General features: G+C 68.0%; 104 protein-coding genes, 5 tRNA genes and 2 pseudogenes (2 of these 111 only partly in view). 67 read left to right on the forward strand and 44 right to left on the reverse strand.

The features are described from left to right. Window positions 1-697, forward strand: partial view of a sodium-translocating pyrophosphatase gene (locus ASD47_RS19270; protein WP_056759997.1) — the 3' portion only. It extends 1,442 nt beyond the left edge of the window; the window shows 697 of its 2,139 coding nt (coding positions 1,443-2,139); its start codon lies off the left edge, out of view; it ends in the stop codon at window positions 695-697. A 192-nt stretch (window positions 698-889) separates the two neighbouring features. On the opposite strand, the gene ASD47_RS19275 is transcribed toward ASD47_RS19270, so the two are convergent. Next, window positions 890-1,231, reverse strand: a complete 342-nt coding sequence (locus ASD47_RS19275) for a hypothetical protein (RefSeq protein ID WP_056759999.1) — start codon at window positions 1,229-1,231, stop codon at window positions 890-892. Between the two features lie 190 nt (window positions 1,232-1,421). Between ASD47_RS19275 and ASD47_RS19280 the strand changes: the two genes are divergently transcribed. Continuing rightward, window positions 1,422-3,206: an SLC13 family permease gene (locus ASD47_RS19280; protein WP_056760001.1), complete on the forward strand. Its 1,785-nt coding sequence runs from the start codon at window positions 1,422-1,424 to the stop codon at window positions 3,204-3,206. A 12-nt stretch (window positions 3,207-3,218) separates the two neighbouring features. On the opposite strand, the gene ASD47_RS19285 is transcribed toward ASD47_RS19280, so the two are convergent. Both ASD47_RS19285 and ASD47_RS19290 read right to left on the reverse strand, forming a co-directional pair. Then, window positions 3,219-3,791: a response regulator gene (locus ASD47_RS19285; RefSeq protein WP_230983789.1), complete on the reverse strand. Its 573-nt coding sequence runs from the start codon at window positions 3,789-3,791 to the stop codon at window positions 3,219-3,221. Between the two features lie 162 nt (window positions 3,792-3,953). After that, a complete protein-coding gene (locus tag ASD47_RS19290) occupies window positions 3,954-4,442 on the reverse strand; it encodes an outer membrane protein assembly factor BamE (protein WP_056760003.1) in 489 nt (162 codons plus the stop codon). A 121-nt stretch (window positions 4,443-4,563) separates the two neighbouring features. Here ASD47_RS19290 and ASD47_RS19295 point away from each other — a divergent pair, with 121 nt between their 5' ends. From ASD47_RS19295 to ASD47_RS19325, 7 genes are all read left to right on the forward strand, one after another. Continuing rightward, window positions 4,564-5,094, forward strand: coding sequence for a ubiquinol-cytochrome C chaperone family protein (locus ASD47_RS19295; protein WP_056760006.1), 531 nt, complete (start codon window positions 4,564-4,566; stop codon window positions 5,092-5,094). Next, on the forward strand, window positions 5,079-5,636 hold the full coding sequence (locus ASD47_RS19300; RefSeq protein WP_056760007.1) for a DUF177 domain-containing protein: 558 nt from the start codon (window positions 5,079-5,081) through the stop codon (window positions 5,634-5,636). Before ASD47_RS19295 ends, ASD47_RS19300 begins: the two co-directional genes overlap by 16 nt. Window positions 5,637-5,746: 110 nt before the next feature. After that, the gene (plsX, locus tag ASD47_RS19305) at window positions 5,747-6,838 is read left to right on the forward strand and encodes a phosphate acyltransferase PlsX (RefSeq protein ID WP_235525956.1); all 1,092 of its coding nucleotides are present in this window, start codon (window positions 5,747-5,749) and stop codon (window positions 6,836-6,838) included. Beyond that, window positions 6,835-7,812 (forward strand): beta-ketoacyl-ACP synthase III, encoded by a 978-nt coding sequence (locus ASD47_RS19310; RefSeq protein ID WP_056760013.1) that lies wholly within the window; start codon window positions 6,835-6,837, stop codon window positions 7,810-7,812. The genes plsX and ASD47_RS19310 overlap by 4 nt, the downstream gene beginning before the upstream one ends. Before the next feature lie 190 nt (window positions 7,813-8,002). Next, complete coding sequence (locus ASD47_RS19315) at window positions 8,003-8,305, forward strand: integration host factor subunit alpha (protein ID WP_012287059.1); 303 nt, start codon at window positions 8,003-8,005, stop codon at window positions 8,303-8,305. A 15-nt stretch (window positions 8,306-8,320) separates the two neighbouring features. Continuing rightward, window positions 8,321-8,749, forward strand: a complete 429-nt coding sequence (locus ASD47_RS19320; RefSeq protein WP_056760015.1) for a MerR family transcriptional regulator — start codon at window positions 8,321-8,323, stop codon at window positions 8,747-8,749. A gap of 85 nt (window positions 8,750-8,834) precedes the next feature. Continuing rightward, a tRNA-Pro gene (locus tag ASD47_RS19325) sits at window positions 8,835-8,911 on the forward strand. Between the two features lie 99 nt (window positions 8,912-9,010). Here ASD47_RS19325 and ASD47_RS28310 read toward each other — a convergent pair. From ASD47_RS28310 to ASD47_RS19335, 3 genes and pseudogenes are all read right to left on the reverse strand, one after another. Continuing rightward, window positions 9,011-9,072 (reverse strand): annotated as a pseudogene (locus ASD47_RS28310) (hypothetical protein); the annotation flags it as partial. 24 nt (window positions 9,073-9,096) lie between these two features. After that, window positions 9,097-9,324 carry a DUF2842 domain-containing protein gene (locus ASD47_RS19330; protein WP_056760017.1) on the reverse strand — a complete coding sequence of 76 codons (228 nt, stop codon included), beginning with the start codon at window positions 9,322-9,324 and terminating at the stop codon, window positions 9,097-9,099. Next, complete coding sequence (locus tag ASD47_RS19335; protein WP_056760019.1) at window positions 9,321-9,584, reverse strand: GlsB/YeaQ/YmgE family stress response membrane protein; 264 nt, start codon at window positions 9,582-9,584, stop codon at window positions 9,321-9,323. The genes ASD47_RS19330 and ASD47_RS19335 overlap by 4 nt, the downstream gene beginning before the upstream one ends. A gap of 137 nt (window positions 9,585-9,721) precedes the next feature. Here ASD47_RS19335 and ASD47_RS19340 point away from each other — a divergent pair, with 137 nt between their 5' ends. From ASD47_RS19340 to argC, 6 genes are all read left to right on the forward strand, one after another. Then, window positions 9,722-10,753 (forward strand): COX15/CtaA family protein, encoded by a 1,032-nt coding sequence (locus ASD47_RS19340; RefSeq protein ID WP_056760021.1) that lies wholly within the window; start codon window positions 9,722-9,724, stop codon window positions 10,751-10,753. A 190-nt stretch (window positions 10,754-10,943) separates the two neighbouring features. Further along, a complete protein-coding gene (locus ASD47_RS19345; RefSeq protein WP_056760022.1) occupies window positions 10,944-12,449 on the forward strand; it encodes an alkaline phosphatase in 1,506 nt (501 codons plus the stop codon). A gap of 183 nt (window positions 12,450-12,632) precedes the next feature. Then, the gene (gene rplM / locus ASD47_RS19350; RefSeq protein ID WP_028040416.1) at window positions 12,633-13,106 is read left to right on the forward strand and encodes a 50S ribosomal protein L13; all 474 of its coding nucleotides are present in this window, start codon (window positions 12,633-12,635) and stop codon (window positions 13,104-13,106) included. 3 nt (window positions 13,107-13,109) lie between these two features. After that, the gene (gene rpsI, locus ASD47_RS19355) at window positions 13,110-13,583 is read left to right on the forward strand and encodes a 30S ribosomal protein S9 (protein ID WP_028040415.1); all 474 of its coding nucleotides are present in this window, start codon (window positions 13,110-13,112) and stop codon (window positions 13,581-13,583) included. A gap of 70 nt (window positions 13,584-13,653) precedes the next feature. Next, on the forward strand, window positions 13,654-13,950 hold the full coding sequence (locus ASD47_RS19360; RefSeq protein WP_056760023.1) for a hypothetical protein: 297 nt from the start codon (window positions 13,654-13,656) through the stop codon (window positions 13,948-13,950). A gap of 6 nt (window positions 13,951-13,956) precedes the next feature. Beyond that, window positions 13,957-14,910, forward strand: a complete 954-nt coding sequence (argC, locus tag ASD47_RS19365) for an N-acetyl-gamma-glutamyl-phosphate reductase (protein WP_056760025.1) — start codon at window positions 13,957-13,959, stop codon at window positions 14,908-14,910. 9 nt (window positions 14,911-14,919) lie between these two features. On the opposite strand, the gene ASD47_RS19370 is transcribed toward argC, so the two are convergent. From ASD47_RS19370 to soxR, 4 genes are read right to left on the reverse strand one after another with little or no spacing between them, the layout of a single operon-like run. After that, a complete protein-coding gene (locus tag ASD47_RS19370; protein WP_056760028.1) occupies window positions 14,920-15,306 on the reverse strand; it encodes a type II toxin-antitoxin system VapC family toxin in 387 nt (128 codons plus the stop codon). After that, a complete protein-coding gene (locus ASD47_RS19375) occupies window positions 15,303-15,557 on the reverse strand; it encodes an AbrB/MazE/SpoVT family DNA-binding domain-containing protein (RefSeq protein ID WP_056760031.1) in 255 nt (84 codons plus the stop codon). Before ASD47_RS19375 ends, ASD47_RS19370 begins: the two co-directional genes overlap by 4 nt. 60 nt (window positions 15,558-15,617) lie before the next feature. Then, window positions 15,618-16,247, reverse strand: a complete 630-nt coding sequence (locus ASD47_RS19380) for a DUF1287 domain-containing protein (RefSeq protein WP_056760032.1) — start codon at window positions 16,245-16,247, stop codon at window positions 15,618-15,620. Between the two features lie 53 nt (window positions 16,248-16,300). Further along, window positions 16,301-16,771, reverse strand: a complete 471-nt coding sequence (gene soxR / locus ASD47_RS19385; RefSeq protein ID WP_056760034.1) for a redox-sensitive transcriptional activator SoxR — start codon at window positions 16,769-16,771, stop codon at window positions 16,301-16,303. A 77-nt stretch (window positions 16,772-16,848) separates the two neighbouring features. Here soxR and ASD47_RS19390 point away from each other — a divergent pair, with 77 nt between their 5' ends. Continuing rightward, window positions 16,849-17,205: an antibiotic biosynthesis monooxygenase gene (locus ASD47_RS19390; protein WP_056760036.1), complete on the forward strand. Its 357-nt coding sequence runs from the start codon at window positions 16,849-16,851 to the stop codon at window positions 17,203-17,205. 102 nt (window positions 17,206-17,307) lie between these two features. Here the strand turns inward: ASD47_RS19390 and ASD47_RS19395 are convergent, their stop codons facing one another. After that, the gene (locus ASD47_RS19395; protein WP_162251682.1) at window positions 17,308-19,320 is read right to left on the reverse strand and encodes a class I poly(R)-hydroxyalkanoic acid synthase; all 2,013 of its coding nucleotides are present in this window, start codon (window positions 19,318-19,320) and stop codon (window positions 17,308-17,310) included. Between the two features lie 95 nt (window positions 19,321-19,415). Here ASD47_RS19395 and ASD47_RS19400 point away from each other — a divergent pair, with 95 nt between their 5' ends. The 13 genes from ASD47_RS19400 to ASD47_RS19460 all read left to right on the forward strand — a co-directional run bounded on the left by ASD47_RS19400 (window position 19,416) and on the right by ASD47_RS19460 (window position 29,015). Continuing rightward, window positions 19,416-19,901: a hypothetical protein gene (locus tag ASD47_RS19400; RefSeq protein ID WP_056760038.1), complete on the forward strand. Its 486-nt coding sequence runs from the start codon at window positions 19,416-19,418 to the stop codon at window positions 19,899-19,901. 109 nt (window positions 19,902-20,010) lie between these two features. Continuing rightward, window positions 20,011-21,231 (forward strand): LL-diaminopimelate aminotransferase, encoded by a 1,221-nt coding sequence (locus ASD47_RS19405; protein ID WP_056760040.1) that lies wholly within the window; start codon window positions 20,011-20,013, stop codon window positions 21,229-21,231. Window positions 21,232-21,274: 43 nt separating this feature from the next. Next, window positions 21,275-22,564 carry a homoserine dehydrogenase gene (locus ASD47_RS19410; RefSeq protein WP_056760042.1) on the forward strand — a complete coding sequence of 430 codons (1,290 nt, stop codon included), beginning with the start codon at window positions 21,275-21,277 and terminating at the stop codon, window positions 22,562-22,564. 52 nt (window positions 22,565-22,616) lie between these two features. Beyond that, the gene (glpX, locus tag ASD47_RS19415; RefSeq protein WP_056760044.1) at window positions 22,617-23,570 is read left to right on the forward strand and encodes a class II fructose-bisphosphatase; all 954 of its coding nucleotides are present in this window, start codon (window positions 22,617-22,619) and stop codon (window positions 23,568-23,570) included. Window positions 23,571-23,716: 146 nt separating this feature from the next. Next, entirely contained in the window at window positions 23,717-24,691 is a 975-nt protein-coding gene (locus ASD47_RS19420; RefSeq protein ID WP_056760046.1) for a class 1 fructose-bisphosphatase, read from the forward strand. A gap of 239 nt (window positions 24,692-24,930) precedes the next feature. Then, the gene (recJ, locus tag ASD47_RS19425; protein WP_056760048.1) at window positions 24,931-26,745 is read left to right on the forward strand and encodes a single-stranded-DNA-specific exonuclease RecJ; all 1,815 of its coding nucleotides are present in this window, start codon (window positions 24,931-24,933) and stop codon (window positions 26,743-26,745) included. 69 nt (window positions 26,746-26,814) lie between these two features. Next, a tRNA-Glu gene (locus ASD47_RS19430) sits at window positions 26,815-26,889 on the forward strand. Between the two features lie 54 nt (window positions 26,890-26,943). Then, a tRNA-Glu gene (locus tag ASD47_RS19435) sits at window positions 26,944-27,018 on the forward strand. A gap of 173 nt (window positions 27,019-27,191) precedes the next feature. Next, window positions 27,192-27,794 carry a stationary phase survival cold shock domain protein CspD gene (gene cspD / locus ASD47_RS19440; protein WP_056760050.1) on the forward strand — a complete coding sequence of 201 codons (603 nt, stop codon included), beginning with the start codon at window positions 27,192-27,194 and terminating at the stop codon, window positions 27,792-27,794. A gap of 93 nt (window positions 27,795-27,887) precedes the next feature. Next, window positions 27,888-28,400, forward strand: a complete 513-nt coding sequence (locus ASD47_RS19445; protein ID WP_056760480.1) for a DUF192 domain-containing protein — start codon at window positions 27,888-27,890, stop codon at window positions 28,398-28,400. Between the two features lie 75 nt (window positions 28,401-28,475). After that, window positions 28,476-28,552 (forward strand) — tRNA-Pro (locus ASD47_RS19450). Between the two features lie 47 nt (window positions 28,553-28,599). After that, window positions 28,600-28,905 carry an ETC complex I subunit gene (locus ASD47_RS19455; protein ID WP_056760052.1) on the forward strand — a complete coding sequence of 102 codons (306 nt, stop codon included), beginning with the start codon at window positions 28,600-28,602 and terminating at the stop codon, window positions 28,903-28,905. 33 nt (window positions 28,906-28,938) lie between these two features. Further along, window positions 28,939-29,015, forward strand: a tRNA-Arg gene (locus ASD47_RS19460). 86 nt (window positions 29,016-29,101) lie between these two features. Here the strand turns inward: ASD47_RS19460 and ASD47_RS19465 are convergent. Continuing rightward, window positions 29,102-29,641, reverse strand: a complete 540-nt coding sequence (locus ASD47_RS19465) for a DUF4142 domain-containing protein (RefSeq protein ID WP_056760054.1) — start codon at window positions 29,639-29,641, stop codon at window positions 29,102-29,104. Window positions 29,642-29,791: 150 nt separating this feature from the next. Further along, entirely contained in the window at window positions 29,792-30,469 is a 678-nt protein-coding gene (locus ASD47_RS19470) for a hemerythrin domain-containing protein (protein ID WP_056760056.1), read from the reverse strand. Between the two features lie 485 nt (window positions 30,470-30,954). On the opposite strand from ASD47_RS19470, the gene ASD47_RS26740 reads away from it, so the two are divergent. From ASD47_RS26740 to ASD47_RS19525, 10 genes are all read left to right on the forward strand, one after another. After that, window positions 30,955-31,449, forward strand: coding sequence for a hypothetical protein (locus tag ASD47_RS26740; protein ID WP_156402325.1), 495 nt, complete (start codon window positions 30,955-30,957; stop codon window positions 31,447-31,449). Window positions 31,450-31,646: 197 nt separating this feature from the next. Next, window positions 31,647-32,924 (forward strand): cellulase family glycosylhydrolase, encoded by a 1,278-nt coding sequence (locus tag ASD47_RS19485; protein WP_156402326.1) that lies wholly within the window; start codon window positions 31,647-31,649, stop codon window positions 32,922-32,924. Window positions 32,925-33,187: 263 nt separating this feature from the next. After that, on the forward strand, window positions 33,188-33,751 hold the full coding sequence (locus tag ASD47_RS19490) for a cytochrome c (protein ID WP_056760064.1): 564 nt from the start codon (window positions 33,188-33,190) through the stop codon (window positions 33,749-33,751). Beyond that, window positions 33,748-34,773: a cytochrome c oxidase subunit II gene (gene coxB / locus ASD47_RS19495; RefSeq protein ID WP_056760066.1), complete on the forward strand. Its 1,026-nt coding sequence runs from the start codon at window positions 33,748-33,750 to the stop codon at window positions 34,771-34,773. Before ASD47_RS19490 ends, coxB begins: the two co-directional genes overlap by 4 nt. Continuing rightward, window positions 34,770-36,695, forward strand: a complete 1,926-nt coding sequence (gene ctaD / locus ASD47_RS19500) for a cytochrome c oxidase subunit I (RefSeq protein WP_056760068.1) — start codon at window positions 34,770-34,772, stop codon at window positions 36,693-36,695. Before coxB ends, ctaD begins: the two co-directional genes overlap by 4 nt. Next, window positions 36,692-37,297 (forward strand): cytochrome c oxidase subunit 3, encoded by a 606-nt coding sequence (locus tag ASD47_RS19505; protein ID WP_056760069.1) that lies wholly within the window; start codon window positions 36,692-36,694, stop codon window positions 37,295-37,297. Before ctaD ends, ASD47_RS19505 begins: the two co-directional genes overlap by 4 nt. Beyond that, a complete protein-coding gene (locus ASD47_RS19510; protein WP_056760072.1) occupies window positions 37,294-37,668 on the forward strand; it encodes a hypothetical protein in 375 nt (124 codons plus the stop codon). The genes ASD47_RS19505 and ASD47_RS19510 overlap by 4 nt, the downstream gene beginning before the upstream one ends. Window positions 37,669-37,679: 11 nt before the next feature. Then, window positions 37,680-38,567 carry a cytochrome c oxidase assembly protein gene (locus ASD47_RS19515; RefSeq protein WP_235525957.1) on the forward strand — a complete coding sequence of 296 codons (888 nt, stop codon included), beginning with the start codon at window positions 37,680-37,682 and terminating at the stop codon, window positions 38,565-38,567. Further along, complete coding sequence (locus ASD47_RS19520; RefSeq protein WP_056760077.1) at window positions 38,554-38,961, forward strand: cytochrome c family protein; 408 nt, start codon at window positions 38,554-38,556, stop codon at window positions 38,959-38,961. The genes ASD47_RS19515 and ASD47_RS19520 overlap by 14 nt, the downstream gene beginning before the upstream one ends. A 4-nt stretch (window positions 38,962-38,965) precedes the next feature. Continuing rightward, window positions 38,966-40,819: a PQQ-dependent dehydrogenase, methanol/ethanol family gene (locus tag ASD47_RS19525; RefSeq protein ID WP_082564699.1), complete on the forward strand. Its 1,854-nt coding sequence runs from the start codon at window positions 38,966-38,968 to the stop codon at window positions 40,817-40,819. Between the two features lie 92 nt (window positions 40,820-40,911). Here ASD47_RS19525 and ASD47_RS19530 read toward each other — a convergent pair whose 3' ends face one another. From ASD47_RS19530 to ASD47_RS28315, 4 genes and pseudogenes are all read right to left on the reverse strand, one after another. Continuing rightward, a complete protein-coding gene (locus ASD47_RS19530) occupies window positions 40,912-41,124 on the reverse strand; it encodes a hypothetical protein (protein WP_056760079.1) in 213 nt (70 codons plus the stop codon). A 36-nt stretch (window positions 41,125-41,160) separates the two neighbouring features. Further along, window positions 41,161-41,583 carry a four-helix bundle copper-binding protein gene (locus tag ASD47_RS19535; RefSeq protein ID WP_056760081.1) on the reverse strand — a complete coding sequence of 141 codons (423 nt, stop codon included), beginning with the start codon at window positions 41,581-41,583 and terminating at the stop codon, window positions 41,161-41,163. A 14-nt stretch (window positions 41,584-41,597) separates the two neighbouring features. Continuing rightward, window positions 41,598-41,906, reverse strand: a complete 309-nt coding sequence (locus ASD47_RS19540; protein ID WP_056760083.1) for a hypothetical protein — start codon at window positions 41,904-41,906, stop codon at window positions 41,598-41,600. Window positions 41,907-42,223: 317 nt separating this feature from the next. Next, a pseudogene (locus tag ASD47_RS28315) lies at window positions 42,224-43,470 on the reverse strand (cation:proton antiporter). Between the two features lie 325 nt (window positions 43,471-43,795). Between ASD47_RS28315 and ASD47_RS19550 the strand changes: the two are divergent. The 6 genes from ASD47_RS19550 to ASD47_RS19575 all read left to right on the forward strand — a co-directional run bounded on the left by ASD47_RS19550 (window position 43,796) and on the right by ASD47_RS19575 (window position 55,836). Further along, window positions 43,796-46,195, forward strand: a complete 2,400-nt coding sequence (locus tag ASD47_RS19550; protein ID WP_082564722.1) for a membrane-bound PQQ-dependent dehydrogenase, glucose/quinate/shikimate family — start codon at window positions 43,796-43,798, stop codon at window positions 46,193-46,195. Window positions 46,196-46,572: 377 nt separating this feature from the next. Beyond that, a complete protein-coding gene (locus ASD47_RS19555; RefSeq protein ID WP_162251683.1) occupies window positions 46,573-49,395 on the forward strand; it encodes a TonB-dependent receptor in 2,823 nt (940 codons plus the stop codon). A 72-nt stretch (window positions 49,396-49,467) separates the two neighbouring features. Beyond that, the gene (locus ASD47_RS19560; protein ID WP_056760087.1) at window positions 49,468-50,829 is read left to right on the forward strand and encodes a BNR repeat-containing protein; all 1,362 of its coding nucleotides are present in this window, start codon (window positions 49,468-49,470) and stop codon (window positions 50,827-50,829) included. Between the two features lie 194 nt (window positions 50,830-51,023). Further along, window positions 51,024-51,614 (forward strand): RNA polymerase sigma factor, encoded by a 591-nt coding sequence (locus tag ASD47_RS19565; RefSeq protein ID WP_056760089.1) that lies wholly within the window; start codon window positions 51,024-51,026, stop codon window positions 51,612-51,614. Continuing rightward, window positions 51,614-52,597 carry a FecR domain-containing protein gene (locus ASD47_RS19570; RefSeq protein ID WP_056760492.1) on the forward strand — a complete coding sequence of 328 codons (984 nt, stop codon included), beginning with the start codon at window positions 51,614-51,616 and terminating at the stop codon, window positions 52,595-52,597. Before ASD47_RS19565 ends, ASD47_RS19570 begins: the two co-directional genes overlap by 1 nt. Window positions 52,598-52,707: 110 nt before the next feature. Next, window positions 52,708-55,836: a TonB-dependent receptor gene (locus tag ASD47_RS19575; RefSeq protein ID WP_056760092.1), complete on the forward strand. Its 3,129-nt coding sequence runs from the start codon at window positions 52,708-52,710 to the stop codon at window positions 55,834-55,836. 107 nt (window positions 55,837-55,943) lie between these two features. On the opposite strand, the gene ASD47_RS19580 is transcribed toward ASD47_RS19575, so the two are convergent. From ASD47_RS19580 to ASD47_RS19590, 3 genes are read right to left on the reverse strand one after another with little or no spacing between them, the layout of a single operon-like run. Further along, on the reverse strand, window positions 55,944-57,401 hold the full coding sequence (locus ASD47_RS19580; RefSeq protein WP_235525958.1) for an amidohydrolase family protein: 1,458 nt from the start codon (window positions 57,399-57,401) through the stop codon (window positions 55,944-55,946). 11 nt (window positions 57,402-57,412) lie between these two features. Beyond that, window positions 57,413-58,702: a hypothetical protein gene (locus ASD47_RS19585; RefSeq protein WP_056760094.1), complete on the reverse strand. Its 1,290-nt coding sequence runs from the start codon at window positions 58,700-58,702 to the stop codon at window positions 57,413-57,415. 2 nt (window positions 58,703-58,704) lie between these two features. Beyond that, window positions 58,705-59,094: a RidA family protein gene (locus ASD47_RS19590; RefSeq protein WP_056760096.1), complete on the reverse strand. Its 390-nt coding sequence runs from the start codon at window positions 59,092-59,094 to the stop codon at window positions 58,705-58,707. A 155-nt stretch (window positions 59,095-59,249) separates the two neighbouring features. On the opposite strand from ASD47_RS19590, the gene ASD47_RS19595 reads away from it, so the two are divergent. From ASD47_RS19595 to ASD47_RS19610, 4 genes are all read left to right on the forward strand, one after another. Beyond that, window positions 59,250-60,212, forward strand: coding sequence for a MurR/RpiR family transcriptional regulator (locus ASD47_RS19595; RefSeq protein ID WP_056760098.1), 963 nt, complete (start codon window positions 59,250-59,252; stop codon window positions 60,210-60,212). A 650-nt stretch (window positions 60,213-60,862) separates the two neighbouring features. Next, window positions 60,863-63,670, forward strand: a complete 2,808-nt coding sequence (locus ASD47_RS19600) for a TonB-dependent receptor domain-containing protein (protein WP_235525959.1) — start codon at window positions 60,863-60,865, stop codon at window positions 63,668-63,670. A 209-nt stretch (window positions 63,671-63,879) separates the two neighbouring features. After that, window positions 63,880-65,208, forward strand: coding sequence for a gluconate:H+ symporter (locus tag ASD47_RS19605; RefSeq protein ID WP_082564723.1), 1,329 nt, complete (start codon window positions 63,880-63,882; stop codon window positions 65,206-65,208). Window positions 65,209-65,274: 66 nt separating this feature from the next. Beyond that, window positions 65,275-67,566, forward strand: a complete 2,292-nt coding sequence (locus ASD47_RS19610) for a family 20 glycosylhydrolase (RefSeq protein ID WP_082564704.1) — start codon at window positions 65,275-65,277, stop codon at window positions 67,564-67,566. Window positions 67,567-67,680: 114 nt separating this feature from the next. Here ASD47_RS19610 and mmsB read toward each other — a convergent pair whose 3' ends face one another. Together mmsB and ASD47_RS19620 are read right to left on the reverse strand one after the other, a co-directional pair. Next, entirely contained in the window at window positions 67,681-68,577 is an 897-nt protein-coding gene (gene mmsB / locus ASD47_RS19615; RefSeq protein ID WP_056760104.1) for a 3-hydroxyisobutyrate dehydrogenase, read from the reverse strand. A 57-nt stretch (window positions 68,578-68,634) separates the two neighbouring features. Next, window positions 68,635-70,131, reverse strand: coding sequence for a CoA-acylating methylmalonate-semialdehyde dehydrogenase (locus ASD47_RS19620; RefSeq protein WP_056760105.1), 1,497 nt, complete (start codon window positions 70,129-70,131; stop codon window positions 68,635-68,637). 91 nt (window positions 70,132-70,222) lie between these two features. On the opposite strand from ASD47_RS19620, the gene ASD47_RS19625 reads away from it, so the two are divergent. Continuing rightward, the gene (locus ASD47_RS19625; RefSeq protein WP_056760107.1) at window positions 70,223-71,098 is read left to right on the forward strand and encodes a LysR family transcriptional regulator; all 876 of its coding nucleotides are present in this window, start codon (window positions 70,223-70,225) and stop codon (window positions 71,096-71,098) included. A 10-nt stretch (window positions 71,099-71,108) separates the two neighbouring features. On the opposite strand, the gene ASD47_RS19630 is transcribed toward ASD47_RS19625, so the two are convergent. Continuing rightward, the gene (locus tag ASD47_RS19630) at window positions 71,109-72,533 is read right to left on the reverse strand and encodes an amidase (RefSeq protein ID WP_056760109.1); all 1,425 of its coding nucleotides are present in this window, start codon (window positions 72,531-72,533) and stop codon (window positions 71,109-71,111) included. A 442-nt stretch (window positions 72,534-72,975) separates the two neighbouring features. Here ASD47_RS19630 and ASD47_RS19635 point away from each other — a divergent pair, with 442 nt between their 5' ends. The 5 genes from ASD47_RS19635 to ASD47_RS19655 all read left to right on the forward strand — a co-directional run bounded on the left by ASD47_RS19635 (window position 72,976) and on the right by ASD47_RS19655 (window position 78,357). Next, the gene (locus ASD47_RS19635; RefSeq protein WP_056760110.1) at window positions 72,976-74,514 is read left to right on the forward strand and encodes an FAD-dependent monooxygenase; all 1,539 of its coding nucleotides are present in this window, start codon (window positions 72,976-72,978) and stop codon (window positions 74,512-74,514) included. A 528-nt stretch (window positions 74,515-75,042) separates the two neighbouring features. Beyond that, complete coding sequence (locus ASD47_RS19640; protein WP_056760113.1) at window positions 75,043-75,618, forward strand: YbhB/YbcL family Raf kinase inhibitor-like protein; 576 nt, start codon at window positions 75,043-75,045, stop codon at window positions 75,616-75,618. Between the two features lie 104 nt (window positions 75,619-75,722). After that, window positions 75,723-76,301: a hypothetical protein gene (locus tag ASD47_RS19645; protein ID WP_156402327.1), complete on the forward strand. Its 579-nt coding sequence runs from the start codon at window positions 75,723-75,725 to the stop codon at window positions 76,299-76,301. Then, the gene (locus tag ASD47_RS19650; RefSeq protein ID WP_056760118.1) at window positions 76,298-77,473 is read left to right on the forward strand and encodes a zinc-dependent alcohol dehydrogenase; all 1,176 of its coding nucleotides are present in this window, start codon (window positions 76,298-76,300) and stop codon (window positions 77,471-77,473) included. Before ASD47_RS19645 ends, ASD47_RS19650 begins: the two co-directional genes overlap by 4 nt. Window positions 77,474-77,541: 68 nt before the next feature. After that, the gene (locus ASD47_RS19655) at window positions 77,542-78,357 is read left to right on the forward strand and encodes a cyanophycinase (protein ID WP_056760120.1); all 816 of its coding nucleotides are present in this window, start codon (window positions 77,542-77,544) and stop codon (window positions 78,355-78,357) included. Window positions 78,358-78,434: 77 nt separating this feature from the next. On the opposite strand, the gene ASD47_RS19660 is transcribed toward ASD47_RS19655, so the two are convergent. The 4 genes from ASD47_RS19660 to ASD47_RS19675 all read right to left on the reverse strand — a co-directional run bounded on the left by ASD47_RS19660 (window position 78,435) and on the right by ASD47_RS19675 (window position 83,416). Beyond that, the gene (locus ASD47_RS19660; protein ID WP_162251685.1) at window positions 78,435-79,370 is read right to left on the reverse strand and encodes a methyltransferase; all 936 of its coding nucleotides are present in this window, start codon (window positions 79,368-79,370) and stop codon (window positions 78,435-78,437) included. Between the two features lie 150 nt (window positions 79,371-79,520). Then, window positions 79,521-79,736, reverse strand: coding sequence for a hypothetical protein (locus ASD47_RS19665; protein WP_056760125.1), 216 nt, complete (start codon window positions 79,734-79,736; stop codon window positions 79,521-79,523). A 266-nt stretch (window positions 79,737-80,002) separates the two neighbouring features. Next, a complete protein-coding gene (locus ASD47_RS19670) occupies window positions 80,003-80,902 on the reverse strand; it encodes an SDR family oxidoreductase (protein WP_056760128.1) in 900 nt (299 codons plus the stop codon). Between the two features lie 213 nt (window positions 80,903-81,115). Further along, window positions 81,116-83,416 carry a TonB-dependent receptor gene (locus tag ASD47_RS19675; RefSeq protein WP_056760130.1) on the reverse strand — a complete coding sequence of 767 codons (2,301 nt, stop codon included), beginning with the start codon at window positions 83,414-83,416 and terminating at the stop codon, window positions 81,116-81,118. 222 nt (window positions 83,417-83,638) lie between these two features. On the opposite strand from ASD47_RS19675, the gene ASD47_RS19680 reads away from it, so the two are divergent. Next, window positions 83,639-84,118, forward strand: a complete 480-nt coding sequence (locus tag ASD47_RS19680) for a MarR family winged helix-turn-helix transcriptional regulator (RefSeq protein ID WP_235525960.1) — start codon at window positions 83,639-83,641, stop codon at window positions 84,116-84,118. A 33-nt stretch (window positions 84,119-84,151) separates the two neighbouring features. Here the strand turns inward: ASD47_RS19680 and mhpT are convergent, their stop codons facing one another. From mhpT to pobA, 9 genes are all read right to left on the reverse strand, one after another. Next, window positions 84,152-85,369: a 3-(3-hydroxy-phenyl)propionate transporter MhpT gene (gene mhpT / locus ASD47_RS19685; protein ID WP_056760135.1), complete on the reverse strand. Its 1,218-nt coding sequence runs from the start codon at window positions 85,367-85,369 to the stop codon at window positions 84,152-84,154. 64 nt (window positions 85,370-85,433) lie between these two features. Continuing rightward, complete coding sequence (gene pcaD, locus ASD47_RS19690) at window positions 85,434-86,615, reverse strand: 3-oxoadipate enol-lactonase (protein ID WP_056760137.1); 1,182 nt, start codon at window positions 86,613-86,615, stop codon at window positions 85,434-85,436. Then, window positions 86,615-87,763, reverse strand: coding sequence for a 3-carboxy-cis,cis-muconate cycloisomerase (gene pcaB / locus ASD47_RS19695; RefSeq protein ID WP_056760140.1), 1,149 nt, complete (start codon window positions 87,761-87,763; stop codon window positions 86,615-86,617). Before pcaB ends, pcaD begins: the two co-directional genes overlap by 1 nt. A 21-nt stretch (window positions 87,764-87,784) precedes the next feature. Then, window positions 87,785-88,435, reverse strand: coding sequence for a protocatechuate 3,4-dioxygenase subunit alpha (gene pcaG / locus ASD47_RS19700; protein WP_056760142.1), 651 nt, complete (start codon window positions 88,433-88,435; stop codon window positions 87,785-87,787). Then, on the reverse strand, window positions 88,428-89,135 hold the full coding sequence (gene pcaH, locus ASD47_RS19705) for a protocatechuate 3,4-dioxygenase subunit beta (RefSeq protein WP_056760144.1): 708 nt from the start codon (window positions 89,133-89,135) through the stop codon (window positions 88,428-88,430). The genes pcaG and pcaH overlap by 8 nt, the downstream gene beginning before the upstream one ends. Before the next feature lie 9 nt (window positions 89,136-89,144). After that, a complete protein-coding gene (gene pcaF, locus ASD47_RS19710) occupies window positions 89,145-90,344 on the reverse strand; it encodes a 3-oxoadipyl-CoA thiolase (protein ID WP_056760145.1) in 1,200 nt (399 codons plus the stop codon). After that, a complete protein-coding gene (locus ASD47_RS19715) occupies window positions 90,341-91,000 on the reverse strand; it encodes a CoA transferase subunit B (protein ID WP_056760147.1) in 660 nt (219 codons plus the stop codon). Before ASD47_RS19715 ends, pcaF begins: the two co-directional genes overlap by 4 nt. Beyond that, window positions 91,000-91,728 (reverse strand): CoA transferase subunit A, encoded by a 729-nt coding sequence (locus ASD47_RS19720; protein ID WP_162251691.1) that lies wholly within the window; start codon window positions 91,726-91,728, stop codon window positions 91,000-91,002. Before ASD47_RS19720 ends, ASD47_RS19715 begins: the two co-directional genes overlap by 1 nt. A gap of 6 nt (window positions 91,729-91,734) precedes the next feature. Beyond that, window positions 91,735-92,910: a 4-hydroxybenzoate 3-monooxygenase gene (pobA, locus tag ASD47_RS19725; protein ID WP_056760151.1), complete on the reverse strand. Its 1,176-nt coding sequence runs from the start codon at window positions 92,908-92,910 to the stop codon at window positions 91,735-91,737. Between the two features lie 149 nt (window positions 92,911-93,059). Between pobA and ASD47_RS19730 the strand changes: the two genes are divergently transcribed. The 8 genes from ASD47_RS19730 (at window position 93,060) to ASD47_RS19765 (ending at window position 104,291) form a co-directional block, all read left to right on the forward strand. Beyond that, the gene (locus ASD47_RS19730; RefSeq protein WP_056760153.1) at window positions 93,060-93,950 is read left to right on the forward strand and encodes a helix-turn-helix domain-containing protein; all 891 of its coding nucleotides are present in this window, start codon (window positions 93,060-93,062) and stop codon (window positions 93,948-93,950) included. Between the two features lie 115 nt (window positions 93,951-94,065). Further along, window positions 94,066-95,478, forward strand: coding sequence for an aldehyde dehydrogenase (locus tag ASD47_RS19735; protein ID WP_056760155.1), 1,413 nt, complete (start codon window positions 94,066-94,068; stop codon window positions 95,476-95,478). 51 nt (window positions 95,479-95,529) lie between these two features. Beyond that, window positions 95,530-96,357 carry a p-hydroxycinnamoyl CoA hydratase/lyase gene (locus ASD47_RS19740; protein WP_056760157.1) on the forward strand — a complete coding sequence of 276 codons (828 nt, stop codon included), beginning with the start codon at window positions 95,530-95,532 and terminating at the stop codon, window positions 96,355-96,357. A 42-nt stretch (window positions 96,358-96,399) separates the two neighbouring features. Next, the gene (locus tag ASD47_RS19745) at window positions 96,400-97,890 is read left to right on the forward strand and encodes an AMP-binding protein (protein WP_056760159.1); all 1,491 of its coding nucleotides are present in this window, start codon (window positions 96,400-96,402) and stop codon (window positions 97,888-97,890) included. A gap of 50 nt (window positions 97,891-97,940) precedes the next feature. Then, window positions 97,941-98,882, forward strand: a complete 942-nt coding sequence (locus tag ASD47_RS19750) for a helix-turn-helix domain-containing protein (RefSeq protein ID WP_056760161.1) — start codon at window positions 97,941-97,943, stop codon at window positions 98,880-98,882. 135 nt (window positions 98,883-99,017) lie between these two features. Continuing rightward, entirely contained in the window at window positions 99,018-101,594 is a 2,577-nt protein-coding gene (locus tag ASD47_RS19755; RefSeq protein ID WP_056760162.1) for a TonB-dependent receptor, read from the forward strand. 105 nt (window positions 101,595-101,699) lie between these two features. Then, window positions 101,700-103,163 (forward strand): benzaldehyde dehydrogenase, encoded by a 1,464-nt coding sequence (locus tag ASD47_RS19760; RefSeq protein ID WP_056760499.1) that lies wholly within the window; start codon window positions 101,700-101,702, stop codon window positions 103,161-103,163. A 27-nt stretch (window positions 103,164-103,190) separates the two neighbouring features. Then, window positions 103,191-104,291, forward strand: coding sequence for an NAD(P)-dependent alcohol dehydrogenase (locus ASD47_RS19765; protein ID WP_056760164.1), 1,101 nt, complete (start codon window positions 103,191-103,193; stop codon window positions 104,289-104,291). 65 nt (window positions 104,292-104,356) lie between these two features. Here ASD47_RS19765 and ASD47_RS19770 read toward each other — a convergent pair whose 3' ends face one another. Both ASD47_RS19770 and ASD47_RS19775 read right to left on the reverse strand, forming a co-directional pair. Beyond that, window positions 104,357-105,307, reverse strand: coding sequence for a PDR/VanB family oxidoreductase (locus ASD47_RS19770; protein WP_056760166.1), 951 nt, complete (start codon window positions 105,305-105,307; stop codon window positions 104,357-104,359). Beyond that, window positions 105,304-106,383 carry an aromatic ring-hydroxylating dioxygenase subunit alpha gene (locus ASD47_RS19775; RefSeq protein ID WP_156402330.1) on the reverse strand — a complete coding sequence of 360 codons (1,080 nt, stop codon included), beginning with the start codon at window positions 106,381-106,383 and terminating at the stop codon, window positions 105,304-105,306. The genes ASD47_RS19770 and ASD47_RS19775 overlap by 4 nt, the downstream gene beginning before the upstream one ends. A 127-nt stretch (window positions 106,384-106,510) precedes the next feature. Between ASD47_RS19775 and ASD47_RS19780 the strand changes: the two genes are divergently transcribed. The 3 genes from ASD47_RS19780 to ASD47_RS19790 all read left to right on the forward strand — a co-directional run bounded on the left by ASD47_RS19780 (window position 106,511) and on the right by ASD47_RS19790 (window position 108,836). Further along, a complete protein-coding gene (locus tag ASD47_RS19780; protein ID WP_056760168.1) occupies window positions 106,511-107,245 on the forward strand; it encodes a GntR family transcriptional regulator in 735 nt (244 codons plus the stop codon). Window positions 107,246-107,346: 101 nt separating this feature from the next. After that, the gene (locus ASD47_RS19785) at window positions 107,347-107,817 is read left to right on the forward strand and encodes a MarR family winged helix-turn-helix transcriptional regulator (protein WP_056760170.1); all 471 of its coding nucleotides are present in this window, start codon (window positions 107,347-107,349) and stop codon (window positions 107,815-107,817) included. Between the two features lie 179 nt (window positions 107,818-107,996). Next, window positions 107,997-108,836, forward strand: a complete 840-nt coding sequence (locus tag ASD47_RS19790; RefSeq protein ID WP_056760172.1) for an alpha/beta fold hydrolase — start codon at window positions 107,997-107,999, stop codon at window positions 108,834-108,836. On the opposite strand, the gene ASD47_RS19795 is transcribed toward ASD47_RS19790, so the two are convergent. The 6 genes from ASD47_RS19795 to ASD47_RS19820 form a co-directional block, all read right to left on the reverse strand. After that, complete coding sequence (locus tag ASD47_RS19795; RefSeq protein ID WP_235525961.1) at window positions 108,790-109,368, reverse strand: flavin reductase family protein; 579 nt, start codon at window positions 109,366-109,368, stop codon at window positions 108,790-108,792. The genes ASD47_RS19790 and ASD47_RS19795 overlap by 47 nt on opposite strands. A 3-nt stretch (window positions 109,369-109,371) precedes the next feature. Then, window positions 109,372-110,466 (reverse strand): LLM class flavin-dependent oxidoreductase, encoded by a 1,095-nt coding sequence (locus ASD47_RS19800; RefSeq protein WP_056760174.1) that lies wholly within the window; start codon window positions 110,464-110,466, stop codon window positions 109,372-109,374. Window positions 110,467-110,554: 88 nt separating this feature from the next. Further along, on the reverse strand, window positions 110,555-111,193 hold the full coding sequence (locus tag ASD47_RS19805) for a glutathione S-transferase family protein (protein ID WP_056760175.1): 639 nt from the start codon (window positions 111,191-111,193) through the stop codon (window positions 110,555-110,557). A 3-nt stretch (window positions 111,194-111,196) separates the two neighbouring features. After that, window positions 111,197-112,774, reverse strand: coding sequence for a rhodanese-like domain-containing protein (locus tag ASD47_RS19810; protein ID WP_056760177.1), 1,578 nt, complete (start codon window positions 112,772-112,774; stop codon window positions 111,197-111,199). Continuing rightward, a complete protein-coding gene (locus tag ASD47_RS19815; RefSeq protein WP_056760180.1) occupies window positions 112,771-113,373 on the reverse strand; it encodes a cysteine dioxygenase in 603 nt (200 codons plus the stop codon). The genes ASD47_RS19810 and ASD47_RS19815 overlap by 4 nt, the downstream gene beginning before the upstream one ends. A gap of 4 nt (window positions 113,374-113,377) precedes the next feature. Continuing rightward, window positions 113,378-113,487: the 3' portion of a TonB-dependent receptor gene (locus ASD47_RS19820; RefSeq protein ID WP_056760181.1), read on the reverse strand. Its footprint extends 2,065 nt past the window's final position; only the last 110 of its 2,175 coding nucleotides appear in the window; its start codon lies beyond the right edge, outside the window; it ends in the stop codon at window positions 113,378-113,380.

Consider the following 113,487-nt stretch of genomic DNA (forward strand, 5'->3'; position numbering starts at 1 on the left):
CCTGGTGCTGTTCGCCGCCTATACCGAGGACCTGAAGTTCTTTTCGGACAACGCCGTGCCGGGCAGCTTCTTCGACGGCATGGGCGCGGTGACCTTCGACCTCTCCAACCCCTATGTGGTGGTCGGCCTGCTGTTCGGGGGGCTGCTGCCCTTCCTGTTCGGCGGCATGTCGATGACCGCCGTGGGCCGGGCGGCCGAGTCGGTGGTGGCCGAGGTGCGCCGCCAGTTCCGCGAGAACCCGGGCATCATGACCTACGAGGTCAAGCCCGAGTACGGCAAGGCGGTCGATATCCTGACCAAGGCGGCGATCCGCGAGATGATCGTGCCCTCGCTGCTGCCGGTGGTTTCGCCGGTGGTGCTGTTCTTCGTGATCCAGGCCATCGCCGGCAAGGTCGACGCGTTCGCCGCGCTCGGCGCCATGCTGATGGGCGTGATCGTCACCGGCCTGTTCGTCGCCATTTCGATGACCAGCGGGGGCGGGGCCTGGGACAACGCCAAGAAGGTGATCGAGGAAGGTTTCACCGACAAGGACGGCGTGCTGCACCAGAAGGGCGGCGACACCCATAAGGCGGCGGTCACCGGCGACACCGTCGGCGACCCCTACAAGGACACCTCGGGTCCCGCCGTGAACCCGATGATCAAGATCACCAACATCGTGGCCCTGCTGCTTCTCGCGGTCCTGGCCCACGGCGTCTGATGAAAGCCGTGCGTCCTTCGAGGCTTTGCTTCGCTACGCACCTCAGGATGAGGAAGTCAGCAAGATGTTCCTCATCCTGAGGCGACCGCGAACGCGGGCCTCGAAGGACGCAATGCGCTAGACGACTCTGACATGACGACGCCCCGGAGGTTTCCCTCCGGGGCGTTTTCCGTTGTGGGCGCGGCGCCAGGCTTAGCTGCGGCGACGGTCGTGGCGGTAGTCCTGGCGGTCGTGGCGCTCGATCCGAACCTGGCGGCTCAGGCGATCGAAGCGGGCGTCCAGGTCGGCGCGCTCGCGCATCGACAGGCCGTTGGACCGGCGATAGCTGGCCTCCAGACGGCTGAGCGAGCGGAACTCGCCACGCAGGCGCAGGGCTTCCGAACGGGTCAGCGAGCCGTTGCGGACGCCCTGGTCGATCCGGTGCTCCAGATTGGCCTGGCGCTGGTTGATGGTCTGCCACGGCGCGGCCTGGGCGGCCAGCGGGGCGGCGGCGACGGCGGCCAGGGCGGCCAGGGCGAGAAGAGTGCGCTTCATGATCTTGTCTCCGACGATGTCCTGTCGGGCGCTTGGCGCGTCCGATCGAGGCCATAAGACCCGGTCCCGGCTGAACGTTCCCGGAGCGCGTCGTTATCTGGCGTTCATGCGGCGGCGGTGAACGGAACGCGGCCATGGCCGTTGTCTGGGCAGGCCGAGCTGACGGTCAGGGTGGGGGAGACGACGACGCGTGACGTTGCAGCAGGGACTGTCCTTCGGCCTGATCGGCGCGACGGTGTTGTGCTTCATCTGGGGGCGCTGGCGTTACGACCTGATCGCGCTGGGCGCCCTGGCCCTAGGCGTGGTGTGCGGGCTGATCCCGATCAAGTCGGCGTTCAGCGGCTTTTCCAACGACATCGTGGTGATCATCGCCAGCGCCCTGGTGCTCAGCGCCGCCATCTCGCGCTCGGGTCTGGTCGACAGCCTGATGGCTCCGTTGTTGCCCCACCTGAAGGACGAGCGCACCCAGGTTCCGGTGCTGTCGACCGCCACGACGGTGCTGTCGATGGTCACCAAGAATGTCGGGGCCCTGGCGCTGATGATGCCGTCGGCCCTCCGCATCGCCCGCAACACCGGGGTGTCGCCGGGGCGGCTGCTGATGCCGATGTCGTTCGGTTCGCTGGTCGGCGGCTTGGCCGTGCTGGTCGGCACCTCGCCCAACATCATCGTCTCGGAGGTGCGGCGCGAGGCGCTGGGCAAGCCCTTCGCCATGTTCGACTTCATGCCGGTGGGCGGAACCTTGTCGGTGCTGGCGATCGCCTACCTGGCCTTCGCCTATCGCCTGCTGCCCAGGAGCCGGGCGGCGGCCATCGACATCGATGCGGCCCTGGCGGCCAACGCCTATGTCACCGAGGTGGAGGTCCCGGAGGGCTGGACGTTCGGACGCTGCCGGATCGCCGACCTGCAGAAGGCGGCGGGGGAGGCGGTGGTCGTCGTGGCCCTGCTGCGCGGTCGTCGGCGCATCGCCTCGCCGCATCCCAACCGCAAGCTCCTGCCCGGCGACGTCCTGCTGCTGGAAGGCCAGCAGCAGGAGCTGAACGAACTGATCGTCAAGGCCAGGCTGAAGCTCAGCGACGCCGACCGGCCGGTGGTCATGGAGGCGCCGACCGACGAGGTGCGGGTGGTCGAGGCGGTGATCGGCGCGGAGTCCGACCTGATCGGCCAGACCGCCAAGGGCCTGAGCCTGAACGACACCTACGGCGTCAACCTGCTGGGCGTCAGTCGGGCGGGCTACCGCATGGCCGGCCGCCTGGCGACCGTGCGGATGAAGGCCGGCGACATCCTGGTGCTGCAGGGCGCCGAACAGCTGCTGCCGGCGGCGCTGCAGGCCCTGGGCTGTCTGCCGCTGGCCGAGCGCGAGGTGCGGCTGGGGGGCTTTCGCCACGCCCTGCTGCCGACCGCCATCCTGGCCGCGGCCATGCTGCTGGTGGCGTTCGGCGTCCTGCCGGTGGCCGGCGGCTTCTTCGCGGCGGCCGTCGTGGTGGTGGCCACGGGCGCTCTGCGGATGCGCGAGGCCTATGCGGCCCTGGACGCCCCGGTGCTGGTGCTGGTGGCGGCCCTGATCCCGGTCAGCGACACGGTCCAGGCCAGCGGCGGCACCGACCTGATCGCCGGCTGGCTGTCGGGCGCGTTCCACGGCCTGCCCCCATTGCTGACCCTGACGGCGATGATGGCGGTGGCGATGGCGGCGACGCCGTTCCTGAACAACGCCGCCACGGTGCTGATCGTCGCCCCGATCGGGCTGGGTCTGGCCAAGCACCTGGGCCTGAGCCCCGACCCGTTTCTGATGGCCGTGGCGGTGGGGGCGGGCTGCGACTTCCTCACCCCGGTCGGCCACCAGTGCAACACCCTGGTGCTGGGGCCGGGCGGCTACCGGTTCGGCGACTACGCCCGGCTGGGCGCGCCGCTCACCGTATTGATCCTGGTCGTGGCCCCCAGCCTGATCGCCCTGGTCTGGCCGTTCGCCGGCCGCTGAGCGGGGCGATGGTCAGTACACGTCTTCCGGATCGAGAACCGGCTCGGGATCGGTCCGGCCATAGGCGTCGGCGAAGGCCGGAAAGTCGGCTGTCGGGGCCACGCCGCGCCGTTCCTGGCCGACATAGTCGTGGTCGATCCTGCGCCGACGGCAGGGACCGAAATAGGCGCCGGCCCGGACGAAGTCGCGCGGGTTGTTGATCACCTCGTTGACCCGGTGCAGCACGCCCCGCGCGGTCAGCGGCTTGGCCAGGAACTCGGTGACCCCGGCCATGCGCGCCTCGTCCAGGCTGGCGCGGGTGGCGTGACCGGTGACCATGATGATCGGCGTGTACGGATTGGCGCTGGCGGGCGAGGTGCGCACCCAGCGGATGAAGGCCAGGCCGTCGACCGGCTGCATCATCAGGTCGGTGAAGATGATGTCGACTTCGCGCTCGGTGACGGCCTTCAGGGCCTCGACGCCGTCGCAGGCCTCCAGGATCTTGCGCACGCCCAGCGACTTGAGGACCGTGGCGATGATCTCGCGCATCGGCGCGTTGTCGTCGATGATGAGCACCGTCAACGGGCGCAGGTCAGGCGCGCTCAAGATCTTCCCCCGGGGCGAGGGTCGCGGCGCGGCGACAGCCGTGGCGACCCTGCGCCCGGAGGATGGGGCGAGCGTCGTTGAGAAAACGTTGATACCGCGAAAAAATGTCGCAGAAAATCAGGTGGTTGTTCTTAACGGATTGCAGCGCGAGGACCGTCGGTCCTAGCGGCGGTCCTGCGGGCGGTTGCCTGGAACGTCCTGGTCGTCCTGGGGTAGCATGCCGCCGCGGCCGACGTTGCCCAGCAGCTGTTCGAGGATGGTCATCTCGCGGCCGCGGGTCGGGGTCTCATGGCCGTTATAGGCGATGACCTTGCCATCCTTCAGGGTGTAGGTGTCGACCGAGGCGACCTTTTCGTCGGCCGGGTTGAACTTGATCGCCACCACGTCGCGCTTGATCACCCGCGGCTTGTAGAAGGCCACGCGGTCGGTGGTCTGCGAAATGTAGTACCAGGCGTTCTGGTCGAAGGTCGAGGTGGCCGAGGGCGAGCCCAGCTTTTCGGTCACGGTCGACTTGCTGTCCTCGCCGATCTTCATGTCGGCGGGCTTGGCTTCGATGGCCTGGAAGCCCGAATAGCTCGTCAGCGGCGTACAGCCTCCGGCGACGGCGGCGAGGCCGATGACGGCGGCGGCGAAAACGGCGGGACGAGACATTGAGGCTCCGGAACCTTGAGCAGGCTGACTTTGACCTATCGCCCGCGCGGGCTTAGTTCAATGGTCCGCGTGGATCGAACGGCTAACTACTTCCGCGTCGCGGCGAAATCGAGGCCAAGTGATGTTTCTGGACCGGCTGCTCAAACCCAGGCCCGCCAAGGCGGCGGGGGGTAAACTCTATGCCTCGGCGGTGGCCCAGGCCCGTTCGCCGGCGTTCTACGCCCGGATGGGAGTGAACGACTCGATGGAAGGGCGGTTCGAGCTGTTCACCCTGCATGTGGCCCTGCTGCTGGAACGACTGAAGGGGCAGGGCGAGTCGGCGGCCGAGGTTTCGCAGGAGACTTTCAACGCCTATACTCGCGGCCTGGACGACGCCTTCCGCGAGATCGGCGTCTCCGACACCGCCGTCGGCAAGAAGATGAAGAAGCTGGTCGGCGCCGCCTATGGCCGCCTCAAGGCGTTCGACGAGGCCGCCAAGGCCTTGCCCGACAGCTCGGTGCTGAGCGCCGCCCTGGCCCGTACGGCCTTCGAGGAGCGCGGCGAGGGCGACCTGACGGGCCTGACCGACTATGTGGTCGCCGCGCGCGACCAACTGGCGGCCCAGCCGCTGGAGACCCTGCTGCAAGGAGAGGCCCAATGGCCGAAGGCGTGATCGATCCCTGGCCCAGCGTGGTCGCCCTGGGGCGGGTCAGCCGCGGCGGCGTCGACCTGCGCTTCGAGCCGGACGAGGGCGCGCGCCGCGAGATCGCCAGGACCCTGGGCCTGGTGGCGCTGGAGTCGCTGACGGCCGAGATCTTCCTGCGGCCGTGGATGGACGGCGCCGAGGTTTCCGGCCTGATCCGCGCCCGGGTGACCCAGGTGTGCGGCGTCTCGGCCGACGAGTTCGAGGAGCCCATCGAATCGCGGTTCAGCGTCCACGTCCTGCCGGCCGACAGCGAATACGCGCCCCAGGACGAGGAAAGCGGCGGCGAACTGGGCATCGATCCGGACGGCGACGATCCGCCCGACGTGCTGGAGGGCGAGACCATCGACGTCTCCGGCTACGTCATCGAGCACCTGGCCCTGGAGCTGGATCCGTTCCCGCGCAAGCCGGGGGCGGTCTTTCAGCCGCCGGCCGAGCCCGTGGACCTTTCGCCGTTCGCCGCGTTGAAAAAGCTGAAGAGCGACCCCAACGCCGGGGGAGAAGGAGCCTGAAATGGCCGAGTCCTTCTGCTTGCGTGATATTTTCGCGGCTGTATCGTCCCGCCGCCTTGCCATCACCCTTGAAAGGGGCGGTGCGCCGCTACAGGAGCCGATAGCGCCTCGTGCCTAACCCCGTAGTCATTTCGATCGACGCCATGGGCGGGGATCACGGTCCTTCCGTGATCGTGCCCGCCGTGGCGCTGGCCGCCAAGAGCCTGCCCGACGTCCGCTTCCTGCTGCACGGCGACGAAGCCCAGCTGAACGCCCAGCTGGCCAAGTGCCCGGACGCCCGGACCGTCAGCGAGGTGCGCCACACCGACAAGGCCATCTCGATGGAGGAGAAGCCCGCCCAGGCCATGCGCCGGGGCAAGGGCACCAGCCTGTGGAACGCGGTCGAAGCGATCCGCGCGGGAGAGGCCGCCGCCTGCGTCTCGGCCGGCAACACCGGCGCCCTGATGGCGATCTCCAAGCTGATCCTGCGCATGGGCGCCAATCTGGAGCGCCCGGCGATCGTGGCCAGCTGGCCGACGATGCAGGGCGTCTCGGCGGTGCTGGACGTCGGCGCCAATGTCGAGAGCGACGCCAAGCAGTTGATCGAGTTCGCGATCATGGGCGCGGCCTTCCACCACGCGGTGCACGGGTCCGAGCGCCCGACCGTGGGCCTGCTCAATGTCGGCTCCGAGGACCAGAAGGGCCATGAGGAGGTGCGCGAGGCGCACGCCATCCTCAAGGAAACCAGGCTGGACTTCGACTATCGCGGCTTCGTCGAAGGCACCGACATCGCCAAGGGCACGGTCGACGTGGTCGTCACGGACGGCTTCACCGGCAATGTCGCCCTGAAGACCGCCGAGGGCCTGGCCCGGTTCTTCGGGGCCGAGATCAAGGCCACCCTGACGTCCGGCCCGCTGGCCATGCTGGGGGCGCTCATCGCCTCGGGCGCGCTGAAGAAGATGCGCCGGCGCCTGGATCCGGGCCGCGTCAACGGCGGCCCGCTGCTGGGCCTGAACGGCATCGTGGTCAAGAGCCATGGCGGCGCCGACGCCCTGGGCTACGCCTCGGCCATCCGCGTGGCGGTCGACCTGGCGCGCAGCGACTTCTCGGCCGAGATCGAACGCAATCTGAAACGTCTGACCGAAACCAGCCTCAAAGGCGGTGCAGAAGAGGAAAAGGCTGGAGGCGTGTCGGGCGCCGAAGGCCAGGGAGCTTCCGAGTGAGCGTAATTCGTAGCGCCGTCACCGGCGTCGGGGCCTATCTGCCGGACAACATCGTCACCAACGACCAGTTGGCCGAAACGGTCGACACCAGCGACGCCTGGATCGTCGAACGCACCGGCATTCGCCAGCGCCACAAGGTGGCCGACGACCAGCCGGTCTCGGACCTGGCCTTCCGCGCCGCCCAGCAGGCGCTGGAGCGGGCCGGCAAGACCGCCGCCGACGTCGACCTGATCATCGTGGCCACCACCACGCCGGACATGACGTTCCCGGCCACGGCCACCATCGTCCAGCGCAAGCTGGGCGCGCCGGTCGGCATCGCCTTCGACGTCCAGGCCGTCTGCTCGGGCTTCGTCTACGCCCTCAGCGTCGCCGACGGCTTCGTGGCCCGGGGGCATTCGAAGTGCGCCCTGGTGATCGGGGCCGAGGCCATGACCCGGCTGATGGACTGGACCGACCGCGGCACCTGCGTGCTGTTCGGCGACGGGGCTGGGGCGGTGGTGCTGGAGCCGCGCGAAGGGCAGGGGACCACGGCCGATCAGGGCGTGCTCGGCTTCGCCCTGCGGGCCGACGGCACAAAGCAGGAGCTGCTCTATGTCGACGGCGGCCCGTCGACCACGGGCACGGTCGGCAAGCTGCGCATGCTGGGCAACCAGGTGTTCAAGCACGCGGTGATCAACATCTCCGAGGCGATCCACGCCGCCGCCAAGGCGGCCGACGTGACGATCCCCGAGGTCGACTGGTTCATCCCCCACCAGGCCAACCAGCGCATCCTGGCCGGGGTCGCCCATCGGGTCGGCATCGACGAGGACAAGGTGATCTCGACGGTCGCCCTGCACGCCAACACCTCGGCCGCCTCAATCCCCCTGGCCTTCGCCCAGGGAATCGCCGACGGTCGGATCAAGCCGGGCCAGCTGCTGCTGCTCGAGGCGATGGGCGGCGGGTTGACCTGGGGCGCCTGCGTTCTGCGACTTTGAAGCCAAGCTTCGCCGTTTTAAGTCGCCAGCTTGCGTGATCGTCTCAAGTCCTGGCGCTCAGCCTTTGACTCCATGCGATAATCACGGCATGCAGGCTGGAGTTGATGAGAGCGCGTTGCAGAAACACGGGGCTCCACCCCGTCCGAGGCGCGCGCTCTGGGGTTTGTCAATCCAGCGTAAAGGGGGCGTCATGAAAGGCGCGACATTGACCCGGGCCGATCTCTGCGAGGCGGTCCATGAGGAAGTCGGTCTGACCCGCCAGGACTGTGCGGGCCTGGTCGAACGCACCCTGGATCTGGTCGCCGAGGCGCTGGAGAAGGGTGAGACGGTCAAGCTTTCCGGCTTCGGCGTCTTCCAGGTGCGCGACAAGCGGGCCCGCATGGGCCGTAACCCCAAGACCGGCGAGCCCGCCGAGATCGAGCCCCGCCGGGTGATCGGTTTCCGGGCTTCGCAGGTCATGAAGGCGCGAATCGACCGCGCCCTCGGCGGCTAAGAAGGAATTGATGCGGTGGCGAAGGGGCCCAACGCCTTCCGCACGATTTCCGAAGCCGCCGACGAGCTGGGCGTGCCGCAGCACGTCCTGCGCTTCTGGGAAACCAAGTTCTCGTTCATTCGCCCGATGAAGCGGGCCGGCGGGCGGCGGTTCTACCGCCCGCAGGACATCGCCGTGCTGAGCGGCGTGCGCGCCCTGCTGCACGCCGAGGGCTACACTATCAAGGGCGTGCAGAAGCTGCACCGCGAGCAGGGCCTGACCCACGTGATCGCCGCGGGCCTGGGCGACAACGGCTCGGCCTCGCTGGACGCCCTGGCCGTCGCGAGCCTCGATTCGCTTCCGCGCGGCGACCTGGCCGACGAGGCGCGCGACCGGCTGGTCCTGGCGCTGGACGACCTGCAGGCCGTCAAAGCCCGGCTGGACGGGCTTTTGCGAGGCGCCTGAGGGGCGCTTCAAATCCCTGGGAATTGCCCGAGAAATCCCATTGCCCCCGGCAAGGCTCGCACCTATAAGGGCGCTCCTTCCGGATCGGAGCGTGGCGCAGCCTGGTAGCGCACTTGACTGGGGGTCAAGGGGTCGCAGGTTCGAATCCTGTCGCTCCGACCATTTCCTCCTCGTGAGGATTTGAGACCGGAAGAATGGAAAGGCCGCCCTCCGGGGCGGCCTTTTTCGTTTCGATGCTGTGCGTCCTTCGAAGCCGCTTCGCGGCGCCTCAGGATGAGGAACTCTGTTGCTCTGAATTCCTCATCCTGAGGTGCGAGGCGCAGCCGAGCCTCGAAGGACGCACGATGTCAGCGCCCGACGGGCTTGTCCGCCTTGCCCATCCACGACATCAGCGGCATCAGCGGCAAACCCCAGCCCAGGCCGGCGACCACGAAATAGATCAGTTGGACGGCGCGATTGTCCGGCAGGAAATCGTAGAGGCTGGTGAAGGCCCAGATCCAGGCGCCCAGGAACACCAGTATGCCGATCCCGCCGATCAGTTTGCGCAGGCGGGCGGGAATGAGGGGAGCGCTCAAGCGGGTCTCCGGAAGATGCTCGAAAAGATGCCGAGAACGGCCAGGAAGAAGATCGCGCCCACGCTGGAGACCAGCAGGCTGCCGAGGAAGCCGTCGAACCTCAGGTCCAGCCGCTGGGCGATGAACGTCCCGATGAACGAACCGACGACGCCGATCAAGAGCTTGGTGAACAGCCCGTGGTGGCGGGCCAGCACCAGGTCGGCCACCCAGCCGGCCAGGATGCCGATCACCGCGGCCACAAAAACGCCAACCCCGCTCATCCCGGTCTCCGATCCAGCACAGGGCATCATCGCATGTGAGGCCCTACGCGTCATGAGGCATGGACGGCCGCGCATGTCGGGCGTACGGCAAGGCTTCGCCGTATTTCGGCCCCTAACAGGCGTTCTTTCCGGCTGTCATGACGTCCTTCCTGCGTTCCGATCGTTCAAGGCCCGTGGCCGTGTGGCTGTTCGTCGTGGCCGTCCTGGTGTTTGGCATGGTGGTGGTCGGGGGCGCGACGCGCCTGACCGACTCCGGCCTGTCGATCACCCAGTGGAAGCCGATCATGGGCGCCCTGCCGCCGATGTCGGACGAGGCCTGGCGGGCCAATTTCGAGCTCTACAAGAAGATCCCGCAGTACAGGCTGGTCAATGCCGGCATGACGCTGGAGGCCTACAAGGGCATCTTCTGGTGGGAGTGGGCGCACCGGCTGCTGGGGCGGCTGGTTGGGGTGGTGTTCGCCATTCCGTTCGTGTTCTTCCTGGTTCGGCGGATGATCCCCCGGCGGCTGATCTGGCGCTGCGCGGTGCTGCTGGGCCTGGGCGGGCTGCAGGGGCTGGTCGGCTGGTGGATGGTGTCCAGCGGCCTGTCCGAGCGGGTCTCGGTGGCCCCCGAGCGGCTGATGATCCACCTGGGCCTCGCCCTGGCGCTGTTCGTCTTTCTGATCTGGACCGCCCTGGACGCCTGGTCCGGCTCGCCGCGCATCGAGGAGCGCACCGACTGGCGCGGCTGGGCCCTGGGTTTCCTGGGCGCGGTGTTCTTCCAGAGCCTGCTGGGCGCCCTGGTGGCCGGCAATGACGCGGGCCTGGTCTATAACGACTGGCCGCTGATGAACGGCGCGCTGATCCCGGCCGAATACGCCGGCCACGGCTTCTGGGGCACCATCGCCCACAGCCAGGGGGCGGTGCAGTTGCACCACCGGCTGATGGCCTACGCCCTGTTCGTCGCCGCCATCGTCCTGGGCGTCGCCGCGACCCGCTCGCGACGACTGCCCGAGGAGGCCAAGCTGACCGCCTTCGTCCTGGTCGGCGTCGTCTGCCTGCAGGCCGGTCTGGGGATCTGGACCCTGATGTCCGCCGTGCCCCTGGCGCTGGGCGTGTTGCACCAGGCCGGGGCGGCGATCCTGCTGGCGACCGCCACGACTTTCGCCTGGCGGGTGAGGCGGCCTTAGGCTTTGCGTCCTTCGAGGCTCGCCTTTGGCTCGCACCTCAGGATGAGAAGCGTGGGTCGTCTCTGATTTCCTCATCCTGAGGCGCTCGCGCAGCGGGCCTCGAAGGACGCACGGCTTTCGAAGCGACCGCTCAAAGAACTGTCACGAAACGCCAGCACAGGACGTCCGACGTCCTTGCTGGAGCTTTTCCGTGACCCGCGCCTCCCTGTTCCTCGCCGCCGCCCTCGTCGCCGTTTCGGCCGCTCCGGCCCTGGCCGCGCCCAAGCCGGCCGCCAAGCCGGCCGCGCCGGTGACCAACGCCGCGCCCGGCGACGCCTACTACCAGGCCGGCCAGGTCGCCTTGGCCAAGGCCCTGACGATCAATCCCCGCACCGGCAAGGCCAAGAACGTCATCCTGTTCCTGGGCGACGGCATGGGCGTCTCGACCGTGGTGGCGAGCCGCATCTACGAAGGCCAGCAGCGCGGCGTCGACGGCGAGAGCAACGCGCTGTCGTTCGAGAAGCTGCCATGGACGGCGTTGTCCAAGACCTACAGCCACGACACCCAGGTGACCGACAGCGCCGCCGGCATCACCGCCATCACCACCGGCGTGAAGACTCGCAACAAGGTCATCGGCCTGAGCGGGGCGGCCAAGCCCGAGAGCTGCGCCAGCGAGGCGGGGACCCGCGTCGAGACCATCGCCGAACTGGCCAAGGCCCACGGTCTGTCGGCCGGGGCGGTGACCACCACCCGCATCACCCACGCCACTCCAGCGGGGGTTTACGCCCACACCGCCTATCGCGACTGGGAAGGCGACGGCGACATGCCGACCGACGCGGTGGCCGCCGGCTGCAAGGACATCGCCCGCCAGCTGGTCGAGGCCCCGGCCAGCCTGCGCCTGGACGTGGCCCTGGGGGGAGGGCGCTCGCGCTTCCTGCCCGACGCCAAGGACGGCAAGCGCGCCGACGGCCGCGACCTGACCGCCGAATGGCTGAAGGCCCCGAACGCCGCCTATGTGACCACCGACGCCGAACTGGCGGCGCTGGACCCGGCCAAGACCGGGCCGGTGCTGGGCCTGTTCGCCAGCGAACACCTGCCCTACGAGGTCGAGCGCCCGGTGTTGGGCCAGGGCGTGCCCACCCTGGCGGCCATGGCGACTAAGGCCGTCGACTTGCTGTCGAAGAACCCCAAGGGCTACTTCCTGCTGGTCGAGGGCGGCAAGATCGACATGGGCAGCCACCTGAACAACGCCAAGCGGACCCTGACCGAGACGGTCGAGTTCTCCAAGGCGGTCCAGGCGGTGCTGGACAAGGTGAACCTGGACGACACCCTGGTGATTGTCACCGCCGACCACAGCCACGGCCTGGTGATCTCGGGCTATGCCGTCCGCAACGCCCCGATCCTGGGCCTGGCCGGCAACGAGGGCGAGCCGGTCGTGGCCGGCGACGGCAAGCCCTACACGGTGCTCAGCTTCGCCACCGGCCCCGGCGGCCCCGAGGGCGGCGGCTCGCGCGCCGATCCCTCCAAGGAGGACACCGACGACATCGACTACCACCAGAACGCCGTCGCCAACCTGCCCAGCAGCGCCCACTCGGGCGAGGACGTGGGCGTGTTCGCCGACGGGCCGGGGTCGTACCTGGTCCATGGCGTGGTGGAGGAGAGCTATCTCTACCAGATCATGCGCCATGCCTACGGGTTCGACGGCGACGCCAAGTAGGAAGCCAACCCGCGGTGAGGTATTATGATACCCCACCGCGAAATCCCTTGTTCTGTAAGGGTTTGCGGAGTTTCTTGCGCGCGCATTGTTGACAGGCCGCGAACCGTCCTGTACCTGCCGCCCCTCACGCAGACGGAGCCGCTTTCCTTGGCCCCCGACGCACAAGGAATACGGATCAATCCCATGCAAAAGACCACGGCTTCCCTGAAGCCCGCCGAGGTCGAGAAGAAGTGGATCGTGGTCGACGCCCAGGACGCCGTTGTCGGTCGTCTGGCGACGTTCATCGCCATGCGTCTTCGCGGCAAGCACCGGCCCGACTACACCCCGCACGTCGACTGCGGCGACTTTGTCGTCGTGATCAACGCCGACAAGGTCAAGTTCACCGGCAAGAAGCTGGACGACAAGGTCTATTATCGCCACACCGGTCACCCGGGCGGCGTCAAGTCGACCACCCCGCGCAAGCTGCTGGAAGGCCGCTTCCCGGAACGCGTCCTGGAAAAGGCCGTCGAACGCATGCTGCCCAAGGAAAGCCCCCTGGCGCGCAAGCAACTGACCCACCTGCTCATCTACAACAACGGTGAGCACCCGCACCAAGCGCAGAGCCCCGAAGTGATCGATTTCGCTTCGCGCAACGCCAAGAACACCCGGAGCGCCTAAGTCATGTCCGAAGCTCAAGGCTTTGACGCGCTGGCCAGCCTGTCCAGCAACCCCGAAGCGGCCGCTCCGGCCGTCCAGAAGCTCGACGCCCAAGGCCGCGCCTACGCGACCGGCAAGCGCAAGAACGCGATCGCCCGCGTCTGGATCAAGCCCGGCAAGGGCACGATCACGATCAATGGTCGCGACCAGGAAGTCTACTTCGCTCGCCCCGTGCTGCGCATGATGATCGCCCAGCCCTTCCAGGTCACCGACCGTGAAGGCCAGTTCGACGTCGTCGTCACCGTGGAAGGCTCGGGCCTGTCGGGCCAGGCCGGCGCCGTGCGTCACGGCCTGTCCAAGGCCCTGACCTACTACGAGCCCGGCCTGCGCACCCTGCTGAAGCCGCACGGCTTCCTGACCCGCGACAGCCGCGTCGTCGAGCGTAAGAAGTACGGCAAGGCCAAGGCCCGCCGCAGCTTCCAGTTCTCGAAGCGCTAGCGCGTCTTCTACGCGTTTGGAAAGGGGCGCTTCGGTTTCGGCCGGAGCGCCCTTTTTCTTGGAGCACGTCATGCGCTTGCAGCCGGATTCGGGATGGCCGTCACAATGGCGCGATATCGCGGACACGGACGAAGCGGTTTTTCTGACCGACGAGCTCTATCGCGAAATGCTGTTCGGCCATTCCCTGCATCACTTGGCGCCCGTCGCCCTGGCGCGGCGGAATGACAATGACGACGTAATTTTCCTGGCTTCCGATGGCCGGATCGCCCAGGTGCACCTGACATGGGCCGAACGTGAACCCGGTTGGCCCATCGTGGTGTTCCACTCGACCTTAGACGACTGGGCGGTCGCCCAGATCGAGGAGTGATTTGGTATGGCGACCTTGCCGAAAGTCTTCATCGACGGCGAAGCCGGCACCACGGGCCTGCAGATCCGCGAGCGCCTGGTCGGCCGCAAGGACCTGCAACTGGTCTCGATCGACCCGGACAAGCGCAAGGACCCCCAGGCCCGCAAGGCGATGCTGAACGGCGCCGACGCGGTGATCCTGTGCCTGCCCGACGACGCGGCCAAGGAGGCCGTGGCGCTGGTCGAGGACCCGAAGGTCAAGGTGATCGACGCCTCGACCGCCCACCGCACCGCGGCCGGCTGGACCTACGGCTTTCCGGAACTCGATGAAGAGCAGCGCGGCAAGGTCGCCTGGTCGACGCGGGTGTCCAATCCAGGCTGCTATGCGACGGGCGCCATCGCCCTGGTCCGGCCGCTGGTCACCAACGACATCATCGCCGCCGACCTGCCGCTCTCGTTCAACGCCGTGTCGGGCTACACCGGCGGCGGCAAGGCGATGATCGCCGAGTTCGAGGACGAGACCTCGTCGAACTACACCAGGGTTCCCTACCGCATCTACGCCACGGGCCTGAACCACAAGCATCTGCCCGAAATCCAGGCCCACGGCGGCCTGCTGACCCGCCCGATCTTCACCCCGGCCGTCGGCCGCTACGCCCAGGGCATGCTGGTCGAACTGCCGCTGCACCTGAGCATGCTGAACGGCAGTGTCTCCATGACCCAGATCCACGCCGCCCTGGCCGACCACTACGCGCGCGAAGCCTTTGTCGAGGTGGCGTCGCTGAATGAGTCCAAGGGCCTGACCACGCTGGACCCGGAAGGCTTGAACAACACCAACCGCCTGAAGCTGTTCGTGTTCGGATCGGAGACCAGCGGCCAGGTGCGCCTGGTGGCCCTGCTCGACAACCTGGGCAAGGGCGCGTCCGGCGCGGCGGTCCAGAACCTGAACCTGATGCTGGGCCTGAAGGAAGGCGCGGGGCTTTAGGACCGGCCTCTAAGGCGGCGACGCGAAGCCGTCACTGAGCGCGGCGAAAGTCCTGTCGAAAGTCGCCAGACGATCGCACTTCGCGCGCTTGGCCTCGAACAGCACGCAGCCGTCGGCGAAGTCTCCGCCCCTCGCGAGCATTTCAAGCCCGGCTTCGAAAGCCGGGCGATCGATCGCAACGGATTGGATCCCCGCGATACTTCGCAAGGCGGTCACGATGCTCGCTGTCGGCATCCTGTAGGACCGGCGCAGCGCCCAAACGACTTCGCACAGCGTGATGATCGGAATGAAGACTTCCTCGGCTCGGTCGAGAAGGCGCTCGACTTGATCGACCTGGGCGGCATCGTCGTCGACGACCAGCCGCACAAGCAGATTGGTGTCGAGCGCGACCCTCATTCGCCGTTGGCGCCAGCTTCGATCGCGTCCTGCATTTCCTCCAGGCTGACGACCCGTTGGCCAGGGCGTTTCAAGATGCCACGCAGGCTGGAGAGCTTCGGCGCGCGATCGTGAGCCGCGATGATTTCGACCCGTCCGTTCGGCAGAAGGTTTACGCCAACCTTCTGGCCTGGGCGCACGCCCAGGTGGTCGAGCACCGAACGCTTCAGCGTGATCTGGCCCTTGGCGGTGACGGACAGTTCGACGGCCATTGGAAAGCTCCCTTGGGGCGGCCGATTGTAAGGCGCCGAGTGCCTTACTTCAAGTTCACCTCACGCCCGCCAGCGATAGTGCCCGATCGCTGTGTGGAGCTTGAACATCCACAGCGGCTCCTCGCGCGCGCCGCCGCCGATGTTGTGGACCACCCGCACCCGCTCGGGGCCTTCGCTGACCACCCCAATGTGCGGCCGGCCACCCCAGACGCGCCAGGTCAGGATGTCGCCGGGGAGCGGATCGTCAAAGCGGTCGCCGGCGGCCCTGTCCGGCGCGAGGGCCAGGCGGGCGCGCTGGCGCGTCAGATAGGTCTCCAGGTTCAGCACCCGGCGGTGGTCGATGTTGGAGTCCGGCCCCTTCAGTCCCCAGGCTCGCCGGGAGGGATAGGCGTCGAAGTTTCGGCTCATGTCCTCGTGGACCAACTGCTGCAGGTCCACGCGCCAGGCGTCGCGCGCGGCGCGGATCAGGACGTCGGCGCAGACGCCGGTCGAGCGCAGCACGTCGCCGTAGGGGTAGGGGATCGCGCGGTAGCTGGGATCGTAGTCCTTGGTCACGCCGACCTGACTGCGCGCGGCCTGGGCCAGACGCTCGCCGCTGGATGCAGGGCTTGGCCGCGCGCGGGCTTGGCCGACGCCGGTCAGAGGCGTGGCGACCAGCATGCCCAGAGCGGTCCGGCGGTTGAGTCCCATGCCGCAAAGCTCCAGTACAATCCTGGCGAGTTTTGGGCGAACCTCGCGCGCGATCAGCCGGCCTCGGGCTCCAGGAGCCGGGGGCCGGGGCCCTGCGCGCCCAGCACGTCCTGCGGGTTGCGTAGCGGACACGCCTTGAGGGACAGGCAGCCGCAGCCGATGCAGTCGTCCAACTGATCCCGCAGCTGGCTCAGCGTGCGGATGCGGTCGTCCAGTTCGGCCCGCCAGGCGCGAGACAGCTCGGCCCACTCCTCGGCGGTCGGCGCGCGGCCGTCGGGCAGGCGGGCTAGCGCCGCCTGGATCGCGGCGAGGGGGATTCCCGTGCGCTGGGCCACCTTGATCACCGCCACCCGGCGTAGGATCCCGCGTGGAAAACGCCGCTGGTTGCCCTCGGTCCTCAGGCTGCGGATCAGGCCTTTGGCCTCGTAGAAGTGCAGGGTCGAGACCGCCACGCCGCTGCGCCTGGCCACCTCGCCGACGCTCAGCGTACCGCCGGGAAGGACGGGTTCATCGATCCTTGGCATTGGCGCTTGACCTCAACTTTGGTTGAGGTTTTACACGGGAGGCTCCTTTCACGGCAACGCCTTTTCCAGGAGCTTCCATGACCACGCTCACCATTCCCGATCGCGCCACGGTCGCCGCCGCCCTGTCCGATCCACCGGTCTTTAGCATCAGCATCATCCAGACCAAGCCCGGCAGGTTCGATGAGTTCGTCGCCCTGCAGCACGCCCAGTTCATGCGGGTGCGCGGCCAGGTCCAGGGCGTGCGCGGCAGCCGGATGCTGAAGTCGCCGGCCAAGGGCGTGGTGGTGCTGATCTCGTCATTCGAGACGGCCCAGGACGCCGAGCGTTTCCGCCGGGACCCACGGTTCACCGAGCATCTGGAGCGCGTGCAGCCGCTGATCGACCGCGCCGAGGCCATGCCGGTCGAGCTGGCCTACGAGATGGGGCTGATCTGAACGGGGCTCACACAGGGTTTGATGAGCCAATCCTCACGATGTCATCCCGGAAAGCTTCTGCGAGCCTTCCGGGATGACGGGCGATCCGAATTCGATTTGACACTATGTCGCCGGGTTCGACCGTACCCGGACATAGCTGCCGGGGGCGTCCTCGAACGGCTTCAGCGGCCCCTTGGCCGGATCACGGGCCGGAACCTGCTTGCCGGACTTGGCTTTCAGCCACGTCGCCCAGTGCGGCCACCACGAGCCGGGATGCTCGACCGCCCCAGCGCGCCAGCCTTCGACGGAACCGGGCAGGTGCTCGTTGGTCCAGTGCTGGTATTTGTTGGCGTCCGGGTGGTTGATCACGCCGGCGATATGGCCCGATCCAGCCATGGTGAAGGTCACCGGCCCGCCGAACGCCCGCGCGCCGCGATAGACGCTGCGATAGGGCGCGATGTGGTCGTCCTTGGATGACTGCACATAGATCGGGGTCTTGACCTTCGACAGGTCCAGGGTCTCGCCGCCCAGGGTCAGGCGGCCCTGGGTCAGGGCGTTGTCCTTGTAGAAGTTGCGCAGGTAGTAGAGGTGCAGGACCTTGGGCATGCGCGTCTGGTCGGCGTTCCAGAACAGCAGGTCGAACGGCCGGGGCTCCTTGCCCATCAGGTAGTTGTTGATGAAGAACGACCAGATCAGGTCGTTGCCGCGCAGGCTGTTGAAGGTGTCGGCCATCGACTGACTGGGCAGGTAGCCGCCCTGGCGGTCGATCTGCTCCTCGATGGTCTTGATCCAGGCCTCGTCCGTGAACAGCAGCAGGTCGCCGGCCTCGGAGAAGTCCTGCTGGGCGGCGAAGAAGGTGGCCGAATTGATCCGCTTGTCCCCCTTGGCGGCCATGTGGGCCAGGGCGCAGGACAGCAGGGTGCCGCCGATGCAGTAGCCGACGGTGTTGACCCGGTCGACGCCGCACTGGGTCATCACCTGCTGGCTGGCGTCGTAGATCCCCTCGAACATGTAGTCCTCGAAGGTCTTGTCGGCCTGGCGGCTGTCGGGATTGACCCACGAGGCCACGAACACCGTGAAGCCCTGGCCGGTCAGCCAGCGGATCATCGAGTTCTCCGGGCGCAGGTCCAGGATGTAGAACTTGTTGATCCACGGCGGGAAGATCAGCAGCGGGATCTCGTGCACCGTCTCGGTGGTCGGGGTGAACTGCAGCAGCTGCAGGATGTCGTTCTGGTAGACCACCTTGCCCGGGGCGGTGGCGACGTTCTCGCCCACCTTGAACTTGGCCAGATCGGTCTGGCTGATCGCCAGTTGGCCGCCGCCGCGCTCCAGGTCGGCGGCGAAGTTCTTCATGCCGCGCACCAGGCTCTCGCCCTTGCTCTGCATCACCTCGCGCAGGGCCGCGGGGTTGGAGATCAGGAAGTTCGATGGCGAGAAGGCGTCGGTCAGCATCTTGGTGAAGAACTCGACCCGGCGCTTGGCGCTGGGATCGACGCCCTCGGCCTGCGAGACCAACTCGTTCAGCCAGTTCGACGACAGCAGGTAGCTCTGCTTCATCATGTCGAACATCGGGTTGGAGGCCCAGTCGGGGTCGCTGAACCGTTTGTCGCCTTGGGCGGGGACCACCACGGGCTGGGTCGGCTCGCCGGTCATCTTGCGGGCCGCTGACTGCCAAAGGTCCATGTAGCGGCTGAACAGGTCGGCCTGGGCGCGCAGCAGGCGGTCGGGCTGGGCGGCCAGGCTGGTCATCACCTCATTGAAGGCCGGACCGACGTGGAAGGGGTCGGGGCTGAGGGCGGCGGGGCGGTCGGCCTGGCGCAGGGCGGCCTCGGCGATCGCGCCCTGGGCCGTGACGGCGGCGCGGGCCAGGTTGGCCGACAGCGTCTCCAGCATCTGGCGCTGGTCGGGCGACAGGAAGGCCTCGAAGTCGGGCAGGGCGCCGGCGACGGGCGGCGGATCAGGACGCTCGGGGCGCGTGGCCGATTCGGCCGCCTTGGCGCGGGAGTCCGGCTGCGGGTCGGCTTTCGGCGGAACCTTCGGCGCGGGCTTGGCCTTGGTCTTGGCGGCGGTGGCCGTCGCATCGGCCCCGGCGGCCGGCTTTTTGCGCGGTTTGGGGGAGGTTTCGGTCGTGGCCATGGACTTCCTTCCACCGTGTTCTCTTGGACCATCTCGCCTTGGCGGTTCGGATGGCCTTTCGCTCGACGCGATCATCGCATAAGACCTGAGACAAGATGAACGACGAAACCGGTAAAATCGTACGTCTTGGCGTACTCTTTCGCGGCGCGGCCCAAGTCAGCTTGCTGGTGGGCCTGCTGGCGGGACTGACCGCGTGCGCCTCGTCGATCTCGCCGTTCACGCCGCCGCCGGCCGATCCCAGCTCCCCGGTGGCCGCCGCGGCCAACGCCGCCGCCAAGGATTCCAAGGACGCCGTCGCGCCGCGCTTCATCGACATTCCGGCGATCCCGACCGACGTGCGCACGCCCGTCCAGTTCAAGAAGGCCGTGGGGGCCGAGAAGATCGCCGCCGACAAGCTGAAGCGCGAAACCGCGCCCAGCACCTGGACCCTGTCCGACACCGAAGGCTATGCGTCCAAGGCCCGCAAGATCGGCAAGGCGCCGCCCAGCGACATCCCCACCGACGCCGACCGCGCCGCGACCGAAGCCTTCGCCAAGGCGGCGCGCGACCGAGCTACCGCGCCTCCGTCCAAGCCCCAATAGGGCGACGGAGGCATAAAATCCCCGTAACTGGCTTGGCTAGGCCCCGCTCGGGGTCTATCCATGCCCGACATCCGCTCCCGGCGCGCCGCTGCGGCGCAATGAGCATTTCATGACCTCCGATTTCCACCGCATCCGTCGCCTGCCGCCCTACGTCTTCGAAGAAGTCAACAAGATCAAGGCGCGCCTCCGCGCCGAGGGCACCGACATCATCGACTTCGGCATGGGCAATCCCGACATGCCCACGCCCAAGCATATCGTCGACAAGCTGATCGAGACCGCGCGCGACCCCAAGGCCGGCCGCTATTCGGCGTCCAAGGGCATCGCCGGCTTGCGCAAGGCCATGGCCGGCTATTACGGCCGCCGGTTCGGCGTGAAGCTGAACCCCGACACCGAAGTGATCGCCACCCTGGGCTCCAAGGAAGGCTTCGCCAACCTGGCCCAGGCCCTGACCGCGCCCGGCGACGTGATCATCTGTCCCAACCCCGCCTATCCGATCCACGCCTTCGGCTTCATCATGGCCGGCGGCGTCATCCGTCACGTGCCGGCGCTGTCGCCCGAGCAGTACCTGTCCAACATCAGCCGCGCCGCCAAGCACTCGGTGCCGCCCGCCAGCGTGCTGATCCTGTCCTATCCGTCCAACCCGACCGCCCAATGGGTGGACCTGGACTTCTACAAGGACGCCGTGGCCCTGGCCAAGAAGCACGAGCTGCTGGTGATCAGTGACGTGGCCTATGGCGAGATCTATTTCGACAACAACCCGCCGCCCTCGATCCTGCAGGTCGACGGGGCCAAGGACATCGCCGTCGAGGTCAATTCGCTGTCCAAGACCTACGCCATGGCCGGTTGGCGCGTGGGCATGGTGGTCGGCAACGCCCGCATCTGCGCGGCCCTGGCGCGCGTGAAGTCCTATCTGGACTACGGCGCCTACACCCCGGTGCAGGTGGCCGCGGCCGCGGCGCTGAACGGCCCGCAGGACTGCGTCGACGAGATCCGCGGCATCTACAAGAGCCGCCGCGACACCCTGGTGTCGTCGATGAAGCGCGCCGGCTGGGACATCCCCAACCCGCCGGCCTCGATGTTCGCCTGGGCCAAGATCCCCGAACAGTTCGAGGCCGCCGGCTCGATGCTGTTCTCGCGCCTGCTGATCGAGGAGGCCGGCGTCGCCGTCGCCCCCGGCATCGGCTTTGGCGAGTACGGCGAGGGTTATGTCCGCATCGGCCTGGTCGAGAACGAGCAGCGGATCAAGCAGGCCGCCCGTAACGTCAAGAAGTTCATCGCCAACGCCGACACGATCCTGGCCAAGGCGCACAACAAGATGGAACAGGTCTAGGGCGCGGACGCGCTGCCCGGCCGCAGAGTTTAGGAATGCGAACATGACCCAGAAGACCTGGCGCGTCGGCGTGGCCGGCCTCGGCACCGTCGGCGGGGGGCTGTTGCAGTTCCTGGCCGAGCAGCCGGACTTCGCCCCGGCCGGCGACCGCGCCGTGGTGACGGCGGTCTCGGCCCGCTCCAAGTCGCGGCCGCGCACGGTCGACATCTCGGGCCTGGCCTGGTTCGACGACCCCGTCGCCCTGGCCTCGTCGCCGGACGTTGACCTGTTCGTCGAGCTGGTCGGCGGCAGCGACGGTCCGGCCAAGGCCGCGGTCGAGGCGGCCCTGAAGCTGGGCAAGCCGGTGGTCACCGCCAACAAGGCGCTGATCGCCGAGCATGGCGCCGAACTGGCGGCCTTGGCCGAGGCCAACGACGCGCCGCTGCTGTTCGAGGCCGCCGTGATGGGCGGCACCCCGGCGGTGAAGATGCTGCGCGAAGCCATGGTCGGCGACGAGGTGATCGGCGTGGCCGGCATCCTCAACGGCACCTGCAACTTCATCCTCAGCGAGATGGAGAAGGCCGGCCGCGACTTCGCCGACGTGCTGCGCGAGGCGCAAGGGCTGGGCTATGCCGAGGCCGATCCCACCATGGACGTCGGCGGCTTCGACGCCGGCCACAAGATCAGCATCCTGGCCGCCTTGGCCTTCGGCTGCGCGCCCAAGTTCGACGCCGCCGAGATCGAGGGCATCAGCGACGTCGAGCTTCTCGACATCAAGCTGGCCAAGGACCTGGGCTATCGCATCAAGCTGGTGGCCGGCGCCGCCAAGAGCGACGACGGCGTGGCCGTGAAGGTGCATCCGTCTCTGGTCCCGCTGGAGCATCCGCTGGCCCAGGCGGGCGGGGCGCTCAACGCCCTGTTCATCGAGGGCAAGCGGATCGGCCGGATCTTCATCCAGGGGCCGGGCGCGGGCGCGGGCCCGACCGCCGCCGCCGTGGCCGCCGACATCGCCGACGTGATGACCGGCGCCAAGCGGCCGGTGTTCCAGGCTCCGGCCGGCCAGCTGAAGCCGTTCGTGGCCGTCGATCCGGCCCGCTCGGTGGGCAAGGCTTACTTGCGGATCATGGTCCGTGACGAGCCGGGGGCGATCGCCGCCATCTCCGAGACCCTGGCCGAATGCGCCGTGTCGATCGACAGCTTCCTGCAGAAGCCCGTCGAGGGGGCAGGGGGCGTGCCGATCGTGCTCGTCACCCACGCGACGCCCGAATCCAACCTGCTGGACGCGATTAGTCGCATCGAAAAGCTGCACGCCGTGCTAGAGCGTCCCCGCCTTTTGCGCGTCGCGCGCATCTGAGAACCGCGCAAAGCGGTCGGACCAAAAGCCTCGCATAGGCTGGGAGACGTTGATGAGTTCGAAGACCCTGGACCGCGCTCTGGTTCTGGATGCGGTCCGCGTGACCGAAGCCGCCGCCATCGCCTCGTGGACGATGGTGGGCCGGGGCGACGAGAAGGCCGCCGACCAGGCCGCGGTCGACGCCATGCGCAACGCGCTGAACGAACTGGCCATCGACGGCGAGATCGTGATCGGCGAGGGCGAACGCGACGAAGCGCCAATGCTCTATATCGGCGAGAAGGTCGGCACCGGCAAAGGTCCGAAGATCGACATCGCCCTCGACCCGCTGGAAGGCACCACCCTGACGGCCAAGGCCATGCCCAACGCCCTGGCGGTGATGGCCTGGGCGCCCAAGGGCAGCCTGCTCAACGCCCCCGACACCTATATGGACAAGATCGCCTGCGGCCCGGGCCTGCCGGCCGGGGTGATCGACCTGGACAAGTCGCCCGCCGACAACATCCGGGCCGTGGCCGCCGCGAAGGGCGTCGCGCCTGACCAGATCACCGTCTGCGTGCTGGACCGTCCGCGTCACGCCGAGATCATCGCCAGCATCCGCGCGGTCGGCGCGCGGCTCTATCTGATCACCGACGGGGACGTGGCCGGGGTGATCGCCACCACCGACCCCTCGACCGGCATCGACCTCTATGTCGGCTCCGGCGGCGCGCCCGAGGGCGTGCTGGCCTGCGCGGCCCTCAAATGCGTCGGCGGCCAGTTCCAGGGCCGCCTGCTGTTCCGCAACGGCGACGAGCGCGCCCGCGCCGCCAAGTGGGGCATCACCGAACTCGACAAGAAGTACGACCTGCACGAGATCGTCCGCGCCGACGCGATCTTCGCGGCCACCGGCGTCACCTGGGGCAACCTGCTGGATGGGGTGACCTACAAGGGCGGTTTCGTCCACACCCACACGCTGGTGATGAACTCGTCGACCGGCACGGTGCGCGAAGTGCGGATGAAGCGGAAGGCCTAGGCCTTCCGTCCAACACCGACGCCGGTCCATCGCCGCAAAATGCGTCACGACAACATCCTAGAGCAGGGCGTCGATCCAACCGGATCGGAAAACCCTCCGCGCGCGCTAAGGTCGCGCCGAATCCCTTCTGCAGTACGAGGCTCTCCATGACCACGCTGACCGATCTGGCCGGATGGCTCGCCAACGAACCGGCGAGCGACGATGTGAAAACCGTCGTGGCCGTGGTCGCCGGCGCCTGCGCCGAGATCAGCAAGGTGGTGGCCTCCGGCGCGATCCTGGGCAATCTGGGCGCGGCCGGCCTGGTCAATGTCCAGGACGAGGAGCAGAAGAAGCTCGACATCATCACCAACGACATCCTGCGCGACGCGCTGAACGGCTGCCCGCTGGTGGCCGGCCTGGCGTCCGAGGAACTGGAAGTGATCGAGACCACCGGCGCGGTCGGCGGCTACCTGGCCACCTTCGATCCGCTGGACGGCTCCAGCAACATCGACGTCAACGTCTCGGTCGGCACGATCTTCTCGATCCTGCCCGCCCCGGCCGGCGTGGCGCCCAGCGAGGCGGACTTCCTGCTGCCGGGCCGCCGCCAAGTGGCCGCCGGTTATGCGGTCTACGGCCCGCAGACCATGCTGGTGCTGACCTTGTCCCAGGGCGTCGTGGCCTTCACGCTCGACGCCGACGGCGCCTGGCTGCTGACCCATGGCCAGGTGGCGATCCCGGCCGACACCGCCGAGTTCGCGATCAACATGTCCAACCAACGCCACTGGGCCGAGCCGGTGCGGGGCTATATCGACGGCTGCCTGCAGGGCAAGGCCGGGCCGCGCGGCAAGAACTTCAACATGCGCTGGGTCGCCTCGATGGTGGCCGACGTCCACCGCATCCTGATGCGCGGCGGGATCTTCCTGTACCCCTGGGACGCCCGCGAGCCCGACAAGCCGGGTAAGCTGCGGCTGCTGTACGAAGCCAACCCTATGTCGCTGATCGTCGAGCGCGCGGGCGGTCGGTCGACCGACGGCGTGAATCCCATCCTCGACATCCAGCCCACCAAGCTGCACCAGCGCGTACCGGTGGTGCTGGGCTCGGCCAACGAGGTGGCGTTGGTGGCGGAGATGGCGGCGCGGTGAGCTGAAGCCGGGGACATGCCCTTGCGGCGTGTCCCCACCGGCGGGCGCGGCGCTTGTTCATGGGGACACGCCGCAAGGGCATGTCCCCGAGCACCGCGTCCGTTTCTGACGCACCGACGCCCTATCTTCCACCCTCGCGCCACATGGAGCGAATCCGCCAAAGGGCGTAGGTTCGGGAGATGACCACGACAGCCAAGCTCCTCATCTCCAGCAGCCTTTCCACGCGCGAGGGCTGAGCCATGGCCGACGGACACGCCGCCCTCGCATCTGCCCACTTCCTCGACGTGGCCCGCTCCATCAGCGGCCGGGCTTGGCGGGAGCGACCCGGCGATGCGGCCGTCGCCCGCAGCCACCAGCAGCTCCATGGCCTGTCCGAGCCCCTGGCCCGCGCCCTGGCCTCGCGCGGCGTCGGCGTCGACCACGCCGAGCACTATCTGCGCCCCACCCTGAAGGCGCTGTTTCCGGACCCCTCCAGCTTCACCGACATGGACCGCGCCGCCGAGATCCTGATCGACGCGCTGGAGAGCGGACGGCCGACCATGGTGTTCGCCGACTACGACGTCGACGGCGCCACCAGCGCCGCCCAGCTGGTGCGCTGGTTCCGGCACATGGGCGTCGAGCTGCCGATCTATATTCCCGACCGCCTGACGGAGGGCTATGGCCCCAGCCCGGCGGCTTTCAAGACCATCCGCGACAGCGGGGCCGAGCTGGTGGTCACCCTGGACTGCGGGGCGGCGGCCTATGACGCCATCGCCAGCGCCGCCACCATCGGCCTCGAGGTCGTGGTGATCGACCACCACCTGATGCGCGAGGACCCGCCGGCCGCCGCCGCCGTGGTCAATCCCAATCGCCCGGGCTGCCAGAGCGGGCAGGGCGTGCTGGCCGCCGCCGGCGTGACCTTCGTCCTGCTGGCCGCCCTCAACCGCGAGGCCCGCAAGCGCGGCCTGTTCACCGACGAGCGGCCGCAGCCCGACCTGCGCCAATGGCTGGACCTAGTGGCCATGGGCGAGGTGTGCGACGTCACCCAGCTGGTCGGCTTCAACCGCGCCCTGACGACCCTGGGCCTGCGGACGATGTCCAGCTGGGGCAATCCGGGCCTGAAGGCGCTGTTCGAGGTCGGCAAGGGCTCGGGGCCAGCCTCGGTGTTCCATGCCGGCTTCATCCTGGGTCCGCGCATCAACGCCGGCGGACGGATCGGCCGCTCGGACCTGGGGGCGCGCCTGCTGTCCACCGACGACCCGCTGGAGGCCCGGGCCCTGGCCGAGGAGCTGGACGGCCTCAACACCGAGCGCAAGGCGGTCGAGGCCGCCGTGGTCGAGGAAGCCGCCGCCCTGCTCGAGCGCGGCAGCAACTTCGATCCCGACGCCCCCGTCATCGTGGTGGCGGGGGAGGGGTGGCACCCCGGGGTGATCGGCATCGTCGCTGGTCGCCTGCGCGAGCGTTATCGCAAACCGGTGGTGGTGATCGGCGTCGACCGCGCCGCCAATGTCGGCAAGGGCTCGGGCCGTTCGCAGCCCGGCGTCAACCTGGGCGCGGCGATCCAGGCGGCCTTCGAGGCGGGCCTGCTGATGGCCGGCGGCGGCCACGCCATGGCCGCGGGCCTGTCGATCCGCCCTGATTCGATCCCCGAGTTTCGCGCCTTCCTGGAAGAGCGCCTGGCGGGCGAGATGGAGGCGGTGGGCGTCGAGGGGGTCGAGATCGACGCCCTGGTCCAGCCGCGCGCCGCTAACCGCGCCCTGTGGAGCGAGTTCCAGCAGCTGGCGCCGTTCGGTCCGGGCAATCCCGAGCCGATGTTCGCCCTGGCCGGCGTGCGTCCCGAGCGGATGATGGCGATGAAGGGCGGCCACGTGCGGGTCGACCTGGTCGGACCGTCGGGCGACCGAATCAAGGCGATCTCCTGGCGCTCAGCCGAGACCCCGCTGGGCGAGCGCCTGCTGTCGGGCGGCGGCGCCCTGCATGTCGTGGGACGTCTGAAACCGGACGATTACATGGGCCGGGAAGGCGTCCAGCTGGAGATCGAGGACGTCGCCGACCCCCGCATGCGCACCACCTGAAAAAACTGCTCTTCGTCGCTTGCGCCCCGGGGGGAAGCTTTGTATATCGCCTGCTCTTCGCGGCCACGTGGTCCCTTCGTCTATCGGTTAGGACGCCAGATTTTCATTCTGGAGAGAGGGGTTCGACTCCCCTAGGGACTACCACCGCGAAGCGTACTTGGACTTTACATGCGAATACCCGCCTAATGCAGGCGCCGTGGTCCCTTCGTCTATCGGTTAGGACGCCAGATTTTCATTCTGGAGAGAGGGGTTCGACTCCCCTAGGGACTACCACCCACCACGGACATTTCAGGTTGATGTCGGTCTAGCTGCTGCGACGAAATGTCGCGCGGTGGTTCTGGTCGCGCCGTGACGTCAATTGGTTATTGACGGCGCTCGCCTCGCGAGAACAGTGTTATTCTGTGGTGCTCGCCCCCTGGGCTGTCTGGGCGAGCCAGAGGGGCGGAATGTCTGGTTTCGATTTCGAGGACTCGGGATCGCATGAGGAATTCGTGCGTATCAGCGGTCGCGTAAAGTGGTTTGATACCGGCAAGGGGTACGGCTTCATCGTCCCCGACGATCCAGGCCAGACGGGCCTGAAGGACGTGCTGCTGCACGTCACCTCCTTGCGCAACTGTGGTCGGGAGACGGCCTTGGAGGGCGCGATCATCGTCTGCGACGTGGTCAAGCGCCCCAAGGGCTGGCAGGTGTCCGAGGTGGTGGATCTGGATGAAAGCGCCGCCAGCGTCCCCATGGAGCGTCCCAAGCGTCCGTTCGGCGAGGGCGGCATGGGCCTGCGTCGCGACGGCTTCCGGTCGGGAATCGACAGCGGCCGCCAGGCCTTGGAACCGGTGGGGCCGGCCGAACGCGCCAAGGTGAAGTGGTTCAACCGCACCAAGGGCTACGGCTTCGTCGTTCGCGACGGCCAGCCGGGCGACATCTTCGTGCATATCGAGACCCTGCGTCGCGGCGGTCTGGAAGACCTGCAGCCGGGCGACGATGTGATGGTGCGCTTCGCCGAGGGGCCCAAGGGCCTGGTCGTCGCCGAGATCACGCCGGGCGACGATTGAGAATCGCAGGCCGGCTTTCGCCATTGCGCCACGACGTCGTAGGATCGCCGCGCGGCGGGACGCAGCGATGATGACGAGGCGCGTGTGAGCTTGATGACGACGATCGGACGGCGAGTGCTGGCGCTTGCCGGGCTGGCCCTGGTTGCGGGGATTCTGGCGGCGGCTCCGGCCCAGGCGTGGCAAGCGCGGGCCAAGCCGGCCGCTGTTGCCTCCACGCCCTCCAGCAAGCTCGACACGGTCGAGATCCTGACCAGCCGGGGACGGGCCAAGTTCACGGTGGAACTGGCCGTGACCAGGGCCGAGCAGGCCAGGGGCCTGATGTTCCGCAAGGCCTTGGCCCCCGACCGCGGCATGCTGTTCCCGTACAAGCCGCCCCAGCGCGCGGCGTTCTGGATGAGGAACACCCTGATCCCGCTGGACATCCTCTACATCGCGCCCGACGGCCGCGTGCTGTCGATCGCCCGCAACGCCGTGCCGCACGACGAAACGCCGATCCCCTCGGGCGGCGTCGTCGGAGGCGTGCTCGAGATTCCCGGCGGCCGCGCCGCCCAACTGGGCATCCTGCCGGGCGACCGGGTGCTCAACAAAATCTTCCCGAAAGGCTGACTTCATTTTCGGTTTTGGGCGCCCGTTCCATTTGCTCCCGGCGGCGAAGCCCTGTAGAGCAGCCGCTCGGTGTTTCGGAGCGTAGCGCAGCCTGGTAGCGCATCTGGTTTGGGACCAGAGGGTCGCAGGTTCAAATCCTGCCGCTCCGACCACCTAGACCCCTTTTCGAGGGGGCGACGTCCGACCTGGAGAGGCTTTCATGCTCGCCCGCATCTACCGCCCCGCCAAGACCGCCATGCAGTCCGGCAAGGCCAAGACCAAGGACTGGCTGCTGGAGTTCGAGCCGGCCTCGGCCAGACGCTCGGACCCGCTGATGGGCTGGACCCAGTCCAGCGACATGAACGGCCAGGTGCGCCTGAGCTTCGAGACCCGCGACGAGGCCGTGGCCTACGCCCAGCGTCACGAGATCCCGTTCCAGCTGTTCGAGCCCAAGACGCCCAAGCGGATCATCAAGGCCTACGCCGACAACTTCGCCGCCGGCCGCAAGCAACCCTGGACCCACTAGGACTTCCACCTCAAGCTTCCCCAAGGGGCTTGCGCGCCCTTAGCTCAGCTGGATAGAGCACTCGCCTTCTAAGCGAGCGGTCGCTGGTTCGAATCCAGCAGGGCGCGCCATTCCCGCACAAAATCCGGCGCCGTTCGTTGAGACGGTTGGAGATCAGCTGAACCTGACAGGCGGCAAGGGGCCAAGAAGCTCTGGGCTAGCTCAGGGAGCGCAGATGCTTGGCCATCTGGAGATGTTGCTCCAGCGGCGGCGCGGCTCCGGACGCCATGCCGCGAAGAACTTCATTCTCGCCCTTCTCCGCGTAGCCTCTGTGAAGCGTCAAAGCTTCCTGGTGGGCGGCCGTCTGCTGGGTCAGGAACACCTCATCGAACGCGTCGTCCGATGCGGCCTGCAGGTCGTCCAGCATGCCCTTGCGTCGTTCGTCCAACCTGGGTTCGGCGACAGCTTCCAGCCCGGCGAGCTTGACCTTGGCGGCCAGGATCTCGGCCGAGCGGCTATGATCCTCGATCAGCATCTGGGCAAAGCTCCGCACCTGGGGCGAGCCGGTCCTCTGCAGGGCGATGCGGCCGGCCTCGATCTCGTAGAGATCGCTCGCGCTCGCGTTGGCGACACAGGCCTCGGCGTCGTGGGCCCCGAGCGTTGAGGCCGACGCCATGCCGACCATCGCGCCGATAGCGTCCTGGGCCCGGTCTACAACGCCGTGGACGTTGGTAGGATCATCTGGGGTCTGGGTCATCTTCCAGAGAAAGCCGCCTGCACCGGCGCGTTGCCATGAGCGTCAAATGTTTGGTCGAGCGCCGCCGGCCCGCGAGGCGGCTTCCGAAGCAGCATTCAGGACGCCGGCGCGTGACGCGGGCGCTGACAGCCTAATTTCAGCCCTGGAGGTTCAGGCGGAAGGGCCGGCTTCGTCCTGCGTTCGTTCACCCAGCTGCAGCGGACCGGCGTCGTTGCGGCCGACTTCCTGGAGATCGCCGTCGGGCTCGTCGCCTGCGGCGGCGAACGAGCGTGGCTCGGCCTGGGGCGCGGCCGGTTCAGCGACGCCGAAGACGTAGCGTCGGTACTCCTCGCCGAACCGCTGCGTCAGGAAATCCTGGTCGGGGGCTTTTTCCTTTAGCTCCAGGAACCAGGTTCCTTCCTCCTCGAACATGTGGTGGAGGACCGCGCCTTCGATATGTTCGAGCTTGTCGCGCCAGGCCTCGGCGGCCGGGTCGATGCGCTCCAGCTCGGCCATCTGCATCTTGGCTGTGGTCTGCTCCGTATAGGCCAGGCCCGCATGGGCCTTCTCGCCATTCTTGGCCAGGGCGGGATAAAGAACGACCTCTTCGGCCAGGGAATGGCCATTGAGCACCGTCGCCAGGGCGCGGAAAGCGGCCAGCCGGTCTTGGGCCGACGCGGCCTCGCGCGCCGCCGCGAACGAGGCCCGGATCTGGCCATGGTGATCAAGGGCCATGCTGAGCCAGTCCCCAGGCGTGGCGTTGTCTCGCGCCTTGGCGGTGGCCTTGGCGCGGGCCTCTTCGGTTTCGGGCGGGGTGATCGCCCCGAGCACTTTATCGACGATGGACATGTTGCGGCTTTCCTTGGAACGCAGGTTTCCGGCGGGAAAACGCGCGACGAGAGGTGGAGGCGCCGCCCGGTGTCATTTGGAGGGGGCGACATGCCCATCCAGGGCGCGTGTCGTCAGTGCACGGCGTCCGACGGGCTGCGACCGCCGAATACGCCCTTTGGGCTCGAAGGGCGGCGTTCGGGCGAGCAGGCTTTCTTGTTCCGGGCCGCTCCGGGAAGAGTGGGGCCCGCCAGGTTGGCGAGCCCCAAGTCGGGAGGAGAGCCGTTCACACGGTCAGTCAAGGGAAGCTACTGGCGGGTCGTTCCTGCGCTTATCATTCGATATTCGGGTCGATCTACGCTTGCCCGTTTGGATCTTTTGCAACACTAGGAACGATTGCGGGGCTCTCTTTTGTTTACGAATAGACAAAACGATAGATTGTCGTGAACCCGATGCCGAGGCGCCGGTTTATCGCTGCTCCAGAACTCAAATTCGGGAGTATTGTGATGCTCAGATCAAGTCTTTCGATGGCCATCGTCGCGGCCTTGTCGCTGGCCGGCGGCGCCATGGCCCAATCCACCGCCAGCGGCTCGGCAGGCTCGACCGCCTCGTCCACCGGCCCCGGCGACACGAATGGCTCCACCGCTGCGATGGGCTCCAACCAAGGCGCGACCGGAGGCCAGGCCCAGTCAGGCTCGACACGCATCGGCGGCTCGACGGGTCAGGACAGCGCCGGTTCGTCGGCGTGGACGGCGGGTTTAGCCGGCAGCGACGCGGCGGCGACCACGGGCTCCAAGCGCGGCAAGACCAGCGGGGCCTCGTCGTCGAAGGGCCAGAAGGGCCAGAAGGGCGGCGGCGCCTGCGCCGGTGCGTCCGGAACGACCGGCGCGACCCAGGGGACCGGCGGCGGGACTTCGAACACGACGATGTCCAACAGCGCCGGCGCCTCAGGCTGTGACACCGACACCGGTCGAACCACGTCGACGACGCCAGATCGCTGATCAGCGCGACGGGCGGCGCGCCTGGCCGGCGGGCCGCCGCTGCGTATCGCTTGGCCGACGCCCGATGTTAAAGCTGAGGCGGCGAATGCAAGTTGTTTGATAGTGTTCGTCGCACGATGCTTGCCTTTGAAGTCGAGCGCCATCTAACATGGCGAATAAAGATGCCATAAGCTCAACAACAAGGCGACGGGCGAACAATGGGCGGAAGCATTCTGGGCGTGGTCGACGCCGTCACGGCCCTGCCGTCCGGCCGCCGGCTAGGCCGCTTTTCAGGGCGCGTCTTTCGCTTCCCCGCCGCCCTCGCCATCGGCCTGGCGCTCTGCGCATGGAGCCCCGCCGTCGAGGCCAGGCAGCCCCCGGCTCCGCCGGCCGCCCAGGCCGCGGCCCAGCGGTGGACGCCCCAGCAAGCGCAGGCCTGGTACGATCACCAGCCGTGGCTGGTGGGGGCGAACTACGCCGCTTCCAGCGCCATCAACCAGCTGGAGATGTTCCAGGCCACGACCTTCGATCCGGTCACCATCGACCGCGAGCTGGGCTGGGCGCACGACCGGTTCGGCATGAACACCGTGCGGGTCTATCTCCATGACCTGCTGTGGGCTCAGGATCCGAAGGGCTTCACGGACCGGCTCAACCAGTTCCTGGCCATAGCCGATCGCCACGGGATCAGACCGGTCTTCGTGCTGTTCGACAGTTGCTGGGACCCCGATCCCAAGCTGGGCCCGCAGCACCGGCCCATTCCAGGGGTCCACAACTCCGGCTGGGTGCAGAGCCCCGGCCGCGACGACCTGGTCGACCCGCGCAACGACGCCCGGTTCCGGGACTATGTGCAGGGCGTGGTCGGGGCCTTCGCCAAGGATCGCCGGGTGCTGGCCTGGGACATCTGGAACGAGCCGGACAATCCGGGCGGCGGCAGCTACAACGGCGCCCAGCGGCCCCAGGAGGCGGCGCGCATCGAGGCCCTGCTGCCGCAGGCCTTCGCCTGGGCGCGCAGCCGCCAGCCGATCCAGCCCCTGACCAGCGGCGTCTGGATCGGCCCGGACTGGTCGCCCGGCGCCAAGACGCTGACGGCGATCCAGCGCGCCCAGCTTGACAATTCCGACATCATCACCTTCCACAACTACGAATGGCCCGAGGCCTTCGAGCAGCGGATCGCTCAACTGCGGCCCTATGGCCGGCCGCTGATCGCCACCGAGTGGCTGGCCCGCGGCAACGGCTCGAACGTCGACACGATCCTGCCGATCGCCCGGCGGGAGAATGTGGGCATGATCAATTGGGGTCTGGTCGACGGGGCGATCCAGACCCGCCTGCCGTGGGACAGTTGGGAGCGGCCCTACACCCTGCAGGAGCCGACGATCTGGTTCCACGACCTGATGCACCGCGATGGCCGGCCGTATCGCGAGCGCGAGGCCGAACTGTTCCGCCAGATGGCCGCCGCCAGGACGTCGGTCCCGGCCAAGGCCGTGGAAGCGCGGTGAGGGCTGAACCGAAGAGGCCGTTCTGTAGCGCTGCCGGATAGGGTCCACGACCTGAACAACGCCCTCGTCGGTTTGCTCGAGGTGACGCCGAACCCCCTTCACCAACCCCAATGCGACGGACCATTTAGCGCGCGATCTCCTCGCGGCTCATGAAGCGTGGCTCGCGCACCGCGTCGCTGCTGCCGAAGCCTGAGCGCGATTTAACAATTGACGCTCCGAGCATCTTCTTTCCTCGCGCACCGTTCCCGACCCGAGGGGATTTCGTGCGCCAGATCATTACCGCCACCATTGTCGCCGCATGCCTGACCGCCGCCGCCTGCGACCGTGAAACGCGGGCCGTGCGGGCGCCGACGACCGCCAACGGCGTTTCCGGGCCGGTTTCGCCGACCAGCCTTCGCGCCGGCGGCGGCCTGGCCCTGCCGCCGGTCGATCCGCGCGCCCCGCTCTACGATGGCAACGCCTACCAGATCAGTGAAGGACAGCGTTATTACGAGTGGTTCAACTGCTCGGGTTGCCACGCCCACGGCGGCGGCGACGTCGGACCGGCCCTGATGGACGACGAGTGGCGTTATGGCGGCGCCATCACCCAGATCCGCGCCAGCATCGCCGAAGGCCGACCCAACGGCATGCCGTCCTTCAGCGACAAGATCCCGGACGAGCAACTCTGGCAGATCGCCGCCTATGTGCGCTCGATGGGCGGCGAAGCCGACAAGCTGGCCGCCTCGTCACGCGACGACCACATGCGCGCCACGCCGCCGAACAACCAGGCCAAGCCCGGCCCCGAACACGGCGACGCCACCGCCGCACGGCTGGGCGCCGCCCGATGATCCGCCGAAGCCTTGTCGCTTGCGGTCCCTGGCTGCTCGTCTGGCTCCTGGCGGGCTGCGCCGGGGCGCAGTCGGCCCTGGATCCCGCAGGCGACCAGGCCGCCCGTACGGAGAGCCTCTGGACTCTGATGCTCTGGATCTGCGGGGTGATGTACCTGCTGGTGCTGCTGTTCCTGGCGGCGTCGATCTGGCGGGCGCGGCGACGTCTGGCTGGCCCGCCGCTCAGCCAGGGGCAGGCCAGTCCAGCCGAGCGGCCGCTGCTTCGCGCCCTGACCGGCTGGGTCGGCCTGACCGTCGCTGGATTGCTGGTGCTGACGGTGGGCAGCTTCGTCGTCGATCGCCAACTGGCCCAGGCGGAGGCCGGCCAGGCCCTGCGGGTGAAGGTCACCGCGAACCAGTGGTGGTGGAAGGTCGAGTACGAAGACCCGGTCGCGAACCGCCGCTTCATCACCGCCAACGAACTGCATCTTCCGGTCGACAGGCCCGCGCGGATCGAGCTGGAAGCCGGGGACGTCATCCACTCGTTCTGGGTCCCCAACCTCGGCGGCAAGCAGGACCTGATCCCCGGACGGACCAACCACCTGACCCTGACGCCGCGCCGCATGGGCCTGTTTCGCGGCCAGTGCGCCGAGTTCTGCGGCCTGCAGCACGCCAACATGGCGCTGGACGTGACGGTGGAGAGCCCGAGCGCTTTCACCGCCTGGTCCGAGCATCAGCGCCAGCCGGCGCGAGCGCCCAGCGATCCGCGCCTGGCGCGGGGACGGGACGTCTTCGTCGGTGCGGCCTGCGCCAGCTGTCACGCGGTCGGCGGCCAGACGGCGATGGGACAGGTCGGGCCCGACCTGACGCACCTGGCCAGCCGGCGCAGCCTGGCCGCCGGCGCGCGTCCCTACAGTCGGGGCGCCCTGGCCGGCTGGCTCGCCGATCCCCAGAGCCTCAAGCCTGGCAACCACATGCCCTATGTCGCAACCAATCCCGACGAGCTCAACGCGCTGGTCGACTATCTGGACAGCCTCAAGTGACGGCGCGGCTGACCAGCATCGAGGAGGAAGCCGATCTGCGGGCGCGGCTGGAGCGCACCTGGGCCAGTCCGCGGGGGCTGCGGGGCGTGCTGACCGCGGTCGACCACAAGATTATCGGCCGCCGCTATGTCGTGACCGGCATGGTCTTCTTCTTCTTGGCCGGCGTGCTGGCCCTGCTGATGCGGGCGCAGCTGGCCCGGCCGGAAAGCGGCCTGATCGGGCCCGACCGCTACAACCAGATCTTCTCGATGCACGGCACGACGATGATGTTCCTGTTCGCCGTGCCGATCATGGAGGCGGTGGCGGTCTATCTGGTCCCGCTGATGTGCGGGGCGCGCAACATCAGCTTTCCCCGCCTGAACGCCTACGGCTACTGGGTCTACCTGTTCGGCGGGGCGATGATCTGGATCGCCTTTCTGATGAATGTCGGGCCCGAGACCGGCTGGTTCTCCTATGTGCCCCTGGCCGGACCGGAGTTCTCGCCGGGCAAGCGCACCGATTTCTGGGCCCAGATGATCACCTTCACCGAGGTGGCGGCGCTGGTCGTGGCCGTGCAACTGGTGGCGATGATCCTCAAGCAGCGCGCGCCGGGCATGACCCTGTCGCGGATGCCGCTGTTCCTGTGGGCGATGCTGGTGACCAGTTTCATGGTCATCTTCGCCATGCCCGCGGTGATGCTGGCCTCCAGCTTCCTGATCTCCGACCGGCTGATCGGCACCCAGTTCTACAATCCCGCCGAGGGCGGCGATCCGCTGCTGTGGCAGCACCTGTTCTGGTTCTTCGGCCACCCGGAGGTCTACATCATCTTCCTGCCGGCCCTGGGCATGGTCTCGCACATCGTCACCACCTTCTCGCGGCGGACGATCCTGGCCTATCCGGCCATGGTGCTGGCCCTGCTGGCCAACGGCTTCCTGGCCTTCGGCCTGTGGGTGCACCACATGTTCGCCACCGGTCTGCCGAGGCTGGGCAACAGCTTCTACACCTCGGCCAGCATGATGATCGCCATCCCGTCGGGACTGCAGATCTTCGCCTGGATCGCGACGATCTGGGACGGCAAGCCGCGGTTCCGGACGCCGCTGCTGTTCGTGATCGGCTTCATCATTATCTTCGTGCTGGGCGGCCTGACCGGGGTGATGCTGGCGGCCGTGCCGCTCGACCTGCAGGTCCATGACACCTACTTCGTCGTCGCCCACTTCCACTACGTGCTGATCGGCGGCGCGGTCTTCCCGCTGTTCGGCGCGATCTATTTCTGGTTCCCCAAGGCGACCGGCCGGCTGCTGAGCGAGCGGCTGGGGGCCTGGAACTTCTGGACCTTCTTCGTCGGTTTCAACGTCACCTTCTTCCCCATGCACCTGCTGGGGCTGATCGGCATGCCGCGGCGGATCTACACGTACAAGGCCGGCCTGGGCTGGGACCTGTGGAACCTGATCGCCTCGCTGGGCTCGGTGCTGATCGCCGTCAGCATGGTGGTCTTCGTCGTCAACCTGGTGATCAGTCTGCGCCGGGGACAGGTGGCGGGCGACAATCCCTGGGAGGCTTCGGGCCTGGAATGGGCGACCAGTTCGCCGCCGCCTTCGTACAACTTCCTTTATACGCCGGTCGTCACCGGGCGCGAGCCGCTGTGGGAAGGCGAGGGGGTGTTGCCGGTGATGGGCGGCGTCGGCGTCGACCAGCGCCAGGCGCTGTGCACGACCATCGTCGAGGCCGAGCCGGACGTTCGCCAGCCTTCCGCGGGTCCGACGCTCTGGCCGCTGCTGGCGGCGGTCGCCACCACCGGCCTGTTCATCGGCTCGATTTTCCATGAATGGGCCCTGGTCTGGGGCGCGATCCCCCTGGCGGCGACGCTGGTCGGCTGGTTCTGGCCGCCGGGCCCCACGCGGCGCCAGGCGGCGCGGGCCGCCTTGGCGGAGGAGGGGACATGACCCGCCATCGCCTCGTCGGTGACCTTTCCGACCTGCCCGACCATGCTTTCGGGTCTCGCAGCCTGATGTGGTGGGCCGTCGTCGGCTTCATGCTGATCGAGGGCGCAGGCTTCCTGCTCGCCGGCGGCGCCTACTTCTTCCTGGTCGGGCACGTCCAGCCCTGGCCGCCGGGACAGGTTCCGCCTGGCCTGACCTGGGGCGTGATCTTCACGGTCCTGGCGCTGCTGAGCGAGATCCCCAACGCCTGGACCAAGGCCCAGGCCCAGGCCTATCGCGACGGGCCAACCCGCCTGGGCCTGGTGATCATGAGCCTGGTCGGCGCGGTGCTGCTGGGTGTGCGCTGGCTGGAATTCGGCGCGCTCAACACCCGGTGGGACGCCGATCCCTACGGCTCGATCATCTGGGCGCTGATGGTGCTGCACACCGTCCACGTGATCACCGACCTGGGCGACACGATCTTCATCACCGTGACGTCGTTCACCCATCCGATCGATGGCAACCATTTCTCCGGCGTCGCCGACAACTGCCTTTACTGGCGATTCGTGGTCCTGACCTGGCTGCCGATCGCCGGGCTGGTCTATCTGGGGCCCAGACTGCTGTGACCCACGGTTCAGAGCCTCGCGAAGATCCGCCGATCACTTCGCCGCGCTGGCGAGCCTGGGCCGGACTGTTCGGCGGCGCGGCCGGCTGGGCGCTGCACCACCAGGTCGGCTCGACCAGCAACTTCGCCCGCTGCACGGTCGCCGATGGGGGCTTGGTCATAGCGACTGGGCGGCTTGCGGCGGCGATCGTCCTGGTCGGCGGTTGGCTGTCCTGGACCGCCTGGCGAAGGGGCGGCGGTCGGTCATCGACCAGCCACGAGGCAGCGGGCCGTTTCCTGCCGGCGGTGTCGCTGATGGCCGCGGCCCTGTTCCTATTGACCATCCTCACCCAGGTGGTCGCCGGCCTGATCGTTCCGGCGTGCTGGCGATGAGGCTGCCGGTCGTGACCCTTGGCTTGGCGCTAGCGGCCGGCCCCGCCTTCGCGCACGGCGGCGGTTCGACTCCGGTCGCCTTGGACTGGAGCTTCGAGCCCGCGCTGGTGGCGCCGCTATCGCTGTCGGCTGCGCTCTACGGTTTCGGCTTCGGCAGGCTGAGACGGCGCAGCGGCCCGGGCCGGCCCGCCCGCGATCGCCTGGCCTGGCTGTTCGTCCTGGGTTGGATCTTCCTGGCCCTGGCGGTGGTCTCGCCGCTGCACGCGCTGGGCGGCCGCTCGTTCACCGCGCACATGTTCGAGCACGAGTTGCTGATGCTGGTCGCCGCGCCGCTGCTGGTGATGTCGCGGCCTTTATCGACGATGATCTGGGCCTTCCCTGCCGCCGGTCGACTGGCGCTGGGCCGCGCCGGCCGATCTCCGGGTCTGCGCCTGTCGTGGCGAGGCCTGACCCGACCGTGGACGGCCACGGCGTTGCAGGCCGCCGCCCTGTGGCTCTGGCACCTGCCGACCCTGTTCGACCGCGCCCTGGACAGCGACGGTTGGCACATCGCCCAACACCTGTCGTTCCTGGTTTCGGCGCTGTTGTTCTGGACCGCGATGCTGGACCGTCGGCAGGCGGGGCGGGCGGTGGGCGCGCCGGTGCTCTGCCTGTTTGTCACCTCGGTGGTGTCGGGGGCGCTGGGCGCGCTGATGGCGTTCTCCCAGAGCCCCTGGTACGCCCGCTACGCCGAGATGGGGCTGGCCCCGTTCGGCCTGACGCCGGTCGAGGACCAGCAAGTCGCCGGCCTGCTGATGTGGGTCCCTGGCGGGCTGGTCCATGTCGCCGCGGCCTTGCTGCTGATCGCCGGCGCCCTGCGCGAACCGAACGTGACGGAGGCGGCTCATGCCCGGGCCTAGCCGCGTCTTCCTCTGTGTCCTGGCCGCAACGACCTTGGCCGGCGCGGCGGCCATCGGCGCGGACGCTCTCCAGCGACGCCGCCAGGCCTGGGATCAGGCCGCCGCCCTGACGCTGGGGGATCCGGCATTGGGGCAGGGCAAGATCGCGGCCTATGGCTGCGGCGCTTGCCACGAAATCCCGGGCGTGGACGGGGCGAGCGGGCGGGTCGGACCGCCGCTCAAGGGGATCGCCGGCCGCGCCTATATCGCCGGGCGGCTGAACAACACGCCAAGCAATCTCGAGGCCTGGATCGCCCATCCGCGACGGGTCGACCCGCAGACGGCCATGCCCGAACTCGGCGTCGATCCGCGCGACGCACGCGACATCGCCGCCTACCTCTACACGCTCAGGTGACCCGATGACCCTTCACCGTTCCTGGATCCCAACGCTCGTCGTCTGCATGGCGCTGGCGGTGACGGGCGGATGTAATCGGCGGCCCGCCGCCAACGATCCCTCGCGGCCTGGCCGGCAGGCTGCAGGCCGGGCCATGCCGCCCGCCGCCGCGTCGCCCAAGGACGACGGCCAATGGATCATGCCGGCCAAGGACTTCGCCAACACCCGCTACAGCGAGCAGGCGCAGATCAACAAGCAGACGGTGGGGCGGCTGCAGGTGGCCTTCACCGTCTCGGTCGGCGCGTCGGGCGGCCAGGAGTCCTCGCCGATCGTCGCCCAGAACACCCTGTACTTCGTCTCGCACTATCCCACGACGCTGTACGCGATCGACCTGACCCAGCCGGGCGGGCCGGTGAAATGGCGCTACGAGACCCGACCGCCGGCCGCGGTGCAGGGTGAGATGTGCTGCGAGCCGGTCAACCGCGGGCCGACCTACGCCAACGGCACGGTCTATCTGAACACCCCCGACACCCGCACGGTGGCGATTGACGCCACGACCGGCGCGCTGAAGTGGGAGACCCGCCTGGGCGACTTCACGCGCGGCGACACCATGACCATGGCCCCGTTCGTGGTCGGCGACAAAGTCATCGTCGGCAATTCCGGGGCCGAGTTCGGAGCCCGCGGCTGGATCGCGGCCCTGAACGCCGCCGACGGCTCGATCGCCTGGCGCGCCTATTCGACGGGGCCCGACGTCGACGTGAAGATCGATCCCAAGGTCTTCAAGCCCTTCTATCCGCAATACAAAGGCAAGGATCTCGGCGTCAGCCAGTGGCCGACCGACGCGTGGAAGATCGGCGGGGGCACGGTCTGGGGCTGGATTTCCTACGATCCCGAGCAGGACCTGATCTTCCACGGAACGTCCAACCCCGCGCCCTGGAACCACCTGCAGCGGCCGGGCGACAACCACTGGACCAACGGCGTCTTCGCCCGCGAGCCGAAGACCGGCCTGGCCCACTGGTTCTACGCCTATAGTCCGCATGACCTGTGGGACCATTCGGGCGTCAACGAGAACATCGTGCTGGACCTGCCCTGGCAGGGCCGCACCCGCAAGGTGATCATCCGGCCCGAGCGCAACGGCTACATCTATGTCCTGGACCGCACGACGGGCGAGGTCCTGGCCGCCGATCCCTTCATCCACATCACGGCTTCCAAGGGCGTCGATCTGAAGACCGGGCGGCTGCGGTTCAATCCGGACATGATCCCGCAGGCCGGCAAGGTGATCCGCGGCGTGTGCCCCAATTCGCCCGGCGCCAAGGACTGGAGCCCGTCGGCCTTCAGCAAGGCCACCGGCCTGATCTATGTGCCGCACAACAACCTGTGCATGGACTGGGAGACCAAGCCGGTGAACTACATCGCCGGCACGCCCTATATCGGCGTCAACCCACGCTTCTATCCGGGGCAGGGCGGCAACGCCGGCGAGTTCATGGCCTGGGACCCGGTGGGCCGCCGCAAGGTCTGGACCATCAAGGAGCGCTGGCCGGTCTGGGGCGGCGCGGTGGCGACGGCGGGCGGCGTGGTCTTCTACGGAAACCTCGAGGGCTGGTTCAAGGCGGTCGACGCCGACACCGGCCAGGAGCTCTGGAAGTTCAAGACCGGCTCCGGGATCATCGGCCAGCCCACGACGTTCCGAGGTCCCGACGGTCGCCAGTACGTCGCTATCCTGTCCGGCGTCGGCGGCTGGGTCGGCTCGATCGTCACCCGCAACCTCGATCCGCGCGATCCCACCGCCCAGAAGGGCTTCGCCAACATGACCGGCGAACTGAAAAAGATCACCCAGCCTGGCGGCATGCTCTACGTCTTCGCCTTGCCCGCGACCTGAGCAAGTCCGCGCAGGCTCCTCCGTCGACGCTCCAGCCGATCAGGCCTTCAACGAGGAGATCGGATGCGTTCGGGGCCATGGTCGCGCGGCCTTCAAGCGTTCTTGCGGCCGCGCTGATCGGCGTCCACCGCGCCGTCGGGACGGGTGTCGTTCTCGACGTCGCCCTCGGTGGTGTTCTCGCCGGCGGCGAGATCGGGATCCTCGCCGCTGATCGTGGTTCCCGGCGATTGGCCGATCCCTGGATCGCGGGTCAGGTCGTCGGGAAGTTTCGTCGGCGTGTGGCCCGAAGGGGGATGCTTGCTCATCCTGCAGCTCCTTTTGCGAGGGCATGACCCCAGCGGCTAATGGGCGGGCGTGTGGGCGTCGCCGAGGTTGGCGATCGCATCGACGCAGGCCCGCTCGCAGTCGCGGCAGGCGGCCGCGCAGATCCGGCAATGCTCATGACGGTCGGCGTGACGTTCGCACTCGTCGGCGCAACGCGCGCAGGCCAGTTGGCAGGCGCGCAGTTGGGCCTCGATCAACGGGACGTCGCCGCCCGAGCGGCGGGTGGCGATCAGGCCGCTGGTCAGGCACACGTCGGCGCAATCCATGTTGAGGCGAACGCATTGCACGAGCTCGGCGACGGCGGCTTCGCCCAGGCAGGCGTCGGCGCACGAGGCGCAGACCTGGGCGCAGTCGAAGCAGGCCTCTACGCAGCGGGCCAGGGCGGTGTTGACCGCGCCTTTGACGTGGGGATGGGTGGCGAGCATCTGTTCGGCGCGCATGACGGAACTCCGGGCTAGTGTAGGCGGCGAGCGCCGCGGGATTTGGAAATAGACGACGGGGTGAACCCGGCGGGCAGGGGGCCGCCGTTCCGAAGAGCGGCGATGAGCTCTTCAACCAGCGGCCGCAGGACCGGCCCGCGGGCTTCGTTCAGCCTCGCCCAAGTCACTCTGGCCTCGACCGGGCGGCGCAGCGGCGTCGCCACGCCGGCAGGCGCCTCGACCACGACGCCATCTCGACAGGCGCGCACACGGATCGGTACGCGCGCTTCGAGGATGCTCCCGGTGGCGCGACGCATGTCGTTGATCAGGACCGCGCGATTCATTTGCGTCTCGTTTTGGTCTTTCGTGACGCCCGGCCATTCCCTTGGTGGCCGGTCGGGAGGGCAGACGCTTTGCGCCGCCCAGAGTTCCGATCGCGTCGCCAATTGATCAAAGGCTAAATCGCCGAAAGCTCGGCCGTCACCTGAGCGGCTGGTTGGCGCGAGGCCCCTTGACGCCCCCGCGCGACGGCTGGGCCGGTTGCGCGCCGCCGAGACGGCCATGGCGCCGGCCGCGCCTATCCGCGTCGACATCATTGGAATTATCAATGGCGACGATGATCGTACGACCAAAAGGCGCGTGTTCGCCGCGGGCGTGCAGCTCAGTCACGCTGCAGCCGTCGCACCAGGTCACCCATTGTTCCCCCCTGGACGATCACGGAAAACAACACCACGACGTAGGTGGTCGACACGATGAGGTCTTTCATGGCGCCGGCAGGCAGGGACAGCGCCATGGCGATCGATATGCCGCCGCGCATGGCGCCCCAGGTGAGGATCGGTATGGCCAGGCGCGGGGGCAGCAACCTGCGCCAGAGGGCCAGCAACGGTGCGGTCGACACCAGGCGGGCGCCCAGGATCATCGGGATGGCGATCGCGCCCGCCAGCGCCAGCGCGGGGCTCCAGGTCAGGGCTACGCCCTCCAGTCCGATCAACAGGAAGAGGGCGGCGTTTAGGATCTCGTCGATCAGGGACCAGAACTTCAACAGGTAGTCGCGCGTGGTGTCGCTCATGGCCAAGGCCACGCCCTTGTTGCCGATCACCAATCCGGCCACCGCCATGGCGACCGGGCCGCTGACATGCAGGGGGCGGGCGATCGCGTAGCCGCCCATGACGACGGCAAGGCTGATCATCACCTCGACGTTGTAGTTGTCGATAGGCACATGGCGCGAAAGGCGATGTATCCCGCAGCAAGGCCCAGCAAGGCGCCGCCGCCGGCCTCCACCGCGAAAAGCCGAAGGGCGTCGAGCGCCGTCAGCGGCTGTCCGGCCGTCGCGGCGGCAAGCAGGATCGAGAAGACGACCACGCCCACGCCGTCGTTGAACAGGCTCTCGCCGCCGACGGTCGCTTCCAGGGTCTTGGGGACTCGCGCCTCCTTGAGGATGGCCAGCACGGCCACCGGATCGGTGGGGCTGATCAGGGCTCCGAAGACCAGGCACCAGGCGAACGGCGCCTCCAGGCCCACGATCATGCTGATCGCCTTGAAGCCCAACGCGATCAGGACCGTCGAAGCGATCACCCCCACGGTGCTGAGCGCCGCGATCGGGCCGCGGCCGACGCGGACTTCATCAAGGTTCACATGCAGAGCCCCCGCGAACAGCAGGAACGACAACATGCCGTCCATCAGCGCCGTCTTGAAATCGATCCCCTCGAGGAAGCTGCGGACCGTTGCGCCAAGCTCGCTGGCCGGCATCAGGCGGTCGGCGAACACCACCAGCACGGAAGCCACCGCTCCCATCACCGTCAGCGCGATACTGGGAGCGAGTCTTAGCCAGCGATGATTGGCGTAGCCCAGGGCGGCGATCAGGACGACGATGATGGCGGCGGCGTCGAAGGCCGAGAGGCTGTGCACGGCAGGGTCTCCTCAGATTGGCGGAGGGCGACGTTATCTGGGGCGCTCGGTGTTCAAGGCGCACCGGCGCTCGTCGGGCGCGTTGAGCCGTCCGGCCAGCTTCGTCACCTGTCGTTAGGCGCGACGATCCCGAGGAGCGGGAAGGGACTTTGCGAGAGGTCAACGCGCCTGACCAGGAAACGTCGCGCTTCTGAGGCTTCCAATGTCTTGCACTGGAGCCAATCGGGACGTCCTTCGTTGCATCTCGAAGCCCAGGCGGCGAAAGCGCGAGAGCGCTCGCTTGAGCATCGTCGCGATGGCGATCGCGGATCAGAGCGGATGTCCCATGAGCAAGCCCGCCGGCATGAACAGACCTCCGATTCTGATCGCGGCGCTGGCCGTTGCAATCGGTCTCCTTGGCCTTCTGAACCTCGCTGGCGGCGCCTGGCTCCTGGCGCTGAAAGGCAGCCCCTACTATGCGGCGGCCGGGGCGGGCCTGCTGGTGGCGGCGGTGCTCCTGTGGCGCCGGCGGGCCACCGCCCTCCACGTGTTCGCCGCCGTCATCGCCGTCACCCTGGTGTGGGCGGTCGCGGAAATCGGCTTCGACTGGTGGAAGCTTACGCCGCGCGGCGACCTGCTGTTCCCGCTTGGCCTGCTGCTTCTGATGCCGTGGGTGACGCGCCAGCTCGGTGACGGTTCGGACAAGGCGAGGCCTTGGCGATGGCGCGCCGGCCCGCTTGCCCTGACCATGGTCGCGGCCTGCGTCGTGGCGGTGGTCTCCATGGCCACGAGCCACGACCTGCGAGGACGCCTTCCCGACGTGCGACGGCCCGTGGCGACGGACCTCGGCGGTGTCGCGGAGGGAGACTGGAGCGCGTACGGCCGTTCCTGGGCGGGCGACAAGTGGTCGCCGCTGAAGCAGGTCACGCCCGCCAACGTCGGCCAGCTGCAAGTGGCCTGGCATGTCCGCACGGGCGACCTCAAGCGGCCCGGGGACCCCGAGGAGACGACCTACGAGGTCACGCCGATCAAGGTGGCCGATACGGTCTATCTCTGCACGCCGCACAATATCGTTCTGGCGCTCGACGCCGAGACGGGGGCGACCCGCTGGCGGTTCGACCCGCACATCGCCGTGCCCGCCGAGCTGCAGCATCTCACTTGTCGCGGCGTTTCCTTCCACGGGCCGGCGGCGGCCGAGGGCGCGAGAGAGCCCTGCGTCCAGCGCATCCTGATGGCGACGAACGACGCGCGGCTGATCGCGCTCGACGCGCGCACCGGCCGCCTCTGTCCCGGCTTCGGCCGCGGCGGCCAGGTGGATACGCTGGCCGGCATGCCGCCGCACGAGCGCGGCTGGTACCAGTTCACCTCCGCGCCGCTGATCACCCGTGACCTCGTCGTGCTGGGCGGCGCCATCTACGACAACAAGTCGATCCACATGCCGTCGGGCGTGATCCGCGCCTACGACGTCCGCGACGGCCGCCTGGTCTGGAACTTCGACCCGGGCCGACCCGACGACACCACGCCGCTCAAGCCGGGTCAGCGCTACAGCGAATCCTCGCCCAACAGCTGGAGCACCTCGGCCGTCGACGAGGCCCTGGGCCTGATCTACGTGCCGATGGGCATGGGCGCGGTGGATCAGTGGGGCGGTCAGCGTCCGGCGACGACCGAGCGGTTCGCCTCCTCGATCCTAGCGCTGGATGTCGCCACCGGACGGCCCCGCTGGGTGTTCCAGACCGTCCACCACGACCTGTGGGACATGGACGTGCCTGCGCAGCCGGCCCTCGTCGATCTGGACATCCCGGGCAAGGGCCGTGTCCCGGCGCTCGTTCAATCGACGAAGACCGGCAACATCTTCGTCCTGGATCGGCGCGATGGCGCGCCGATCCATCCGGTCGACGAACGCCCGGCTCCGCAAGGCGCGGCGCGGGGCGACTGGGCGGCGCGAACCCAGCCCTATTCCAGCGTGAGCCTGATGCCCCAGCGCGCCCGCGAGAGCGACATGTGGGGCGCGACCATGCTCGACCAGTTGGCCTGCCGGATCAAATTCCGCCGCCTGCGCTATGACGGGCCCTACACCCCGCCTTCGGTCCAGGGATCGCTGGTCTATCCCGGCAACTTCGGGGTCATGGACTGGGGCGGCATGGCCATAGATCCCGAACGCCAGATCGCCTTCGCCCATCCCAACTACATGGGGTTCGTCGACCGGCTGGTCCCGCGACACCAGGCTGGCGCTGATCGCAAGGGCCCGAGCGGCGGATCGGACCTGAAGGGCTCCAGCGAGCATGGCTACAACCCGAACCGCGGCGCGCCCTTCGCCGTCGACCTGAACCCGTTCCTGTCGCCGCTCGGCCTTCCGTGCCAGGCGCCGCCCTGGGGCTATGTCGCGGGCCTGGACCTGGTGACCGGCAAGGTCGTCTACCAGCGCAAGAACGGCACCGTCCGTGACCAGACGCCCGTGCCGCTGCCCTTCAAGATGGGCGTGCCCAGCCTGGGCGGACCGATGGTGACGGCCGGCGGCCTGGCCTTCATGTCCTCGGCGATCGACAACTATGTCCGCGCCTACGACGTCAGGACCGGAGACGTCCTCTGGCGCGCGCGCCTGCCCGCCGGCGGTCAGGCCACCCCGATGACCTATCGCTCGCCCGCGAGCGGCCGGCAGTTCATCGTGATCGTGGCCGGCGGCCACAGTTCGCTGGGCACCAAGTTGGGCGACTCGATCATCGCCTACGCCCCGCCGAAGCGCTGAAGGAACGCGCTCAACTCGACCAGCGTCGTCTGCGGTGAGTCTGCCGACAGAATCGGAACATCACACAAAGTGTCGAAGGGGGCTCCGCTCAGCCGGTTTGGCCATCCCGGCCCCTGGCGGATGCTTGCCGGTCAAGGGCCGGTCGTCCCAGATTCTGGCGACTGCTCTCAAAAAGTCGGCGGAAAATTCACCGCCGCTCGTTTCTGAGGTTGGGGGGTGAGCTTCGGTTTGCTCCAGCCAAGAAAATGCTGAACAGCAAACCTGAGGAAACGCACCACATGGCTCTCAAAATGAGGCGGATCGCGTATGCGGTCGCGCTGGGCTCTACGAGTTTCATCGCGCTCGGGACATCGGCCTACGGGCAAACGGCCGCGACCTTGGCGCAAGCCCAAAAGTCGGACGGCGACACGGTGACTGAGGTCGTGGTGACCGGCTTCAAAAAGAGCTACGCCGACGCGGTGCGCATGAAGCGAGAAAGCGCGGGGATCACCGACTCGATCTCCTCGGACGGCCTGGGCCGCTTTCCCGATCTCAATGTCGGCGAGGCGATCCAGCGGTTGCCGGGCGTCCAGATCAATCGCGAGGCCGCGTCGCGTGACGCAACGATCAACCTGCGCGGCCTGCCCGGGACCTATGCCCGCACGACCATCAACGGCCAGGGCTTTGCCGAACCCATCCTGGATTCCTCCACGCCGCTGGGAGCGTTCAATTCCGACATCTTCTCGGCGATCTCGATCATCAAGTCGCCGTCGGCCGCCGACCAGGCGGGCGGGTTGAGCGGTATCATCGACCTGCAGATCGCTCCGGCGCTAGGCCGCAAGGACGGCGGGACGATGAAGCTCGCCTATGAGCACAACGAACTCGGCGACCTGGGCAGCCCGGCCGCCACCATCGGCTACAACAAGCACCTCACCGACGACCTCGCCGTGTTCGGCGTGCTGGCCTACAAGAAGGAGAAGTTCCGCCGCGACTCCATCAACTTCGTCCAGTACACCCAGCTCAACGACCTGACGGTCTCCAACCCCGACCTGGCGGCCTACTACGCGGCGACGCCGGCGGGCGGCTCGGCCTGTCCGTCGGGGCAGGTCTGCCGCCCGTGGGGCACGGGCGCGAAGTCGACCAAGGGCGTGCTTTTCCCCTCCGACAATCGCCAGATCGTCAAGTACAACGAGGGGGATCTTTGGACCGGGGCGGCTGGGCTGGAGTACCGCGTCAATGAGGACCTGAAGGTCGGCCTCAGCGGCTTCTATACCCGGCGTAATCTCGACAAGAACTACACCGACCTGCTTGAGGTCGACATGCGGCCGACGACGGCCGTGATCAAGCCGACGGGCGTCGTCTTCTCGCTCGCCGACGGCTTCAACTACATCAATGCGTTCGACTATTCGAACGCCCAGGTGAACCGCTCCTTCCGGTCGGAACCCTTGATCGAGAAGACCTGGAACGTGACGGGCAATGTCGAGTATCGCAACGACGACTGGCGCGTTACCGGCGTGCTGGCGGCTTCGGAGGCTTCCAACAACGCCCTGCAGACCCAGATCGACGTCCGCACCCTGGCCAAGGCCGGCGGCAACGGGATATCGGGAAGCTTCTTCTCGGGCGGCGAGGACATCGGCAAGTACCTGATGTCGCTGAACCCTGCCGGCGCGCCCGTGGTCTCGGCCGGGCCCTATGTCTGGCAGGGCGCCGGCAACACGCCGACTCTGCAGAACGCCGCCGGCGACCAGGTGATCGTCGCGGGCAGCCTGGGCTATCTGACCAACAAGCTATCCTCGGCCCAGGGCGACATCGAGCGCTTCTTCGAGAACCGCGTGCTGAGCAGCTTGGTGGCCGGCGCCCGGTTTGAGCGGGCCGAGTTCACCTCGCGCGGCTATCGCACCAGCGCCAAGGGCGTGCAGGGCCAGAACGTCGACAGCAGCTTTCTGAAACTCAGTCCCTATGCCAGCGACTTCTTCGGCGGTTCGGGCGGAGCCTATGCGGCCAACTGGTACACGGTCGACTACGCCCGCGCCGTCTCGCGCCTGCAGCCCGTGACGACGGGGCCGGGCGACCTGGTCACGCCGACGGGCTGGATCAACGATCCTACCAACGGGTCCTACTCGGCCTATAATTTCTCGGTCACGAACGACAACACCTCGGCCTACGTGATGGGCAAGATCGACACCCAGGTGCTGGGGGTGCGGGTGCGTGGCAATACGGGCGCGCGCTTCGAGTCGACCGATCAGACGATCAATGCGCTGAACCGCAACTTCGATGCGGCGGGCAACGTGGTCTACGTGCCGACGACCTATCATCAGAAATACGAGCACATCCTGCCGTCTCTGTTGCTGGCGGCGGACCTGACCGACACGCTGGTGCTGCGCGGCGCCTCCTATAAGACCTTCGTTCGGCCGCAGCCGCGGAACCTGGCCCCGACGACCTCTCTGACCAAGACCGGCAACGGCTTCCAACTGGCCTATGGCGGCTACGACCTGCAGCCCTACACCGCCTGGTCGCACGACATCTCGCTGGAATGGTACAACCGGCCCAACAGCCTGGTTTCGGTCGACGTCTATCAGAAGACGATCCGCAATCTGGTCATCGCCGAAAACCGGCTGAGCCGCCTGTGCCCGGCCGATGCGACAGCCTACGGTCTGGGTCACCTGTCCCTGAACGGCACCACCTGTCAAAGCGACATCCTGGTCAATGGCTCGCCCGCGGTCGTCCAGATCAGCGGCAACTACAATCAGCAGAACCCGATCAAGGTCAGCGGTGTCGAGATCAGTGTCCAGCAGAACTTCGATTTTTTGCCGGGCTTCTGGAAGAATTTCGGCGGGGTGTTCAACTATTCCTATGCCAAAATCTCTGGAACCTATGCCGATGGGACGAAGGCGATCCTGCCGGGCGTCTCCAAAAATGCCTTCAACGTCATCGGTTTCTACGAGGGCGGCAAGTTTGGAGCGCGGCTCGTCTATAACTATCGCGACGAGTACATCCTGGCCGGCGGCAACACCTTCACGGGCGGCGCCAGTCGGGTGAAGGCGCGGGGCCAGCTCGATGGGTCGATGTCCTATACGATCAACGACAGGTTCTCGGTCTCGTTCGACGCCTACAATCTGACCGACGAGCTCCGCACGCAGTATCAGAACGTTGAGTTGATGCCGCGGGCGAACGACTACGACGGCAGGACCTACACCCTGACCCTGCGCGGTTCGTTCTAGACGATCGACGCCAGGCGGGCGCGTCCCGCCTGGCTCCTTGTTTTCATTTTGCCCGACGGATCTGTCCTTGCGATGAACCGCTTCTTCCTGTGTCTATTGCTCGCCTCGACGCTGTCGCTCGACGTCGCGCGCGCCCAGACCCTCACGCCGTCTCCTGGCGCCTCCCCGTCACTCTCGGCCGAGGTCGTGGCGAGCGAAGCCGTCGACCGCGTCTGGTCCGGGCACAGCGTTCGCTTCGCCCTGGTGACCACCAAGGCCGACATCGTCGTAGGCTATTACGACGCCAACCGGCAGTTGACGGTGGCTCGGCGGCGCAAGGCGGGCGGCGGCTGGACCTACCAGAAGCTGGACACCTGGAACGACTGGGACAGCCACAACTACATCGCCATCGCCGAGGACGCGGCCGGCCGGCTGCACGTGGCCGCCAACATGCACTCCAGCCCCTTGACGATGTTCGTCTCGGACCCCTCCGGCGACGTCCGCACCTTGAAACGGGTGACCAAGCTGGTCGACGTGGGCCTTGAGCGCTCGATGACCTATCCGATCTTCCTGCGCGACCGGGCCGAGCGGCTGATCTTCAAGTATCGCGACGGATCCAGCGGCAATGGCAACGAGATCTACGATGTCCTGAACGCCAAGGAGGGGCGGTGGTCGCGCCTGACTTCCGCACCGCTGGTCGACGGCGAGGGGCAGCGCAACGCCTATTTCATGGGGCCGGTGATCGGGCCGGATTCCTGGTTCCACATCGCCTGGGTCTGGCGCGAGACGCCGATGGCCGAGACCAATCATGACCTCAGCTACGCCAAGAGCCCCGACCTGGTGCACTGGTTCAAGGCCGACGGGACGCCGCTGACGCTGCCGATCAAGCTGAAGGACGCCGAGATCGTCGATCCGGTGCCTGAGAAGGGCGGCATGATCAACAACAACACCCTGATTGGCTTCGACGAGCAGGCCAACCCGACGATCACCTACCACAAGTTCGACAAGGCCGGTGACACCCAGATCTTCCTGGCGCGCCATCGCGGCAAGCAGTGGGACATCGCCCAGGTCAGTGATTGGAAGAACTACCGGTGGGACTTCTCCGGCGGCGGCTCGTTGAACGCGGAAATCTTCGTCGGCGGCGCCCAGCCGATAGGAGAGGGGCTGCTCAAGGTTCCCGTCATCCGCCTGGAGCAGTCGATCGACTTCGTGGTGCGCTCCAATGACCTCTCCCTGGTCGAGGCGAGGCCGGTGCAGTCCCTGGCCGATCAGCTGAAGAGGACGATCAAGTCGCCCGAGGGCATGCAGCTCAACATCGTCAACGCGGCCGGCGACCATGGCGAGATCTATGCCCTGGCGTGGAGCGCGCGGCCGCCGCATCGCGACATGGCCGCACCCGACATCCCCGATCCGACGACCTTGTTCTTCCTGACCCTGAGACCGAAGGCCCGATAGGCAGGGCCGCCTGGGCTTGGCCGCAGGTCATCCTGCGGCTCTTTTCGGTAGCATCCGTCAGGATGGATCGCCGGTTGATTGACGGAATGGAGGGCGGCCCCGATTATATTATTTATTGTACTCGCGTCGCGCCCAGCAAAGCCGGGTCGCCAGAGCGAGATAAGCGCAGGATCAACATGCGCTCGGAGGGAAGAATGCGGGGCGCTGATCCGGAAATCGTCGCGTGGGTCAGTACGCACGTCCTGCCGTTCGAAGCGGACCTGCGTCAGAAGCTTCGGCACATCTGCGGCACGGCCGAAGGCGTCGATGACCTCATCCAGGACATCTACTATCGGTTCCTGAAGATGCGGTCGGTCGACCATATCGACGATCCGCGCAACTACGTGTTCCAGATGGCGCGCAACCTGGTGATCGACCACCTGCGCCGAAACCGGGTCGTCAGCATCGAAGCCGTCCAAAGTCTGGAGGAACTCGGGGTGACCGACGGCGCCCCGTCGCCCGAACGGGAGGCCATGGCCCGCGCCGAGCTGAAATGGGTGCTGGGCGTGATCGCCCGACTTCCCGAGCGTTGCCGGGAGGTCTTCCAGATGCGCAAAGTCTACGGCCTTTCCCAGGCCGAGACCGCCCGGCAGCTGGGATTGACCGAGAATGTGGTCGAGAAGGAGACGATGCGCGGCATGCACATCATTTCCGATACGGTGGCGCGTATTGGCGTTTCCGAGTACCACGGCGGCCGTCGGCGGCAGGCCGGCGCGGGAAAGACCCAGGCGCGAAGCGGTCGATGATGGCGAGCATCGATGAAGAAGCCACGACCTGGGTCGTTAGGCAGTCGTCTGGGGGCCTCGACGAGGCCGACCAGCGGGCCTTCGAGACCTGGTACGACCTTGGCCCCCGCCACCAGGGCGCCTATCTGCGCGCGCAGGCGATCTGGCTTAGCCTGGATAAGGCGACTGTTCAGTCCAATCTCAGGCCGGAAGCGCCCGCCAGGGCGCGCGCCGCGGCTCGGCCCGATCGCCGCGCCGTGCTCTATGCGGGTCTGGCGGCGACCGCGGCGGCGGGAGTGACCGGGACGGTCTGGCTGTCGCGCGGCGGCGACGCCCAGGCGTTCACCACCACGATGGGCGAGGTCCGCAAGGTCCCGCTGTCCGACAGGACGATCGCCAGCCTCAACAGCGACAGCCGAGTCGAGGTGAGGATGACGCCGAAGCTGCGCCGCGTGATCCTGGTCAGCGGCGAAGCGCTGTTCGATGTCGCCAAAAATCCGCAGAGGCCCTTCGTGGTCGAAGCCGGCGAGGTGTTCGTTCGCGCGGTCGGCACCGCGTTCAGCGTTCGTCGCTGGGCCACCGGCGCGGACGTTCTGGTGACGGAGGGCGTCGTCGAGACCTGGAACGCCGCCGGGGCTGGCCATGCGCGCCGCATTTCCGCCGGCGAGCGCGCCTTCGTGTCCAATCGCGCGGAACCGATCGCGGTGCTTTCGGCGCCGCAGGAGGTGGAGCGCCGGTTGGCCTGGCGGGACGGGAACATCGTTCTCGACAACCAGACGCTGGCCGAGGCCGTCCTCGAGTTCAACCGATACAACCGGCTGAAGATTGTCATCACCGACCCGGAGCTTCAGTCGCACCGGTTCGTCGGACAGTACCGAACCGACCAGCCAGAACAGTTCGTCGACGCCGTCCACGCCCTGCTGGGCGCGACGGTGAGCCGACAGGGAGACCGTATCGAGATCGGCAGGGCCCGATCCACGACCATGCCCACGGCACGAAGCTAAGGCTCGTCGGGCCGAGGGCTCGCAGTCCAGCGTGGATTGAACAAGCCGAAAGACAGTGAGGAGGGGGGCGCTGGATGGCCTCGTCCAGTCGTCAGCGTAGGGGGGAAGGCGTGAAGCTCTCGCTGGCCGTGGCGATCAGCCTTGGGCTGGCGTGGGGCGTCGCCAGCGCGCAGACGCGACCGCAACGCTTCGACATTCCCGCAGGGCCGGCGCTGACGACGCTGCAGGCCTTCTTCCGCCAGTCGGGCCTGCAGGTCCTGGCCAGCAGCGGCGACCTCGAGGGCGTCACCACCCGGCCCGTTGTCGGCGCGTTCGATAGCGAGGCGGCCTTGAGGATCCTGCTTCAGGGCACAGGTCTGGCCGCACGGTCGCGGCCCAATGGAACCGTGCTGATCGTCAAGGTGAGCGTTCCGGCGACGATGATCGCACCGCCCGAGGAACAGACGCTGGTCACGCCCGTCATCGTTTCGGGTTTTCGCCAGAGCTACGCCGACGCCATCCGCATGAAGCGCTTGGCGGGCGGCGTCACGGATTCGATTTCCTCAGATGGTCTTGGCCGATTTCCGGACCTGAACGTCGGCGAGGCGGCCCAGCGCATCACCGGCGTCCAGGTCAACCGCGAAGCCGACTCGCGGAATGTGACGATCAACCTGCGAGGACTGCCCGGGACCTTCGCCCGCACGACCATCAACGGCCAGGCGTTCGCCGAACCGCTGCTGGATTCGTCCGCGCCGCTGGGGGCCTTCAACTCCGACATCTTTTCAGCCATCACGATCAACAAGTCGCCATCCGCTTCGGACCAGTCTGGAGGGCTGAGCGGCAACATCGACCTGAAGATCGAACCCGCCCTGAGCCGTCGCGACGGCGTGGCCTCCAAGATGTCCTATGAGCGAGACAGCCTGGGGGACCTGGGCTCGCCCGCGCTCACCCTCTCCGCCGCCCATCACTTCACGCCCAGCCTGGCCGCCTTCGCGGTCGTGGCGTTCAAGCAAGAGCGGTTCCGGCGGGATTCGATCAATTTCCCTCAATACACCCCGCTCAACGCGCTGACGCCTGACTTCCAGACTCTCTACAGCGACTACTACGCACCCCTGCTGCCTGACGGGACCTGCCCGAGCCTTGAAACCTGCAGCGTCATCGGTACGGGCCACGCCGCGCGGACGGGCGTCCTGACGCCTTCGGACGTCCGCCAACTCGTCAAGCTGAACAAGGGGGCCCTGGTGACGGCGGCGGGCGGCGTCGAGGCCGCGCCGACCTCCAGCCTCAAGCTCGGCCTCAGCGGCTTCTTCACGCGTCGCCATCTGGGCGAGAACTTCACCGAGATGAACGAGGTCGACCTGCGCTCGCCGCTCACGGTCGTCACGCCTGTCAGTAGCGTCCAGCGGTTGTCCGACGGCTTGGCCTACGTAAACGCCGTCAATTTCGCCAACGCCCAGGTGAACACCTCCTTCCGGTCCGAACCGATCGTCCAGCAGGCCTGGAGCCTGAACGGCGAGGCGCATTGGGCGTCGGGTCCCTGGGCCGTCGCGGGCGTCCTGACCAGTTCTCGCGGCGCTTACGACTACACCCAGACTCAGATCGACTGGCGCAATGTCGCCAAGTCGGGCGGCAACGGCGTTTCGGGGACGCTGTTCACGGGCGGGGGCGATATTCGCGAGTATGTCCTGACCCTTTCGCCGCGCTCGCTCCCCCAGGTCACGCCGGGCCCCTGGACCTGGCTGGGGCTGGCCAATCCCGCCTTCCAGCAGAACGGGCAGGGCGACCAACTGGTGGTCGCCGGGAACGCCGGCTACACCCGCACCGCCATCGACGCGGGGCAGGTCGATATCGATCGCGTATTCGATGGCGGCCCGATCACGGGGATTTCCGGCGGCGCGCGCTTCGAGCATGCCGACTTCACCTCCATCGGCTATCGCGCCAGCGCCAAGGGTGTAAACACCAGCAATATCGACGGCAGCTTCCTAAAGAGCAGCGTCTATGCGGCGGACTTCTTCGGCGGCGTCGCCAAAGGCTATCTCAATCCGTTCGCAAGCATCGACTACCACTACGCGATTGCGAGGCTGAGGCCGGTCACGCTCGCCCCGGGCGACACCTCGACGGCCAACGGCTGGGTCAACGATCCCGCCAACGAGTCGTATTCGGCCAACAATTTCAGCGTTTCGGATCATACCCTGGCGGCCTACGCTCAAGGTCTGTTCGAATGGCGGGTGCTTGGCGCGCCGGTGCGTGGAAATCTCGGTCTGCGGTACGAGCGGACGGACCAGGCGGTCGTCACCCTGAACCGCATCACGGCGCCGTCGGGCGATACCCGCTACGACCTCGCCCGCTTCAGGAACCACGACGCCGAATGGCTTCCCTCCCTATTGTTGACCGCAGACCTGAGCGACAGCCTGGTTTTGCGATGGGCGTCCTATGAGACCTTCGTGCGACCCCAGCCGCGCACGCTCAGCCCCGCCAGTTCCGTCACGGTCACTGACCAGGGATTCAACATCGCCTATGGCGGCTATGAGCTGAAGCCGTTCTCGGCGCTGTCGCACGACCTGTCCCTGGAATGGTACAATCGTCCGGGCGGCATGGTCTCGCTCGATGTCTATCGCAAGGACATCAGCAATCTGGTGACCACCGAGAACCGCATCGAACGGCTGTGTCCCACGGATGCGACCGCCTTCGGTCTCGGCCATCTGACCGTCAATAACGGCCAGTGCCTCAGCGACATCCTCGTCAACGGCCACCCCGCCGTGATCACAGCATCCGGCGCCTTCAACCAGGGCCGGCCGCTCAAGGTGACGGGTCTGGAGTTCAGTGTTCAGCAGAACCTGGACTTCCTTTCGGGCTTCTGGAGAAACTTCGGCGGCGTCATCAACTACTCGCTCACCCACATCGACGGCCGCAACGCCGACGGTTCCAAGGCCGTCCTGGCGGGCGTTTCTGCGCGTAGCATGAACGTCATCGGCTACTATGAAGCCGCCCGGCTGGGCATTCGCGTCGTCTACAACTATCGCGATGAGTACTACATCGCCGGCATCAACACGTTCACCGGCGCGACCAGCCGCGTGAAGGCGCGGGGACAGCTGGACTCGTCGATCTCCTTCGCGATGAGTGAGCGCATGCACGTATCCGCGGACGTCTACAACTTGACGAATGAGCGCCGCACTCAATACCAGACCGTCGAGGCTGTCCCTCGCGCCAACGACTATGACGGTCGCGCGGTGACTGTTTCGCTCCGCCGCATCTTCTGATTACGACACCTCTCTGGCGGGCTGTTCTGAGCTCTGGGATCAGCGGGGCGCCTCCCGGTCTCGCCGCTTTCAGGAGCAGCCCGTGCCTCGGGTGACGCGACGCCGGTTCACCGAGGCCGCAGAAAGCGTCCACTACGAAGACCCGTCGGGACGCCTCGGCTCCAGCAGAGTTGGCCGTTCACCAGCACATGCTCGATCCCCTTGGCGTGGCGGTCCGGCGCTTCGTAGGTCGCCCTGTCGATGATGGTGTCAGGATCGAAAACGGTAATGTCCGCCTTCATGCCAGGCGCGATGCGCCCGCGCTCCTTCAGGCCGAAGGTGCTGGCGGCCAGGCCCGTCATCTTGTGCACCGCGGCTTCCAGGCTGATCAGCTTCTCGTCGCGGGCATAGTGGCCGAGCACGCGAGGAAACGTGCCCCAGAGCCTCGGATGAGGCCGCTTGTCGTGCGGCAGTCCATCGGAACCAATCATGCAGCAGTCGTGGCTGAGGATCGCGCGCATATCGGCCTCGGCCATCTGGAAATAGCTGGCGCCGCCGGGCATCAGCCGTTCGGCCGCTTGCGTCTGGGTCAGGTTCCAGTCCTGGGCGATCGAGGCCAGGGTGCGACCGGACATTTCGGGATGGGGCTCGGACCAGTTGATGAGGATCTCGACCTCACCGTCCGCCAAGTCGGGTCGGATGATCGTCGAACCCGCGGTGTAGGGATAGCAGTCCAGACCCACCGGCTGGCGCCCTCTCGCTTGGTCGATCAGGCCGAGGGTCTCGGCGGCGCGGCCCCAGTTGCGTACGCCTGCGCATTTGTGGTGCGACAGGATCAGCGGCGTCTGGCTTGGCGCGGTTACCGCGAAGGCTTCCTTGAGCGCCTCGATGATGCCCTCGCGCTCGTCGCGGATGTGGACCGTATAGACGCCGCCGACCTCGGCCACGGTCTTGGCCAAGCCCTGGAGTTCCTCGACATCGGCCGCCGAGGCGGGGGCGTAGAACACGCCTGAGCTCAAGCCCAGGGCGCCTTCGGCCAACGCGTCGCGCAACAGGACGTCCATGCGCGCCCGTTCGGTCGCCGTGGCCGGGCGCGACAAGTCCTCCAGGCACAGGACGCGCAGCGCCGAGTGGCCGACGAGGGCCGCCACGTTGACACGCGGCGCAGCCGCCTCGATGGCGCGGCGGTAATCGGCGAAGGTGTCGTAGGCGAAGTCCTCGCACGCGCCCAGCAGGTTGAACGGTTCGTCGACCGCATCGTCGAAGCGCAGCATCGCGGCCGAGATTCCGCAATTGCCCGTGATCACCGTGGTGACGCCCTGGCTGATCTTCGGCGTCATCTCGGGTTGGGTGATGCAGACCAAGTCGTCGTGGGTGTGCACGTCGATGAAGCCGGGCGCGACGACCAGGCCCGAGGCGTCGATCACCCGCGCGCCGCCGGCGTCGAGCGCCGGACCCACGGCCAGGATCGTGTCGCCGGCCAGGGCGACATCGGCCGCGAAGGCCGGGGCGCCGCCGCCATCGATGACGAGCCCGCCCTTCAGGACGACGTCGATGGCGCGGGGAAGGGGAGGCGGAACACTCAAGGCCGCGTCACTCAAAAGAAGGTCTTCAGGCCGCCGAGCACGGCATAGGATTCGTCGACCTCCAGCAGCACCGACCACTTGTCGAAGGTGGTGCAAGGGTGGGAGATCTCGAAGCCCACCACGTCGCCCACGGCGAGGTCGGTGTCGGGCGTGAGGGTCAGGAAGCCGTGCTGGTCGGCCAGCTTGGCCGTCACGACGCCGCCGATGGGCTGGGGCGCGGCGTGCAGTCCTTCGCGGAACCAGCGGGTGGCCGTCGGCAAGTGGATGTCGAACGAGACGTCGCGCTTGCCCATCATGACGATCGCCAGGTCCGGCTGCGGTCGCGAGATGACCCGCGCCCACACTTCCAGCGCCGGACGCAGCCGGGGCGGCTCGCCGAGGGCGGCGCGGTCGTCCATCCGGCTCAACAGTTCGCGGTAGAAGCCGCTGTCGTGGGTGACGTAACAGCCGCTGCGCAGCACAATCGTCGCGCCGGGAGCCTCGCCAGCCAAGGCTCTGGCGACCAGGTCGTAATAGGCCGAGCCGCCGGCGGTCAGGATCGAGCCCTCCGGATCGGCCAGCAGGGCCTCCTGGCGCAGGCGGTGGTGGAAGCCCAGCAGGCCGCCCAGATAGCCGTTGATTTCCACGGCGTCCTGTTTGGCGTGGTCGCTGAAGACCAGACCTTCATAGCCCTCGACGCCATGCAGGGCGACGCCGGGCAGGTCGCGGATCAGGCGCGCCAGGGCCAGGCCCTGGTCCAGGGAACGGACGCCGCAGCGGCCGTCGGCCATGCCCAGCTCGATCAGCAGGCGGGCGGCGGGAGCGGCGGGGGGGCGGGCGAAGATCTCCGAGATCGCCCGCGCGCCTTCGGCGCTGTCGACCAGCACATAGACGGGGCGGTCGGGCGCGGCGGCGGTCAGGTCGCGCAAGGCTTCGATCTCGGCCCGGCCGACCAACTGGTTGGCCAGGATCAGGTTGGGCGCGCCAAGGTCGTGGCACAGCTTCAGCTGGGTCATGGTGGCGGCCGTCAGGCCCCAGGCGCCGCCTTCAAGCTGCCGGATCAGCAGCTGCGGGCACATGGTCGTCTTGGCGTGCGGGGCCAATTTGGCGCCGGCCCGGCCGACATAGGCCTGCATGACTGACAGGTTGTTGTCGATCGCCGCACGCTTCAGCACCGCGGCGGGAAAGGGGATATCGCCGCCGAACAGGCTCAGGCTGCGTCCGGCCAGCTCGCCGAGCCGTTGCACCGAACCGTCCAGCGGTATGGCCTTGGTTCCAGGCGCCAGATCCAGCGCGTCGAGATCGGCGAGCGACATCGTCATGGTCAGGTCTGCGGGATCAGGGCGATCACCTCGATCTCGACCTTGCAGTCGATCATCATCGGCGACTGGACACAGGCGCGGGCCGGCGGGGCCTTGCCGAAATAACTGCTGTAGACGCGATTGAACGCGTGGAAGTCGCGGGCGTCGTCCAGCCAGACATTGGCCTTGACCACGTCTTCCAGCGTGCAGCCGGCCTTGGCCAGGATGGCGACCAAGTTCGCGATGACCTTATGGGTCTGGGGCACGACGCCGCCGTCGACCACTTCGCCGTTCTCGTCCATCGGCACTTGGCCCGATACGAAGACGAAGCCGTTGGCAATCGTGGCCTGACAGAAGGGAAGGGCCTGGCCGCCGGTGCCCGTGGTGGATGCGCCGATGCGTTCGATGGACAAGGAAATCTCCTGACTCAAGGTCGAGTTCTGCGTGTCAGGAGCCATGTCGGGTGTTGTCGTGTCAACGAAAATGTAGCAAAACTATCATTGTTGTGGGGTGCGATGTCGCCGCATTGTTTGCGACGTGGCGTCGTTGTCGATATCAGTCGTCAGGAATGCGTGGCGAGACGGGGGCGTTCGTGAACCAGCCTGGAAATTCCGACGACCGCGGCGACATACTTCCGCGCCTTGAGGCGATGATGGAGTCGATGACGAGGTCGGATCTCAAGATCGCCAAGCTGATCCTGAAGTCGCCCCACGAGTTCGTCCGCGCCAGCGTCCGGTCCGTCGCCGCCGATCTTGGCGTCAGCGAGCCCACCGTCCTGCGGTTCTGCCGCACGGTCGGATGCGAGGGCTTCAAGGATCTGAAATTCCGCCTGATCCAGGAGTTGGCTCACGCCCAGGCCATGACCGACCAGCGCGAGCGGGCGACCCGTCCGACGCTGGTCCGGAGTGAAGGTGCGCCGGCCTCCGGCGTCGATGACGCAGTCGCCGACCGGCTGTTCGACACCATCATCGACGCCCTGAGCCGCACGCGCGAGACCTTGAACGAAAAGGACTTGCAAGCCGCCGCCCAAGCCGTCGCCAAGGCCGGACGCGTGGTGGTCTACGGCATCGGCGGCAGCTCGGCCGCCCTGGCCGGCGAGATCCACAATCGGCTGTTCCGCCTCGACATCTCGGCCATGGTGTTCACGGACGGCTACGCGCAGCGTATGTCGGCCGCTATCCTGTCGCCGGGCGACGTGGCGGTGTTCCTGTCGTCCACTGGCCGTCCGCGAGAGCTGCAAGAGAGCATGGAACTGGCCAAGCATTACAAGGCCACCTGCATCGCCATCACTGACGCCGACTCGCCGCTGGGACGTGATGCGGACATATGCCTGCACGTCGGACTCTCGCCCTCGGGCGTGGAGGAGTTCCAACCCAATCCCATGCGTTTCGCTCAGCTGTTCGTCATCGACCGCCTGGCCTACGCCGTGGCCGCATCGCTTGGCGAGAGGGCTCATCTGATGCTGCGCCGGGCGCGCGGCAGCGTGGCCTGGCTGCACGGACTCGCGCCCCAGCAGCCGATCGGCGACTAGCCGCCGGCTGCATGCAGCGCCTAATCGTCGAGAGGTGGAGTATTCTCTCGGGCTGTCGGTGCGGATATTGGCGAAGGCATCGCATTTTCGTGCGGCAGGGCGCTTCGTCTTGCCTCTATTGGTAGCGATCCCATCGTGCGCGCCCTTCGAATCCGGGCCTATTCTCGCCGCTTGAAAGCGCGCCTGCCATGGGTGCTGAAATTTCGGGCGTTGACTAGTGCATTAAAAAACAAGGAAAAATTCAGAATCTCATTGCGAGTTGCGTGTATTTTTTATTATTACTACATAAATGAATGTTTTATGATTGACGTTATCCGAAGCGTGTGACTAACCTCGCCACATTCCGGTTGAGGCGCTCAGTTCAATCGATCCCCCTGCATCTAGAGATACAGTGGAGATTAATTCCGAGTGGCCGAGACGGATTAAATAGAGCGGCGCAATAGCGCCGAATTAAAATAAGTATTCGATTGCGATCAGCGCTCTCACTGGGGGAGCCAGGGGATAGTCTTCTCAGCACGGGGGCAGGAATTTTGTTTACGAAAAATCGCCGCATCCATGTCGGCTCCGCGTCGGCGCTGGCGTTGTTGTCCTGGGGGGCGATGGCCAATGCACAGCAAGCCGTCGCGTCAACCGCCGGCGACGCAACGACCATGACGGAGGTCGTCGTCACCGGCTCGCGCATCAACTCGCGCGGCTTCACCCAGCCGACGCCGACGACCACGGTGACGGCCGAGGATCTGGAAAAAGCCTCGCAGCCCAACATCTTCCAGGCCATCACCCAGATGCCGGCCCTGCAGGGCAGCACCGGCAAGACGGTGGCGGCCAACGGCACCAGCTCGGGCGCCCAGGGCCTCAGCGCGTTCAGCCTGCGAGGCCTCGGCGCCATCCGTACACTGACCCTGCTGGACGGCCAGCGCGTCACCCCGGCCAACATCACCGGCGTCACCGATGTCAGCCAGTTCCCGCAGCTGCTAATCAAGCGCGTCGACGTGGTGACCGGCGGCGCCTCGGCCTCGTACGGCTCGGACGCGGTCGGCGGCGTGATCAATTTCGTGACCGACACCACCTTCGAGGGCTTCAAGGCGCGGCTGGAAGGCGGCGAGAGCAAGTACCACGACAACGACACCGTCGTGGCCCAGTTCGCCGGCGGCAAGTCGTTCTTCGACGGTCGGCTTCGCGTGATCGGCAGCGTCGAGTACAACCGCGAAGCCGGCGTCCTGGCCGGCGACTTCGGCCTGAACCAGGCCGGCGGTCGCGACTGGTTCAATTCGCCCGCCATCCAGGTGCGCCCGATCGGCTCCACCACCGACGGCCTGCCGCAGTACCGCGTCATCCAGGGCGCGCAGCAACTCCAGTACGCCAAGTACGGCCTGATCACGAACGGCCCGCTGCAAGGCATCGCCTTCGGGGTGAACGGCGCGCCGCGTCAGTTCCAGTACGGCTCCAACGGCGTCGCCACGGGCACGGGCGCGGTGACCAACTGCTTCAGCCCGTTCTGCGTGGGCGGCGACCTGTCGGGCATCATCGGCGCCTCGCCGACCCTGGCCGCGCGCCTGAAGCGCAAGGTCGCCTACGGCCGCGTCAGCCTCAAGGCCACCGACAACGACGAGATCTATTTCACGGTCAACGCCGCCGACGCCTACTCGCTGAACCAGCCCAATACCGGCGAAGAGAAGACGGGCCTGACCATCCAGTGCGAGAACCCGTTCGTTCCCGCCGCGATCAAGGCCTCGTGCGCCACGGCCGGCATCACCAGCTTCGCCTTCGGCACCAGCAACGGCGGCTTTGGTCCCATCGCCGTCAACATCAAGCGTGAACAGGCCCGCTTCGTCCTGGGCGCCACGGGCAACCACCAACTGTTCGGCACCGACTGGAAGTACGACGCCTACTACGCGTTCGGGACGAACCGGATCAAACTGGATGTCGACAACATCTCGGTCACCTCGCGCTACAACGCGGCGATCGACGCCATCGCCGGTCCGAACGGCGTCGCGATCTGCCGCGACCCGGTCGCCCGCGCCAATGGTTGCGTCCCGCTGAATGTCATCGGCCAGGTGGCCCTGGATCCGGCGGCCTTGGCCTATGTCCTGCCGGCCAACGGTCCGTTCCAGCGCTCCAAGCAGATCGAGTCCGTCGCCAGCTTCAACGTCACGGGCGAGCCGTTCTCGACCTGGGCCGGCCCGGTGGCCATCGCCGCCGGCGCAGAGTGGCGCGAGGAAGACTACCGCACGATCACCGATCCGTACGGCGACGGCCTGACGGCCACCGCTCATTACAACGCCGACTATCCGGCCGACCCGCTGGTCCGTACGACCGGCAACAACTGGTACGCCGGCAACTACCACAGCGGCCACGGCTACTATCACGTGGTCGAGGGCTATCTCGAAGCCAACGTGCCGGTCCTGAAGTCGGACACGCTGGGCGAGGCCAATATCAACGGCGCTGTCCGTCAGACCAAGTACAGCACCTCGGGCGACGTGACGGCCTGGAAGCTGGGCGGCAGCTGGAAGACCCCGATCGAGGGTCTGCGCTTCCGCGCGGTGACCTCGCGCGACATCCGCGCGCCGAACCTTTCGGAGCTGTTCGCGCCGCCGGTCGTGACCAACGCCACCGTCCTGTACAAGGGCGTCGCCACGAACGTCCTGCTGCAGACCATCGGCAACGCCAACCTGCGTCCTGAAAAGGCCCGCAACACCGAGATCGGCGTCGTGCTGGCCGAGCCCAAGTGGCTGCCGGGGTTCAGCCTGTCGGTCGACTATTTCGACATCAAGGTGAACGGCGCCATCAGCACCCTGGCCGCCCAGGACCTGGTCGACCTTTGCGTCGCCGGCAACCAGGAAATTTGCTCGGCCATGCTGCTGACCAGCACCACGCCGAACACCAACTTCGTCCGCGTCCAGGCGTTCAATGTCGCCTCGCTGCGCAACAAGGGCTTCGACATCGAGGCGGTCTACCGGAAGAACCTCGAGGATTGGGGCCTGCCGGGCCAGGTGCAGTTGCGGGCCTTGGCGACGCACACCAGCAGCTTCGTGACGAAGTCGGGCGTGCTGGGCACGGTGCCGGTCGAAAGCGCAGGCGTGAACGTCGGCAACACGCCGGACTGGAAGGCGACGTTCACCCAGACCTGGACCAAGGACAAGCTCAGCCTCTCGATCTTCGAGCGCTGGATCAGCGACGGCGTCTACAGCAACGAGTTCGTCGAGTGTACGAGCGGTTGCCCGGTCTCGACGGTGGCGCACCACACCATCGACAACAACCAGATGAAGGGCGCGACCTATGTCGACGTCGGCGGCTCGTACGAGGTCACCGCCAACACGACCGCCTATTTCAAAATCGACAACCTGTTCGACAAGGACCCGGTCGCCTCGCCGACGACCAATGTCAGCCCCGGCGTGAACCCGTTCCTCTATGACGTCATCGGCCGGATGTACCGCGCCGGCGTGCGCCTGAAGTTCTAAGCGTTCCGGGCGCGCCGCCCCTGGCGCGCCTGTTCCGACCGCCACGACCTCCCCGGGTGGCGCGGTCGGCCTTAACCTCTCCGACGGCCTCCCCGCCGCGAGAGGTTTGATTCCCCGGCGCCGTACGCCGAACCCCACGGCGCCGGGGAATCGCTCTTTTCTCCGTTCGCGGCGCAAGACAGTCGCGTGTCCCTGGGTGCCCGGTCATGATGATCCTTGCCGTTGTCGCGTTGATCGCGCTGCTGGTCGTCCTGATCGCCTGGGGCAAGGTTCCGCCGTTCCTGGCCTTCCTCGTCGTGGCTCTCGGCGGCGCGCTGGCCTTCGGCATGCCGCTGGCGCAGATACCCAAATCATTGGAGCGCGGCGTCGGCGACATGCTGGGCGGGCTCGTGGCGATCATCTGCCTGGGCGCGATGTTCGGGCGCGCGATCGCCGACAGCGGCGCGGCTCAAAGCATCGCCCACACGCTGATCGGCGCGGTGGGCCTGCGTTTCATCCTGCTGGCCATGGCGCTGACCGGCCTAGTCGTCGGGATCCCGCTGTTCTATAGCGTCGGCTTCGTCGTCATGATCCCGCTGATTTTTTCGGTCGCCAAGCGGGCCGCCTTGCCGCCGGTCTATGTCGGCCTGCCGCTGCTGTGCGGTTTGTCCGTGGCGCACGGCTTCCTGCCGCCGCATCCGTCGCCGACGGCTCTGGTCACCCTGTTTGGAGCCGACACGGGCCTGACCTTGGCCTATGGCCTGGTGGTCAGCATCGCCGCGCTGCTGGTCGGCGGACCCGTGCTGACGCTGACGCTCAAACGGGTCGGGGTCCTGCCGCTGGGCGGTCCGCCGGCGGACTCGCCCTTCGCCGCCGGAGCGGCCAGCGAGGGCTCCGCGCCAGGCGCCTTCAACAGCTTCACGACCGCGCTGGCCCCGGTGGTGATGATCGCCGCGACCACGGCCCTGCTGGTGGCGTTGAAGTCGCCGTCACCGGCGCGGGACATCGTCGGCTTCATCGGTCACCCGGCCGTCGTGCTGATCCTGTCCCTGATCTACGCCACCTTCAGCCTGGGCCTGCTGCGCGGCGTGTCGATCCCGGCGCAGATGCAGCGCTATGGCGACGCCCTGAAGGAGGTTGCTGGCGTCCTGCTGATCCTGGCCGGAGCAGGGGCGCTGAAGCAGATCTTCGTCGACAGCGGCGTCAGCGCCGCCTTGGGCGGCTGGTTGGGCGCCTTGCCTTTGCATCCGCTGGTGCTGGGCTGGCTGATCGCCATGGTCATCCGCGTGGCCCTGGGCTCGGCGACGATCGCCGGCTTGACGGCGGCGGGCCTGGTGCAGCCGCTACTGGCCGCCACCCATGTCGATCCCAACCTCATGGTCCTGGCCATCGGCGCGGGCAGCCTGATGTTCTCCCACGTCAACGACCCGGGCTTCTGGCTGTTCAAGGAGTATTTCGGCCTGACCCTGAAGGAGACCCTGCTGTCCTGGACGGTGATGGAGAGCCTGGTCGGCGTGGTGGGCCTGGTCTGCGTGCTGGGCCTCAGCCTTGTCGTCTGATCCTCGATCCGACCTGTCGTACCCCCAACAATCAAGAAGCGCTGACGAGCGGCCTCGGGAGACCCCATGTCCAGCATCCTCCGTTCCGCCGCCGCGATCGTGGCCGCCGCCGTCGTCCTGCCGGCCCCCGCCCTGGCTGCGCAGGCCTTTGCGGTGACCCCGGCGCCGGCCCGACTGACGCCGCAGAAGGGCGCCCTGAGGCTCGGAGCGGGCGACGCCGTCTGGATCGCTCCAGGCGACGCCGAGGCGCGGTTGGCGGCCCAGTGGCTGGTCGACACAATAGCCGTCACGCGCGGCGTGCGCCTGGTGGTCAAGGAGGGCGCCGCGACCGCGGCGACGGGCGGGGTGGTCCTGACACGCGGCGGGCCGGAGGGGGAAGGCTACACACTGGACGTCTCGTCCCACCGGGCCGAGATCCGCGCCAAGGACAGGGCAGGCCTCTTCTATGGCGCGGTGTCTCTGTGGCAACTGGCGGCTCCGTCCAGGGGCGGCGCGCCGCTGCGCGTCCAAGCCGTCCGCATCGATGACGCGCCGCGCTTCGCCTGGCGCGGCTTGATGCTGGATACCGCTCGCCACTACCGCAGCCCCCAGGTGATCAAGCGGATCATCGATGGCATGGCCAGTCTGAAGCTGAATACGTTGCACTGGCATCTGACCGACGATCAGGGCTGGCGGTTGGAGATCAAGAAGTATCCGAAGCTGACCGAGCATGGCGCCTGGCGGCAGCCGGCCGGCGCGGCGGGCCTTACCACTTCGGGCCAGGCGGTGCGCTATGGCGGCGTCTACACCCAGGACCAGGCGCGCGAGATCGTCGCCTACGCCGCCGCCCGCAACATCACCGTCGTGCCGGAGATCGAGATGCCCGGCCACGCCCAGGCGGCGATCTCCAGCTATCCTGCGCTGGGCACGCGTCCCGCCGCCGAGAAGGTGATGGCCGACTGGGGTGTTTATCCCGACATCTTCAACGTCGACGACGCCACCTTCGCCTTCCTGGAGGACGTGCTCGACGAGGTGATGGCGATCTTCCCGTCGCCCTACATCCACGTCGGCGGTGACGAGGCCTTGAAGACCCAGTGGGAAGCCAGCCCCGCCATCCAGGCCAAGATCAAGGCCCTGGGCCTGCCCGATGAGCACGCGCTGCAGAGCTACTTCATCCAGCGCATCGAAAAGCACCTGAACGCCAAGGGGCGGCGTCTGATCGGCTGGGACGAGATCCTGGAGGGAGGCTTGGCCCCAAACGCCACGGTCATGTCCTGGCGTGGGCTGGAGGGCGCCGTCGCGGCCGCAAAGCAGGGCCATGACACGGTGCTGGCGCCGGGGCCGGTGCTCTATTTCGACCATCGCCAGAGCACCTCGCCCGACGAACCGCCGGGTCGGGGCAAGCTTTCGACGCTGAAAACCGTCTACACTTTTGACGCCGAGCCGTCCGAGCTGACGCCCGAGCAGCACAAGCACGTGCTGGGCGTGGAGGCCACGCTGTTCAGCGAGCACATCCGGACCGACGAGCGCGCCGTCACCATGCTGTTCCCGCGCCTGGCGGCTCTGGCGGAGAACGCCTGGACGCCGCGCCAGGACCAGAGCTGGGACCGCTTCGTCGATCGCCTGCCCGCGACCCTGGGCCGGCTGAGCGATCTGGACCTGGTCCATGACTCCGTGCCGTTCGAACCGCAGGCCGCCTTCGCCACGCCGGGCGAGACGATCGGCGTCCAGCTCGACACGGGTCTGCAGATCGGTCAGGTGCGCTACACCACCGACGGCGGCGAGCCGACGCCGGTCTCGCCCGCCTACAAAGCGCCGCTGGCGCTGAAGCCCGGCGTCGAGCTGAAGGCGCGGACCTTCCTGGATCAATATCCGCTGGGTCGGACGCGCGCGTGGGCGGTGACGCCCGAAACCGCTCTGACCCGCCGCTCGCAGCAACTGGCACGCTGCACCGAAAACCTGCTTCTGAACCTGGAGGACGATGGCGCCAACGCGATGGGCGAGCGCGGCACGTTCATGCTCGACATCCTCAACCCGTGCTGGATCTGGAAGAACGTCGACCTGACCAACGGCGCCAGGCTGACCGTCACGGTCGGCCAGCTGCCGTTCAATTTCCAGCTGGGCAACAAGCTCGATCCGCTGCCGGTGCGGCCGGCGTCGCGGCCGGAGGGCGAGTTGGAGGTGCGGTTCGGCTGCAAGGGCCCGCGCTTGGCGACGGTCCCGCTGACGGAAGCCGCACGCAACAGCGCCCTGACCGAACTTCAGGTCGATGTTCCGGGACGAGGCGTCGGCGACCTTTGCTTTACCTTCGCCAGCCGCGCGATCGAGCCGATGTGGGCCTTGTACAGTGTCCGAATCGCACCGAACGCGACTCGCTGAGCTGGCCGTGTCTTGCGCGACCAGACGAGGTCGCAAGGCAAACGAAGCGCGTCGTGGGTTCCGATGGGCGCAGGCGATGGAGGCCGTCGGAGACGGGAAAGGTTTGTCTCAGCCTCAGCTCAGCTCAGCCAGCCGTCCGCGGAGCATCTGCAGCACGGCCGAGAAATCCTTTCCGCCAAAGCCGTTGGCGTCGAACAGGGCGTAGAGGGCCTCGGCCTGGGCGCCCATCGGGGTCGAGGCCCCGGCCCGCGCGGCGGCCTCCTGGGCCAGCTTGAGGTCCTTGAGCATCATCGCCGTGGCGAAGCCGCCCTCGTAGTTGCGGTCCGCCGGGGTGGCGGGACCCACGCCCGGGACCGGGCAATAGGTCGACACCGACCAGCACTGGCCCGACGACTTGCTGGCGATCTCGAAGAACCGGTCGGCGGCCAGGCCCAGCTTCTCGGCCAGGGCGAAGGCCTCGCAGGTTCCCAGCATCGACACGCCCAGCAGCATGTTGTTGCAGATCTTGGCCGCCTGGCCCGCCCCGTGGTCGCCGGCATGGATCGTCACCCGCGCCATCGGGGCCAGGGCCGCCTCGACCGCTGCGAAGTCATCGGCGTCGCAGCCGACCATGAAGGCCAGGGTCCCGGCCTCGGCGGCCATGACCCCGCCCGACACCGGGGCGTCGGCGAAGCGGAAGCCGGCGGCCTTCGCCTGGCCGGCCACCGCTCGGGCGCTGTCGACGTCGATGGTCGAGCAGTCGATCAACAGGGCCGACTTGGGCGCATGGGCCAGCACCTGCTCGCCATAGACGCCGCGCACGTGCGGTCCGGCCGGCAGCATGGTGATCACCACCTCGGCGTCGGCGACCGCCTCGGCCACCGAGCCCGCCGGATGGCAGCCGGCCGCCGCGGCCTTGTCCAGCGCCGCCGCCGACAGGTCGAAGGCGCGGACGTCATGCTGGGCCTTGGCCTGGTTGGCGGCCATGCCGCCGCCCATGTTGCCCAGGCCGATGAAGGCGATGCGGGTCATGCTTGAAGTCCTGGTTGCAGCGGCGTCCTAACCGCCGGGAGGGGCGGCGCACCGAGCCTATTGCATGGTCGGAATGACGAAGGCGTCGCCTTCGTGGTCGCCCTCGGGCCAGCGGGCGGTGATCGTCTTGACCTTCGTGTAGAACTTCACGCCCTCGACGCCGTGCTGGTTGGTGTCGCCGAACGCGCTGCGCTTCCAGCCGCCGAAGGTGTGGTAGGCCACCGGCACCGGGATCGGCACGTTGATGCCCACCATGCCGACATTGACCCGGCTGGCGAACTCACGCGCCGCCCGGCCGTTGCGGGTGAAGATGGCCACGCCGTTTCCGTACTGGTGCTCGGACGGCAGCGCCAGGGCCTCCTCGAAGCTCTCGGCGCGGACGATCTGCAGGACAGGGCCGAAGATCTCCTCCTGGTAGGTCTTCATGCCCTTCTTGACGCCGTCGAACAGCGACGGGCCGATGAAGAAACCCTTCTCGAAGCCTTGCAGGGCGAAGTCACGGCCATCGACCACCAGTTCGGCGCCTTCGTCGACGCCGACCTGGATGTAGTCGGCGATCTTGGCCCGGTGCGCGGCGCTGACCACCGGGCCGTAGTGGACGCCCGGGTCGGTGGAGATGCCGACCTTCAGGGTCTCGATCTCGGCGACCATCCGCTCGCGCAATTCGTCCGCAGTCTTCTTGCCGACCGGGACCACCACCGGCAGCGCCATGCAGCGCTCGCCGGCCGAGCCGAAGGCCGCGCCCGAGAGGTCCTTGACCACCTGGTCCAGGTCGGCGTCGGGCAGGACGACGCCATGGTTCTTGGCCCCGCCCATGGCTTGGACGCGTTTTCCGTGGGCCGCGCCCGTCTGGTAGACATAATGGGCGATGTCGGAGCTGCCGACGAAGCTGACGGCGCGGATCAGCGGGTGGGTCAGAATGGCGTCGACGGCGCTCTTGTCGCCGTGGACCACGTTCAGCACGCCCGCCGGAGCCCCGGCCTCCATCATCAGCTCGGCCAGCTTGACCGGCACCGTCGGGTCCTTTTCCGACGGCTTGAGGATGAAGCTGTTACCCACGGCGATGCTGATGCCGAACATCCACATCGGGATCATGGCCGGGAAGTTGAACGGGGTGATGCCCGCACACACGCCCAGTGGCTGGCGCATCGAATAGACGTCGATGCCCGGGCCGGCGCCCTCGGTATATTCGCCCTTCAGCACATGGGGGACGCCGCAGGCGAACTCGATGACTTCGAGACCGCGCTGGATGTCGCCCTTGCTGTCGGCGATGACCTTGCCGTGCTCGGACGACAGGAGTTCGGCCAGGGCGTTCATGTCGCGCTCGATCAGACGCTTGAACTCGAACATCACCCGGGCGCGGCGCTGCGGATTGGTGGCGGCCCAGCCGATTTGCGCTTTTGCGGCCGCCTGGACGGCGGCGTCCAGTTCGGCGTCGGTCGCCAGCACCACCCGGGCCTGGACCTCGCCGGTATTGGGATTGAAGACGTCGCCGAAGCGGCCGGAGGCGCCTTCGAGGACTTGTCCGTTCACGAAATGGCCGATGGTCCGCACAGCGCTCTCCGATTGTTGGGCCGCACTATCTCCGATATATGCAAGATGGCTATTGCGATTATGCAAAGGGCTTGGGCAAATTTTCACAGCCATGTTCGATTGGGACGATCTTCGCTACTTCTTGGCTGCGGCGAGGGCCGGCTCGTTCAACGCGGCCGCTCAGAGAACGGGCGTTGACACCGCCACCGTCAGTCGGCGCGTGGCGAGGCTGGAGACCGCCCTGAAGGCGACGCTGTTTGTCCGCTCGGCGGCGGGGCTGCAGTTGACCAGCGCCGGCTCACGGCTGCTCGAGGCGGGGCTGCAGGCCGAAACCGCCATGCATGCCGCCGCCCGGTCCGGCGATCCTGAAGCCGCCGGAGGCGCGGTGCGCATCAGTGTCGCCGAAGGGTTCGGCGCGCACGTCCTGGCCCCGGCCTTGCCGGCCTTCCGCCGCACGCGCCCCACGCTGCGGATCGAACTGGCGGCCAATGCCGGGTTCCTGTCGCCGACGCGGCGCGAGGTGGATCTGGCCGTCACCCTGAGCGCCCCCACCGATAGCCGCCTGCTGGTCGAACGCCTGACGGACTATCAGCTGGCTGTTTTCACCACGCCTCAATATCTGGCGGAGATGGGGCCGCTGGACGAGGCCGAGGATCTGCGGCGCTGCCAGATCGTCGGCTATGTCGATGACCTGCTCTATTCGCCGGAACTGCGCTATCTCGACCAGGTGGCGCCCGGCCTCGAGGCGGCGCTGTCGAGTTCGTCGATCCGGGCTCAGCGCGAGATCATCCTGGCCGGCGGCGGGGTCGGCGTCCTGCCGTGCTTCCTGGCCGAAGGGCTGGTGCGGGTGGCGCCGCGCGTCCTGCTGCAGCGCCGCTTCTGGGTCAGCACCCTGCGCGAGGTGGCCGCCACCGCCCGAGTGCGAGCCGTCCGGGCCTGGCTGCAGGACCTCGCCGCCGTTCGCGGCCGGGAGCTTTGTCCCTTCTGACGGCTTTGCGTCACGAACTGGAATTCGCGGGCGCTCCACCATGGTTGAACGGTGCGGCTGGCCAAGGCCGCTGGATCGGGCGAAGCCGTTCCCAGGCGCGCGACAGGCGCAGCACGCCCAGGTCGTCGAACCGCCGGCCGACGATCTGCAGCCCGATCGGCAGGCCCTCGGCGGTGTAGCCGCAGTTGATCGACGCCGCCGGCTGTTCGGTCATGTTGAAGGCCACGGTGAAGCCGATGTGCTCGAACGGCCGGGCCGGATCGTTGTTGGGCGAGGGCAGATGCGCGTCGAAGGCGGGCGCCGGCGCGGTCGGCGAGAGCACGAAGTCGAACGGCTGGAAAGCCTTGGCGCCGGCCTCGCGCATGCGCTGGATCTGGTTGAATCCGCGATAGACCGACAGGCCGTCGGCGCCGCGAGCGGCTCTCGCCCAAGCCAGGATGTAGGGCAGGGCGCGCTCGGCCCGTTCTGGGCCCAGGGCGTCCAGGTCGTTCAGCGAGCGGGTGCGCCAGAAGAGATCCAGGCCGTCCAGCATTTCGCGCGTCAGGTAAGGTCCGAACGGCTCGACAATCGCGCCGGCCGCCTCGAAGGCTTGAGCGGCTGCGGTCACGGCTTCGGCGACTTCCGGCTCGACCGGCGAGCCGACGCCGGCGTCCAGCATCAAGCCGATGCGCAGGCCCCTCAGGTCTATGTCGAGGTCGCGCCAGGCGAGGCTCGCCGGCGGCAGGCTCATATAGTCCCGCCGATCGGGGGCGGACAGCACGGTCATGGCCAGGGCCGCGTCCTCGACCGTGCGGGTCATCGGCCCGGCGCAGCGGCCGATATAGGGTGGATCGATCGGGATGCGGCCGTTGCTGGGCTTGAAGCCATAGATCCCGCACCAGCCGGCCGGCAGGCGGATCGAGCCCCCGATGTCGGTGCCCAGGTGGAGAGGCCCGTAGCCGGCCGCCGCCGCCGATCCGGCGCCCGCGCTGGAGCCGCCGGGGGTCTTGGCCAGGTTCCAGGGATTGCGAGCGAGTTTGTGGAAGCTCGACAGCCCCGACGACAGCATGCCGAAGTCGGGATTGGTTGTCTTGGCCAGGATCACCGCGCCGGCCTCGCGCAGCCGGGCGGCCGGTGGGGCGTCGACGGGTTCGGGGACAAGGTCGCAGGCGGCCGAGCCCAGCGGCTTGGGTACGCCCCGCGTGGCGATCAATTCCTTGATGGTGGCGGGCGCGCCGTCCAGAGGGCTTAGCGCCTCGCCGCTTCGCCAGCGGGTTTCGGAGGCGCGGGCCGTCTCAAGCGCAGCCTCGGCGTCCAGCGCCCAGGTCGCGGCGAGGTGCGGCTCCCAGGCCTCGATCCGCGCCAGCACCGCCGACGTCACCTCGACCGGCGAAAGGTCTCCGGCGGCGTATAGCCGGGAAAGGTCCGTTGCGGTCAGGTCGGGAAGTTCGTTCATGGATCCAGACTAAGACGCTCGCGGGCGGCTTCGCTAGAGGCTGCCCCGCCGTTCCGTCCCTTCTTGAAGATCCAGGGCTCGACCATGGCCGGGTGTCGGACGACCGTTCGTCCAGCCAAAGCTTGGTCGTCCTGAACGGGTCGCATCGATGCGAACGCCGCCCGTTCGCTGAACCCCCCGACATCCATTTGTGGAGCTTAGCGGATTTCTCGATAGGACTGATTGAAGCGCGACAGCCGCCCCGCTATGTAACCGGCGTCGGAAAAGGCAGATTTGGTCTGGTCAGCCCAAATCCTTTCGGTAACGAAAGCTCTGGTCTTTGGCTTCGAGCCTGGGATCCCCACGGCGAACCCTGGACGCTCTGGCGAGCGCCCGTCGTTCGTCCGCGCGGTCTCAAGCTTGAGGAACGCTCCGGTCGAACATCTTCGACCAAGGAGTGTCCATGCCTATCCATCATCCCTCCACCCATGACGTCATTGTCGCCGGCGCCGGCCCGGTTGGGCTCTTCCTCGCCTGCGAGCTCAGACTTGCCGGGGTTTCCGTGGTGGTCCTCGAACGGGCTGCGGATCCGCGGTCTCCGCTGAAGGGGCTGCCGTTCGGCATGCGCGGCCTGTCCGCGCCGACGCTCGAAGCCCTCGATCGCCGCGACCTCCTGACCGCGATTGAAGCCGCACAACGCGTCAACGCGTCCTCCGGCGCCGCCAAGGCCGCGTCGCACTGGATGCAGGCGCCCCGCCGCCCCGCGGGCCATTTCGCAGGCATCCAGTTCTTCCACGAGGATATCGACACCGCGCGTTGGCGGTATCGACTGCCGAGCCCGGCGGGCCTCACCCTGGCCGTTGACATGCACGCTCTCGAAACGGTCCTCGCCGAGCGGGCGACCACCATGGGCGCCGAGATCCGGCGCGGCCTGGAAGTCGAGAGCTTCGACCAGTCGGACGAGGGAGTCGCTGTCCAAGCCGGGGGCGAGCGCTTGCATGGCCGATGGCTGGTCGGATGCGACGGCGGCCGCAGCCTGGTGCGCAAGGCCGGCGGCTTCGTCTTCGCCGGCACGGGCCCCGAGTTCACCGGCTATTCGGTCGAGGTCGAACTGGCCGATCCAGACGCGCTCGCCCCCGGGCGAACCTACACCGCGACGGGGATGTACACCTATGCGAGGCCTGGGGTGATCGCGATGGTCGATTTCGACGGCGGCGCCGCTCATCGCACCCAGCCGCTCACGCCTGATCATGTGCAGGCGGTGCTACGCCGGGTCTCGGGCGTGGACGTGACCCTGACCGCCCTTAAGCTGGCGACGACCTGGACCGACCGGGCCTTCCAGGCGACGCAATACCGCCGGGCGCGCGTGTTGCTGGCGGGCGACGCTGCGCACATCCATTCGCCGCTCGGCGGGCAGGGGCTGAACCTCGGCCTCGGCGACGCCATGAACCTGGGCTGGAAGCTCGCCGCCGTTATCTGCGGCGAGGCGCCCGTTGGGCTGCTCGACAGCTATGGCGCCGAACGCCACCCAGAGGGCGCCCGCATCCTGGATTGGTCGCGCGCCCAGGTGGCGCTGATGCGGCCGACCCCGAGCACCCGTGCGCTAGAAACCATCATCCGCGACCTCATCGCCACCCGCGACGGCGCCACCTACTTCGCCGAGAAGGTCTGGAATACGTCGTTGCGCTACGATCTCGGCGGGGACCATCCGCTGGTTGGTCGGAGCGTGCCCGAGTTCGCTTTCTTGGAGGGCCCGAGGACGAGCGACCGCCTACGCGACGGGAAGGCCCTGCTGCTCGACTTCGCTCCCGGCGCACCGCTTCGGTCGGTCGCGCGCCGCTGGCCAGGGCGGATGTCCTATGCCGCCGGCGAGCTCGCGGATCGGCTGGGCCTAGGCGCCGTGTTCGTCCGTCCAGATGGCGTCGTCGCCTGGGCCAGCGAAACCGCCGGCGATGATGGAGGTCTGTCACGGGCGGCTTCGCGCTGGATCGGTGAACCGTGAGCGAGGACCTAGCGCGTCGACGAGCGCTCCGTCCCCGACCAAGCCGCGGCGAGCGGGCTCACGGCCGCCCTCGTGCCGGCTCGGCCATCGACCTCTCGTTGCTCGCTAAAGGAGAGTGACGCCGTCCCGCGCGCCAACATTTGATGGTCTCCGGCTGGCCGCCCGGCGTGAAATGCAACCTCAGCAACGCATCCGCACTAGTCTTACGCACCGCCGAAGCGATGGCCTGCGAGCCTCGTCCCAAACTTCCGCGGGGCAAAGGCCCTGGCGTCCCCGACGCCGGGGCCGCTTTGCGGCGCATGACCGGAACCGGGCGTCACGCGGGACTTTAGGGACGACGCGCAACTGCGGGACCGGGCGGCGGGAGGCCTGGCGTTGATGACGCAAGCGTGTGACGCGCCCGCAAGGCGCCCTGGCGGCTCAGCGGAACCTGAGGCCCACGACCTGAACGTCAATTGGCGTTCGCGCGAACCGATCGCTCGCGGGGCGGTTGGTCTGATCCGGAAGATCGGCGCCGGAGGTCGATAAATGCTTGAGAAGATTCCACGTGGCCTGGGCCATGCCCTTCGAGGTGTTCGCGCTGGCTTCGAGACGATCGCCAGCGAGACGCCGGCCCTGTCCGGGATCGAAGACGTCATCGCGCTGGAAAGTCCCGCTTTCGAAGATGGTGGCTCGATCCCGCCGCGCCACACCGCCGATGGCGAGGGACTGTCGCCGCCCTTGTCGTGGAGCGCTCCGCCACCGACCAGCAAGGCCTTGGTCCTGCTGGTCGAGGACCCCGATGCGCCCAGCCCGGAGCCCCTGGTCCACCTGCTGGCCTGGGACCTTCCGCCGACGCTGCGGACCTTGCCCGAGGGCCAGTTCGCGAGTCCGGACCATGGGGGATTGGACGAGGTTCTGGGGCGGAACGCCTATCTCCGGGCCGCCTGGCTGCCGCCCGATCCGCCCCGGGGACACGGCCCCCACCTCTATGTGTTCCAGATTTTCGCCCTCGCCGAGCGACTGAACTTCGACGGCCATCCCGGCTGGTCGCGGGTGCTGGCCGGCATGGAGGGGCGAGTGCTGGCCAAGGGTCTGCTCCTTGGTACCTACGAGCGGCCCTGAACGCTGTCCCTGTGACCGTGCACGGCGGCTTCAACAAATGTTGCCTGCCGGAACGGGAGACGAGCGTGAGGGGCTTTTGATCCACCGTTGTTCAGGAGTTGGCCGTGTCGATCCAGGAACCCACCTCGTTTGTTCCGCGTCCCAAGAAGGCCGCGGACTCAGGCCGTGTCGCTGGCGAAGATCGCGGCTGGACGCCCGGCCGGGAAGCGGCGCTGGACGCGGCGACGCCTTCCAAGACCTTCCGCCTGCCGGGCGGCAAGACCCTGACCGTGGCCACCGACCGCGTCCGCGCCGCGCCCGCCGTCACGCCCCAGGTTTCCTTCATGCTGGGGCAGAACGCCATCGGTCTGGGCCTGTGGGGCCTGCTGGCCCCCAAGGGCGTCAATCGCTTCCTGGGGCTGAAGAGTTCGCCGCAGGTGACGCAAGCCCTGTTCGGGGCGCGCGAGATGGCGACGGGCATGGCGCTGTTTTCCGACCCGACCAAGGCTTCGGTGCTGTGGGCGCGGGTCGCCGGCGACCTGTTCGACATCGTCCTGCTGCGATCGTTGAACCGGCGCGACAATCCAAAGCGCGCCAACGCCAGGCTGGCCCTCGGCGTGGTGTTGGCCGTGACGGCGCTGGACGTCGTCGCCGCTGTCCGCATGTCGAGCGTCAAGCGCAACTGCGAGGGAGCACGGCCATGAAGGCGATCTGCTGGCAAGGCAAGAAGGACCTCCGCTGCGAGGAGGTGCCCGACCCGATCATCCAGGATCCGAAGGACGCGATCGTCCGCGTCACCTCGACCTGCATCTGCGGCTCGGACCTGCACCTGATGAACGGCTTCGTGCCGACCATGTGCGTTGGCGACGTGATGGGCCACGAGCCGATGGGCGAGGTGGTCGAGGTCGGCGCCGAGGCCCGGGCCAAGGGGCTCAAGGTCGGCGACCGAGTGGTGGTGCCGTTCCAGATGATCTGCGGCGAGTGCGAGCAGTGCCGGGCGGGCAACTATTCGGTTTGCCAGGTCACCAACCGCAACGCCGACCTGGCCAAGGCCTTCTTCGGCGACACCACCGCCGGGCTGTTCGGCTACTCCCACATCACCGGCGGCTATGCTGGCGGGCAGGCGGAGTACATGCGCGTGCCGTTCGCCGCGACCACCGTGGTCAAGGTTCCCAAGGGCGGAGCGGACGAGAAGTACCTGTTCCTCAGCGACATCCTGCCGACCGGCTGGCAGGCGGCCAAGTTCTGCGACATCCAGCCGACCGACACCGTGGCCGTGTGGGGCTGCGGCCCGGTCGGGCTGTTCACGATCCAATCGGCGCTCGTCCAGGGCTCCAGGCGGGTGATCGCCATCGACGACGTGCCCGAGCGGCTGCGGATGGCGGCCAGCCTGGGCGCGGAGGTCCTCGACAGAAGCCAGGCCAAGGTGATCCCGACCCTGAAGGAGATGACCGGCGGGCACGGGCCGGAAAAGTGCATCGACGCCGTGGGCCTGGAGGCGCACGGGCCCACGCCCGTGCTGGAGCTGGTCGACCGCGTCCAGACCGCGCTGAAGCTGGAGACCGAACGCCCGATCGCGCTGCGGGAAGCGATCATGGCCTGCAAGGCCGGCGGCATCGTCTCGATCCCGGGCGTCTATGGCGGGCTGTCGAACATGATCCCGATGGGCGCGGCCATGAACAAGGGCCTGACCCTGCGCACCGGCCAGACGCACGTGAAGCGCTGGGCCGACGACCTGCTGCGCCGTATCGACGAAGGCGAGATCGACCCGACCTTCGTGGTCACCCACACCGTGCCGCTGGGCCGCGGGCCCGAGATGTACAAGACCTTCCGCGACAAGAAGGACGGCTGCGTCAAGGTCGTGCTGAAGCCCTGAGCCCACGCCACCAGCGATCGCTCGCCGCGGGCCTTCGTGGCGCGAACCGAGGACGAAGGAGACGAGACTTGACGGGACCGGGTCGCAAGGGGCCGCTGATCATCATCGGCGGTCATGAGGACAAGGAAGGCGAGAAGATCATCTTGCGGGCAGTGGCCGAGCGGCTGGACGGCGGGCGGCTGGTGCTGGCGACGATCGCGTCGCGCGCGCCGGAAGGTTACTTCGAATCCTACCAGAAGGCGTTCGCGGATCTGGGCGTCGAGCAGCTCAGCGAGCTCTATGTCGACGATCGAGGCGAGGCCCATGACCCCGAAAAGCTGGCCTTGCTCGACGGCGCGACCGGCGTGTTCTTCTCGGGCGGCGACCAGCTTCGCATCAGCAGCCAGATCGGCGACACGCCCATCGAGCGACGGATCCGCGAGATCTGGAATCGCGGCGGGGTGCTGGCTGGCACCTCCGCTGGGGCCTCGGTGATGAGCGACACCATGATGGTGCGCGGCTCGAGCGGCGAGACCCATCGCATCGGCGACCTGCAGATGGCGCCGGGGCTGGGCCTCGTCCGCGACGTGATCATCGACCAACATTTCGCCGAACGCGGCCGTATCGGGCGCCTCCTGGGCGCGGTCGCCCAGAGCCCCCGAGTCCTCGGTTTGGGCGTAGACGAAGACACGGCTTTGGTGCTGGAAGGGCACGACTTCACCGTGATCGGCAGTGGCGGCGTCTATGTCGTCGACGCCGAGGGGGTGACCGCCTCCAACATAGCCGAGGCCAAAAGCGACCGCGCCCTTTCGATGCTGGACGTTCGTCTGCACGTTCTAGCCGATGGAGATGGTTTCGACCTGCGGGCGCGCCGTCCCCACGGCCAGCCGACGCCGGCCGACTAGAGCATCGCGCGAAAAAGTGGACGCCGGTTTTCCGCAAAAGCGATGCGAAAACAAATCTAGAGCAAGCCGTGCGATTCTTATATCGCGCAGCTCGGTCGATCGATCACGGCACCGACCGCGGCGATCCGTTCGGCGTCGGCATAGGCGGGGCGGCAGAGTTCCGAGCCGAAGACGTCGGGATCCAGTTCAGCATAGCGCATAGAGCAGCCTCGCGCTTCGACCGCCGTTTCCAGGCGTTCGTGCAAGACATCGACTCCGCCGCGCAGGATGGCGCTGCCGGTGTACAGGATCAGTCGCCCGCCCGGAGAGAGCCGCTCCATGCCGGCCGTCGCCCAATCCAGGGACAGGCGCGCGCCGTGCAGGTCGCCGCCGTCCTTGTAGGCGCGCCCCGACGCCCCGGCGATGTATGGCGGATTGCAGACGATCAGGTCGACGGCGGGCGGCGCGGCGTCGAGGCCGGAGGCAAGCGGCGTCTCGACGGGAATTCCGGCGAAGGCGGCGTTGGCGCGCGCCAGGCGAAGGGCTCGTGGATTGACGTCGCTGAGGATGACCCGGGCCGCGGGCGACTGCCGCGCCGCGATGAGCCCGCCAGCGCCGGCGCCGGTTCCCACGTCAAGGATCGTCCGTAAGCCGCCGGTTGGACGTTCCCGGGCGATCAGGTCTGCAAACCTGTAGGTGTCGGGCCCCAGGAAGACAGCGTCGACGCCCTCGGCCGGAAAGGCCGAGTGCACAAAAAGACCACCGTGCACCGTCGAAACGCGAACCGTGCACCGCCATCCGAGATCGTCTTGCACGAGGCCGTCGATACGCCGAAGGATCGCCAAGAGTTCCGGATCGAGAGCGGCGATCTCGAAAGGCCGGTTCCAGCCGAAGATGTCGCGCAGATCGGCTGGCCGCTCATCCAGACGTTCGAACATGCGCCGGGCGGTCGAGCGGTTTGGGGAGACGAACGCATAGTTGCGCGCCGAAAGCGCGTGGAGAAGGTCGGTCAAAGCGTTGAGGTCTTGAGGCATGACTATCCGCATCGGCCAGAAGAAACGTGTCAAACGCCGAACCGGCCGATCGTCTTTTCGCTTTTGCTTGTTGCCGCTTGGAGGCTCGCCAAGAAGCCGATCGCGAGGCCGCAGCGTTTCCGGTGGCGATCCGCGCACACGCGGCGGGTTCTAGGCTTCCGTGACGTGCGTTTGGCCTTGCCTGGAGAGAACCGCGACGCAGGCCTCGCCGACCCAGATTTCCACGTGATCACACGAGGGGTGGTCCTCCAGCAGCTCAAGGGCGTGGGCGGTCGGATCCGGGCAGGCGTCGGCTTCACCGATATCGAGGAAGGTCGCCCCGTCGCTGCGACTTCGCGCGACGGAGGTGTAGAATAGGTCAGTCACCCGAACGAGCCTCCAATCGAAAACGGGGCGTTGGGGAAAGACTGGAAAGTCCAATCGGTTGCGGCGACTAACAAACGTTACTAATCGGACGTCGCCGACATAGGTCGCGATGGCGTCGGGCGCGGCCGGCGCTACCGTCAGGGGAGCAGGATCATAAGGGCGACAAGAGGTTTCTGCCTCCAGCCGCCCTTGAGCCTTGATGATGGCGAGCGTCGCGCCCTGTCGGGAACGAGCCGTGCAAGGGCCTGCGTTTGCGAGTGCGACGATCAGGCGATGCCGGCCCCGCCGGTGACGCCGTAGACCTCGCCGGTGATGTAGCTGGCCTCCTGCGAGGCCAGCAGCACGTAGACGGGGGCGATCTCCACCGGCTGACCCGGACGCCCGAACTGGGACTGCTCGCCAAAATGCTGGACCTTTTCCTGGGTCTGACCGCCGCTCGGCTGCAGCGCCGTCCAGAACGGTCCCGGCGCGACGACATTGGCCCGCACGCCCTGTTTGATCAGCTGCTTGGCCAAGGCCTTGGTGAAGGCCACGATGCCGGCCTTGGTGGTGGCGTAGTCGAGCAGCGTGTCGGACGGCTCGTAGGCTTGCACCGAGGCGGTGTTGATCACCGCCGCCCCCGGCCGCAGGTGCGGCTTGGCCGCCTGGGTGATCCAGAACAGCGCATAGAGGTTGGTCTTCAGGGTCTGGTCGAACTGGTCGCTGTCGATCACCTCGATGTCGGGACGGCTGACCTGCTTGCCGGCGTTGTTGACCAGGATGTCGAGCCCGCCCAATCCCTCGACCGCCTTGGCGACCAGGTCCTTGCAGAAGGCCTCGTCCTTGATGTCGCCAGGCAGAGCGATCGCCTTGCGCCCCGCGGCCTCGATCAGGGCGATCACCTCGCGCGCATCGCTCTCTTCGCTGGGCAGGTAGCCGATGGCGACGTCGGCGCCCTCGCGTGCATAGGCGATGGCCGCGGCCCGTCCGATCCCGGAATCCGCCCCGGTGATCAGCGCCTTGCGACCGATGAGTTTTCCGCTGCCGCGATAGCTTTCCTCACCATGGTCGGGCTGAGGATGCATCTTCGCCGCCAGGCCCGGCGCCGGCTGCGGTTGGGGCGGGAAGGGCGGCTTGGGGTATTGCGCGCGTGGATCCTGCATGCGCAGGCGATCGTCCTGTGTCATCGGGGGGCTCCGGTCTCTTGGGACACCTTCCAAACGACGTCGCCGACGCGCTGTTCCGCCGGATCGTGAAAGGGCTGCGAGTCCGTCGGTCTCGCCGGCGGCCTGGCCTCGGCGGGGAAACCGGGAGGCCAACGCCTTCGGCGAACCCGGGCGGGGATCATCCCGCCCGGGGTCGCCAGCAGCTTGCCCGCGAGCGCAAGACTTGGACGAGGATCAGAACTTGCGGCTCAAGCTGAGACCCCATTCACGGGGGCGGCCGAAGCTGGCCTCCTTCAGGCCAAAGCCGCTCGAAGCGTTGCCCGACACCATGTAGCGCTCGTCCGACAGGTTCGTGCCGAACAGCGCCGCCTGCCAGACCCTGTCGGGCGAGGCGTAGGCCAGCCGTGCGCCGAACAGGTCGTAGCCCGGCTGGGTCAGGTCCGGATCGTTGGCCACGTCGTTGTAGACGGTGCTGTAGCGCGTCCAGTCGACCCGGGCGGTCAGGCGACCACCCCCCGGCAGTTCGCGGCCGTATTCGACGCCGCCGTTCAGCGTCCACTTGGGCGCCTTGACGAAGTGGGTGGCCAGGGTGATCGGCAGCACCTGCCCCGCCGCCAGGCCGGAGCCGACCTCGGTATATTTGGCGTCCATGTAGCCGCCGCCGAAATTGAAGCTCCAGTTGGCGGTCGGCTTGGCCTGCAGTTCGACCTCGACGCCCTTGACCTCGCCCGCCGCGGCGTTGGCCACGAAGTTGCGCGGCGTCTGGTTCACCGTGACCTGGATGTCCTGGTAATCGCTGAAATAGCCGGCGACGTTGAGGATCAGACGGCGGTCCAGCCAGGCGGTCTTGGCGCCCGCCTCGTAGGTCAGCAGGGTTTCGGGTTGGTACTCGGTGACCTCGCTGGCGTCGTTGAGCGGCCGGGCGTTGAAGCCGCCGCTCTTGAAGCCCTTGCCGACCGAGGCGTAGAGCAGCACGTCAGGCGTGGCCTTGAACTCCAGGCCGACCTTGGGGGTGAACGAGTTCCAGGATCCGCCTGGCCTGACCTGGGCGATCACGCCGCCGTCGCGGATGCGGCGGTGGTCGAGTACGTAGTCCTTCTCGTCCCGGTTATAGCGGGCGCCGACCGTGGCGCTGAGGCGATCGGTCAGGCTCAGGCTGCCTTGGGCGAACAGCGCGTAGGTGGTGCTGGTCACCTTGGTGTAAACCGCCGCCGACGGGCTGTAGGGGGGCGGCGACGCTCCCGGCGCCAGGCCGAGCGCCAGCTTGGCGTAGCCTGAATCGGTGCCGCGCTCCTGGAAGACGTAGGCCCCGGTCACCCAGGTCAGGCGCTCGCCGAACGACAGGCCGCTGAGCTGGAATTCCTGGCTGTATTGGGCCTGGACGTCGTGATTGAACGTTTCACGGAACGTGAAGGGCGTGTTGTCGCCATCGCGGGCGAAGGTCGCTTTCAGGCCGCGCACGGCCGTGATGCTCTTGAAGCTGATCTCGCCCAGGTTCCAGTCCACCGTCGCCGAGCCGCCCCACAGGTCCAGATCGTTGATATTGGGGCCCGTGCCGTAGGTCGTGAACGGGCTGTCGGTCAGGAACGACGTGTTCAGCGTCCTGGCCCCGTTCGGCGCGGTGATCCCCAGGCCGGGCGCGACATAGGTGTTGAAGTTGGCCATGAACGGCCCGACCGCGAAGCCGGGGACGGCGCCGATCACCAGCAGTTTCTGCGGCGCGGAGTGTTCACGCGCTCGCGTATAGTCGGCGGACAGGCTGACGGTCACCGCGTCGGAGGCTTCCCAGCGCAGCTGGGCGCGGGCGGCGGTGGCGTTGCGGTCGCCCAGGTCGTCGCCGGTCAGCAGGCGCTTGCCATAGCCGTCGCGGGTCAGGCGGGCCGCCGAAAGCCGAACCGCGACCTTCTCGCCGAGCGGTATATCCACGTGACCCTTGACGTCCAGCCGGTCGTAGCTGCCCGTCACCCCCTCGATCTTGCCGCCGAACTCGTCCTTCGGCTGGTCCGTGGTGATGATGACCGCGCCGCCGATGGTGTTCTTGCCAAACAGCGTGCCCTGCGGGCCACGCAGCACCTCAATACGGCTGACGTCGAAGGCGTCCAGCGTGCCGCCGATCGAGCGGGCGTAGTAGACGCCGTCGACATAGACCCCCACGCCGGGGTCGCTGAAGATGGCGAAGTCGTTCTGGCCCACGCCCCGGATGAAGACGGTGGCGTTGTAGTTGCCGCCGCTCAGCGCCGCCGCGCCGTCGAAACGGATGCTCGGGGCGAACTTGGCGATCTGGTCGACGCTCTCGACGCCCCGGCTTTCCAGCGCCTCGCCGGCGAGGGCGGTGACGGCCACGGGGGTGTCCTGCAGCCGCTCCTCGCGCCGGCGGGCGGTGACGACCACTTCCTCGATCTGGACGGCGGGCGTTTCGGCCTGGGCGGCGTTCTGGGCGAAGGCGGGCGACGCGACCGCCTGGACCCCGGCGGCGGCGCAGATCAGCAACCCTCCGGCGCGCAGGCGGCCGGAAGTCTTCTTATTCCTGGGCATCAGTTTCCTCCTCATACGTCGATTTTTCCCGACGGATCCCGAGGTGTCCGCCGGCACGCGCATTTTGTTATGAGTACTAACTATTTCAGATCATGATTGTATGCCACATACAATCATTGATGAGCAGGCTGGCGTCCATTCGAAGAACGCTGTTGCGCGATGGCCACTGGCGGCGGCTGGCGTCGCCGCCGCGAATCCGCGCGGCGTGGTACGAGGATGGAAATGACGGGAAAGAGCCGGATGATCGAGGCGAGCGGGCGCAAGGAAACCATCGAGTCCGTCTCGCTGGGCGGCCTGGAGACCACGGTCGGATTCCTGCTGCGCCTGGCTCAGGTTGCGGTCTTCAAGGATCTGCTGGCCGCGCTGAAACCGTTCGACCTGCGCGTCACCGATCTTTCCGTCCTGCTGGTCATCGAAGCCACGCCCGGCCTGCAGCAGCGCGCCATCGGCGAAGTGCTGCGTATCCAGCGTCCCAACCTGGTGACCATAATCGACCAGCTCGAGGCCCGTGGGCTGGTGCGGCGGGGGCCGGTGCAGGGCGACCGCCGCGCCTACGCCCTGTCCCTGACGAAAGAGGGCGAGGCGCTGCTGCAGGAGGCCAAGATCGCGCACGCCCAGCACGACCGCAAAGTCCTCGACGCCCTCGGCGACGTCGACAAGGCGCAGATGCTGGCGGCTCTGGAGCGGATCGCCGCCCTCTGATTTCGCGTCGAGGGCGCGTGGACCGTGGAGGGGTCAGTCGTCCGAACGGGGACGGGTCGCCAACCAGAGGCTGACCAGGCCGCCCGCGGCGATGACCGGCACCAGCGCCAGCAGCACCTGGTTGGAGGATCCGCCGGCCCCGATCAGAGCCGCGGCCAGCAGGGGGCCCGCCGCTGAGCCGAGCCGTCCCATGACCACGCCCGCGCCAACGCCCGTGCCGCGCAGGCGGGCGGGATAGAAGCCCGGCGCAAGGCCATAGACCACCGACTGCACCCCCGACACGGTGGCGCCCAACGCCGCGCCGACCACGAGGAACACCGCCAGCGAGGCCGGCGCGCCGGCCGCCACCGTCACCGCCGCGGCCGATGCGCCGAACGCGCCCAGGATCGTCAGCGTGCGCCAGCGGCGGTGATCCATCAGCCAGCCCGTGGCGACGCTGCCGGCCGCGCCCGCCAGGTTGAACGCCATCTGGATGAGCCCGGCGTCGGGGCGGCTCAGGCCTCGCCCGATCAGCAGGGACGGCAGCCAGCTGAGCAGCAGGTACATGATCAGCAGGGCCAGGAAGAACGCGGTCCACAGGAGCAGGGTGGTGAGGCCTCGGCCGTCGCCGGTGAGGGCCTCGACGAAGCCCGACTTCTGGTCGCCGACGGTGGCGACCTGGGCCTTGGGAGAATTGGGCAGCAGGGCCAAGGCCAGCAGCAGGGCCAGCAGCGGTCCGACGCCACCGACGAAGAAGATCATGCGCCAGTCCGAGGGATGCGCCCCGGCCAGGCTCACGAGGCTGGCCATGGCGCCGCCGCAGGGCATGCCCGCATAGAGGAAGCCGACGGCGCGTCCACGCAGCTTGGGTGAAACGCTTTCGGCCACGATGGCGATCAGGTTGGGCAGGGCGCCGCCCAGGCCCACCCCGGTCAGGAAACGGGCCAGCAACAGGCTGTTCAGATCATGAGCCAGGCCCGTGGCGATCGACAGTATGCCGAACGCCGCCACCGACACGAGCAGCGTGGCCTTGCGGCCGAAATAGTCGGACAGCCGCCCGCCGATCGCGGCGCCCGCCATCAGGCCGAAGGTGCTGATGCTGAAGAACCAGCCGAGATCCTCGGGTTTCAGGTGGAGGTCGGGGGCCAGGCGCGGCGCGGCGACGCCGGCGGCCTGGAGGTCGAACCCCTCGAACAGCGCCAGAAGGCAGCAGACCGCGACGGTGATGAGGCCGCCCTTGGCCCGGGACGCGGATTGTTCGCCAATGGTCATCGGGTCTCCTGGTGTTTCCTCGACGTCGAACTCTGCGGCCCGATCGGGTTGGTGTTCGTTCAGATCAGCCGAGCTTGGCTATCACCTCGGCCGCTTCGGTGAAGGCGGTGTTGGCGGCGGGCACGCCGGCATAGATGGCGATCTGCATCAGCACCTCCTTCAGCTCGTCCTGGGTGAAGCCGCCCTGTTCCAGGCCGGCGCGGACGTGGAGGCGGAATTCTTCCCAACGGGCCAAACTGGCGCAGATCGCCAGCACCAGCAGCCGGCGCGTGCGATGGTCCAAGCCGGGGCGGCCCCAGATCTCGTTCCAGGCGTAGCGGGTGATCATCGCCTGGTAGTCGGCGGTGAACGCCGTGCGCTTGGCCAACGACTTGTCGACCCAGGCGTCGCCCAGCACCTTGCGTCGCGTGACCAGACCCGCTTCGAACAGGACGTCCTTGGCGTCGCGAACGGCGGTTCCGTGGAGAACCTCGGCCAGGAAGCCGCGCACCGCGCCGGCAAGGGCGGCCGGAGCCTCCAGGCTGGGCAGATGGGCGCCCTCGACCACGGCGTGACGGGCGCCCGGGATGGCTGAGACGATCCGTTCGGCATGGCCTTCGAACGGTGTCGCCATGTCCTTGGCTCCGGTGAGAACCAGGGTCGGCGCGGAGATGGCTGGCAGGGCCTCCAGCAGGGCCATGTCCCGGATCGCCGCCCCGCAACCGCAATAGCCATCGGGGTTCTGGGCCAGCATGCCCGTGCGGACGGTTTCGACCACCTCAGGATGCTTGGCGCGGAAAGCGTCGGAGAAGAAGCGGCCCATCACCGCCTCGACGATGGCGGAGAGCCCCTCGGCGCGGATCAGGGCCAGGCGCTGGTCCCAGGTCGAGGGATCCATCGCCGGCGAGGTGCAGGCCAGCACCAGGGCCTCGACCCGTTCAGGGGCCTTCGGCGCGAGCGCCATGGCGATCATCGCGCCCAGCGAGGTGCCGCAGATCGACGCCTTGGCCGCGCCCGCAGCGTCCATCACCGCCAGCACGTCGTCGGCCAGGAGGTCGAGGCTGTAGTCGCCGGCCGGCGCGTCCGAGGCGCCGTGGCCGCGGGTGTCGATGCGCAGGACGCGGAAGTCGGGCGTCAGCATCGGCACGACCAGGTCGTACAGCGAGAGGTCGCAGCCGATCGAGTTCAGCAGCACCAGGACGGGCTTGTCGGCCGCGCCGTCTGCCCGCCAGTAGATCCGGGCGCCTTGCGAGAGGGCGAAGGGCATCAGCGGTCCTTTCGGTAGGCGGTGAGGGCCCGGCTGACCAGGGCCACGGACTCGCCGGTGTCGGCGCCAATCCGCGCCGCCGTCAGATTGGCGGCCATGCGGCCCGTATCGATGTCCAGACCCTCGACGACGACGGCCATCGCCGCCACAGCGCCGTGGGTCAGTTCGAACAACTCGGCCAGAACGGGGCCCTCGGCCTGCCAGCCGCCCAGCCCGCGCTCGTGCTGCTGGGGCAGGGCGGCCACGATGGTCGCAGCCAGATGCGGCGCGCGAATCGCGGCCGAGAGCGCGACCTGACAGCCGGTGGGATTACGCTTGTGGGCCATGGCCGAGGAGCCGCCGCGTCCGGCGACCTTGGGTTCGAAGGCCTCGGAGACCTCGGTCTGGGCCAGCAGCGTGATGTCGCCGGCGATCTTGCCGACCGCGCCGGTCAGGATGGCGAGGCTGGAGGCCAGGCCCGCCAGGCCTTCGCGGCGGGCGTGCCATGGCGTTTCGGCCGCGGGCAGGCCAAGCAGGGCGGCCAGGCGTTCGGTGACGTCCTGGGCTAGACCGTCCAGGCCGGCCAGCGAGCCTGTCGCCCCGCCCAGTTGCAGCTGGATGGCGGCGGTCTCCCGCTCGAAGCGGGCCAAGGCGCCGGCCACGCCCTGCAGCCAGCCGGCGACCTTGAGGCCGAAGGTGATGGGCTGGGCGGCCTGTAGCAGCGTTCGGCCCAGCATGGGCGTGGCCTCATGCCGCTCGGCAAGGACCGCCAAGGCGTCGGCGAGACGTCGGGCGTCTCGGACCACCAAGGCGGCGCCGACCTTGGCCTGCAGCATCAAGGCCGTGTCGGCCAGATCCTGGCTGGTCGCGCCCTTGTGGACCAGCTTGGCGACGTCGGGATCTGGGATCCGTTCGCGGATCAGCGCGATCAGCGGGATCGCTAGGGTTCCGGCGTGGGACGCGGCTTCGGCCAGGCCGTCGACGTCCGGAAGCTCGGCGCAGGCGGCCGTGATCGTCTCGGCCGCGACGCGCGAGATCAAGCCTGCCTCCGCCTGGGCTCGGGCTAGCATGGCCTCGAACGACAGGGCCGCCCGCAACAGGGCCTCGTCGCCGAACGCGGTCAGCATTTCGAGCGTCGAGGCCGGACGGTCGCGCAGCAGACAGCTCAAGACGGCGACTCCCTTTCAGCCTCAGATGTCGAAGAAGACGGTTTCGCGGTCGCCTTGCAAGACGATGTCGAAGCGCCAAACCGCGCCGGCCTTGCAGGCGATCAGAGTCTCACGGCGCTCGGCGGGAACCAGGGCCAGGATCGGGTCGGCGGCGTTGGCGGCCTCGTCCTCGAAATAGAGCCGCGTCGCCAGCCGCTTGATCACGCCGCGCCCGAAGACGCTGACGGCGATGTGCGGCGCCTGGCGGGCGTCGACGCGGCCGGGGCGAATGGTGAGGAAGCGATAGACGCCGTCCTCGCCGGTCGAGGCGCGGCCCCAGCCGATGAAGCCGATGTCGCCGGATCCATCGACATAGCGACCGGCCGCGTCAGCCTGCCAGATCTCGATCATGGCGTCGGGCACGACCTTGCCGTCGGCGTCCAGCACCACGCCCTCGATGACGATCGGCTCGCCCTCGACCTCGCCCTTGGCGCTCGGAGAGGCCAGCACATAGTGCTCGACCGGGAACAGCTCCGGCCGCGCGCCGATGTCGCTGTCGCCGATCAGGTCGGCGCAGCCCTTCCAGGGCAGGCCGTAGTGGAAGAAGGGGCCCACGGTCTGGGAGGGGGTCTGGCCGAACAGGGCCGGATCCTGGTTGTCGCGGCGCGGGGCGGGATTGACCTGGTCAATCATGGTGGTCGTCCTCGAACGGCGTCCCGTCCCGGCCGCGCAGCACCACGTCGAACAGGTAGCCCAGGGCCCAGTTGGGCTGCGTGGTCTCGATGTCGAAACGCGAGACCAGGCGCTGGCGATAGGGCAGGGGAACGGCGTTGGCGATCGGGTCGATCTCGATCAGCGGATCGTCGGGGAAGTACATCTGGGTAACCAGCCGCGTGGCGAAGGCCGGTCCCAGCAGCGACAGGTGGATGTGCGCCGGCCGCCAGGCGTTGTGGTGGTTGCCCCACGGATAGGCCCCCGGCCGGACGCTGACGAACTGGTAGCGGCCCTCGTCGTCGGTGATCACGCGGCCCGCGCCGGTGAAGTTGGGGTCCAGCGGGGCGTCCCACTGGTCCTTCTTGTGGATGTAGCGCCCGGCGGCGTTGGCCTGCCAGATCTCCACCACGGTGTTGGGGACGGGGCGGCCGTCCTCGTCCAGGACGCGACCCGAGACGATGATCCTCTGGCCCTGGGGCATGGCCTTGTGCTGGGTCGTCAGGTCCGCCAGCGCCCCGCCCATCAGGCGCGACCAGGCGTTGGCGGGGCCGGTCGTCTCCGTCAAGGTGTGCGGGATCCTGACCAGGGGCTGGCGCGGTGAACGCGGGACGGTCGAGGCGTAGGGCGCATGCAGCGACGGCGGCTGGCTGGCGTCCTCGCGTTTGAAGCTCTGGCTCATCAAGGTTTCCTAGACGCGCTCGAAGGCGAGGGCCGCGCCCTGGCCGACACCGATGCAGAGCGTGGCCAGGCCGCGCTTGCCGCCGGTGGCCTCCAGCTGGCGTAGGGCGGTCAGGACCAGCCGCGCGCCCGAAGCCCCCAGGGGATGGCCGAGCGCGATGGCGCCGCCGTTCGGGTTCACATGGGCGCCGTCGTCAGGCAGGCCCAGCTGGCGCAGGACCGCCAAGCCCTGGGCGGCGAACGCCTCGTTCAGCTCGATGGTGTCGAAGTCGCCGATCGAGAGGCCGGTCTTGGCCAACAGCTTGCGAACGGCGGGGACCGGGCCGACCCCCATGACGCGCGGCGGCACGCCGGCGGCGGTGTAGCCGGTGATGCGGGCGCGTGGGGTCAGGCCGTGACGCTTGACGGCGCCCTCGGAGGCGATGACCAGGGCCACCGCACCGTCGTTGACGCCGGAGGCGTTGCCGGCGGTGATCGTGCCGCCCTCGCGGACGACGGGCTTCAGCTTGGCCAGCGCTTCGATCGTGGTCTCGCGCGGGTGCTCGTCGCGGTCGACGATGGTGGGGCCGGTCTTGCCGGGGATCTCGACCGGGGCGATCTCGCCGGCCAGGAAGCCGCTGGCTTGGGCGGCGGCGGCGCGCTGCTGGCTACGCAGGGCGAAGGCGTCCTGATCCTCGCGGCTGACGCCATGGTCCGCCACGACGTTTTCGGCGGTCTCGGGCATGGAATCCACGCCATAGGCCTTGCGCATGGCGGGATTGACGAAGCGCCAGCCGATCGTGGTGTCGAAGATCCCGGCATTTCGCGAGAAGGCGCTGTCGGCCTTGCCCATCACGAACGGCGCGCGGCTCATGCTCTCGACGCCGCCGGCGATCAGCAGGTCGTTGTGGCCCGAGGCGATGGCGCGGGCGGCGTAGCCGATCGCCTCCAGGCCCGAGGCGCACAGCCGGTTGACCGTGACGCCCGGGACCTCGACGGGGAAGCCCGCGAGCAGCAGGGCCATGCGGGCGACGTTGCGGTTGTCCTCGCCGGCCTGGTTGGCGCAGCCCAGCACCACTTCGTCGATAGTGGCGAGGTCGAGGTTGGGGTTGCGTGCGGCCAGGGCCCTCAGCGGGATGGCCGCCAGGTCGTCGGCCCGCACCTTGGCGAGCGCCCCGCCATAGCGGCCGATGGGTGTGCGGATACCGTCGCAGAGATAGGCCGTGGTCATTGGAAGGCTCCCGGATCGAAGGCGGCGCGGGTCTTCGCCCGCACCTCATCCAAACGAACGTTTGGCGCCAGTTCAATGAGTTTCAGGCTTTTCTCCCCCGTGGGTCCCCGTCGCTCCAGGTCGAAGACGCACAGGTCGGTGATCACCATGTCGACACAGCCGGCGCCGGTCAGGGGCAGGGCGCAGCGCTCAAGGATCTTGCTCTCACCGGCCTTGTTGGCGTGGTCCATGACCACGATCACCCGCTTGACGCCGGCCACCAGGTCCATGGCCCCGCCCATGCCCTTCACCATCTTGCCGGGGATGGTCCAGTTGGCGATGTCGCCGTTCTGGGCCACTTCCATGGCGCCCAGGACCGTAAGATCGATATGGCCGCCGCGGATCATGGCGAAGCTCTGGGCGCTGTCGAAGAAGCTCGAGGTCGGCAGCTTGGTGATGGTCTGCTTGCCGGCGTTGATCAGGTCCGGATCGGCCTCGCCCTCGTACGGGAACGGGCCCATGCCCAGCATGCCGTTCTCGGACTGGAGCGTGACGTGCACGCCCTCGGGAATGTGGTTGGCCACCAGGGTCGGAATTCCGATGCCCAGGTTCACGTAGAAGCCGTCCTGCAGCTCGCGCGCGGCGCGGGCCGCCATCTCGTCGCGGGTCCAGGCCATCAGACGGTCTCCGTTTCGCGAGGACGGGTGGTCAGCTTCTCGATCCGCTTTTCGTTGATCGTGCTCAGGATGATCCGATCGACATAGATGCCCGGCGTGTGGATGCTGTTGGCGTCCAGCTCGCCGGCCGCGACGATCTCCTCGACCTCGACGATGGTGACCTTGCCAGCCGTGGCCATCACCGGGTTGAAGTTGCGGGCGGTCATCCGGAACATCAGATTGCCTTCCGGATCGGCCTTCCAGGCCTTGATGATGGCGAGGTCGGCCCGCAGCCAGGTCTCGCGCACATAGGTCTCGCCCTCGAAGTCCTCGACCGGCTTGCCCTCGGCCACCACCGTGCCCACGCCGGTCTTGGTGTAGAAGGCCGGGATGCCGGCGCCGCCGGCGCGGATGCGCTCGGCCAAGGTGCCCTGCGGGTTCAGCTCCAGCGCCAACTGGCCCGACAGATAGAGCTGCTCGAACAGTTTGTTCTCGCCGACATAGCTGGAAATCATCTTCCTGATCTGGCCGTTGTTCAGCAGCATCCACAGGCCGAAGCCGTCGGCTCCGCAGTTGTTGCTGATCACGGTCAGGTTCTTGACGCCCGTGTCCTTCAAGGCGGGTATCAGGGTCTCCGGATTGCCCGACAGGCCAAAGCCGCCCGACATCAGGGTCATGCCGTCGAAGACCACGCCCTCCAGGGCGGCCGCGGCGCTCTCGTAGATCTTGTTCTTCATGGAACGCTCCAGAGCCTTCTAGACCAGGGGAAGGCCGACATAGTTCTCGGCCAGCGTCACCTGGGCGGCGCGCGAGCCCTTGATATAGGCGAGTTCGGCGATCTGCATCTTGCGGTCGAAGCCGTCGCGGTCGGGGAAGCGGTGGGTCAGGCTGGTGAACCACCAGGAAAACCGCTCCGCCTTCCAGACCCGGGCCAGGGCGCGGGCCGAATAGCCGTCGATCCCGGCTTTGGAGCGCTCGTGGTAGTGCTCGACCAGGGCCTCGGACAGCATGATTACGTCGGAGACCGCAAGGTTCATGCCCTTGGCGCCGGTGGGCGGCACGATGTGGGCGGCGTCGCCGGCCAGGAACAAGTGGCCGTACCGCATGGGCTCGGAGACGAAGCTGCGCAGGGGGGCGATCGACTTCTCGAATGAGGGGGCGCGAACGATGCGCGCGGCGGCCTCGGGGCCGAGGCGGATCGAAACCTCGTCCCAGAAGCGGTCGTCTGGCCAGTCCTCCAGGCGATCGTCGAGCGAGCACTGCACGTAGTAGCGGCTGCGGGTCGGCGAGCGCATCGAAGCCAGGGCGAAGCCGCGCTCGTGATTGGAATAGATCAGTTCGTGATCGCAGGGGGGCGCTTCGGTCAGGATACCCAGCCAGCCGAACGGGTAGACCCGCTCGAAGGTCTTCAGCACGTGGGCCGGGATCGCCGCCCGGCTCACCCCGTGATAGCCATCGCAACCGGCGATGAAATCGCAGTCCAGCCGATGTTCAGCGCCGTCCTTGCGCCAGGTGACGTGAGGCCGGTCGCCGTCGATGTGGTGCAGCTGGACCTCGTCGGCGTCGAATACGATCCGCAGGTCGCGCTGCTCGGCGGCGTCGAACAGGTCCTTCATCACCTCCTGCTGGCCGTAGACCATCACGGTCGAGCCGCCGGTCAGTTCGGCCATGTCGATGCGAAACATCTCGCCGTCGCTGGCGAGATTGGTTCCGGCATGGACGAGACCCTCGCGCCGCATCCGGTCGCCGACGCCCAGACGGTCCATCAGGTCGACGGTGACCCGCTCCAGCACGCCAGCGCGCACGCGGCCCTCGACATAGGGGCGGTCCTTGCGCTCCAGGATCACCGCGTCAATCCCGGCCTGTGTCAGCAAGTGGCCGAGGAACAGCCCGGCCGGGCCCGCGCCGATGATGGCGACCTGGGTTCGCACGATGGAGCTCTCCGCCCTGACGCCGCTTCCCGCGACTTGCGGACAAGGTTGACCTCGACGCTGCGCCATGGGGATGGACAGAGCATCACAAAAGTTGGACTTTTCGATCGGGCGCGCGAGCGAACCAACGCCGCTGTGGAGTATCGAACTTGGCTCAAGGTCCCACCGTTCCGAGCTTTTTCCTCTTCGGTGAACCCCTTCGGACGGTGGAGGGCAAGTTCATCCATCTCGAAGAGTTGGACGATCGCACCAGGCCCAACGACTGGAACATCCGCGCTCACGCGCACGCGGATCTCAACCATGTGTTCCACATCGCGGCCGGAGGCGGCGTCATGGACGTGGATGGCGACACCATCGCCTTCGCCGCGCCCTGCCTGGTGCTGGTCCCTTCGGGCCGAGCGCACGGCTTTGCCTACGAGGTCGAGACGGCTGGATCGGTGCTGACGATCGCCGACAGTTATCTACGCGACCTGACCGCCCGCGAGCCGGCGTTCGCAAACCTGTTCCGGGCGCCGCGTCAGTTGCCGCTCGATGCGGCATCCGGGATTGCGTCCTCGCTGGGCGAGTTGTCGCGAGAACTGGTCTGGACCGCTCCTGCCGGCGGCGCGGCCGTCGAGGGACATCTGCTGACCATCCTGGTCGAGGTCCTGCGGAGGCTGGTTCGGGACGAGGCCGCCGCACCCGCCCTGCAGGGCGGGCATGTCACGCTGGTCGCCCGGTTCCGCGAACTGGTCGAGGCGCACTATCGCGAGGGCTTGCCCATTGAAACCTATGCCGGGCGACTTGGCGTGGCGGTGGCGCGCCTTCGCGCCGCCTGCCTGCGGGCGGCGGGCGCCTCGCCACTGCGGCTGGTGCAGGATCGGCTGTTGCTGGAGGCCAAGCGCGCGCTGCTGTACTCGAACATGACGGTCGCGGAGGTCGCCTATCACCTGGGCTTCGAGGACCCCGCCTATTTCTCGCGCTTCTTCGCCAAGGCCGAAGGGGTTTCGCCCAAGCGCTATCGGGCCGAACGGGCGGCTCACGCCTCTTCGATCGGCTAACGACGGCTCGCGCCCAAGCCACGACTTGCGTACATTGTTTGCTTGGCGTACAAAATGGCGAGCGTACAAATAAACGGCGCCGTAAGGTGCTGTCGCGCCAAGGGAAGGAACGACCATGAGCTCGACCCAGGCCGTCTTCGAACGCCTCGACCCCGTCACTGGCGCGGTCGCCACGACATCCATCGCCATGACCGCCGATCAAGCGCGCGCGGCCGTCGACGCCGCTCATGCCGCCTTGCCGACTTGGAGCGCATTGGGCCCTAACGCCCGCCGCGCCTTGCTGTCCAAGGCGGCTGGGGCCCTGGAGGCGCGGGCCGACGACTTCGTCGCCGCGATGATGGGCGAGATCGGCGCCACCGAGGGCTGGGCGCGGTTCAACCTGATGCTGGCCGCCTCGATGGTCCGCGAGGCCGCGGCGCTGACCACCCAGATCAACGGCGAGGTGATTCCGTCCGACAAGCCGGGCTGCCTGGCCATGGCCGTGCGCGAACCGGTCGGCGTCATCCTGGGCATCGCGCCATGGAACGCGCCGATCATCCTGGGCGTCCGCGCGGTGGCGACGCCCCTGGCGTGCGGCAACACCGTCGTGCTGAAGGCTTCCGAAAGCTGCCCCCGCACCCATGGCCTGATCGCCGAGGCCTTCACGGCCGCCGGCCTGCCCGAGGGCGCGCTGTCGATCGTCACCAACGCGCCCCAGGATGCGGCCGAGGTGGTCGGCGCCCTGATCGATCACCCAGCGGTGCGGCGGATCAATTTCACCGGCTCGACCGCAGTGGGCAAGATCATCGCCAAGCGTGCGGCCGAGCACCTTAAGCCCGTGCTGCTGGAACTGGGCGGCAAGGCCCCGCTGGTCGTGCTGGAAGACGCCGACCTGGACGAGGCCGTCAAGGCCGCCGCCTTCGGCGCCTTCATGAACCAGGGCCAGATCTGCATGTCGACGGAGCGGATCATCGTCGTCGACGCCATCGCCGACGCCTTCGTCGAGAAGTTCGCCGCCAAGGCTTCCAGCCTCGCGGTCGGCGACCCGCGCGAAGGCAAGACGCCGCTCGGCGCGGTGGTCGACCTGAAGACCGTCACGCACGTCCAGGGCTTGGTGGCCGACGCTGTGAGCGCCGGCGCGGTCCAGGTCAGCGGTGGTCCGGCTCAGGGCGTGCTGATGCCCGCCACGGTCGTCGACAAGGTCACGCCCGCCATGCGGCTGTTCCGCGAGGAGAGCTTCGGTCCCGTGGTCGGCGTGATCCGCGCCCGCGACGAGGAGCACGCCATCGCCTTGGCCAACGACACCGAATACGGCCTGTCCGCTTCGGTCTTCACGCGCGACGTCGCCCGCGGCCTGAAGGTGGCGCGGCGGATCCAGTCGGGCATCTGCCACGTCAACGGTCCGACCGTCCACGACGAGGCGCAGATGCCGTTCGGCGGCGTCAAGGCCTCGGGCTACGGCCGCTTCGGCGGAAAGGCCGGCATCGACGCCTTTACCGAGCTGCGCTGGATCACGGTCGAGACCCAACCCGGCCATTTCCCGATCTGACGATATCATTCGACGCCTCGCGTCACCCGCTTCGAACTCCAAGGAACGCCCATGACCGACGCTAACGACACTGCAACCTTCCGGGTCGAGAACCGCATCGCCTGGGTGAAGTTCAACCGCCCCGACAAGCGCAACTGCATGAGCCCCACCCTGAACCGCCGCATGATGGAGGTGCTGGACGAGCTGGAGTTCCGCGACGACGTCGGCGTGCTGGTCCTGACGGGCGAGGGATCGGCCTGGTCCGCGGGCATGGACCTGAAGGAATATTTCCGCGAGACCGAAGCCAAGGGCCTTGGCGCCACCCGCCAAGCCCAGCGCGAGTCCTACGGCTGGTGGCGGCGTCTGCGCTGGTACCAGAAGCCGACCATCGCCATGGTCAATGGCTGGTGCTTCGGCGGCGGCTATGGCCCGCTCTACTCCTGCGACCTGGCGATCGCGGCCGACGAGGCCCAGTTCGCCCTGTCGGAAATCAACTGGGGCATTCTGCCGGGCGGCGGCGCCACCAAGGTGGTGGTCGACCTGATGCCGCTGCGCGACGCCATGTACCACGCCATGACCGGCGAGCTGATCGACGGCCAGAAGGCCGCCGCCTGGCGCCTGGTCAATGAAAGCGTGCCGCTGGAGCGCCTGGAGGCGCGGGTGCGCGAGCTGGCCGAGGTGCTGCTTAAGAAGAACCCCGTGGCCCTGAAGGCGACCAAGGACGCCGTCCGCCGGGTCAAGGAAATGACCTACGACAACGCCGAGGACTACCTGGTCCGGGCCCAGGAGGCCGCCAATTCCTACGACAACGACGGTCGCAAGGAGGGCATCAAGCAGTTCATCGACGACAAGACCTACAAGCCCGGCCTGGGCGCCTACGATCTCGCCAAGCAGAGCTGAGACGGGGGCAGGGAGGAAACGACGACGGGAGGGACGACTAGAATGACTCCGATGGACCATGTCGCCCTCCAGGCGCGTCTCCAGCCCGACCGGCTGGCGGCCGGCGACTTGGCCGGCGGCCGTCGCTGGACCTATGCCGAGCTCGACGCCGACATCGGTCGCGCGGCGGGCGTGCTGCGGCGACGCGGGGTGGGCGAGGGCGACCGCCTGGCGGTGCTGGCCAGGAACCGGGTCCTGCTGGCGATCCTGCACCTGGCCTGCGCCCGGCTGGGGGCGATGTTCGTGCCGCTGAACTGGCGGCTGAGCGCCGGCGAGATCGCCGCCCTGGTCGAGGACGCCGAGCCGGCCCTGATCGTCGGCGACGCCCAACTCGGCGCCATGGGCCTCGAGGGGCTCGACCTCGACATCCTGGGGGCCGAGATCCTGGCGGCCGAGCCAGAGTCGGCCACGCTCGCCGATCGCGAGCGCCCGTCGCTGATCCTCTACACCTCGGGCACCTCGGGTCGGCCCAAGGGGGTGCTGTTGTCGGAGCGCAACCTGGACCAGACGGCGATCAATTTCGGCCGCCTGGGCAAGGTCACCCACCAGAGCGTCTTCCTGGTCGACGCGCCGATGTTCCACATCATCGGCCTGGTGACATCGATCCGTCCCGCCCTGATGCACGGTGGGACCATCCTGGTGTCCGACGGTTTCGAGCCTGGTCGCACGTTGGGCCGCCTGGGCGATCCCGCGTTGGGCGTGACCCACTATTTCTGCGTGCCCCAGATGGCCGCGATGCTGCACCGTCATCCGGACTTCGACGCCTCGGCGCTGGGGCGGTTGACGGCGGTCTTCACTGGCGGTGCGCCCCATCCGGCCGCCGACATCCGCGCCTGGCTGGCCGATGGCGTCCCGGTCGTCGACGGCTACGGCATGAGCGAGGCCGGGACCGTGTTCGGCATGCCGGCCGACCTGGCGCTGATCGACGCACGAGCCGGCTCGGCGGGCCTGGCCATGTCCTCCGTGGCCACCCGGATCGTCGACGAGCATGACAACGAGTGCCTCCCAGGCATCGCCGGTGAGCTGCTGTTGAAGGGCGACAATGTCTTCCAGGCCTACTGGCGGCGACCGGACGAGACCGCGCGGGCGTTCACCCCCGATGGCTGGTTCCGCACCGGCGACATCGCCCGTGCTGACGCCGAGGGCTATCACTGGCTGGTCGACCGCAAGAAGGACATGTTCATCTCGGGCGGGGAGAACATCTATCCGGCCGAAATCGAGGCGGCCCTTGCGGACCATCCGGCCATCGCCGAGTGCGCCGTCGTCGGCGTGCCTGATCCGCGCTGGGGCGAAATCGGCCATCTGGTCGTGACCTGCCGCGACGGCGCCATCCTCGATCTGACCTTGATCCTGAACCATCTCGAAAATCGGCTGGCCCGCTATAAGCTGCCCAAGGCTCTGACCCTGGTCGCGGCGCTGCCGCGCACGGCTTCGGGCAAGATCCAGAAAACGGTCCTGCGCGAGCGGCTGCTCGGCCAGGATCCAAGAACCTGAACGCCGGCGGTCTCTGGGGGGAGCGACCGGCGAGCCTGAGGGAGGATGAGATGGCGTTGAGTCTCGACGGACAGGGCGGCGCGACCCGGACCGGGATCGGGCTAGAGGCGTGGAACGCGCTGGTCGCATCGACCTTCGACAATCTCGTGGTCGACGCCGACCGGGAGGGGTTCGAGGGCCGCATGGACGTGCGCGACCTGGGCGGCATGGACTTGTCCCGCGTCGCCTCCAGCGCCGCGGTGGTGCGGCGAGGCCGAGCGTCGTGGGCCCAGCGACCCTATTTCAAGCTGCACGTCCAGGACCTCGGCCGCAGCCTGAACCTGCAGGATGGCCGGGAGGCGGTGCTGGAGGAGGGCGACCTGATGCTGTGCGATCCGGCGCGGCCCTACACGATCCGGTTCGACGATCCCAACCGCATGCTGGTGCTACGGATCCCCTCCGAGCGATTGGCCGACCGGATGGGCGATCCCGAGGCCCTGTGCGGCCGTCGTCTGGCTGGCGACGGCCTGGCCGGCGCTCTGCTGACCTCGTTCATCCGGACGCTGTGGACCAACGCCGGCCAGGGCACCGCGCCCGTCGGCGAGGCGGTGCAGGACGCGGCCCTGTCTCTGCTGAGCGCTGTCGCTCGGGAAAATGAAGGGCAGGCGAGGGCTGTCCGCGACCTCGACGCCGGCCAGGGCGCGGGCGCGCGGATCAAGCGCTTCATCGACGAGAACCTTTGCGATCCGGACCTCAGCGTGGGGCGCGTCGCCGGCGCGCTGGGCGTTTCCCCGCGCTACGTCCAGATGGTGTTCGCCGGCATGGCCACCACGCCACTGGCCTATATCCGGCGCAAACGGCTGGAACGGGCGGCGCGAACCCTGCGGGAGGATGGTACGGCCTGCAACATCACCGACCTGTCGTTCGGCCTGGGCTTCAACGACCTTTCGCATTTCAGCCGGGCTTTCAAGGCCTTCTACGGAGTCGGACCGCGCGAGTTCCGGGCCAGCTGAGTCTTTTTCGACGCCCACGTTCGCGAAAACGACATCGGGCTTCGCATCCGTGAAAGTCGCCTTCGCGCCTGGCCAAGTTTGATGGCGCCGCCCGTGCTCCTCTGTCGACAACGACATAAAAGGGAGGTTCGGGCCATGGGGCGTAAGCTCTGGTTACATCAGGTGTTCGGGGCGGCGTCCCTGTTTGCCCTGGCGGCGGCCGGCGCCGCGCACGGCCAGGCCGTCGTGGAGGAAGTTGTCGTCACCGCCCAGAAGCGGGCCGAGAACGTCCAGGACGTGCCGATCGCCATTTCCGCCTTCACCGAAAATGCGCTGCAGGAACGAGCCGTGGGCAACGTCGCCCAGCTGTCTAACCTGGCGCCCAACGTCACCCTCGACGGCGGCACGCCGTTCTCGGGTTCGCCCTCGGTGCTGTCGGCCTATGTGCGCGGCATCGGCTCGGACGACTTCGCGTTCAACATCGATCCGGGCGTCGGCATCTATGTCGACGGCGTCTATCTGGCCCGCACCGTCGGCGCCAACCAGGACCTGCTGGACGTCGAGCGCATCGAGATCCTGAAGGGTCCGCAAGGCACTCTATTCGGCCGCAACACCATTGGCGGCGCGATCTCGATCGTGACGCGCGAACCGGGCGACACCTTCAAGTTCAAGGGCGACGTCACCGTCGGCAGCTTCAACCTGATGCAGGCCCGCGGCAGCGCCGACCTGCCGCTGGCCGAGGGGCTGTCCTCGTCGATCACGTTCGGGATCAAGAGCCGTGAGGGTCATGTCGAGCGCATCCCCTTCCCGGACGCGCGGGCCCGCAACACGACCTCCTATACGGCCTTCCCGTCGTCCGACTTCAACACGGCGTCGCGCGAGGGCGGTGAGAACAGCTGGAACCTGCGCGGCAAGCTGAAGTGGAGGGGCGAGTCCACCAAGGTCGTGCTGGCGGCCGACTACACGCACGAGGATGGCGACGGCCTGGCCAACACCCTGATCGGCACGACGGTGACGGTTCCGGGCAATTTCGCCGGTACGACCAACCTGCCGGGCACGGCCTTCGATCCGACGGGGACTACGGGCTTCCTGTTCGGCGGGCTCTACAACTTCTGCATCGGCGCGACCGGCGCGCAGATCGCGGCCCGCAACGCCCAGGCCCTGTGCGGCGTGCGCGGCACGCAGTACAGCCCCAACCTCCATGTCGCCTCGCTGGCCAGCGTCAATGTCGACGCCGACCCGAATAACGACCGGCTGCCCTATGACAGCCGCTTCGTCAGCAAGGACATCGACAAGAGCTACGCCACCGGCAACAGCTTCTCGAACCTGGTCAACTGGGGCACGGGCCTGACGGTCGAGCACAGCCTCACCGACGACGTGACTCTGAAGTCGATCACCGCCTACCGCAAACTGCTGTGGAAGAGCGGCACCGACGCCGACGGCTCGCCGCTGAACATCGGCCAGCTCAGCTTCGACATGAAGCAGTGGCAGTTCAGCCAGGAGCTGCAGTTGCTGGGCTCGGCTTTCGACAAGAAGCTCAATTACGTGCTGGGCGCCTATTACTTCAAGGAAAAGGGCTCGCTGCACGACTACGTCACCTTCGACGAAGGCTTGCTGCAGGTCGACGGTCCCAACCAGCTTGAGACCAAGAACTACGCCGCGTTCGGCCAGATCGACTGGCGTCCGATCGACCTGATCGGCGTCACGATCGGCGGTCGCTACACCAAGGAAAAGAAGCTGTTCGAGGGCGGGCAGCAGGACCTGAACGGCTTCAACTACAAGCTCTTCGGCTGTTCGGACGCCAACGGCAACATCACGCCGAACGGGCCTTTCCCGCTGGCGCCGGTCTCATGCCAGACGGGCCTGAGCTATCCGGATCCCAGCAATCCGGTGCGCGTCTACGCGCCCGGCGTCAACGAGCAGACGTTCAGCAACTTCTCGCCAAAGGTCGGGGTGCAGCTGCACCCGGGCGACGACCTGATGGCCTATGTCAGCTGGTCCAAGGGCTACAAGACCGGGGGCTGGACCACTCGCCTGACCAATCCCCAGCTGCTGGCCCAGCCGTTCGGCGAGGAGACCGCCACCACCTGGGAGGCCGGCTTCAAGTCGAAACTGCTGGACCGCCGCCTGCAACTGAACGGCTCGGTGTTCCAGACGCAGTACGACGGCATCCAGCTGAACTTCCAGCAGGGCACCTCGCCGACCATCCGCAACGCCGGCGACGCCAAGATCAAGGGCGCCGAGATCGAGGCGGTCGCCGTGCCCATGGACGGGCTCACCATCAATGCGTCTGTCGGATATCTGCACGCCCGCTACACCGACGTGCTGGCCGGCGTGCTGGCGGTCAGCGGTCCCAACCCCTTCCAGGCGGGCACCTTCGTCGGCGCCCCGCTGCCCAAGACGCCGAAGTGGAAGATCAACGTCAGCCCACGCTACGAGTTCAAGCTGGCCAACGGCGGGTCGATCACGGCGATCGGCGACTGGACCTACACCTCCAGCATCTGGAACAACGCCCAGCGCACCTATCTGCTGAAGCGTCCGGCCGTGCAGGTGGTGAACGCCAGCCTCGCCTATGCCGATCCCGGCGGCGCCTGGACCCTCGCGGTGGGCGGCACGAACCTGACCGACAAGCGCTACCTGACGACCGGCAACGAGAACATCGCCGCCGGCGCCATCTTCGGCACCTACAGCCGGCCGCGCGAAGCCTATGTCCGTCTTGGCGTGACATTCTGACGAAGGCGGGGCGAGCGCGTCCGCCGCTCGCCCCATGTCGCCCTTCGGGGCTTGAATATTTAGGAGCGCGAGATCGCCATGAACGACATGAGCCCGCGACCCCCCGTGGCTGCGCCCCTGCTGTCGGCCGACAACTGGAACGGGCGGTTGTTCTCCGACGGTTGGCGCTCGTCCCAGGGCGGCGTGATCGAGGTGCTGGAGCCGGCCACCGAGACGGTGCTGACCCGCGTGGGGCGCGCCGACCGTTCGGACGTCGTCCGCGCCGCCGCGTCGGCCAAGATGGCTCAGCCCGCCTGGGCGGCTCTGACCGCCGACGCGCGCCAGAAAGTGCTGCTGAGGGCCGCCGACCTGTTGGAAGAGCACGCCGTCGACCTGGCGCCGTGGATCATGCGCGAGAGCGGTTCGGTCGCAGGCAAGGCCGCGGTCGAGCTGGAACACGCTGCGGGCTTCGTGCGGCAGGCTGGCGTGATGGCGACCGAGGCCGCGGGGCTGGTCCTGCCCGCCTCACCGGACAAGACCAGCATCGCGCGCCGTGTTCCCTTGGGCGTGGTCGCCGTGATCTCGCCGTTCAACTTTCCGCTGGTGCTGTCGATCCGCGCGGTGGCTCCCGCCTTGGCCGTCGGCAATGCGGTGGTGCTCAAGCCTGACCCGCGCACGCCCATCAGCGGCGGCTTCTTGATTGCTCGGGTGTTCGAGGCGGCCGGCCTGCCCGAGGGCCTGCTGCATGTCCTGCCCGGCGACGCCGAAGCCGGTGACGCCCTGTGCCGGGATCCGAACATCGCCATGATCGCCTTCACCGGCTCCACCGCCGCGGGCCGCAAGGTCGGCGAGGTCGCGGGCGGGCGCCTGAAGAAGGTGGCGCTGGAGCTGGGCGGCAAGAACCCGTTGATCATCCTCGACGACGCCGATCCGGACGTCGCGGCTTCCAACGCGGCCTGGGCGGCGTGGCTGCACCAGGGCCAAATCTGCATGACCGCCGGCCGACTGCTGGTCCAGCGCGGGATCCACGACGCGGTGGTCGAGCGCCTGGCCGTCAAGGCAGCGCACCTGCCGGTCGGCGATCCGATGCGCGGCGACGTGGCGCTGGGCCCGCTGATCAGCCGGAGCCAGCTGGACCGGGTCCATGCCATCGTCGCCGACACGGTGGCGGCCGGCGCCCAACTGATCGCCGGCGGGACGCATGACGGCCTATTCTACGCGCCGACAGTGCTGGCCGGGGTCAAGCCGGGCATGCGGGCGTTCGAGGAGGAGATCTTCGGCCCCGTGGCGGCGATCACCGTCTTCGACGAGCTGGACGAGGCCGCGAGCCTGGCCAACCATGGGCCCTATGGCCTGGCGGCGGGGATCATCACCGGTTCGGTGGGGCGCGGCATGGGCCTGGGGAGGGCGCTCGAGGTGGGGCACCTGCATATCAATGAGCAGACGGTCGAAGCCGGGCCTCACGCGCCGTTCGGCGGCATGAAGGCTTCCGGCAACGGAACCCGGATCAGCGGGCCGGCGAACCTGGACGAGTTCACCACCTGGCGGTGGGAAACGGTCAAGGCCGTGGCCACGCCCTATCCGTTCTAGACCCGCGGCTTCGAGGAGTTCGTCCGCATGCAGATCACAGCCGCCGTCACGCGCAGTCCCGCCGGTCCGTTCAGCCTGGAGCCGCTGGAGATCGAGGAGCCCCGCGCGGGCGAGATCCTGGTCCGCGTGGTCGCCACGGGGGTCTGCCACACCGACATGGTGATGCGCGACCAGCACCTGCCCACGCCCCAGCCGGTCGTCCTGGGTCACGAGGGCGCCGGAATCGTCGAGAGGGTCGGTCCCGGCGTGACCAAGGTCGCGCCGGGCGACCATGTGGTCATGACCTTCAACTCCTGCGGCCGGTGTCCGTCGTGCGAGGACCACGCGCCGACCTATTGTCACGAGTTCTTCCCGCGCAATTTCATGGGTGCGCGTGAGGACGGCTCGTCGGGATTGTCGCGGGAAGGGGAGACCATCCACGCCAACATCTTCGGCCAGTCGTCGTTCGCCACCTACGCTCTCTGTCATGAACGCAACGCGGTGAAGGTCGACAAGGCCGCGCCCCTGGAAATCCTGGGCCCGCTCGGCTGCGGGGTGATGACCGGGGCGGGGGCGGTGATGAACGCCTTGAAGGTCCCCGCCGGCCGCTCGCTGGCGGTGTTCGGCGCCGGCGCGGTTGGCCTGTCGGCGGTGCTGGCGGCCAAGGCGATCGGGGCTGGCCCGATCATCGCCGTGGACATCAATCCCGATCGGCTGGCCTTGGCGCTGGAGTTGGGCGCCGACCACGCGTTGAACGGCGCGGAGGGCGGGGTGGTCGAGAAAATCCAGGCGATCACCGGGACCGGCGCGCAGTTCTCGATCGACACCACGGCCAACCTGAAGGTCATGCGCCAGGCGGTCGACTGCCTGGGCGCGCGCGGCGTCTGCGGCCTGGTCGGCGCGTCCAAGATGGGCGACGAACTGCCGTTGGACGCGGTGTCGGTGATGAGCGGCGGCAAGGTGGTGCGCGGCGTGGTCGAAGGCGACGCCGATCCCGACGTATTCATCCCGGAGCTGATCGCCCTGCACCAGGCTGGCCAGTTCTCGTTCGACCGCCTGATCCAGTTCTACCCGCTGTCGGAGATCAACCAGGCCGTCGCGGACGGCGAAGCTGGACGGGTGATCAAGCCCGTGGTGCGGATGGCCTGATCCTTTCGGACGGCCTTTCGCATCCCTTGGGCCCGGCGCGAACCTCGCGCCGGGCTCTTTTTTGATCAAAGGTCCAGCACCAGGCGCGAGGTGCGGGCGCGCGAACAGCAGGGCGTGAACTGGTTGTTCGCGGCTCTTTCCTCGTCGGTCTGGAAGGCGTCGCGGTGGTCGGGCTGGCCATCCGTCACGCGGGTCAGGCAGGTGCCGCAGACGCCTTGCTCGCACGAGACCGGCACGAAGACGCCGGCGGCCTCCAGGGCCTGGGCGGCGGTCTGGTCGGCCGCCACCGGCACTACCTGTCCGGTGCTGGCGATCACCAGCTCAAACGGCCGGTTCTCGCCCTCAGGCCCAGGCGCGGCGGCGAAATGCTCCTTGCGGATCTGGTCCGCGGCCCAGTCGCGCGCCAGGGCGCCGTCGACCACATGGCTCATGAACCCGCCGGGACCGCAGACATAGAGACGGCGGCCCGGCGCCGGATCGGCGAGTGCGACGTCAAGGTCGAGTCGTGTTTCCGGCTCGGCGTCGAACGACAAGCGCACCACGTCCGCGAACGGCGCCGCGGCCAACTCGTCCAGGAACGCCGCCCGCGAGCGGTCGCGAGCGCAGTAGTGGAAGAGGAACGGGCGGCCCAGGGCGTGCAATCGTCGAGCCATGGCCAGGATCGGCGTGACGCCGACCCCGCCGGCAAACAGCAGGTGCTCATCAGCCGTCTCGTCCAGCGCGAACAGGTTGCGTGGGAGGCTGATGTCCAACGTCGCGCCGTCGGTCAGCGCCTCATGGACATAGGTCGAGCCGCCGCGCGAGGTCGGCTCGCGCAAGACGGCGATCCGATAATGACTGCGATCGGCCGGATCGTTGCACAGCGAATATTGCCGCGTCAGGCCGTTCCCCAGGAACAGGTCGATGTGGGCGCCGGCGTCGAACGGCGGCAGGTCGCGGCTTTCGGCGCAGACCAAGTCCAGCCGCACGACGCCCTCGGCGGCCTGGGCGCGGGACGCCACCCGGACCTTGATCATCCAGCGGCTGCCGCCAACGGGCCGGCCTCGGCGGCGATCGCCTTGTCGATGGCCATGCGCGAGCGCACGCCGCCAGCGTCGATGTTCAGCTTCAGGAGCTTGCGGTCGGGATAGGCCAGCAGGTTCTTTTGTTGCCGCTCCAGCATCTCCAGGTCTTCGGAAAAGATCCTGCCTTGGCCTTCGCGAATAGTGTCGGTCAGGCCCGTGTCCTGGACAGCGAAGCTGCGCGCCATGCCCCAGAAGTACCAGTGCGAGGTCTCGGTCTCGGGGGTGATGAAGTCGACGACAACGCTGGAGACCTTCTTGTCGGCCGGCGCGTCATAGCCGCCATGACCCGCCAGGGCGACGCCGACCTCGATCATCACGTGGCTGGGCAACGAGAAGCGGCAGATCTGCCAGCGGTCGACGAGGGCGTCTTCGGGCAGGCCGGCGCCGCGCAGCGCCATGCGCCAGAACGGCGGCGCGTGGATGCCTTCCATGAAACGGCTGGTCACCACTTCCTCTCCGTCGAGGCGCGTGGTGACCGGCGCTTCGTCGATCTCCTTCTGGCCGATGCTCGTGGCGTGGACGTAGGTCTCGTGGGTCAGGTCCATCAGGTTGTCGACCATCAGCCGGTAGTCGCAGGCGATGTGATAGAGGCCGCCGCCATAGGCCCAGTCGGGGCTGTCGGCCCAGAACAGCGGATGCAGCTTGGCGGGGTCGGCCTGGACGGGATCGCCGGGCCAGACCCAGACGAAGCCGTGGCGCTCCAGCACCGGGAAGGCGTGGATGGCGGGGAAGGCGGCGACGCGCTGACCCGGCATCGATGTCGCGCGCCCTTCGCAGCCCATGGTCAGGCCGTGATAGCCGCAGACCAGCTCGCCATCCCGGACGAAGCCCAGCGAGAGGGGCGCGCCCCGGTGGGGGCAGAAATCCTCCAGGGCGACCGGGCGGCCATCCTTGCCGCGATGGAGCACCAGGGCCTGGCCGCAGATCCGCCGACCCAGGGGCTTGTTCGCGATCTCGTCGGGCGTGCAGGCGACGTACCAGGCGTCAAGCGGCCAGGGCGCGGCCTTGGCCATGGTTTCGGGACCCATCGTCGTTTCCTCGTGCCTTGGTCTGGCGACCTATTGGATCCAATCTTGATCGCAATCGCGACGTCGTCAAGATTGGATCCAATTGAAAGCTTGTGAGCGTCTCGACGGGTCGGCTACGGTCGCGGCCATGGACATGCCAAGCATGAAGCCGGGCCAGCGCGTGATGATGGCCCTCCGCAAGATGATCGCCTCGGGTGAGATCAAGAGCGGCGAACGCATCGCCGAGATCCCGACGGCGGCGGCGCTGGGCGTCTCCCGTATGCCCGTGCGCACGGCCCTGCGAAGCCTGGAGCAGGAAGGGCTGGTGGTGCGGCTGGGCGCGCGGGGCTATGCGGCCCGGGGCGTGTCCAGCGACCAGATCCGCGACGCCATCGAGGTGCGAGGCGTTCTTGAAGGTTTTGCGGCGCGACGCCTGGTCGAGCGGGGCATGAGCTCCGAGACCCATGCGCGCCTCGCCGGCCTGATCGCGGAAGGCGAGGCCTTGTTCGCGACAGGACGTCTGGCCGCCGAGGACGTGGATCGCTACGCCGCCTACAATCAGGCGTTCCACGACACGCTGGTGGCCGCGGCGGGCAACGGCGCGGTCGAGGGCGCGCTGGCGCGCAACAGTTTCGAACCGTTCGCGGGCGCCGGGGCCCTGGCGCTGGACCTGGCGGACCTCGCAGCCGAGTACGAGCACCTGCTGGCCGCCCATCGCCAGCACCAGTCGGTGCTGGACGCCATCGTGCAGGGCAATGCCGACGAAGCCGAGCGGATCATGCGAGACCACGCCCTGGCGGCCATTCGCAACGCCAAGGTGTTCGAGGCGGCGGCCAGCGCGGGTTCGCCGCTGGGCGCCGCGTGGACCATTCGCGCCGACTGACGGCATGGCGGAAACGCGAAGGATCTGGAGGTCCCGCGGAAAGCCCTTTAAATGCAATCAGGATACAGTTCGCTTGGCGTGCTAATTGGGGGTTTGTCGACATGGAAGAGACCGCCGCCTTTGGCGTCCTGGGACAACGGCTGGGCCTGCAACTGCACTCGACCGACGTGCGGATCATGGCCGGGTTGGCGGCTCGCCTGACCCCCCTGAACGTGACCCCGGCGCGCGCCACGGCGATCGTCTACATCGCCCTTAACGCCGGCTGCGACCAGGTCACCCTCGGGAGAGCCTTGGGCATCAACCGGGCCAGCACGATGAAGGCCGTCGACGAACTGGAAGCGCTGGGCGCGATCGAGCGCCGGCCGGGCCGTGACCGTCGAACCAACGCCCTGCACCTGACCGCCGCCGGCGAGACCCTGCGGGTTCGGATCGAGGAGGCCACGCTCGAGCACGATCGAGACGCTTTCGCCGCCCTGACGGAAGTCGAACGCGCCGAGTTCGGTCGCCTTCTCGCCAAGCTCCGCCGCGTGGGGGCGGACGGTCCGGCTCTGGACGCGAACAAGGAGCCGTAGACGGCCGTACGCAAGAGGCCTTGCGCGGGTCGGCGGCGGCGGAAATGACGCTCGAGTTCGCGTCTGTCAAAGTCGTCTTCGCACCTGGGCAAGCCACTCGCCCGGCGCTCGTGCTCCAGTCCTCTTCACGTCTTCCCGCGAGGTTCGCGCGCGTCGACGGATTTGATTGAGGGGCTCGCATGATTGACCGGACGGCCGTCGTCGATGGCGTCAAGATCCGCTACGTCGATACGGGCGGCGAGGGCGTTCCGCTTTTCCTCTCCTCGGGCATCGGCGGCTCGCTGGAGCTTTGGTCGAGGCAGCTTGAGGCGCTGGCGGGAAGCCATCGCCTCATCGCCTGGGACTATCCCGGTCACGGCCTGTCCGACATGGGGCGTCAGCCCTATGATCCAGACAGCTACGCGGCCTGCGCCCTGGCCCTGCTGGATGTGCTTGGCTTGGAGCGGGTGATCGCCGTGGGCAACTCGCTGGGCGGGACCGTCGCCTTGCGCCTGTCGGGTCTGGCGCCCGACCGCATCGCCGGTCTGGTGCTGGTCGCGCCGGCCATGCTGGGCCCGGAGGTCTTCCTGCCGTTCCGATTGATGTCCTTGCCGCTGCTCGGCGAATTGATGGCCAAGCCTGGCGAGGCGTCGGTCGAGCGCCAGCTGGTCGCGCTGTTCCACGACCCCGCCGTGGTGACGGAGGATCTTCGTGCGATCGTCCGGCGCAATGTTCACCGCCCCGGAGCGGCCAAGGCGCTGTTAGGAACCTTGCGCCGGACCATGTCCTTGGCCGGCGTCCACGAATCCGTCTGGCGAAAGAGCCTCCAGTGCTTGGAGGCGGCGGCCAGCCCGGTCCTGCTGATTCATGGCAAGCAGGACGCCGTGCTGCCGTTTCAGCAGTCCGAGAGGCATGCGGCCTTGCCGCAGAGGGGGCAGTTTGTGCTGCTCGACGCGTGTGGTCATACGCCGCAATTCGAACGGGCCGAGGAGTTCAACGGCCTTCTGACGACATTTGCGCGCCGGGCCGTCTCTCGCTGAAGTCGGCGGGAGCCGAGGGCGGCTCGGCGTTCAGGAAGCCCCGGTTCCAGGCGACCAGCGGCGGACCGGGGGTCAGGCGGTATTCGGCGGCCGTGACGATGAAGACCGAGTGGGTGCCCGCATCTGCGACGCTGTCGATCCGACAGCGGGCGTCGGCCAGGCCGCCGCGGTAGACCGGCGGGGCGCCGTCCGGGAGCCGCCACCGCTCGGGCGCATGGCGTTCAGCCGCACGAGCCGGGCCCGCGAAGCGAAGGGCCTCTTCCCGGTCGGTTGCGCCCAGCAGCGCCACGCCGCACTCGCGCGCGGACCGCAAGGCATCGTGACAGCCAGCCTCCTTGCGCACGCAGAACAGAAAGCGGGGCGGCTCGACGGACAGGCCGATGATCGAGCTGACCAGCAGGCCGCGCGGCGTCTGGCCGTCCCAGCAGGAGATGATGGCGACGCCGCTCGCCAGGTGCGCCAGCACCTCCTTGAACGCGACCATGGAGGTGGCGTCCATCGACGAGGGCGAGACGGCGTCGTAGGGAGCCACGGGTCAGCTCGCCGCCCGCGCCAGGCGAAGGTCGCGCTCGGCGACCCGCTGGCGGACCAGCGGGATCAGGTCGCGACCGTAGGCGATGGCGTCCTCGACCGGGTCGAAGCCGCGGATCAGGAAGGTCGAGACGCCCAGGTCGTAGTAGTCGAGCAGGCTTTCGGCGACCTGTTCCGGCGTGCCGACCAGGCCCGTGGAGTTGCCTTGCGCGCCGGTGACGCCGGCGACGCCGGTCCACAGGCGCTTGTCGAGACGCGAGCCTTGCGCGGCCGCGTCCAGCAGGCGCTGCGAGCCGGCGTTGGGCGGACGGTGACCCGTGGTCGGCAAGCCGGCGGCCTCGCGCAGCGCCTTGGCGCGAGCGACGATGTCGTCGGCGCGCGCCCAGGCGGCTTCCTCGGTGTCGGCGATCACTGGACGCAGCGACAGCGAGAAGCGCACCTGGCGGCCGTGCTTGGCCGCGGCGGCGCGGACGCGGGCGATGGTCTCGCGCACCTGGGCCTGGGTTTCGCCCCACAGGGCGTAGATGTCGGCGTGCTTTCCCGCCACCGGAATGGCCGCATCGGACGAGCCGCCGAAATAGATCGGGATATGCGGCGCCTGAAGCGGCTTCACCGCGCCGAAGCCCTGGTCGACCTTGTAGTACTTGCCCTCGTAGTCGAACGGCTTGTCGCCGGTCCATTCGGCGCGAACGATGTCCAGGTACTCGCTGGTGCGGGCGTAGCGCTCGTCCTTGGTCAGGTGGTCGCCGTCCTTGGCCAGTTCCTCGTCCGACCCGCCGGTGATGATGTGCACGGCGACCCGGCCGCCAGTGAAGTGGTCCAGCGTCGCCAGCTGCCGGGCGGCCAGGGTCGGTTGGGTGAAGCCCGGCCGGTGGGCGATCATGAAGTTCAGTCTCGTGGTCACCGAAGCCGCATGGGCGACGACCAGCTGGCTTTCCGGGCCGGTCGAGTGGAAGGCGACCAGGGCGCGGTCGAAGCCGCCGTCCTCATGCACGCGGGCGGTCTTCTCGACATAGGCTACGTCGATGGCGGGGCCGAACGGCGGATGGATCTCGGACGCGTGCTGCGTGCCGATGAAACCGATGAATTCAACGCTCATGGCGGGCTCCAGTTTGGGGTTCGATCTTAGGGACGGCCTCGCCCGACGATGAGCGAGGAGTTTTCAAGCGCGTTATGCGGGCGGCTCATCAGGCCGTTACGGGCGCGGCCTCCCTGCGCAGGGCGCGGACCACTGAAGGGCGGGCGAAGGCGCGAGCGGCCTTGGCGCTCCAGGCGGGATAGCGTCCGGTGTCGATCTGGCGCCGCTCGGCCCAGCGCCAGATCACCAGGGCGTAGGCGTCGACGACGCTGAAATTCTCGCCCAGCAGCCAAGGGCCCGGCGCCTGGGCCAGGCGCTCGATGTCGGTGAGGGTGCGGGCGAAACGGGCCTCGCCGGGCGTGGCCAGGGCGGCCTTCACCGCCTCGTCGTCGGCGTAGCGCTCCGGCCGGGCGATCTGGGCGAAGGCCACGTGCACCGTGCTGGCGAACCAGCTCATCACTTCGTAGGCCTTGGCCAGCCCCAGCGGGTCGGCCAGGGGCAGAAGCTCGCTGTGCGGGTAGCGATGGGCCAGGTAGGTCAGGATCGCCAGGACCTCGGTCACGGCCTGACCGTCGACCAGCAGGGTCGGCACGCGGCCGCGCGGATTGACCTTCAGATAGTCGGGTTTGTGCTGGTCGCCGGCGGCGAGATCCAGCCGGTGGGCGCCGTAGGGAATGTTGATCTCCTCCAGCGCCACAAGTGGGGCGAGGGACGAGGAACCGGGCGCGAAATAGAGCTGCAGGGTCATGGTTCAGATCACGTAGAAGCCGTGCGTGCCGTCGCGCGCCAGTTGCTCGACCAGACCGAACTCCCAATCGAGATAGGCCTGCATGGCTTCGGCCGCGTTGTCGGTGCCCTCATAAGGGCGCTTGTAGATGTCGGTCGGGGCGTTGGCGGCGCGGGTCAGGCCTCCCTCGACGGCGCGGCCGGCGGCGATCCAGGCCTCGGTCCCGCCGGCCAGGACGCGGACGGAGCGGTCGGTCAGGTCTTCCAGTTCCGGCGCGGCCAGGGCCGCCAGGACGCCGTCGGTCGAGGTCAGCACGAAGGCCCTGTCCTTCGGCAGCCTGTCCAGCGCCTCGGGCAACTGGGCGCGGATCGCGAACCAGGCGCCGGGCACGTGAGCTTTGCGATGGCGCGGACTGGGGGCGAGGTCGATCACGACCACGGCCTCCTCGGCGATGGCCTGGGCCAGGTCTTCGGGCGACAGGGCCTCGACCGCCGGCAGGACGGGCAGGCGCGGCGTCCAGGCGCCGGTCTCCAGCCCGCCCTTGAAGCCGCCGTCCAGCACGTAGACTTCCCAGCCCAGCTGGGCCAGCCACGAGGCGGTCATGTCGGCGCGAGGCCCCAGATCGTCGGCGAGCACGATGCGGCCGCCGCGCACCGGGGCGAAGACGTCGGTCTCCTGCACCAGCTGGCCCCCAGGGGCCGAACGGAAGCCGGGGATGTGGCCCGTCGTGTACTCCTCGGGCGTGCGGACGTCGAAGCGGTAGAGGGTGCGGTCGCCGTCCTTGCCGAGGTCGGCCAAGCCCGCCGCGTCGAGGCGGCGGACGCCGGCGCGGTAGGCGACGTCGCGGGCGCGGCTTCGGGCTTCGGCCAGGGTCTGGTCACGAACCTCGGGAAACTTGCGGTCCTGGCCATGTTCCAGCGTCTGCTGGGCCAGGGTCCAGCCAATCGTGCCGTTGCGCAAGGCGAAGACAGGGTTGGGCAGGCCGGCATTCACCAACGATTGGGCGCCGATCAGGCTGCGCGTGCGGCCGGCGCAGTTGACGATGATGGTGGTCGAGGGATCGGGCGCCAGTTCGCGGGCGCGCAGCACCAGTTCGGCGCCGGGCGTGCTGATCCCCCCGGGAATGCTCATGACCGCGTATTCCTCGAACCGGCGGGCGTCGAGGATCACCTGGTCGGCCTGGGCGTCGATACGCGCCTGGACCTCCTGGGCCGGCAGGGACGGCGTATGGCGGCGCGCCTCGACCAGTTCGCCGAACGCCTTGCTGTAGGAATTGACGTCCTGGAACAGCTCGTAGCCGGCGGCGCGCCACCCGGCGAGGCCGCCGGCCAGCGCGTGGACGTTCGTGTAGCCCAGGGCCGCCAGCCGTTCGGCGGCGGGCGCGACCAGGCCCTCGCCGTCGTCATAGAGGACGATCTTGGCGCCATGGCGTGGGACGCGGTCGAGGATCTCCGCCTCCAGCCGGCTCAGCGGCAGTTGCGAAGCGAACAGCGGGTGTCCTTTGGCGAAAGGGTCTTCCTCGCGCAGGTCCAGCAGGGCGATCTCGCGTCGGGCGATCAGGTCGCGGCGGACCTCTTGCGGCTTGACGACGGACAGGGTCATTCGGCGGCTCCGTAGGCCAGGGCGCTGGCGCGGTCGAACAGGAGAGGTGGCGGGACGTCGGCGTAGCCGGAGACGAAGGGCTTGGGCCGGCCGTCGGCGCCGTAGGTCGACCGCCGCACCGTCCCGATATCGGCGCCATAGACGTGGATGCTGATCGAGACCCGGTCTTCGAAGGCGTTGGCGACGCGGTGGATGTCGCCGATCGTCGGCGAGACCGCTTCGACCTGGCCGGTTTCCAGGCGATGAACCTGGCCCGCCGCGGCCAGGGCGTCGCCCCGCCGCGCGTAGGACTGGGACAGTTCGGCCCCCCGCAGGACGCCGACCAGGCCCCAGACGGTATGGTCGTGGACGGGCGTCGCCTGGCCCGGCCCCCAGACAAAGCTGACCACCGAGAAGCGGCCGGCTGGATCGCGGTGCAGCAGGTACTGCTGGTAGCGCGTCGGATCGGGCCGGCTCTGGGCTTCCGGCAGCCAGTCGTCGACAGCCACGAGGTCGGCCAGCAGGGCGCCGCCCTCGCGCAGGATCACGGCCTCGTCGCCGGTCTGGTCCAGCAGGTTGGAAAAGTCGGCCACGAAGTCCGAGAGGCGGTGCTGGCTCATGGGGTCACAGCGCGTATTTGAGGGTGACGAGGAAGGTCCGGGGATCGGGGTAGTTGCGGTAGTAGACCCCGGTGGACGGTGTGTAGGTGGCGCTGACCGGCTTGTCGGAATCGA

Origin of the sequence: Caulobacter sp. Root1472 (assembly GCF_001426985.1) — a bacterium.
Lineage (GTDB): Bacteria > Pseudomonadota > Alphaproteobacteria > Caulobacterales > Caulobacteraceae > Caulobacter > Caulobacter rhizosphaerae.

Coding starts and splice junctions, on each gene's coding strand:
- ASD47_RS19565 (WP_056760089.1), top strand. CDS start 51,024: ATGCGGGGCGCTGATCCGGAAATCGTCGCGTGGGTCAGTACGCACGTC.
- ASD47_RS19630 (WP_056760109.1), bottom strand. CDS start 72,533: ATGAACGAACTTCCCGACCTGACCGCAACGGACCTTTCCCGGCTATAC.
- ASD47_RS19375 (WP_056760031.1), bottom strand. CDS start 15,557: ATGGCCGTCGAACTGTCCGTCACCGCCAAGGGCCAGATCACGCTGAAG.
- ASD47_RS19465 (WP_056760054.1), bottom strand. CDS start 29,641: ATGACCCAGACCCCAGATGATCCTACCAACGTCCACGGCGTTGTAGAC.
- ASD47_RS19525 (WP_082564699.1), top strand. CDS start 38,966: ATGACCCTTCACCGTTCCTGGATCCCAACGCTCGTCGTCTGCATGGCG.
- ASD47_RS19445 (WP_056760480.1), top strand. CDS start 27,888: ATGACGACGATCGGACGGCGAGTGCTGGCGCTTGCCGGGCTGGCCCTG.
- ASD47_RS19390 (WP_056760036.1), top strand. CDS start 16,849: ATGACCACGCTCACCATTCCCGATCGCGCCACGGTCGCCGCCGCCCTG.
- ASD47_RS19395 (WP_162251682.1), bottom strand. CDS start 19,320: ATGGCCACGACCGAAACCTCCCCCAAACCGCGCAAAAAGCCGGCCGCC.
- ASD47_RS19815 (WP_056760180.1), bottom strand. CDS start 113,373: ATGAGCCAGCACCGCCTCTCGGACTTCGTGGCCGACTTTTCCAACCTG.
- ASD47_RS19635 (WP_056760110.1), top strand. CDS start 72,976: ATGCCTATCCATCATCCCTCCACCCATGACGTCATTGTCGCCGGCGCC.
- ASD47_RS19605 (WP_082564723.1), top strand. CDS start 63,880: ATGATCCTTGCCGTTGTCGCGTTGATCGCGCTGCTGGTCGTCCTGATC.
- pcaH (WP_056760144.1), bottom strand. CDS start 89,135: ATGAGCCAGAGCTTCAAACGCGAGGACGCCAGCCAGCCGCCGTCGCTG.
- ASD47_RS19370 (WP_056760028.1), bottom strand. CDS start 15,306: ATGAGGGTCGCGCTCGACACCAATCTGCTTGTGCGGCTGGTCGTCGAC.
- ASD47_RS19780 (WP_056760168.1), top strand. CDS start 106,511: ATGGACATGCCAAGCATGAAGCCGGGCCAGCGCGTGATGATGGCCCTC.
- ASD47_RS19455 (WP_056760052.1), top strand. CDS start 28,600: ATGCTCGCCCGCATCTACCGCCCCGCCAAGACCGCCATGCAGTCCGGC.
- cspD (WP_056760050.1), top strand. CDS start 27,192: ATGTCTGGTTTCGATTTCGAGGACTCGGGATCGCATGAGGAATTCGTG.
- ASD47_RS19380 (WP_056760032.1), bottom strand. CDS start 16,247: ATGGGACTCAACCGCCGGACCGCTCTGGGCATGCTGGTCGCCACGCCT.
- ASD47_RS19775 (WP_156402330.1), bottom strand. CDS start 106,383: ATGGGTCCCGAAACCATGGCCAAGGCCGCGCCCTGGCCGCTTGACGCC.
- ASD47_RS19790 (WP_056760172.1), top strand. CDS start 107,997: ATGATTGACCGGACGGCCGTCGTCGATGGCGTCAAGATCCGCTACGTC.
- ASD47_RS19275 (WP_056759999.1), bottom strand. CDS start 1,231: ATGAAGCGCACTCTTCTCGCCCTGGCCGCCCTGGCCGCCGTCGCCGCC.
- ASD47_RS19295 (WP_056760006.1), top strand. CDS start 4,564: ATGTTTCTGGACCGGCTGCTCAAACCCAGGCCCGCCAAGGCGGCGGGG.
- ASD47_RS19595 (WP_056760098.1), top strand. CDS start 59,250: ATGCGTGGCGAGACGGGGGCGTTCGTGAACCAGCCTGGAAATTCCGAC.
- ASD47_RS19410 (WP_056760042.1), top strand. CDS start 21,275: ATGACCCAGAAGACCTGGCGCGTCGGCGTGGCCGGCCTCGGCACCGTC.
- mmsB (WP_056760104.1), bottom strand. CDS start 68,577: ATGACCCGCATCGCCTTCATCGGCCTGGGCAACATGGGCGGCGGCATG.
- ASD47_RS19340 (WP_056760021.1), top strand. CDS start 9,722: ATGACGTCCTTCCTGCGTTCCGATCGTTCAAGGCCCGTGGCCGTGTGG.
- ASD47_RS19800 (WP_056760174.1), bottom strand. CDS start 110,466: ATGAGCGTTGAATTCATCGGTTTCATCGGCACGCAGCACGCGTCCGAG.
- ASD47_RS19400 (WP_056760038.1), top strand. CDS start 19,416: ATGAACGACGAAACCGGTAAAATCGTACGTCTTGGCGTACTCTTTCGC.
- ASD47_RS19805 (WP_056760175.1), bottom strand. CDS start 111,193: ATGACCCTGCAGCTCTATTTCGCGCCCGGTTCCTCGTCCCTCGCCCCA.
- ASD47_RS19405 (WP_056760040.1), top strand. CDS start 20,011: ATGACCTCCGATTTCCACCGCATCCGTCGCCTGCCGCCCTACGTCTTC.
- soxR (WP_056760034.1), bottom strand. CDS start 16,771: ATGCCAAGGATCGATGAACCCGTCCTTCCCGGCGGTACGCTGAGCGTC.
- ASD47_RS19300 (WP_056760007.1), top strand. CDS start 5,079: ATGGCCGAAGGCGTGATCGATCCCTGGCCCAGCGTGGTCGCCCTGGGG.
- rpsI (WP_028040415.1), top strand. CDS start 13,110: ATGTCCGAAGCTCAAGGCTTTGACGCGCTGGCCAGCCTGTCCAGCAAC.
- ASD47_RS19470 (WP_056760056.1), bottom strand. CDS start 30,469: ATGTCCATCGTCGATAAAGTGCTCGGGGCGATCACCCCGCCCGAAACC.
- ASD47_RS19675 (WP_056760130.1), bottom strand. CDS start 83,416: ATGCCCAGGAATAAGAAGACTTCCGGCCGCCTGCGCGCCGGAGGGTTG.
- ASD47_RS19530 (WP_056760079.1), bottom strand. CDS start 41,124: ATGAGCAAGCATCCCCCTTCGGGCCACACGCCGACGAAACTTCCCGAC.
- ASD47_RS19735 (WP_056760155.1), top strand. CDS start 94,066: ATGAGCTCGACCCAGGCCGTCTTCGAACGCCTCGACCCCGTCACTGGC.
- ASD47_RS19660 (WP_162251685.1), bottom strand. CDS start 79,370: ATGCCTCAAGACCTCAACGCTTTGACCGACCTTCTCCACGCGCTTTCG.
- ASD47_RS19640 (WP_056760113.1), top strand. CDS start 75,043: ATGCTTGAGAAGATTCCACGTGGCCTGGGCCATGCCCTTCGAGGTGTT.
- ASD47_RS19570 (WP_056760492.1), top strand. CDS start 51,614: ATGGCGAGCATCGATGAAGAAGCCACGACCTGGGTCGTTAGGCAGTCG.
- ASD47_RS19600 (WP_235525959.1), top strand. CDS start 60,863: ATGACGGAGGTCGTCGTCACCGGCTCGCGCATCAACTCGCGCGGCTTC.
- ASD47_RS19765 (WP_056760164.1), top strand. CDS start 103,191: ATGCAGATCACAGCCGCCGTCACGCGCAGTCCCGCCGGTCCGTTCAGC.
- ASD47_RS26740 (WP_156402325.1), top strand. CDS start 30,955: ATGCTCAGATCAAGTCTTTCGATGGCCATCGTCGCGGCCTTGTCGCTG.
- mhpT (WP_056760135.1), bottom strand. CDS start 85,369: ATGACCATTGGCGAACAATCCGCGTCCCGGGCCAAGGGCGGCCTCATC.
- ASD47_RS19810 (WP_056760177.1), bottom strand. CDS start 112,774: ATGACCCTGTCCGTCGTCAAGCCGCAAGAGGTCCGCCGCGACCTGATC.
- ASD47_RS19650 (WP_056760118.1), top strand. CDS start 76,298: ATGAAGGCGATCTGCTGGCAAGGCAAGAAGGACCTCCGCTGCGAGGAG.
- ASD47_RS19750 (WP_056760161.1), top strand. CDS start 97,941: ATGGCGTTGAGTCTCGACGGACAGGGCGGCGCGACCCGGACCGGGATC.
- ASD47_RS19290 (WP_056760003.1), bottom strand. CDS start 4,442: ATGTCTCGTCCCGCCGTTTTCGCCGCCGCCGTCATCGGCCTCGCCGCC.
- ASD47_RS19585 (WP_056760094.1), bottom strand. CDS start 58,702: ATGACGATGTCGCTCGCCGATCTCGACGCGCTGGATCTGGCGCCTGGA.
- ASD47_RS19550 (WP_082564722.1), top strand. CDS start 43,796: ATGAGCAAGCCCGCCGGCATGAACAGACCTCCGATTCTGATCGCGGCG.
- recJ (WP_056760048.1), top strand. CDS start 24,931: ATGGCCGACGGACACGCCGCCCTCGCATCTGCCCACTTCCTCGACGTG.
- rplM (WP_028040416.1), top strand. CDS start 12,633: ATGCAAAAGACCACGGCTTCCCTGAAGCCCGCCGAGGTCGAGAAGAAG.
- ASD47_RS19785 (WP_056760170.1), top strand. CDS start 107,347: ATGGAAGAGACCGCCGCCTTTGGCGTCCTGGGACAACGGCTGGGCCTG.
- ASD47_RS19625 (WP_056760107.1), top strand. CDS start 70,223: ATGTTCGATTGGGACGATCTTCGCTACTTCTTGGCTGCGGCGAGGGCC.
- ASD47_RS19535 (WP_056760081.1), bottom strand. CDS start 41,583: ATGCGCGCCGAACAGATGCTCGCCACCCATCCCCACGTCAAAGGCGCG.
- ASD47_RS19715 (WP_056760147.1), bottom strand. CDS start 91,000: ATGGCCTGGACCCGCGACGAGATGGCGGCCCGCGCCGCGCGCGAGCTG.
- ASD47_RS19610 (WP_082564704.1), top strand. CDS start 65,275: ATGTCCAGCATCCTCCGTTCCGCCGCCGCGATCGTGGCCGCCGCCGTC.
- ASD47_RS19420 (WP_056760046.1), top strand. CDS start 23,717: ATGACCACGCTGACCGATCTGGCCGGATGGCTCGCCAACGAACCGGCG.
- ASD47_RS19485 (WP_156402326.1), top strand. CDS start 31,647: ATGGGCGGAAGCATTCTGGGCGTGGTCGACGCCGTCACGGCCCTGCCG.
- ASD47_RS19755 (WP_056760162.1), top strand. CDS start 99,018: ATGGGGCGTAAGCTCTGGTTACATCAGGTGTTCGGGGCGGCGTCCCTG.
- glpX (WP_056760044.1), top strand. CDS start 22,617: ATGAGTTCGAAGACCCTGGACCGCGCTCTGGTTCTGGATGCGGTCCGC.
- ASD47_RS19335 (WP_056760019.1), bottom strand. CDS start 9,584: ATGAGCGGGGTTGGCGTTTTTGTGGCCGCGGTGATCGGCATCCTGGCC.
- ASD47_RS19560 (WP_056760087.1), top strand. CDS start 49,468: ATGAACCGCTTCTTCCTGTGTCTATTGCTCGCCTCGACGCTGTCGCTC.
- ASD47_RS19520 (WP_056760077.1), top strand. CDS start 38,554: ATGCCCGGGCCTAGCCGCGTCTTCCTCTGTGTCCTGGCCGCAACGACC.
- ASD47_RS19315 (WP_012287059.1), top strand. CDS start 8,003: ATGAAAGGCGCGACATTGACCCGGGCCGATCTCTGCGAGGCGGTCCAT.
- ASD47_RS19740 (WP_056760157.1), top strand. CDS start 95,530: ATGACCGACGCTAACGACACTGCAACCTTCCGGGTCGAGAACCGCATC.
- ASD47_RS19745 (WP_056760159.1), top strand. CDS start 96,400: ATGACTCCGATGGACCATGTCGCCCTCCAGGCGCGTCTCCAGCCCGAC.
- pcaG (WP_056760142.1), bottom strand. CDS start 88,435: ATGATTGACCAGGTCAATCCCGCCCCGCGCCGCGACAACCAGGATCCG.
- pcaF (WP_056760145.1), bottom strand. CDS start 90,344: ATGACCACGGCCTATCTCTGCGACGGTATCCGCACACCCATCGGCCGC.
- argC (WP_056760025.1), top strand. CDS start 13,957: ATGGCGACCTTGCCGAAAGTCTTCATCGACGGCGAAGCCGGCACCACG.
- ASD47_RS19505 (WP_056760069.1), top strand. CDS start 36,692: ATGACCCGCCATCGCCTCGTCGGTGACCTTTCCGACCTGCCCGACCAT.
- pcaD (WP_056760137.1), bottom strand. CDS start 86,615: ATGCCCTTCGCCCTCTCGCAAGGCGCCCGGATCTACTGGCGGGCAGAC.
- ASD47_RS19670 (WP_056760128.1), bottom strand. CDS start 80,902: ATGACACAGGACGATCGCCTGCGCATGCAGGATCCACGCGCGCAATAC.
- ASD47_RS19680 (WP_235525960.1), top strand. CDS start 83,639: ATGACGGGAAAGAGCCGGATGATCGAGGCGAGCGGGCGCAAGGAAACC.
- coxB (WP_056760066.1), top strand. CDS start 33,748: ATGATCCGCCGAAGCCTTGTCGCTTGCGGTCCCTGGCTGCTCGTCTGG.
- ASD47_RS19770 (WP_056760166.1), bottom strand. CDS start 105,307: ATGATCAAGGTCCGGGTGGCGTCCCGCGCCCAGGCCGCCGAGGGCGTC.
- ASD47_RS19540 (WP_056760083.1), bottom strand. CDS start 41,906: ATGAATCGCGCGGTCCTGATCAACGACATGCGTCGCGCCACCGGGAGC.
- ASD47_RS19360 (WP_056760023.1), top strand. CDS start 13,654: ATGCGCTTGCAGCCGGATTCGGGATGGCCGTCACAATGGCGCGATATC.